This is a genomic window from Methylobacillus glycogenes JCM 2850, assembly GCF_000617925.1.
GTDB lineage: Bacteria > Pseudomonadota > Gammaproteobacteria > Burkholderiales > Methylophilaceae > Methylobacillus > Methylobacillus glycogenes.
On sequence record NZ_BAMT01000005.1, the window covers coordinates 111,560 to 197,539 of the forward strand.

Here is an 85,980-nt window from a genome sequence, read left to right on the forward strand (position 1 = left end):
CAGGGTTTACTCAAGCGCAGATTGTCAGCCGACATGAGCCTTTTGTTAATCACATATGGTTGCATGCCATGCTGACTGCAGGCACGACAGGCGTGCAAGGCGCCGCGCCCAAATTTCTGCTCACACAAAACAAGGAAGGTCTCTGGTTTGCCGACGCTGCCCTAGATGATGCCCAGGCTTATAAACACTGGCTGGTGAAATTGCCCAGAGGCAAAACACAGGCGGATCTTGATGTGCTCAGGATTGAAGCCATTTACTTTGCTATAGCCAAGGCGTGCGGATTGCGCACATATGGCGAGTGCTACACCACTAACAATATGCTCTTTATTGAGCGCTTTGATCGCAGGGTCAATGCTGAGAAAGCTGAAGTTATCCGGCTGCATCAGGAGAGTTTATTGTCGGTCGCTGGAATTTCTGGGTTCCCTAGTGGCGTGTCGCTATTCACGCTGGCGAATGCGATTGCTCAACATGCAAGTCATCCAGCAACCGAGCTTGTGGAATTCATTAAACGCGAATTGATGAACCGGGCAATGGGCAATACGGATAATCATGGCCGTAACACTGCGATGCAACGCTTGCCTGATGGCACTATTCAGCTCACTCCCCTCTATGATTTTGCCCCCATGTTTATGGACCCGGAAATCATTGCCAGAAGCTGTCGCTGGGTAAAAGACGGGCGCGAGTTTAATCAGCTCAAGGGCATTGTTGAGCATATCGATACCACGGATGACATTAAACAGCGTGTTTTAGCGGATATGGCTGATTTTGCTGGCGTACTTGCGGGGCTGCCCGCAGTGATGAAGCAGCACGCCCTGGATGAGGCGGTAATTGAGCGGCTGCGTTACAACATCGAAGCTGCAAAGGAGATGTGTAGTGGATAAGCGCATTAAAAAAATAGACCATGATCTTGAACGCCTGGCCCGCGATCAATTTTACGAGGCGGTACAGCGGGGCGAATTATCTTTTGCTGAAGGCGTGAAACAGATTCGCAAACTGAGCAAACTGACGCAACCAGAGTTTGCCAAGCATAGAGGTATTTCATTGGGGGCGTTGCGCCAAATCGAGTCAGCTACAGGTAACCCCCAGGTTGAAACACTGAATAAAATTGCAGAGGTGTTTGGCTTGGAAGTGGGGTTTGTGATGAAGCGCAAGCGTTAAACAACCGTGCTGGGTGTGCGCTATAACGGCAGCACTGAGGATATAGCTCACACAGTGGTTACACGTGCCTGCCTATAGGCTGGTTGAAGCGATGGAGATATATACCCTATGCTTAGATATTTGCAGTTCATTCTGTTGCTATGTCCATTGCTTGCTTGGGGCAATGAAAAGGTTGATCTAGTGCTTGTCATCAAGCATGAAAACAAGCTGCAATTACGGGCAGGGGATAAGCTCATACAAGAATTTCATGTGGTTTTCGGCAAGCACGCTATAGGTCACAAGCGTCAGGAAGGGGATAAGAAAACACCTGAGGGGCGGTATGTTTTGGATTACAAAAAAGCCGATAGCGCTTTTTACAAGGCCATTCATATTTCTTATCCCAATGCCGAGGATAGATCTCAAGCTAAAGCGCAGGGCGTTAATCCCGGTGGGCAAGTGATGATACATGGTCAAAAGAATGGCTGGGGCTGGCTCAGTTTTATCAATCAGCAATTTAACTGGACCAATGGCTGTATTGCGCTGAGTAATGCGGATATGCAGCAAGTCTGGGATAAAGTTGCGCCGGGCACTGTGATTGAAATTAAACCTTAATCCTCGCCCATTTGGACAAGTCGCTTAAGCCTTTATTGGCTGTGAGCTGCTTTGGATTTGATTGCCGCCTTACGTTGAATCTCGGCCTTTTTCCTGAATGCCCAAGGCGCTTGGGGCCATTTATCAGCCCACAATCCTATCTTCAGCTTTCTGGCCAGTTTTTCTGTATGCACATATAGCGAGCGGTCTTCAGCCTCTTGCAGCTTTTGATGGTGTTGATACGACCAGGCCATCCCATGCTGCAACTGCAAGTAGCTAACATCCTGGCCTTTGAAGATCACTTTGCCTATCAGCCGCTTTTGTTTATCCCGCTCCGTGAAAGCCACCACCACGGTCTCGCCAGCGATCAACTCGGCCAGCATCGCCTGCGATTCAGGGCCATAAGGCTGCCTATTTTCAGGTGCATCTATCCCCAGTAGCTTGACCTTGTGTTGATGGGGTTCATCCAGCACGATAATGGTGTCACCATCCACAACCTCTATGACCTTGCCAGAGAAAGACTCCGCCATTACATCCAGTGGCAGAGAAAGCAACAGCACAACACTTGTGAGCGCGAGCAGTGCTTGCAAGCTTGCAGGGCGGCGGATATGGCGCATGCAAAATCCCAGTCAGTGGCCTAGTCGAGTATCAATTATGCATTAGGCATCTTCAATGCCCAACTGAGCCGCATTAGGGCTGGTCAGCTTTCAGCCCAGATGAGCGGTAAAATTAAATCAATGGCTAGTCTTCAAAACACTACTGGCTTAGGCTCAGTTCATATCCCTTATATTTACGGAATTGAGTGCGCGAGCAGCCTCTTTAGCAATTACACACATTGCAATCACTCTCTGGAGTTTTGTTCATGCATAGCCCCCAAGCTGATTTAACGCTGAAACATAAAGCCATGGTGTATGTCACCTGGGGAGAAAAGTTTCTGGTGTTTACCCAGCCGCAGTTTCCCGAGCTGGTATTCAGGTAGTTGCAGGCACCGTGGCGCAGGGAGAAACACCCGAACAAGCCGCCATTAGAGAATTGCATGAAGAAGCGGGAATAAGCGCTTTTAAAAACATCAGCCTGTTGGGCAGTTACCAATATTCCATGCTGCGCTATGGCAAGGCTGAGGTACATCAACGCCATGTGTTTCATGTGCAGATCAATGCGCAAGAAGTGATGCCCGCTAATTGGTTGCACGAAGAACACCATGCGGATACTGGTGAGGCTGCAATCCTGTTTTCATTTTTCTGGATGGAACTGCACCAAGCACAGGGTAGGCTGATTGCCGGGCATGATGACTTTTTGCCCATCCTGATGCACGGGTATGAGAAAAACAGCCGCTAGCCCAGGCACAAGCTCCACATTGGGTGCCGATAATTTTGTTTAGTTTGATTGCTGTAGTTTGAGGTTAAGCTCATCTGCATCAAGCGTTGCTTTAATGCTTTAGAGAGCCACAAAGCGTTTCAAGCAGCGCGCTAAACTGTAATTGCGCCTATCCAGCTCATCCATAATTGGTAAAATCCGTGAAATAAAGTGAAGTAGTCGCAACAATAAAAATATCAGGGAGTTGATGTAATGATTAAGCGTTTACGATTGGCGATACGTGCAGACCTGGAGTCGCCCACACCTGAACGTCGTTTTGGCAAGGGCTGGCTTAGTGGGGTAGGGGCATTGGTTTTGGGCCTTGCAGTCCTTTCGTTCATGTTGGGTAAGACATTCCCCGCCGCATTCTCACTTGAGCCATTGCGGGTCATCTATCAAAGCCCTTGGTTTAATCCTGTGTTGCAAGCCATGATGTTGCTGGGCTTTGTGCTTGCATGCCTGAACATGATGTTGCGGCAAAATAAAATCCTGGGCTGGAGTGCCTTGGTGGCCATTTTCACAGCCTCCATCCTCGGTGAAAGCCAGCTTTACCAAGCCAGCCAATCTCAAGCCTTATTGGGTCTGGATTGGTTTGCCCTCAATCTACTCATGACGGGCTTGCTGTTTATCCCGCTGGAAAAATTATTTGGCCGCTTGCGTGAGCAGGCGCTGTTCAGGCCAGAGTGGCGTGACGATCTGCTGTATTTCTTGGTCAGCAGCCTGTTTGTACAAAGCCTGAGTTATCTGTCTTTATTGCCATCGTACACACTGCTGGCGCATACCCAGGATTGGCATGGTCTGCGTCAAGCAGTAGCCAGCCAGCCGTTATGGCTGCAGTTTATTGAAATCATGGTGCTGACTGACTTTGTTCAATACTGGTTTCACCGCGCCTTCCACCAAATCCCTGCCCTCTGGCGCTTCCATGCCATACATCACTCCGCGCAACACATGGACTGGTTAGCTGGCTCACGTATGCATTTGATAGAAGTGATCGCGCTACGTGGATTAACCATCATCCCATGTACCTCCTGGGCTTTGCGGAAACGGCAATGCACGCTTATATCCTGATGGTTTACCTCTACGCTACCTTTGTTCATGCCAACGTGCGCTTTAACGTCGAGTTCTTGAAGCCGATTATCGTGACGCCACGCTTCCATCATTGGCATCACGGCATTGAAAAAGAAGCGATAGATGTGAATTTCGCCATCCACTTCCCCTGGCTGGATAAATTGTTTGGCACTTACTACATGCCGCCTAAGCAATGGCCCAGCGGATATGGAATTGGCGGACATCCCGTACCCCAAGGGTATTGGAAGCAAATCTTCTATCCGTTTGGAAAGTAGCAGCCTGCGCCCGATAAACTAAGAGCAGCTCTCATTGGAGAGCTGCTCTTATATTTTTGTGCTGCAATTCTGTCAAAAACTCCATGCCAATTAGAGGCGATGCTAAAGGAAATTGGCAGGCATAGCTGTTATTAAGCTAAGGCAATAATTAAAAACAGAACATTCATAAGGGAGGGTATGGAAGAGGTTCGTTATGGTAAGTATGTGAGTATATTCACGGTGACTTTTATTGCCATGATAGTAGTGGCAGTCTCAATATTTTCCTTTATTGATTACGATCCTGGGGCCAGTGCTGGAATTGTCGAGGTGTTAGTTTCTGCGGTAGTCACTGTGGTCTGCATTTGCTCGTGCCCAACATCGCCTCCCAAGCAAAGAGGAAAGGCAAAAACTTGTCTGGCTTTCGTTCTATGCCAGCCTATTGGTCGTTCTAATCCCTATTGCTGGCTTTCTGGCATGTCTGGGTTTTACTTATTGCTTAGCCGACCTATTGCAAGGTCTTGACGAGTTTCTGCCAAAACTCCCTGCTCTCGTCTGGCTTTTGATTGCAATAGCGACAATCGTTTTATCCTATCTAACGGTACATTGGGGATATTGGATTGCAGCAACAAGGATGGGGAAAAGCTTTCTAAAATAACTAAGACCTAAATTCCATAGCGTAAGTAACAGGCCGATGAGGGGCGTGGGTATGAAGGTGGGCTAAAAACTTCATACTCGGCGCTGAAAGTTATCCTTGGATGTCACATGGGGTATGTCCAGAGAAGTCACCAAGTAAACTTATTTAACACCTAGCGGCACAGGACTGCGGATTAATTTAAGACAGGTGTGCCCAGGAGGGTGAAGCTGGGCAATGGAAAGAGACTGTCATGATGCTATATGAAACATTGGGTCAGTGATAATTCAGTCAAGAGGTTAAGGAGGGGGTGTGGTTAATGGATAAAGCTGCATTATATAAAGCAATCAATGATGCACAGTTTTCTGTAGAAGAGTTCGAAGCCCCACCACGAGTTTTTGGCAGTTGGCATGTAGTTTTCAATCGAGGAAATCAAAAATTCCGCATTGTATACGATGGAAGAGATAGCTTTCTAAGTCTTGAACGTAATAGAACATTGAACGATTGGGAAGACAATACTTACGTTGTATCGACAACGATGAGTAGTGAACAGAAAATAATGCAAATCAATTCTTGGCTGCTTAATATTGCAAAAAAATTTGATTAAACATATCTGTTTTTAAGTAAGCCTGATAATGACGGATTTTAATTAAAAGGCTGCTAAGCTGGTGTTTCGATAAGAAGAGAGATATTGGTGAGGAGACTTCGTTGAAAAATTCAGGGTATGAGGAAAGTTTATTAGGTATTTTTCTGGTTCCATTTATATTCATATTTTGGGGTGTATCTCATTACCATAATCCCCCTTATGTGGCTTCTTACAATGATAGGATATGGATAGAAAATTCTTTTTCAATGCTGCAAAAAAGTTTGAGTGAATGTAGCAATTGGGAAAGATCAGCTAATGTATCGAGGCAAAGCATGGCAATAAGCTATGCTGTTCCTTGGTGCGGAAGCCGCGAGATTTTAAGACAGACCCTTTTTGATAATGGTTGGGTTGTGAATGCGGCGAGGAATAGTGATGCGCCTTTTTGCAAAGATAATTACTTGGCGGCAATCGAGTATGAAAGAAATCAATACTTTATTACCATAATGACTAAGTCTTATCGCAAAGATTTATGCGTTGCAAGCGTAAGCTAATTGATTTTAGTGCGATGACAGTGAAAATAATATTTTAAAAGAATCGTTAATAATTAAAACTCAAGAGGAGAAGTGACTTCTCAAACAGAGCGTTAGAGTGGAAATGGTGCGCCCGAGAAGGTGAAGCTGGGTAATGGGAAAATTGTTTTCAGTGTTAGGATTTGGGTGGTGAGCTTTAAATGACTAAGGGTTAAGAATGTGGTTATACCATTCTATTTTAGTTGCATGCTTTACAAGGTGAATCCATGGGGCGCGAACAAATCTTCATAACTTTTGAAAGTTTAATCATCGATGAGTTTGAGTATTCAAGCTCCGGTGACATCACAATTCCTGGTGGTCTCAAGCTTGCGACTTTGATTGCCAAAGTGTTCGAAAATCTCGGGTTTGATACATCACTGCCAATTCAGTATCAGTATTATGGCTGGGAGGTCATAGCAAAAAATTCAGGGATAAAATGCTGGTTTTTACTTCAATATCCTGGACCTTGGTTGCTAATTGTAGAAAATAGAACTGGATTTTTCTCAGGGATTAATGCGAAAAGCTTTTCATTTAAAGGCATAGTGGAAAATCTAAAGAATAATCTTATGTTGGATACAAGATTTTCTAACGTTAAGGTTTTTACAAAGGCGGAGTACGAGTCTTTAACATCAAAGAATTCTGCCTTGCTTTCATGAAAGTCTGTATTTGATTTATTAAAGGTTTTCAAAAAGCTGAGCTTTTCATTTGAGGCCGTAGTCTTTGCCGTGTAGAACGAGGCTTGGTAAGTATCCAGAAAAGCAGGCAAGTGACCTTTGGCCTCGGAATCAAAAAGTTATAAATGTAGTTGTTGAGTGAAGTAACTCAGATGATTGCCTTGGCATACTGCCATCAGCAGGCTGAACGCTTTGTCGTTGGGTTGGATGAGATATTGCAAAAAAGAGCGCAGCAGCAGCCTGCGCGAGTGGCGCTAGGTTAGGAGTTTGTAAGCGTTCGACGTGTGCGGCTTTCACCTGTAGACCAAATCAAAACCAAGCACTTGGATGCCTTTGCTAAGACCTTAAATGCCAAGTTGCTTGCCAAAGACTCTGGGTGTGCAAAGCGCTATTTGTACTTGCCAGGGGATGAGATGGTGGTGATATCTAGAATAGCGATGACGACGTATAGTCATGAGGCACTAGCTCAATTAGCTTCAAGTCGAAGCCGCCAGTCTAATCAAGTGCCCACTTTTGTATCTGGTTGGTGCGCCCGACAGGAGTCGAACCTGTGACCTTTGGCTTCGGAAACCAACACTCTATCCAACTGAGCTACGGGCGCATGCGAGGCAAGGCGCGAATTATAGCAAATGCTGGCCTTGCTGTCCCGCTTAGTAACCTTTTCCCAGTTGCGGGTTATTGAGTATAATTGACGGCATTTTCCCCTGTATCAAGGACATGGCTGGCATGAGCGCGCACGAGTTAGATTTCCCCAAGACCACTAAAAAAGAATTCATTCTTGCTGCCCTCGGTGGCTTGTTTGCGCCTGTGCTGGTGCTGTTTTTGGTGGCACGTCTGTTTTTTGGTATTCAGGCCAGCCATATTGATGATCCTGAAGTGCAAGCTCCCGCCGCTGCAGCAGCAGCGCAACCAGCGGCTGATGATGCGGAAGAAGCTGAGCCTGCTGAAGCCGAGGCACCTGCTGCCGATGCGGAAAAGAGCGAATAAGCTTTTAGCTTAATTCGCTGGTCTGAATTCGCTAATCTGATTCTTTTTTTACAACCCTGATATGTCCACGTACGCCATAGGTGATGTTCAGGGTTGTTTTCAATCCTTCCTCTCTCTGCTGGATGTAATCCAGTTTGATCCCGCAAAAGACAAGCTCTGGTTGGTGGGTGATCTCATCAATCGCGGCAATGGTTCACTAGAAACCTTGCGCTGGGCCAAGGCGCATGAAGATAGCCTGATTCTGGTGCTGGGTAATCATGATCTGCATGCCCTGGCGGTGGCCGAAGGCTATGTGCGTGCCCATCGCAGTGATACTTTGCAAGCCATTTTTGAGGCGCCAGACCGTGATGAGTTGCTGACCTGGCTGCGCTTCCGCCCCATGATTCATCAAGAGGGTGAATATGTGATGGTGCATGCGGGGCTGTTGCCACAATGGACGGCGGCGCAGGCGGTGTCATTGGCGCGTGAGGTGGAGTTGGCTTTGCGTGGTGCAGACTACCGAGATTTTCTGCAACAGATGTATGGCAATTACCCGGTGCAGTGGCAGGATGATCTTGAAGGCATGGATAGGCTGCGCATGATAACCAACGCCATGACGCGCTTACGTGTTTGCAGCCCTTCGGGCGCGATGGACTTCCACTTCAAGGGGGAGTTGGCCGATGTGCCTGCGGGATGCGTGCCCTGGTTTGATGTGCCGGGCCGTGCTTCTGCCGATGCTACGGTGATTTTTGGCCACTGGTCTGCCTTGGGCTTGCAGCAGCGCGATAATCTCTATGCACTGGATACTGGTTGCCTCTGGGGCGGCAAGCTCACCGCGCTGCGGCTGGAAGATGGTGCGACTTTCCAGGTGGGTTGTGATCCTGCGGATGGCGCGCGGCAGGTCAAGTAAATGCTGCGGTTATTGCAAGGCTGCTGACATTTCCCACTGAGCTAGCGCTCTACCTGCACTGTTAATGCCAAGGGCTGCATCTGCCACGATCTGGATGCAATGCTCCAGGTCATGTCCCGCCTAGTTACTTAATCTAAATTCAGCCTGCAGTATTAATCCAAGTTCAGTCTGGCCGCGATGGATTGGCGTGCCATCAAGCACAAGCCACGTCTTTCATGTCCACTGCTGGCAATCGGCGGAGCAAAATCCAGTTCTATCACCGGACTGTGTTGTGCCAGCACCATGCGCAGCGATTGCCAGAGCGTGGTATCAGCATGGTAGGCCATGGCGATATTCACGCTGCCATCTTCATTGGGGTAACGGATGGCAAATGGACGTATGCTGGTGTTGCTGTCAATGACTGCTTGCATCAGGCCGCCTTTGAAAGGACGTAATTCAGTGCCGTCCGTGGTTGTGCCTTCCGGGAAGTAGCACAAGGTATCTCCGGCTTTAAGGCTTGCTACGGCGGTAGCACCATGCGCCCGGTATCACGGGTTTTTTCACGCTCTATAAACAAGGTGTTGGCCTGGGCCACCAGCCAGCCTATGACTGGCCAGCCACGAATGTCGGCTTTGGCGATAAAGCGCACGGTACGCAGGCTGTTGAGCGCGTGGATGTCCAGCCAGGAGATATGATTGGCCACAAACATGGTGCCTTGAGTCCCATCGTCAGGCACATGGCCTTTGGCAATGACCCTGATGTTGAGTATGCCAAGAAACTGCCTGCTCCAGCGCCTGATGATGAGGTCACGCCTGCTGGCACTGACGCGTGGCAGTATGGTGGCCGCAACCACCAATCCATAGAGTGTATGCAGGGCCAAACGCGTCAGACGATAGAGTTGCGCGGGGAGTGCGGTTTTCTTATTTTGCAAGCAGGGGTTGGCGGGCAGCCTATTTGAAAAAGTGAGCTGCATAGCGTTTGTTGAGTCGGGCTAATGGTAGCATGACCAGGATATCGGCCGTATTGAAATCAGGGTCCCAGGCGGGTGCGCCGCAAATATAGGCACCCAGGCGCAAATAGCCTTTGATCAATGGCGGGCAAGTCACTTCTTGGTCGTGACGCAGGGCTTCCAGCGGCAAGGGGCAATTGGGGAACACACGGTATTCAGCAGGCGACAGGTGCTCTTTCTGCAACTGGTGATACAGGCTTGCTGCCATATGACCGCCATCGGCCATGCCTATGCTGCCGCAACCTATCATGTATTCGTATCTGTGTACTTTCATGTAGTTGGCGAGACCTGCCCACAACAAAGTAATGGTGCCGCCCATGCGGTAATCCTTGTGCACGCAGGCACGGCCCACTTCTACCATGCTGGGTGCCAGGTGACGTAAACGCGTGAGGTCAAATTCAGCGGCGGAATAATAACCGCCTGCTTCATTGGCCATGGCGGGGCTTAATATGCGGTAAGTGCCTACCACTTCCCCCGTGTCTTGATTGCGCACCAGCAAGTGGTCGCAAAATGCATCAAAGCCATCTTGATCCAGGCCATTCGCACCAGCCAGATTGGCACCCATTTCTTCTGCAAATACTTTGTAACGCAGGCGCTGCGCTTCTGCAATTTCAGAGGCGTTGCGGGCCAGGCTGACGTAAAGTTGGCTCGCTCCGGGTTTGTTGCCTAGGGGTAACTGCCGATCAAGCATGAGGCTTTCCTGACTGCTGTTGAAATTAGCAGCACTGTAAAAGTCTCAAATGACTGAAAAGTTAAGGAAAGTTTAAGCTTTTATGAAAACGCCGGGCAAAAGCCCGGCGTCATTGGATTTTGCAGCGTTAGATTAACGCTGTGATACTGCGAGAAGATACGTAGAGTGAGTAAGCCGTTTAGTGGGTAACGCGAGTAGTCCCACCGCTTTCAACCAGACGTACCTTGTCGCCAGGGCTGAAGGCTACGTCGGCTTCCTGCACGATGGCCAACATAGTGCCATTTTCCAGTTTTACCGTGATTTCCAGACCATCTTTGCGGGTAACGCCTTCTTCAGCCGCTGCACCTGCCAGGCCACCCACCAGTGCGCCCAGCACTGTCGCAATCGCCTGGCCTTTGCCGCCACCAACCGAGCTACCCGCAATGCCGCCCACTACCGCACCTGCGCCACCACCGATGGGGGTTTTTGTGCCTTCAAGTTTGACGTTGCGCACGCTTTCCACCACGCCCAGGCGCACCGTCTGGGTTTTGCGCGCTTCGTCGCGGCTGTAAACATCCCCGGAATTGGAACTCATGCAGCCGCTCAGAACCAGCAGGATACCTGCCGCAGCAATCAGTGAGGTAGTACGCATATCATGCTCCTTAAGCGTTAGTTTCTTCTACGTGTTGTGCCAGGGTTTCGTTCACCAGCACCTGGCTGTAAGCAAGCTGGATTTGATCGCGGGTAGGCTTGTGGTTCTGTGCCCCGCGGCTTTCTATTTTCAGTGCGCCCATGACTGAGGCCAGACGGCCACACACTGGCCAGTCCCAGCCCTGAACAATGCCATAAAGCAGACCAGCGCGGTAGGCATCGCCACAGCCAGTCGGGTCAACTACCTGCAATGCCGCCATAGGGGGAATCTCAAAGACCTGGTCATCAGCATAAATAGTAGAGCCTTCAGCGCCCTTGGTAATAATCAGTGCCTTGACCTTGCTGGCAATCTCTTCAATGCTGAGACCGGTTTTTTCCTGCATAAGTTGCGCTTCGTAATCATTGGCGGCCACATAGGTGGCAAGCTCAATGAAATGCAGCAGTTCTTCGCCGCTGAACATGGGTAAGCCCTGGCCAGGGTCAAACATAAAGGGAATGCCTTGCTCATGACATTCTCTGGCGTGCTGGAACATGCCATCACGACCATCGGGGGCGATAATCGCCAGGCTGATGTCATTGGCATCCAACACACTATTCTGATGGCATTCCTGCATGGCACCCGGATGGAAGGCGGTGATCTGGTTATCTTCCTGATCAGTGGTGATAAAGGCTTGTGCAGTAAAGCTGCCGGGAATTTGCTTGATGTGTGTGGTATCCAGCTGGTTTTGCTGCAGCCAGATGCTGTACGGCGCGAAATCCTCACCTACGGTAGCCATAATGACCGGGTCACCAGCCAGCAGTTTGAGGTTGTAGGCGATATTGCCTGCAGTGCCGCCGAATTCACGACGCATTTCCGGCACGAAGAAGCAAAGATTCAGCATGTGGATCTTGTCTGGCAGGATATGATTTTTGAATTGGTCGCCAAACACCATGATGGTATCGAATGCCATGGAGCCACAAATGAGTATGCGCATGTGTCTATCTATAATCTAAAGAGTAAAGCCGCATTATCTCGGGCGCGGGGTGGGACTGCAAGCATGAAAAAAGCCCGCAATACTTTGCGGGCTTGATCTTGGGTACTTTTGAGTTCAGCGTTTAGGCGGCGGCCTGGGTTTCTAGGGAGTTCTCAATCAGAATTTTGGCGGCCTTCTTGGCATATTTCACCGCGCCAGAACCACGCTTGATTTGCTCGGCTTGGATAGCGCCCTCAATCAAGATAGATAACTGCAGCGCCAGGCTATCTGGATCGCGCGCGCCAGCATCGGCGGCCAGTTCTACCAAAAACTGACGGAACTGACGTGACTGCTCGGCAGAGAGGCGGTGCACCGGATTTTCTTCATTGGGAAACTCCGCAGAAGCTTTAAGAAAAGCCATGCCACGGAAATCAGGGGCGGTGACCCACTCCTCGATAAAATCAAACAGCTTCTGCAGGCGTTCAGAAGGCTTCTTGGTGTTCTTGTTGAGGTTGTTGCTCAACCAAGTGGTGAAATCGGCATGACCCTTTTGCAATACTTCCAGAATCAGGTCTTCTTTGCTGCGGAAATATTTGTACAAGGTCATCTTGGTGGTGCCAGCCACCGCCACAATTGTGTCTACACCTGTCGAATTGATGCCTCGCGTCTGAAACAAGTCAGAGGCAACATGCAGTATTTTTTCCCGTAACACGGACATAATCTGTTTCCTTGTGGGTGCACACTGTGAGTGTGGCGGATATATACAATTTAGTATATACGTATTGCTAGCGTTGCTGTTGAATATCAAGTCTTGATTGCAATTTATTCAACTCACGCCCGAGTATAAGTCCTGCCTCCAGTTCATGCTTGTCTTAAGTGTAAACAAGTTGTTACGAAAGTATAAAAAAGTGTAAACATGGCCATGATCAGCCAGTGGGAAAACTTAATGGTGCTGTTTACTGGAAGGTATGGTTAAGACTATTTTTTTCACTTTTTTACTAGGCGAACTTGTGTCGCAGCGCAGGAGTTTAACTAGTAGCAAGTGATGAAATGGCGTTGTAGCCTGAGATTGGCCGGTATGGGTGTGGTGATGTGGATGTCGGTGGGATAGGGGTAATTGAGTTTTTAATAGCCGCAGCCAGGCCAAAAAATAACCTTAGGCCAAATCAAATCGCTGGCTCAAGACCTTTTGCTAGCTCAATATTGCTGGCTAACTCAAGATCGCTGAATAGGTTTATTTGCGGTGACGCCCGGGAGAATAAGCTGGGCCTTGATATAAGCCTGTTCAGGCTCTGAAAGCATGGTCAGCGGTTTGTATTCGCAACTGACTCTTTGCATGAGTTTGCTCGCCAGGCGCATTTCCGCATCCTGATTGGAGGGGGCGCCTGCAACCACTTGGCGCAAGTACACCTCGCGCTCAGATTCATCCAGCATCAGCGCCTGTGGGAAGTGGCAATTGGCTTGGCGCATTTGATTCAGAGTGTGATGCAAGCTGGTTAATAGTTTGGGGCTGGCGGCAGGCTCCTGCGCAACGGTATTCCACAGTTGATGGCTGGCGGGAGTTTTGTGCACTGGCGGCAGATCGCGCATGATGTACCAACCCAAAAATATCGCCATACCAATCAGGCTCACAAAGCTGGCGCTCATGCTGAAATCGCCAAATTTGCGCCAGCTGCCATCGCATTGCGCATGTATCAATGCGTCTGAGGCAATGCGTGCATTGTGCAGCGCGTGGCAGCCTGGCTGTTTCAGTTCCTGCTGCAATGCATTGCCAAACATAATCAGAATTTGTTGCGCCAGTACTTCTGGAATTTGTGCGCCACTGCGTTTGGCAAGCTTGGTCAGGTGACGCATCAGGGCGGGAGTTTGCTGCGTAAGTTCTGTCGCGGTGGCGCTGGAAAGCTGGTCAATATGCTGGCTAAGGTCAAACATGCCAAGCAAGCGCGATGCGGGTTTGCCTCTGCTCTTGCGCAGAAGTTGCATCAATAATGACTGGTTACGCTTGAACATGGCATGCCCCTTCAGAACGGTTTGACCACTACCAGAATCACCACCCCTGCCAACAGCAGCACAGGGAATTCATTGAGCCAGCGATAGAACACATGGCCGTGACGGTTGCGATCATGCTTGAAATCAAACAGCAGTTTGCCGCAATACAGATGGTAGGCAATCAGAATGGCAACCAGCGTTAGCTTGGCATGCAGCCAGCCGCCGGAAATACCATAACCCTGCCATAGCCACATGCCGAAGACGATAGTCAGCACCGCACCTGGGGTCATGATGCCGAAGAATAACTTACGCTCCATGATCTTGAAGCGCGCACTGCCTGTGCTGTCTTCTGTCTGGGCGTGATAGACAAACAAGCGCGGCAAGTAAAACAAGCCCGCAAACCAAGTCACCATAAAGATGATATGCCATGCCTTAATCCACAACATCAGCCTGCTACTCCCAGCTCGCGGTTAAGTAATTGCCTGAGTGCAGCAAAATCCAGCACGCCTATGAGCTTTTGCGTAATCCTGCCCTGCTTATCAATGATGAAGGAGGTTGGGGTCACACGCACATCGCTGAATTTTTCGGCTGCCTCGCCCTGACTGTCATGGGCCACCGGGAAGGGCAGGGCGTTGTTCTGACTGTAAGTGATGATCTGTTGCAGCTTGTCGTAGGGCATGGCTACGGCAACGACTTCAAAGCCTTTGTCCTTATATTGCTGGTAAGTATTGATCAGCTCGGGCATTTCCTCAATGCAGCCTGGGCAATCTGTGGCCCAGAAATTGACCAGCACCATTTTGCCTTGCAGCGATGACAAGGGAATGGTTTTGCCTTGCAGGGTCACAAAGTTGATATTGGGTGCTTGCGGCTTTTGGGTCAGGGAAAAACCCAGAAAGGCGATCAGGCCGATGACGACGATGGGGATGAGGATTTTGCGCAATTTCTGGAGCATGGTGACAACCAATTCATTACCTGGATGATGCTTGAATGCCATTGTGGTGTTTTTTATGTCACTTGTCATCTGAAATGCATGGCGCAGAATCTTTCTTCCGGAACAATTCTCATTTGCGAAACCCGCGCCAGTACTGCATTTGCGCTTAATCGACAGGGTATCTCCATGATATAATTGTGCCTTTAGCCGCCATTAAAAAGCATGACTGCCCGCTTACGCGAAATCCCATATAACTACACCTCCTTTTCTGACCGGGAAATTGTCATTCGTTTTCTCGGGGAGGAAGTCTGGAATGTCTTGAATGACCTGCGCGCAGAGCGCCGCACCGGACGCTCAGCCGTATGCTGTTTGAAGTGCTGGGGGATTTGTGGGTGGTATCGCGCAATCCTTACCTGCAGGACGATCTGCTGGGTAATAAAAAGCGCCGCCAGGCATTGATTGAAGCACTCAATCACCGCATCAAGGCCATTGACGAGCGCAGCGCTGGCAATCCCAAGGTGCTTAAGCTGGTAGTGGCCGCGCGCAAGGCGGTGGAACAGTTCTCCCAGGATTTCCGCGAAACTGAAAAGCTGCGCAAGCTTTCTCAGGCCAAGCTCGCTAAATACACACATAAAGACAACATCCGTTTTGACGGCTTGTCTCGTGTTTCGCACGTCACTGACGCCACCGATTGGCGCGTTGAATATCCATTTGTTGTGCTGACCCCAGACACCGAGCAGGAAATCGCTGCCCTGGTGCGCGTCTGCATAGAGCTGGGCCTGACCATCATCCCGCGCGGAGGCGGTACGGGTTATACCGGTGGTGCGGTGCCACTGACCAAGCTGTCTGCGGTGATCAATACCGAAAAGCTGGATCAGTATTCTGAAGTCAATTATGTGGCCTTGCCCGGCGTGGCTGAGAAAGTGCCTGTGATTCATTGTGGCGCAGGCGTGGTGACGCGCCGCGTGATGGAAGCGGCCAGCAATGCCGGACTTGAATTCGCCGTTGACCCCACCTCGGCCGATGCCTCTTGCATAGGCGGCAATGTCGCCATGAATGCGGGTGGCAAGAAGGCCGTGCTCTGGGGCACGGCACTGGATAACCTGGCCTCGTGGCGCATGGTCACCCCGGATGCGCAATGGTTGTATGTGGAGCGTCTGGAGCACAATCAGGGCAAGATTCACGATATTGCCATGGCGCGCTTCCGCATCAGCCGCTTTGAGGAGGATGGCAAAACGCCTATAGGCCAGCCTGAAGTGCTGGAAATACCCGGCCCTAGCTTCCGTACCGTGGGTCTGGGCAAAGATGTTACCGACAAATTCCTCTCCGGTCTGCCCGGCATTCAGAAAGAAGGCTGCGATGGCTTGATCACCTCGGCCACTTTCATTCTGCACCGCATGCCCAAGCATGCGCGTACCGTGTGCCTGGAATTCTTCGGCCATGTGGCTTTGGCCGTGCCCTCGATTGTTGAGGTCAAGGATTACCTGGACGCACACCCCAACACCATATTGGCGGGTCTGGAGCACTTGGACGAGCGCTACCTGCGCGCCGTAGGCTATGCCACCAAGGCCAATCGCAGCGAGCGCCCGAAGATGGTGCTGATTGCCGATATTGCCAGCGATGACGAAATTGGCGTGGGCGAGGCCGCTTCACAAGTGGTACGCCTGGCCAATGCGCGTGGCGGCGAAGGGTTTATTGCGGTCTCTAGCGATGCGCGCAAGAAATTCTGGCTGGATAGAGCGCGTACTGCAGCGATTGCCAAACATACCAATGCCTTCAAGATCAACGAAGATGTGGTGATTCCATTGCCACGTCTGGGCGATTATTCCGATGGCATTGAGCGCATTAATATTGAGCTTTCCATACGCAACAAGCTAAAGCTGCTGGATGAGCTTGAAGGCTTTATGCAGGGCGATCTGCCGCTGTATGAAGACGACGAAACCCAGGCTGACCAAGAGATGCTGGTGCAAAAGCGCCAGATGGCCTTGCAATTGTTCTCGGCTACACGCCAGCACTGGCGCAATGTGCTGGACAACCTGGATGGCGCAATCTCCCTGCTGGGGGCAGATTTCAGTGACCTTGCCGTGGAAAACATCTTCCGCGCAGTGCAAGAGCACCAAGTGCGTATTTCCTGGAAGCAGGACATCAAGAAAGAGCTGCATCGCATCTTTATCGGCCGTGAGTACAGACGCATTCTGGAACGCTGCGACGAAATTCATAAGCAGGTATTGAAGGGCCGTGTGTTTGTAGCGCTACATATGCATGCGGGTGATGGCAATGTGCACACTAACATCCCGGTCAATTCCGATGACTATGAAATGATGCATACCGCCCATGAAGCTGTAGCACGCATCATGAAGCTGGCTACAGGCTTAGGCGGGGTTATCTCGGGTGAGCACGGCATAGGCATCACCAAGATGGAGTTCCTCGACGAGAAAACCGTCTCTACCTTTGCCGCCTACAAGGCCAAGGTAGATCCCGAAGGCCGCTTCAACAAGGGCAAGCTGATGGCGGGTTCCGGCCTGCATTCGGCTTACACGCCTTCGTTTGGCCTGCTGGAGCAAGAGTCCATCATCATGGAGCAATCCGCCATAGGCGAGATTGCCGATTCCATCAGCGATTGTCTGCGTTGTGGCAAGTGCAAACCGGTATGCACCACGCATGTACCACGCGCCAATCTCTTGTACAGCCCACGCAACAAGATTCTGGGCACCTCATTATTGATTGAGGCTTTCCTCTACGAAGAGCAGACGCGGCGCGGCATTTCGCTCAAGCATTTTGATGAGTTCAATGATGTGGCCGACCATTGCACCGTGTGCCACAGATGCGAAAAGCCCTGCCCGGTAGATATCGATTTTGGTGATGTTTCGATTGCCATGCGCAACTTCCTGCGCGAGCAGGGGCGCAAGCATTTCAACCCTGGCACTGCCGCTGCCATGACCTTCCTTAATATCAAGGACCCCGCTACCATACGCGCCATGCGTACGGCCATGGTGGGCATAGGTTATAAAGCGCAGCGCCTGGGGCATAGTGTGTTCAAGAAGCTGGGCCTATTGGGCAGCAGCAAGAAGCATCCACCGCAGACTTTGGGCAAGCCAGAGATCAAGGCGCAAGTGATTCACTTCTTGAACCGCCCCATGCCCAAGGCCATGCCGACCAAGACCTCGCGTGCGCTGCTGGGGATTGAAGACGACACCATAGTGCCGGTTATCCGCAACCCGCAGAAAGCCAGCGAGGATGCCGAGGCGGTGTTCTACTTCCCTGGCTGCGGCTCTGAGCGTTTGTTCTCCACCGTGGGCTTGGCCACTCAGGCCATGCTGTATGAGGCTGGTGCCATTACTGTGCTGCCGCCTGGCTATCTGTGCTGCGGTTATCCGCAAACCTCCAGTGGCAATCATGACAAGGGCCAGCAGATCACAGCTGATAATCGTGTGCAGTTCCACCGCGTGGCTAATACGCTGAACTACCTTGATATCAAAACCGTGATTGTCTCTTGCGGCACCTGCATGGATCAGCTACAGAAGTATGAGTTTGAGCGTATCTTCCCCGGCGCACGCCTGCTGGATATCCATGAATATCTGATGGAGAAGAACTTCAAGATCGAAGGCATCACGGGTACGCGTTATATGTATCACGACCCCTGCCACTCGCCGATGAAGACGTATGCGCCAATGAAAGTCACCCAGGCGCTGGTGGGCGAGAATGACGTGGCACTCAATGATAGATGCTGCGGCGAGTCCGGCACCTTTGCTGTGGCACGTCCTGATATCGCCACCCAAGTCAAAATGCGCAAGCAGGAAGAACTGGAAAAAGGCATCAGCAAGCTGGGCCTGACACCTGGCAAGCCTGAGCAGGATGTGAAAATCCTGACTTCTTGCCCATCTTGCCTGCAGGGCTTGTCACGCTATGGTGAAGATACTGGCATAGAGGCCGATTACATCGTCGTGGAAATGGCCAAGCATGTGCTGGGTGAGAACTGGATGCAGGATTACGTGCAAAAAGCCAACAACGGCGGCATAGAGAAAGTATTGCTGTAATTCTCCCTGCTTTATAAGCCACTTAAAAGCCAGCACTCGCTGGCTTTTTTATTCCGCCAGGCGCTAGGCTAATTCCTCAAGGCTTTGACCCATGATCCGGGGTAAAGGGCTTTATTTTCGGCATGTAGATGTAGTCATTGCAATTTAATTGTCAATTAAATCTTATTATTTTACTATTTGGTGCGTTGTGGCCGGTGCTGAACTCGCGCGACACATGACGCAGTATCCAAATGAATAATTGGCAAGGAGCATCTCGCAATGAAACATCTCATCTATCTATTGCTGGTTCGAGACGTATTAAATCTGGCTGCGCTCAGCTTATTGGCTTGGATACGCCACAGTCTGTTGGCCTTGCTCGCCAGAGTCGCCATTGCGATGGTGTTCTTGCAATCTGGCCGTAGCAAAGTTGATGGTTGGTTGACGCTCAAAGACAGCACTTACAGCTTATTGCGTGAGCAATTGGCGCTGTTGCCGCCAGAGCTGGTTGCACCAGTGATTGTCTACACCGAGCATCTGTTTGCAGCCTTGCTGCTAGTGGGGTTTCTTACCCGATTTTCCGCCATTGCATTGCTGGCATTGACGCTGATGACTCAAGTGCTGCTAATGCCAGCAGCCTGGCTGAGCCATTTAACCTGGGCGGCATTGCTGTTATTCATCATAGGCAGAGGCGCTGGCCGTATTTCGCTGGATCATGCGCTAGGTTTGCATTAAGGCTAGTGTCTGAACTTGAGCGTTTCAGCACAAGGCCGCCAACAGCTTCTCGCCCTATAATGCAGGCATTGAAACCGAAGAGCCTGTCATGCTGGTCCTGAAGACATTTATCCTGTTTGTAATTACCGCCCTGGCTGAGATAGTGGGCTGTTATCTGCCTTATCTCTGGCTGAAGAAAAATGCCCCGATCTGGGTATTGCTGCCTGCGGCCTTGAGCCTGGCGCTGTTTGCCTGGCTATTGAGCTTGCACCCCAATGCAGCTGGCCGCGTCTATGCGGCCTATGGCGGGGTTTATATCTTTGTGGCACTGGGCTGGTTATGGCTGGTGGATGGCATCAGGCCCAGTACCTGGGATGTGGTGGGGGTGATGGTGGCGCTGCTGGGTATGGCCATCATTATGTTTGCGCCACGTTGAGCTGCTAATGCTCTAGAGCTGGAAATAGGGGCTGCACATCTACAGGTTAAAGTGGGTTGAAGCTACATATAGCTTGCCCAGTTAGCCAATACACAAGCCCATGCATCAAGAGTAAAGTGTAGGCGAGTACATTCCACCGGGGGTGCACATGCTGACATTTGCTCGAATATGCTATCTGCACGGTTTGCTGTGCTTCTGCCTGTGCATTCCCGAAGCTGCTGCCGTCATGCAAGGGCAGTTTCTGGAAAACGCCCCTGTGGTGCAGCTGGTTTTTGAGCACAGGGATTGGCATGAGTTTCGCCAGGAATGGCGGGTAAGCCATAGCGAGTGCAGCGCGGTGATAGTGGGCAACAAACCACTCACCTTGCTAACCGCAGCCCATTGCCTGCGCGATGTAGGTAAGGATGCCGCCAGTGGTTTACCCAGCGTCAAGATCGCGCAGACGGCCCAGCAACATCTGCTGCAAGCCAAATTGCAATATGCAGTGTTCCCAGAATTCGACAAAGTGCGTGGCAACCTGATTGATGATCTTGCGGTGCTGGTATTTGACCTGCAGCTAGGGGATGATCAGGCCTTGGCCCCAGTGCTGCTGGATACTCCATCAGACAATATCACCATCTGCGGTTATGGTTATGGCTCCGCAGACTCCCTACCTCACACCCTACGCTGCGGCCAGCGCCATCTCTATGGCGGCGCTGAAAACTTCAATCGCTTTTTGCCTGTGGATTACGAGTCTCAGGACCCCTTGTTCTATGCTCGCTACCGCACGCAGTTTGAGAGCAAAACGAGCGCTGTCTCATCGCTGGAGGCCTTATGGGCGCTGAATCGGCTGGATGATGTTGGCGAATATGATGTGCACTTGCCCATGCCGACCTTGGGTGATTCAGGCGGGCCGTGGCTGCATGCGCTGCAGGATGGACATTATGCTGTGATTGGCGTGACCAGCTTTGTCGAGAGTTTTTATGGCAGCTCGCCGCAATGGGCGTTTTTTCGCCAAAGCAGTGCGCCCTTGCAGGATTTTGTCTATGCCGCCTATGGTATTCGGCTGGATAGCATGCGGGCGCGTAAGCTCTTCAATGCCGCACGCATGAAGGGGGCGGATATACGTGTGGTGCGGCAGAGCTGGCTGAAGCGAGAGGGGGCTTTCTGACTCAGGCGCTGACGGGGGCTGCCTGAACTGCCTTGTGTACCAGGCGGCTTTGCGGCAATACGATGCTGAAAGTACTGCCTTTGCCAGCCTCGGATTCAATCTCGATATGGCCTTGATGCCGCGTCAGTATGTGCTTGACGATGGAAAGACCCAGGCCAGTGCCGCCTGTTTCGCGCGAGCGGCTGCGATCCACGCGGTAAAAACGTTCGGTCAGGCGGTCTATATGCTGTTGTTCTATGCCTATGCCAGTGTCATGCACACTGAAAACCACTTCCTTGCCGCGCTGGAATAGCTTGAGATTGATCTTGCCACCCTGCGGTGTATAGCGCACGGCATTGCTCACCAGATTGCCCATGGCGCTATGCAGCTCCTCATGCGCGCCCTTGATAAACAGGCCTGGTTCTATAGGCTCCAGAGTGATCTCGTGCTTATCCTTGCTCAGGCTTACGCCCTCATGCAGCAGCATATTGAGCAAGGCTTGCAGGTCTATCTCGGTTTCCTGCGGTGCTTCCGGGCTGTTTTCCAGCTGCGAAAGTGTGAGCAAGTCCTCAATCAGGCGGCGCATGCGGCTAGTTTGCTCCTGCATCATGGCGAAATAGGCACGGGTGCTATCGGGTACCGCGCCATCCATATCGGTCAGGGTCTCAATAAAACCACCGACCACAGTCAACGGCGTGCGTAATTCATGCGAGACATTGGCAATAAAATCGCGGCGCATGGTTTCCAGCTTTTCTAGTTGGCTGACGTCGCGCGAGATGAGTAACTTTTGATTGGCGCCAAACGGCACCAGCTGGATTTCTAAGGTTGCGCCAGTCGTGCGCCAGGATTTGAGTTTGATAGGCTCGGCATAATCCTGCCTGTGCAAATACTGGATAAAGTCTATGGGACGTACCAGATAGCTGATCGGCTGCCCGGCATCCTGGCGCATGGAAAGGCCTAATTGCTGTTCAGCCGTCGGGTTGCACCATTCAATCTGGTCACTGCCGTTAAGCAGCACCACACCATCGGGCAAGGCACTGGCAGCATGGCGGAATCGATCAAGCGCGGAGCTGATTTGCGCCTGGCTGCGGCTATGTCTGCGCTTCTCGTAATAAATCGCGGCAAATACATCTTCCCAAATGCCGCTGCCCACTGGCATGGCATTGAGCTCAGGCTTTTTAAACCATTGCAGCAGCTGATGCAGCCAGTACAGATGGCTGGCGAGGTAAGTCAGCAGAATGGCACTGAGCACCCAGAGGGCGGTAATGGCATCCTTGGCCACCCAGGTAATGAGGCACACCAGGGTAGTAGCCAGCGCAAGCCACAAGGCTTTCCATCGAATATCTTGCACAGATTCAATCTTGTCTAGGACAGGTCGCCATTATGAGCTACTGGGCGGAGAAACGGTAGCCAACGCCACGCACGGTCTGGATAAATTCCTCATGACCAGACTCGGAAAGCGCCCTACGCAAGCGACGGATATGCACGTCCACGGTTCTATCTTCCACAAACACGCGATCACCCCATACTTTATCCAGCACCTGGGTGCGGGAATGCACACGCTCGGGATTGGACATGAGGTAGTGCAACAGGCGGAATTCGGTAGGGCCAAGTTCCAGAGTCTTGCCATTGCCTGATACGCGGTGGGTCATGGGGTCCAGACGCAAACCGCCTGCCTCAATCGGATCATCCGTCATTTGTGGCGCGCGGCGACGCAACACAGCTTGATGCGCGCATTCAATTCACGGGGGCTGAAAGGCTTGGTGACATAGTCATCCGCACCTACTTCCAGACCGCGTACCTTGTCCGCTTCTTCACTGCGGGCGGTCAGCATGATGATGGGGATGGTCTTGGTCAATTCGTCACCCTTGAGTTTGCGGGCAAACTCAATACCGCTCATGCCAGGCAACATCCAGTCCAGCAAAATCAGGTCGGGCAGGGTTTCGCGAATCAGCATTTGTGCCTGCTCCACGCTCAGGGCGCGAATGGGGTTGTGACCAGCCTGGGTCAGGTTGAGAGCAAGCAATTCCTGGATGGCTGGTTCGTCTTCTACAACCAGTATGTTAGCTGGCATTTGGTATTTCCTCGCTGTTTGAATGTCGAGCAATATATGACGCTAATATGACAGATTGATGAACTAGATTAAATAGGTTAAGGCATTGCACATTCGGCCAATTTATATGATGATTTGTAACAAAATGTTTCATCGGCTCTGCGCTTGCGTGGTGGCAAGCTCACAGGCTGGGCTGATGACAAGAAATCACATCAAAAATTAAATCCTCAGGAGAGTATGAATGGCTGGATTCTTTTCCCGGGAACGCATCACTGCGGGCCCAGGGTATAACCGTTGGTTAGTACCGCCCGCAGCGCTGGCAGTGCATCTTTCCATAGGCATGGCCTATGGTTTCAGTGTGTTCTGGCTGCCGTTATCCAAAGCACTAGGCATTAATGAGCCTTTGGCCTGTGCGGATGACGTGGGCTTCTGGATGCGCGCCTTTACTACCACCTGTGATTGGAAGGTCAGCGATCTGGGCTGGATGTACACCTTGTTCTTCGTGTTTCTGGGTTCTTCCGCGGCAGTGTTTGGCCATTGGCTGGAACATGCCGGGCCGCGCAAGGCGGGGGCTGTGGCCGCGTGCTGCTGGGGTGGTGGTCTGATGATTTCCGCCATAGGCGTTTATACCCACCAGCTATGGTTGATGTGGCTGGGTTCTGGCGTCATTGGCGGCATAGGTTTGGGTTTGGGCTATATTTCCCCGGTATCCACCCTGATCAAGTGGTTCCCGGATAAGCGTGGCATGGCCACTGGCATGGCCATCATGGGTTTTGGTGGTGGTGCCATGATAGGCGCACCGCTGGCCAATAGCCTGATGGGCTACTTTGCCACCGAAACCTCGGTAGGCGTATGGCAGACGTTTGCCACCATGGGCGTACTGTATTTTGTGGCTATGATGATAGGTTCTCTGGGTTATCGCGTGCCTGCGCATGGCTGGAAACCCGAGGGCTGGCACCCACCTGCCAAGACCACCAAGGCCATGATTACCCCACATCATGTGCATGTGAACCAGGCGCATAAAACGCCGCAGTTCTGGCTGCTGTGGAGTGTGCTCTGCCTTAATGTCAGCGCGGGTATAGGCGTGATCGGCATGGCCTCACCCATGTTGCAGGAGGTATTTGGTGGTTTGCTGATTGATGTGCCGCTCAAGCTCAGTGAGTTGAGTGGCGATCAAAAGCTGCAAGTGGCCGCCATAGGCGCGGGCTTCGCTGGTCTTTTGTCGTTCTTCAATATCCTTGGGCGCATAGGCTGGGCTTCATGCTCGGATTTCCTGGGCCGCAAGCGCACCTACATCATCTTTTTTGCCCTGGGCTTTGTGCTGTATGTGCTGTCTCCCTGGGCCGGTGATATTGGCAGTGTGGCGCTGTTTGCTGGCTTGTTCTGCATCATACTCACCATGTATGGCGGTGGCTTCTCTACCATTCCCGCCTACCTCGCGGATATCTTCGGCACTCAGCACGTAGGTGCTATTCATGGCCGCTTGCTCACCGCCTGGGCCACTGCCGGGGTGTTGGGGCCAGTGATCGTCAATTATCTGCGCGATTACCAATTGGCTCAGGGCGTCCCTGCTGATCATGCCTACAACATGATCATGTATGTGCTGGCTGCATTGTTACTGGTGGGTTTGATCTGCAATCTGCTGGTGCGCCCAGTGGCCCAGAAGCATTACATGACCGCGACCGAGCTGGAAGCCGAGAAGAAAATTTCGCATGAGCAATCAAAAGCTGCGGTGAAAACCGCAGTGCATAGCAGCAGCAAGGTATTGACGGCAGTAGTCTGGGTGGCTGTAGGTATCCCGATTGCCTATGGTATCTGGAACACCTTGCAGAAAGCCGTTATCCTCTTCCACTAAATTAATCATTGGTGGAGATGGAATGGCTGAGCTGTGTCGTTGTGGATGGGCCAGGGGTGAGTTGGATATTGCCTATCATGACAGCGAGTGGGGCGTGCCCCTTCATGACGACCAGCGGCTATTCGAGTTTCTGATTCTTGAAGGTGCGCAGGCGGGCTTGAGCTGGAGTACCGTGCTGAAAAAGCGTGCGCACTATCGCCAGGTGTTCGATCAGTTCGAGATTGCCAAGGTGGCGGCATATGATGAAGCCAAAAGCCAGGCCTTGCTGGCCGATCCAGGCATCATACGCAACCGCCTCAAGGTGGCTTCAAGTATCATCAATGCCAGGGCCGCGCTGGAAGTGCAGGCGCGCTATGGCAGCCTGAATCAATTTCTCTGGCAATTTGTTGATGGTCAGCCGCAACAGAATCACTGGGCCAGCTTGGCCCAGGTTCCTGCCAAAACCCCGGTCTCAGACCAAATGTCTAAAGTCTTGAGCAAGCATGGCTTCAAATTTGTCGGTTCTACCATCTGTTATGCCTTGATGCAGGCAACTGGCATGGTCAACGATCATGTGCAGGATTGCTTTCGCCATGATGAGGTGCGTGCTCTCGCTTAGGCTGCATGCTCTGGTGAGCTAACGTGCTAAAATAGCGACATTTCTTCTAGGCATAAACCCTGGACTTTCCATAGCGCAGTCAAGCTGCGAACTTTAAATAGCGCAGGATATTGCGCTTAGCACGGACATCATCATGAAAAAACTGGCAGTAGATTTAAACGGCAAAGATTTGCGCATAGGCATTGTGCTCTCACGTTTCAACAGCAATATAGGCGAAGGCTTGCTGCAAGCTTGTGTGGCGCAATTGCACAAGCTGGGCGTGGCAGATGACGACATTACCCTGGCCACAGTACCAGGCGCGCTGGAAACCCCAGCGATTTTGCTGCAAATGGCCGATAGCGAGCAATTTGATGGTCTGGTTGCCCTGGGTGCAATCATCCGTGGCGAAACCTACCATTTTGAAGTGGTTTCCAATGAATCTGCGCGTGGTATTTCCGATGTGCAATTGAGCACAGGCATCCCCGTGGCCAATGCCATTCTCACCACAGAGAACGATGAACAGGCTGAAGCCCGTATCGCGGTCAAGGGCGCAGAGGCAGCAGACGTAGTGGTTGAGATGATCAACCTGCTGAAGCAGCTATGAGCGACCAGGATAAGCAGGGCGAAGCCCAGGCCAGGCCCAAGCCAGTTAAAGCTGCACGTAGCCGCCGCAAATCCCGTGAGCTGGTGCTGAAAGGCATTTATCTAGGCCTGATGAACCAGAAAGAGCTGCGCGTGATCATGCGTGAGCTTGCCGACGATCCGGATTTTGATAAGGCCGATGATGAGTATTTCCGCCAGTTGCTGGAAGGCGTTGCTGGCAGCATGGATGAGCTCGATGCGCGCCTCGCCGGGGCGCTGGATAGACAGGTATCTGAACTCAGCCCGATTGAACATGCCATTCTGTGTATCTCGGCTTATGAGTTGATCCACGACATCAGCATTCCTTACCGCGTGGCTATCAATGAAGCGTGGAACTTGCCAAATTGTATGGTGGCACCGATGGCCATAAATACGTCAATGGCGTACTGGATAAAATTGCCGCCGAAGCGCGCCCAGATGAATTCCAGCGCGGCAGGAAATGAATCAGGCCGACAGTAATAAGGCAGGCAGTAGCAAGGCAGTCGGACACAATATTGACTAGCTAAAAAAATAGCCAACCCCAGGGTTGGCTATTTTTTTGCTTGCAGATTGAATGCTGCAAGGCTGCAGCGTTGTTAAACTTGTAATCTGCTGCTGGCTTTGTAAAGATGGCAAGCATGAGTTTAAAACAAGCATAAGCCCCACTAGTGTTGACATAACACCTGTCCAATAAGGATGGGATGGGGTAGGGAGAGGTAGATGGCAAAGCTGATACTGACGCTGGGAGGTGATTTCCTGGCGGAGTTTCCACTGGATAAAGAACGCCTGGTAATAGGGCGGCGGCCTAGTTGCGATATACGCCTGGAGAATCTGGCTATCAGTGGTGAACATGCTGATGTGATTGTGCGCGATGGCGAGGTTTATCTGGAAGATAACCAGAGTACCAACGGTACGCGCGTCAACGGTGAGGTGGTGACACGCCACAAGCTGGTGGATGGTGACATTATAGGTTTGGGCAGGCATCAACTGGAATTCCGTGAAGAAAACCTGGCCAATGAACGCGGTTTCGAAAAAACTATCATGGTCATGCCCAATGCCTTTGTGACCGGCATGCCTGACCGAGGCCATAAGCGCAATGCTGTGCCTAGCCCTGAAGTGGAAACCCAGCTTGCCAGGGGGCGCATCAAGGTATTAAGCGGCAGCAGCAGTGGGCGTGAGCTGGTGCTGCAAAAGACGCTGACCACATTAGGCAAGACGGGTGTGCAGGTGGCGGTGATCACCAAACGGCCGCATGGTTATTTTCTTGCCCATGTTGAAGGCGATGGACGGCCCTTGGTCAATGGCACTGCCATAGGGGTGCAGGCGCAAAAGCTGGCGGATGGAGATGAAGTGGAGTTGGCAGGCGTACGCATGCAGTTCAGCCTGGAGGCTGCAGCAGAGGTTTAGCTTCAATGATTGGAATTGAAGGTTTGGACTTATGACAGGGGATTGAAGCCTGAGAGTTTTAAGTAAAAGACTTGAAGCAGGAGATTTAAAGCAAGACCTTTGAAGTTCAGTAGCGCATATTTTCATTCATCGTGTTGGTTGAAGGGCGAGCAATGACGGTAGCGGATGTCACAGACAATGACTTGGTTCAACAACTCGAAGACCTCAATGCCATAGGCATCGCCTTGTCAGCAGAGCACGATAGCCAGCGGCTGCTGGAAATGATCGTGATCAGTGCCAAGACCCTTACCCATGCCGATGCAGGGACGCTATATAGCGTTACCGACGATGGCAGGCTCAAGTTTGAGATCATGCGTACCGACTCCCTGAATATTGCCATGGGCGGCACTACGGGTCAGGCAATTCCCTTTGAGTCTTTGCCCTTGCACCTGCCAGACGGCAAGCCCAACCGCAATATGGTGGCCGCCTACGCCGTGCTGGAAGACGCCACCGTCAATATCGCCGATGCCTATCAAGCGCAAGGCTTTGATTTTTCCGGCACCCGCCAGTTTGATGCACGTACCGGATACCGTTCCACATCCTTCCTCACTGTGCCCATGAAAAATCATGAGGGGCAGATCATAGGCGTATTGCAGCTGATCAACGCCATGGATGAGCATACAGGCAAGATTGTGCCTTTCTCCGAGGCCAATACCCGGTTGGTGGAGTCCTTGGCCTCGCAGGCGGCGGTGGCGCTGACCAATCATCAATTGATAGATGGCCTCAAGAATCTGTTTGAGGCATTTATCTGTTTGATTGCAGATGCCATTGATGCCAAGTCGCCATATATCGGTGGTCACTGCCGACGCGTGCCGGAATTGACCATGATGTTGGCAACCGCGGTCAATCGTGTGCAACATGGCCCTTTGCAGTCTTTCCAGATGAATGCGAGCGAGATGGATGAGCTGCGCATCGCCGCCTGGTTGCATGATTGCGGCAAGATCACCACGCCCGAATCATTGATGGACAAGGCCACCAAGCTGTCAGTGATTTATGACCGCATTGCGCTGATAGCCCAGCGCTTTGCCTTGCTGAAGAAGCAAGGGGAATGCCGCATGCTGCGGCAACAGTTGCAACTGCTACAGGCTGGCAAATCGGCAGAAGCCACGGCCTTACAGTTGGCGCATGAACAATGGGTGAAGATCTTGGATGAAGACTTTGCCTTTCTGCAAGAGGTCAACAAGGGCTGCGAGCTGATGCCAGCGGAGGATCAGGCCAGAGTACGGCAGATTGCCAATCATGTATTGGAGGATGCGCAAGGGCAGCCCATCCCCTTCCTGACCGAGGATGAGGTGTATAACCTGCTCATAGAATCCGGCACCTTGAACGCAGAAGAGCGCCAAGTGATTAACCATCACATTGTCATGACCATCGATATGCTGGAAGCGCTGCCTTACCCCAAGGGTTTGCAGCGCGTGCCTGAATACGCAGGTAGTCATCATGAGCGTATGGATGGCAAGGGTTATCCGCGAGGATTGACGCGTGAGCAGATTTCCATCCCGGCACGTTTGATGTGCATCGCCGACATTTTTGAGGCACTGACTTCGGGCGATAGGCCGTATAAAAAAGCGAAAACCCTATCCGAGTCTCTGGAGATTCTCGGGCAGATGAAGCTGGATCAGCATATAGACCCTGATCTCTTTGATATCTTTATTCGCGAGAAAGTCTATCTGGAATATGCGCAACGCTACTTGTTGCCAGATCAGATGGATCAGGTGGATGAGGCTAAAATACCCGGCTATGTGCCAAGCTGAGGCAGCGCAATATTGCTGAGCCCTTGCGCGTCCATGCGCAGGCAGCTGCCTTGTTCATACCAGTCACCCAATACCCAGCGTACGCTGTCATGGCTATCCACCTGTAGCTGATGACTATCTGGCCTATGGGTGTGGCCGTGTATGAGTATCTCTGGGTAGTCATAATCGCGCAGCAACTGTGCCACCGCCTCAGCATTTACATCCATGATGGTCTGCTGTTTGGTGGATTTTTCTTGCTCGCTACGCTGCCGCAAAGCTTCAATTTGCGCCTTGCGCACGCTTAAATCCTGCTGCAGAAACTGCTGTTGCCAGGCGCTAGAACGTACTTGCTGGCGGAAGGCTGATAGGCAACATCGTCGGTGCAAAGTACATCGCCATGGCTGAGCAGCACGCGGCGGCCGTATAGCGTGAGCAGGGTGGGGTCTGGCAGCAATTGCAGGCCCGCGGCAGCGGCAAAATCTTCCCCTATGAGAAAATCGCGATTGCCGTGCATGAAATAGATGCGCGTAGCTTGCGCGGCAAGTTGGCGCAGGGCTTTAATAATGGTGGCGTGCTGAGCTAAATCATCATCGCCCGCCCAATATTCGAAGAAGTCACCCAGAATATAGAGCGCTTCGGCCTGGGGCGCGATGGTGTGTAGGAAAGCCAGGAACTGGCTGGTAATGGCGGGGCGGCTACTGCAAAGATGCAGGTCAGAAATGAACAGGCTGTGCGCCGGGGATTTCTGACCTGCGGACTCCATCAACGCTTAGACGATTTCAGCGCGTTCGATGATGACAGGCTCGTTTGGCACATCTTGGTGACCATTCTTGCTGCCAGTCTTGACCTTGCGGATCTGGTCTACAACTTCAGTACCTGCAGTCACTTTGCCAAATACAGCATAGCCCCAACCTTGTGAGGTAGGTGCGGTGAAGTTGAGAAAATCATTGTCAGCAACGTTGATAAAGAACTGGCTGCTGGCAGAATCAGGCGCTGGGGTACGCGCCATGGCTAGCGTGTAAGTCTTGTTTTGCAGGCCGTTGTTAGCTTCGTTCTTGATGGCTGCATTGGTGGGCTTTTGCTGCATATCTGCAGTGAAGCCGCCGCCTTGAATCATGAAACCATCAATCACGCGGTGGAAAATGGTGTTGTCGTAAAAACCGTCTTTAACATACTGCTCAAAGTTAGCCGCAGTGATAGGGGCTTTTTCAGCGTCCAGTTCAATGGTGATTTCGCCGAAATTGGTATGAAGTTTGATCATTTCTTTCCTTTGCTTTTTGGTGTGTCTTCAGTCTGTGCGAGCTTGTTGCTCTTTTTATAATCCAGGCGCTCGGCGATATTCAGCGGCTGGTCTAGCAAGGCCACTTGCTCAATCACCACTGGCTCAATCGGCACGTTAAGGTGAGCGCCTACTACCTTGGTAGGGCTTTTGCCTATGCGCTCAACTACGTCAATACCCTTGATCACCTTGCCGAATACACAGTAGCCAATATAGGCAGCCTCAGGCTTGTGGAAGTTGAGGAATTTGTTATCGGCCAGATTGATAAAGAACTGTGAAGTGGCCGAGTTGGGGGCAAAAGCGCGTGCATGGCAATAGAGCCATACTCGTTCTTCAGGCCGTTGTTGGATTCATTTTCGATAGGCGAGAATGTGGATTTTTCACGCATATCCGCAGTCAGGCCACCGCCTTGCACCATGAATCTATCTACAGTGCGATGGAAGGTGGTGCCGGTGTAATAGTCGCTGGTCACATACTGAATGAAGTTGGCGACGGTTTTGGGGGCTTTGTCCGGGTACAGCTCGATAATAATGTTGCCGTGGTTGGTGCGAATTTCCAACTGTGGCGGGTTGAGGTCTGCGGCCTGGCTGATCGGGCTGGAAAGCATAGCGAGCAGCAACAGGGGTAGGCTAAGGGCGCGTAGCATGGTGCGCATTGAGAGGATCCTCCAAAAAGACGGTTTAGGCGGGACCTTCGTACATGATTTTCCAGCGTCGATTGTCCCAAACCCAGTACTGCTGTTTTTTCATGCGACTTGCAAGCACGTCACTTTTGTAATCCTGGTCGAAGCTGACCTGCACCATGGGCGCAGGGCTACTAGGATAACGGAACATGCTGATATTGGATAGGCTGATTTTCACATTTGGCTTGCTTGCCTGTATGCGGCGCTTGTCCTGACTCCATCGAGACAAGTCACTATCAGTACTGAAAAAGTCGTCGGCATAATGCGCCAGATAATGCTCGGTATCCTGCTTTTCCCAATCCTGGCGCCATTGCTCAAGCGCTGCTTGCAATGCCTGATTGCGCTGCTGGGCTTCCTTGGTCGTGATCCAGGTCAGGTTGTTACTGATAATAAAGGGGGTAGTGCCGCCTTGTAATACCCCGGCCAAAGACTTGAGGTCAGGGTTGGCGATCACCACACAACCATCGCTGGCCTTGGGTGGGCGGCTGTACATATCGCTGGGGGTGCCGTGTAGCCAAATACCATGGCCCTTCTTGCCTTGTTTTCTATCCAGGGCATTCGGGTAGCTCAAGGGGTAGGCGGCCTCGCCATAGAAATCCGGCAGCTTGCGCTCCAGCTTCTGCCCGGCCACATACACGCCTAAGGGTGTGCGTTTGTCACCTTCAGAAAACTTGTCGCTGCCGTTCTTGCCCATGGTGATGTAATAGTCCACCAGATAATGTGGCAGGTTGTCGCGATTTTGGTAAACGTACAGTCTGGATTTGGCGGTATCTACCACCACGGCGTAACGCTGGTCTGGCGCCATGCGCCACAGCACGTCAGGGATACGGTCTTCGTGCAATTGCTCCAGGTGGCGCTCTATTCTTACCCTGGCTTCATCCTGAAAATCAGCGCGCGCGGCACGGCTTTTATCGTCCTGAATCGGTGATTGCTGGGCAAATGCCATCAATAAATCACCCCGCACCAGATGCGCCAGGCGGAAATTAGGTACGGCGGCCAGTAATTGATCTATGGTGTTGAGCGCATCACGCAATTTGCCATCATTGATTTCGAGCAAGCCTTGCACCAGCAGGCGTTCTGCCTGATTGGCGCTAAAAGCGGGCAGGCTGGCCGACATAATGCCGGGTTTCTCGGCGGTGGCGTTCCAGGGTAGCAGACAGCTGCATAGCAGGGCTGTAGCTAGAAATTTGAAAACAGGTTTGCGCATGCGGTGTAGCGGATAGTTCTAACTGGTAATTTCAACGATTAATGCTAGCGGTTAGCTAATTCTTGCTGGATCAACCAGCGGCCCTGATGCTGCACCATGATCAATTGCTTGCTGGTACGTTGCGACATGCTGCCTGCATGGTAAAACTGCGTGAAGCGTACTTTGGCTTGGTGCTCGTTCTCAAGCTGCACCTGCACGTTGCTCAGGGTCACTTCTATGCGCGCAGGCTTGCTCACGCGATCACGCCTGGTGCTTTCCCAGTTGCTGCGGCTTTCGCCACCCGGTGTCTTGAACTCCTTGGCATAGCAGGCCAGGTATTGTTCCACATTCTGGCTAGCCCAGGCTTGTGACCAGTGGCTGACGGCATCGCGTACAGCTTGTTCGCTGGCAGAAGGCGCAGCGTTAGCGACAGCGGTTTCGCTTACCTTGGGCTTGGCTGTGTCCTTGGCAATATCTTTGCTAGCAGGCGTTGCCTCTGCCAGCTTGGCATTCGCAGTTTCTGCTGGTTTGGCTTCGCTGGGTTTACTTAAGTCCGCGCTCTTGCTGGCTTCTTGTGGTTTGTTGTTTTCTACAGGCTTGCTGGCAGGGCGTGTTTCCACCTTGCTGGCTGCTGGGGCTGCGGGTGTAGTGCTAGCCGCCAGCGTGGGCGGATTGTTCAGTGCCTGGCCAGGAGCAGGCAGTAAATCCTTGATCAACGCCAGCTTGCTTTTGGCGCGGGCATTGCTGTTATCCAACTGCAAAGCCCGGCCATAGGCTTCAGAGGCCATACGGGCGTAGATATCACCCAGGTTTTCATGGGCGGTGGCATAGCTGGGGTGGGTACGTATAGCAGCTTCAAGTGCGCTTTTGGCCTTGTCGTAATTGCCTTGATAAGCGTACAGCACGGCCAGATTATTGTAGGGGGCGGGCAGGTGAGGGTATTTTTCCGTGAGGTCGGTAAAGACCTTGATCGCCTCATCGCGTTTTTCGGTTTCAGCTAGCAACACACCCTTGAGGAACAGGGCTTTGGCATCCTTGGGCTGGGTTTGCAGATAGCTGTTCAGGCGTTCTAGCGCCTGTGTGGTTTTGCCTTGATCAGCCAGTAAGTTGATGTCATCGAGTTCCGCAGCCTGACTAAGTCCCGCAAGCAGCAAGAAAACCAGCGCCACAATATGGGGAAGCATGGCGTAAATAGGGGCTGTGTTATAATTCGGTCGCAATTTTTCAGTCGTCCATTCTGTGCATATTGCTGTTATTCAGCGAGAGAATTATATTCAAATTTGCTTATTTGGTGTTGCGGATTGCATGTCGCCATATTAATTGACAATAAATGTGTGCAATTTCATTGCCAGCAAGCGTCTTTAATCTGATTTGGCCCTGCAATCCTGCATTTACGGCTGGAAAATTTCATTTCTTTCATTTATAACCGATCATGCTGAAAATCTACAACTCTATTGCGCGCGAAAAGCAGCAATTTACCCCTATCGTCGCTGGCAAGGTCAGCATGTATGTGTGTGGCATGACGGTATATGACTATTGCCATCTCGGACATGCACGCGTCATGGTGGTCTTCGACATGGTCAATCGCTGGTTGCGCCAGAGTGGTTATGCAGTCACCTATGTACGCAACATCACCGATATTGATGACAAGATTATAGCTCGCGCCAATGAAAACGGCGAAACCATCACGGCCCTGACCAATAGGTTTATCACCGCCATGGACGAGGATTCCGCGCGTTTAGGTGTGATGCGTCCCGATATTGAGCCGCGTGCAACCGACTATATCGCCGAGATGATCAATATGATCACCGCCCTGATCAACAATCAGCATGCTTATGCGGCTGATAATGGCGATGTGTACTACTCAGTTTCCAGCTTTGCCAGCTACGGCAAACTCTCAGGTAAATCACTGGAAGATCTGCGCGCGGGTGAGCGTGTGGATATAGACCAACATAAGCGCGACCCCTTGGATTTTGTGCTGTGGAAATCAGCCAAGCCTAATGAACCCAGCTGGGATTCTCCCTGGGGCCCAGGCCGTCCAGGCTGGCATATCGAATGCTCCGCCATGGGTGAGAAGCAGCTGGGCAAGCATTTTGATATTCATGGCGGCGGTCAGGACTTGCAATTCCCGCATCATGAGAACGAGATTGCCCAAAGTGAAGGTGCGCATGGCTGCACCTTTGTGAATTACTGGATGCACAATGGCTTTATCCGTGTGGATGATGAAAAAATGTCCAAGTCCCTGGGCAACTTCTTCACTATCCGTCAGGTATTAGAGCAATATGATGCGGAAGTGGTGCGCTTCTTTATCCTGCGTGCGCAATATCGCAGCCCGCTGAATTATTCCGATCATCACCTTAATGATGCCAAGCAGGCCTTGACCCGTTTATACACCGCTTTGCGTGGTGTGGAAGCAGAGGCAGTTGAACTGGATTGGCAGCAAGCGCATGCTGCGCGTTTCCAGCAGGCCATGAATGATGACTTCAACACACCTGAAGCCTGTGCCGTGTTGTTTGAACTGGCAACAGAGGTCAATCGTAGCGGTTCAGCACAGCTGGCGGGCTTACTCAAGACCTTGGCTGGCATGCTGGGCTTGTTGCAACGCGATGCCGAAGAATTCCTGCAAGGCAAGGACGATGGCGGTAGTGAAGGCTTGTCCGCAGAAGATATCCGCAGCCTGATAGACCAGCGCTTGGCGGCCAAGCAAGCCAAGAATTATGCCGAAGCAGATCGTCTGCGGGCGCTGTTAACAGCACAAGACATCATTCTGGAAGACACCCCCGCAGGCACTACCTGGCGCCGCGGATGACAGCCGTAAGCCGCTTGCAAGAGAGTGTAAAGCTGTTTCTCAGCGTTAAGGTTTGTGGTTATAATCGCCGCATGTCTTTTGCGAAGCGCTTATTTGCGCTACTCAGCGTCATCGTGTGTTTGTGTTTGTTTGCGCAGCAAGCCGAGCAAGCCTATGCCATGGAATTCGACGCCCCCGAGTTTTCCCATGTCCAGCACCTGGAGATGGATAATGATAGAGATGCTTGCGAGCCCATCTTGGCCTTGCACATGCCCTTGATCAAACCCGATTTCTTCTTCGATATCAAAGTCGCCCTCCTGGCCGATTCCTATCGCCAACCTGATATTTCCCTCCTGCACCGTCCTCCAATAGCCTGATTGCGCCCGCAATCCGTCCTGGAGGCTGTCAGCTGTGGAAACCATGGCGCACTCCAGGCAATGCGACTGCCAGTGCTATACCCCGCCAGTTATCTGGCTTGGCCCGTCACTTGCTATGGCTATCTTGGCGACTCGATCTAGTTACTTGATCTTAGTGACTTGATCTTTAAGTCTGACACCTGATAGCAACGCTAGCCTGACCACTGCATGGCATGTACATGCCAAGTGCTTGCTGGCGGCAATATGCGGCAGTCTTTAGCGTCCTGGCTGCTACGCTTGTGACGCAGTTCATCAACCAGTTTTTGCAACTCGTGTTTGATAGTGAAATGAATATATACAGAGAATCAGGAATGCGCCTTTATAGTGCGTTGCTGGCGCGACAGTCAGGATTGCGTGCCAATTTTGTGCGCAGCTTGCCGCTCATGCTGGCTTGCTGCTTTATCCAGCCGGCACTGGCCGCTTACACCTTGCCAGATGTCATCGATACTGCATTGCAGAACAACCCGGTAGTTGGCATTGCCAATGCGCAAAAAGAGGCGGCTGAAGCCGCCGTCACCACCGCGGGCACTTATGCCAACCCCCAGGTTGAGGCCGTGATGGGCCCCAGCCGATATCGCACCCCAGGTGGGCAGGGCGGTGACCGCAACTGGAACGTCGGTCTATCGCAGCCACTGGATTTCCCCGGTGTGCGTAATGCCAAGATTGCGGTAGCGGAATTCGGCAGCAAATCCGCCGAGGCTGGTGCCGAGTTGATGCGCATAGAACTGCGCTTCCGCGTCAAATATGCGTTTTATGATGTGTTGCAGCGCCAGTCGGTACTCAAGCTGGTGGAAGGTGATCGTAATTTGCTGCAGCAAATCCGTGAGCGCGTAAAACTGCGCGTGGAAGTCGGCGAGTCCCCCAAGTATGAATTGATCAAGGCAGATACCGAGGCCCTGGCCGCTGAGCGCGATTATCAGGCAGCGCTGGTGCGTATCACCGAAGGCAAGGCATATTTGCGTGGCCTGCTGGGCTCCAGCGTGCCAGTGGAATATGACATAGAAGGGCAATTGCCCATGGGTTATAGCTTGCCTACCCTGGACAGCCTGCGTGATCAGGTCACGCAAAGTCCACAGCTATCGCAAGTGCGTGCCAATACCGAGACCGCAGATGCCAAGCTCAAGCTTGAGCAGCGCTTGCGCAACCCTGGCGTTACCCTCAAGGCCAGTGTGGAGCAAGACCCGGATTTGACACAGATGCGTTTTGGCTTGGCCATCCCCCTGCCATTGTGGGATCAGCGCCAGGGGCCTATCGCTGCTGCGGCTGCCGATGTGCGCCAAAGCCAGGCGATTTTGAGTGACCGTGAACTGGGTTTGCGCCGGGATATGGAAGCCGCCTATCAGCGTTACACCATTGCCCAACAGCAATTGGCTGCATTCGAGAACGGCCTGCTGAGCCAGGCTGAATCTGTACTCAAGGTGGCCGAAGCCGCCTACCGCTTTGGCGAACGCGGCATTCTGGAATACATGGATGCCCAGCGTACTTTCCGGGCTGTGCGCAAGGATTATCTTGCCGCCCGATTCGATTATGTCAGCAGCATGCTGGAAATTGAGCGTCTGCTCGGTACCGAACTTTTGGAGGTTAAGCCGTAATGTTTCTGAATTCCCTGAACACCCTTTCCCCTGCAGCCAGATCTATGCGTATCGTATTGCCTGGCCTGCTGCTGGCCCTGTTGCTGAGCGCATGTAAACCAGCACAAGAAGAAAATGCGGCTGCTGAAAAAGAGCCGCAAGACCCCAATGTGGTTGAGCTGACCCCTGTGCTGCAAAACCAGGTCAAGATAGCGGCCGTAGGTGAAGCCGAGATACGCGATATCTTGCGTGTGCCGGGCAGCATACAAGTGGATGAGCAGCGCGTAGCGCGTATAGGCGCTTCAGTCACTGGCCGTATCACCGATATCAACGTCATTCTTGGTCAAGACGTCAAGCAAGGTCAGGTGCTGGCCACGCTTAATAGCACCGAGCTGGCGCAAAACCAATTGCTCTATATCAAGGCCTCTCAGCAAATTGCCTTGCAGACCAAGGCTGTGGAACGTGCCCGCCAGTTGTTTGAGGCTGATGTGATAGGCGCAGCCGAGCTGCAACGACGCGAAGCCGAGCTTAGCGCTGCCAAGGCTGATCTCTACACCGCCAAGGAGCAATTGCATGTGCTGGGCATGTCGGATAAATCCATCGCCCAGATCGCCAATTCCGGCCAGATGCGTTCTTACAGCAATGTAGATGCTCGCTTGGCAGGCACCGTGATCAGCCGCAAGGTCAATCTCGGTCAGGTGGTGCAGCCTGCTGAAGAATTGTTTATCGTCGCTGATCTTTCCCGCGTCTGGGCTGTGGCCGAAGTGCCTGAACAACAAGCTGAGCTGGTGCAGGAGGGTGAGGATGTGGATATTGAGATTCCCGCCCTGGGCAACCGTAAATTCACGGGCAAGCTGATCTTTGTGGCGGATGTGGTGAATCCGCTGACGCGCACTGTGACTGTGCGCACTGATCTAGATAACAGCGATGAAGCCATCAAGCCCGATATGCTGGTTTCCATGCTGGTGCAATCCAAGGCCGTGAAGCAAGTGGCCGTGCCTCTGCGCGCCGTGGTGCGTGAGAACGACAAAGACCACGTCTTTGTCGAGATTGCCCCCAACAAATTCCGTATGCGTGAAGTCGAGCTGGGTAGCAAGTACCAGGAAATGGTATCCGTGACCGAAGGGCTGGAGCAGGGTGAGAAAGTCATCGCTGAAGGCGCCTTCCACGTGAACAATGAGCGCAAGCGCAAGGAACTGGAATAAGCATGATTGAATCCCTGATTAGAGCTGCCCTCAAGCAGCGCCTGATAGTGGTAGTGCTGGCGCTGGCCTTGATGGGGGCGGGGGTATTTGCCCTCAAGAAGCTATCGGTGGATGCTTTCCCCGATGTCACCAATGTACAGGTCTTGATCGCCACCCAGGCGACAGGCCGCTCGCCTGAAGAAGTTGAGCGGTTTATTGCCGTGCCGCTGGAAATTGCCATGACAGGCTTGCCTGGTCTGGAAGAAATGCGCTCGCTCAACCGCAATGGCTTATCGCTGATCACCCTGGTGTTTACCGATAAAACCGATGTCTATTTTGCGCGCCAGTTGGTGATGGAGCGTCTGATGGAAGTCATGGAGCGCATGCCGGAAGGCGTGACGCCCATCCTCGGCCCCGTGGCTACTGGCTTGGGTGAGGTTTACCAATTCACGCTGGAAAAACCTAGCGATGGCGAAAAAGAGTTATCGCGTGAAGAGCTGACCGAGCGCCGTTCGGTGCAGGATTGGCTGGTACGTCCGCTGTTGCGTGGCATTCCCGGTATTGCCGAAATCAACTCCCAGGGTGGCTACGTCAAGCAATACCAGGCCTTGGTCAACCCTGACCGCATGAGCCATTACGGCCTCAAGCTGCACGATATCTATATGGCACTGGCACGTAATAATGCCAATAGTGGGGGTGGCGTGCTGCCGCACTATGCCGAGCAATATCTGATTCGTGGCGTGGGCTTGATTCAGGATCTGGATGACATCCGCAATATCGTGCTCAAGGAGCAAAGCGGGGTGCCCGTGTATATGCGCGATGTGGCCGAGGTGCAACTAGGCCATGAAGTGCGCGTGGGTGCCGTGGTCAAGAACGGTTATACCGAATCCGTGGGCGGCATCGTCATCATGATGCGTGGCGGTAACGCCAAGGAAGTGGTGAGCCGGGTCAAGGCCAGGGTCAAGGAAATCAACGAGCAAGGCATGCTGCCCGGTGGTTTGCAGATTGTGCCCTACTATGACCGTAGTGAGCTGGTGGATGCGGCGCTGCATACCGTCACCAAGGTGCTGATCGAGGGCATTATTCTCGTCGTCATTATCCTGTTCCTGTTCCTGGGGGATGTGCGCTCTAGCCTGATTGTGGTTTCAACCTTAATCCTCACACCCTTGATCACCTTTATGGCGATGAACTACTACGGCATCTCGGCCAACCTGATGTCGCTGGGTGGCTTGGCGATTGCGATAGGCCTGATGGTCGATGGCTCTGTGGTGGTGGTGGAGAATGCCTTCCACCATCTGGGCCATAGACCAGGCGAAAGCAAGATACGCGTGGTGCTGGAGGCCGCAGCCGAAGTGGGTACGCCTGTGCTGTTTGGTGTAGGTGTGATCATCCTGGTGTTCCTGCCATTGATGACGCTGCAAGGCATGGAAGGCAAGATGTTTGCACCGCTGGCTATGACCATCGCCATTGCACTGTTTATCTCGCTGGTGATCTCGCTGACATTGTCACCTGTGCTGTGCTCCTACATCCTCAAGGGTGGCAGTGGCGAAGATACGCGCTTTATCCAGGCCATCAAGCGTCCTTATCTGCGCATGCTGGACTGGGCATTGAATCATGACAAAACCACGATTCTTGCCGCGACTGCAGTGTTTATAGGCACTATCCTGCTGGTGCCTTCCTTGGTACTTCCTTTATTCCAGAAATGAAGGAAGGCTCCATCGTGCCGGGTATCAACCGTGTGCCCAACATCTCGCTCGAGGAATCGATCAAGATGGAAAACGACGCCATGCGCATGATCATGAAAGAAGTGCCTGGCGTGAAATCGGCGGTTTCCGGCGTAGGGCGTGGCGAAAGCCCGGCCGACCCGCAGGCGCAGAATGAATCTACCCCTATCATCAGCCTCAAGCCGCGCGATGAGTGGCCAGAAGGCTGGACCCAGGACGATATCGCAGAAAAAATGCGTGTGGTGCTGGAGCAGTCATTGCCTGGGGTGCAAATCGTCATGGCGCAGCCTATCTCTGACCGTGTGGATGAGTTGTTGACTGGCGTGCGTGCTGACGTGGCGGTGAAGATCTTCGGTGAAGATATGGGCCTGCTCAAGGCCAAGGCCGATGAAATTTCGCGTATCGCCGGTGGCGTGCCAGGGGCGACTGAAATCAAGGTGGAGAAGGTCTCGGGCCAGCAATACCTCAATATCACCGTCGACAGACACGCGATTGCGCGTCACGGCATCAATGCCGCCGATGTACATGACGTGATTGAAACGGCGATAGGCGGCAAGATTGCCACCGAAATCTACGAAGGCCAGCGTCGCTTCAGTGCAGCGGTACGTTACCCTGAGAACTTCCGCGGCAATATTGACGCTATCAGCAATATTCTGATTACTTCGCCTAATGGTTCCAGAGTGGCATTGCGTGATTTGGCAACCATAGAAGTGAAGGATGGCCCGGCGCAGATCAGCCGTGAGCTGGCCAAACGCCGTGTGGTGGTCGGCATCAACGTCAAGGATAGAGACTTGGGTGGCTTTGTGGCCGAATTGCAGCAGGTCTTGGGCAAGCAGCTCAAGCTGCCTGAAGGCTATTACCTGGAGTTCGGTGGCCAGTTCCAGAACATGGAGCGTGCCATGGGCCACTTGATGGTGATTATTCCAGTTACGGTGGGGGCGATCTTCTTCCTGCTGTTCCTGCTGTTTAACTCGGTACGTTATGCCACCATGATTATCATGGTGCTGCCATTCGCCTCCATAGGCGGGATTATTGCCCTGTTCCTCACTGGGGAATATCTCTCAGTGCCAGCCTCGGTGGGCTTTATTGCCCTGTGGGGGATAGCGGTACTGAATGGCGTGGTGCTGGTATCGTATATCCGCAGCCTGCGCGATGAAGGCATGAGCCAGCAGGATGCCATCATCAAGGGTTGTACTCAGCGTTTCCGTCCCGTCATGATGACGGCCACTGTGGCCATGCTGGCGCTGGTGCCCTTCCTGTTTGCCACTGGCCCAGGTTCGGAAATTCAGCGCCCACTGGCTATCGTGGTGATTGGCGGCCTGATTACCTCCACCTTGCTGACGTTGGTGGTGGTGCCTACCCTGTATCGCAAATTTGAAGAAAAACGTATTGAGGCCTGATAAAGGGACTGAACATGAAAGAAATCAAAGCCGTTATACCCCCGCAGCGTTTGCCCAAAATTCGTTCTGCACTGCGTAATATCAAGGGCTTCCCGGGCATGACAGTGAGCAAGGTGGATGGCTGCGGCCACCACGTGGCGCGCCCTACCCAGGGCATACGCGAAGAGCTCACTGATTACAGCCCCAAGGTACGGGTTGAAATGGTCTGCCCGGATGAACTGGTGGAAGGCGTGTTGCAGGTGCTGGTTGAAGTAGGCCACACCGGACAAGTGGGCGATGGCATTGTCTGGGTTACCTCGGTAGAGCGCATGGTCAGGCTCTCAGAGCAGGTAATTGTGATCGAGTGCTGATGTCTTAAGCAAGCAAGCACTACCCGCAAAAAGGCTCCTCAGGGAGTCTTTTTGCTGCCTGCGAGGAATAGCAAGGATAGTGGCAGTGATGGTTATTTTGTATACCGTTGTGTATATTATTGTCATGAAAAAACTACAAGTTTGTGTCATGCATAGGGGTGGCCCCAGCGCCAGTTGTGGCGCTAAAGGTAGCCAGGAGATTTTGCATCATCTGCGCGCGGAAGTAGAACGATTGGAATTGCCATGTGAAGTTGAATCAATCAATTGCCTGCTTTATTGCCAGCAGGGGCCCAATGTGCGCCTGCTGCCTGACGGCAAAATCTGGCACAAGGTGGACGCTCAGCTTTGCGCGCAAATCGTGCAAAAGTTAAAGGATGATTCCGATTGTTGATGCTATATACAAGTCGGTATATTATGTCCGTGCCGATACAGGCGTGACGATAATATATGGAGGATGGTATGGAGATACTATTAGCAGCAGCGGGCGGCATGATCATTGCAGTACTGAGCATGGCGTGGCTAGGCACCTTTGCCCGCTGGTTTGTAGTGGCGGGGGTGGATGGTGGTTTGGTAAAGGATTACGGCGTGCTGATCAAGGCGCATATCGATTTTGTCTTGATGTCACTCTACTGTCTGGGGATTTACGCCGCTGCCAAATCGGCAGGGGTGGAGATTCCGGTAACTGCCTGTTGGCTGATCGCCATAGGCGGCTTTACTAACCCAGGCGTGTTTGTGATTGCGGCTTTCAAGCCGGATTTCTGGCAGGTGATGTGGGTCAAGGTGTATACCGCCCTGAGTTTTATTGTGACCACCGCCGGCTTTGTCTGGGCCGCCAGCGTGTTTGTGCGGCATGCCATTGCGGCATGATGTGCCCGCCTGAGCAGGATAAGGTTCTGCATGTACATCTGAGATAGCCCGAGCATAGGCCCGCTTTTCCGGTAAAATCTGGCCTATGCTCTATTCCATCGCCAAACCCTGGCTGTTCAAGCTCAATGCTGAACGTGCCCACGATTTCACTCTCAAAAACCTCAAGCGCCTAGAGCGCTCAGGCCTGCTCAATCTCTACCCACGACCACCCAAATGCCAGCCGCGCAAGGTCATGGGCCTGGAGTTTCCCAATCCGGTTGGATTGGCCGCTGGCCTGGATAAAAATGGGGCTTATATTGATGCCTTGTCCATGCTGGGTTTTGGTTTTATCGAGATAGGCACCATCACCCCGCGTGCCCAGCCGGGTAATCCCAAACCGCGCATGTTCCGTCTGCCAGAGGCTGAAGGCATCATCAACCGCTTTGGCTTTAACAACCTCGGGGTTGATGCGCTGTTGCGCAATGTCGCCGCTGCCAAGTATCAGGGCATATTGGGTATCAATATAGGCAAAAATTTTGATACCCCCAATGAACGGGCCGTGGATGATTATCTGCACTGCCTGCGCAAGGTGTACGCCCACGCCAGCTATGTGACGGTGAATATCTCCTCACCCAACACCAAAAACCTGCGTGCGTTGCAGGAAAAAGATGCCTTGGCCGAACTGTTGCGTACGCTCAAAGCCGAGCAGCAAGTGCTGGCCGATCAGCATGGCCGTTACGTGCCCATTGCGCTGAAGATTGCCCCTGACCTGGATGCGGCGCAGATTGCCGATATCGCCAGCCTGTTGATGGAATACCGCTTTGATGGCGTGATTGCCACCAACACCACCCTGGCACGGGATTTGGTGCAGGGCTTGCCCCATGCTGAAGAAGCAGGTGGCTTATCCGGTGCGCCAGTGCGTGATCGCTCTACAGCCGTCATCAAGGCCTTGTCTGAGCATTTGCAAGGCGCTTTGCCCATCATAGGCGTGGGTGGCATTCTGGGGGCAGATGATGCCGCTGCCAAAATCGCCGCAGGTGCCAGCCTGGTGCAGATCTATAGCGGCCTGGTGTATCGCGGGCCAGTGCTGGTCAGCGAGGTCTGTCACAAGCTGGGCTAAACGCTTTGAGCGCCTTGCCCATCCTTTATTCCTACAGGCGTTGCCCGTATGCCATGCGCGCGCGTATGGCCCTGCATGTCGCAGGCATTGCCGTGGATACCCGCGAGATATCGCTCAAGGCCAAGCCCGCGCATATGTTGCAGGTCTCGCCCAAGGGCACGGTGCCTGTGCTGGTGCTGCCTAATGGCGCGGTGCTAGAGCAAAGCCTGGACATCATGCACTGGGCCTTGGCGCAGCATGACCCTGAAGGCTGGGCTGCTGACGCCCAGCTCAGCACAGCGGCGGCAGATTTGGTGGCGCGTAACGATGGCGAATTCAAGCGTGCGCTCGATCAATACAAATACGCCATTCGATTCCCTGAGCAGCCGCCCGAAGTATATCGGCAAGCGGGTGAGCAGTTCTTGCAGACGCTGGAGCAAGCCCTGCAAGACCATGATTATCTGCTGTCAGATCAGGTCAGCTATGCCGATGTCGCCATCTTTCCGTTTATCCGCCAATTCTCCATGGTAGACGCTGCCTGGTTTGCTCAGGCGGCGTATCCCAAGCTCAAAGCCTGGCTGCAAGGCTGGTTGGACAGCGCTTGCTTTGCCGCCATCATGCAGAAGTATCCGCTGTGCGTGGATTGAAAGGTTGGATTGAACAACTGGACTGAACAGCTGGAATAATCGACTAGCCTGATCGGCTGAGCTGTTTAAAACTGGTTTGCACCCAATAAAAAACGCCGCATAAGCGGCGTTTTTGTAGGACTCAGTTAGAACATCAGCCTGCGAGATCAGCTTCCAGTGCAGGTTTGTCTTGTGCCTTGTCTTTGCTCAAGCTATCAAAACTCAGCTTGATCTTGTCTTCCTCATCTATATCCACTTGCACGTGACCACCATTGGCCAGCTTGCCAAACAGCAGCTCATCAGCCAATGCACGGCGTATGGTGTCCTGAATCAGGCGTGACATAGGGCGTGCGCCCATGAGTGGGTCAAAGCCCTTCTTGCCCAGGTAAGCCTTGAGCGCATCGCTGAAGGTGGCTTCCACCTTCTTCTCATGCAATTGGTCTTCAAGCTGCATGAGGAACTTGTCCACCACGCGCATGATGATCTCTTGCGACAAGGGTGCGAACGACACGGTAGCATCCAGACGGTTACGGAACTCTGGGCTGAACAGGCGCTTGATATCCGCCATTTCATCACCGGAGTTACTGTTGAGCGTAAAGCCTATGGTGCTCTTGCTGATGGCTTCAGCGCCTGCGTTGGTGGTCATGATAATGGTGACATTGCGGAAGTCCGCCTTGCGCCCGTTGTTATCGGTCAGCGTGCCATGATCCATCACCTGCAACAGGATATTGAAGATATCCGGATGCGCCTTCTCAATTTCATCCAGCAGCAATACGCAATACGGTGTCTTGGTAATGGCTTCAGTCAGCAGGCCACCCTGTTCAAAGCCTACATAGCCTGGAGGCGCGCCTATCAGGCGTGAAACCGCATGACGCTCCATATATTCAGACATATCAAAGCGAATCAACTCCACACCCAAGGTGTAAGCCAGCTGGCGTGCCACTTCAGTCTTACCCACACCCGTAGGGCCAGAGAACAGGAAGGAGCCTATAGGCTTGTTGGTGCTGCCCAGGCCGCTACGTGCCATCTTGATGGCGCCAGCGAGTACATCAATGGCTTTATCCTGACCAAACACCGTGGCCTTGAGGTCTCTATCCAGCGTCTTGAGCGCATTGCGGTCATCGCTGGAAATATTCTTGGGCGGAATGCGCGCCACCTTGGCGATGATGTCTTCAATTTCCTTGATGCCTATCACCTTCTTCTGCTTGGATTTAGGCAGAATGCGCTGGGCGGCACCCGCTTCATCAATCACATCAATCGCCTTGTCTGGCAGATGCCTGTCATTGATATAACGGGCAGACAATTCCGCCGCAGTGTTCAAGGCAGAGGCGGTGTACTTAACGCTATGATGCTTTTCAAAGCGTGATTTGAGGCCTTTGAGTATCTCCACGGTTTCAGGAATGCTAGGCTCAACCACATCCACCTTCTGGAAGCGGCGGGAAAGCGCATGGTCTTTCTCGAAAATGCCACGGAATTCCTGATAAGTGGTTGCCCCTATGCATTTGAGCGAGCCATTGGAAAGCGCAGGCTTGAGCAGGTTAGAAGCATCCAACGTACCGCCGCTGGCCGCACCTGCGCCTATCAGCGTGTGAATTTCATCGATGAACAAGATGGAATCTGGCTGCTCGGCCAGCTTCTTCATCACGGCTTTGAGGCGTTGCTCAAAATCGCCACGATACTTGGTGCCTGCGAGCAAAGCGCCCATATCCAGTGAGTAAATCACGGCATTTTCGAGCACTTCCGGCACGTTGCCCTCAACAATGCGGCGTGCCAGGCCTTCGGCTATCGCGGTCTTGCCTACGCCAGCCTCGCCCACCAACAGTGGATTGTTCTTACGGCGACGGCATAGGGTCTGTACCACGCGCTCCAGTTCCTGCGCACGGCCAATCAGCGGGTCTATCTTGCCCGCCAGCACTTGCTGGTTCAGGTTCTGGGTATAGCTTTCCAGCGCGCTGGCAGGGGAGGCCTCGGTTTCGGCTTCCTGCTCGGTTTCATTGCGCTTGGCCGTACCATCTGCCACCTTGGCTACGCCATGGGAAATGAAATTCACCACATCCAGGCGCGTAATGCCTTGCTGATGCAAGAAGAACACTGCGTGGGAATCTTTCTCGCCATAAATGGCAACCAGCACATTGGCACCAGTGACTTCTTTCTTGCCCGAAGACTGCACATGCAGGATGGCGCGTTGAATCACGCGCTGGAAACCCAGAGTAGGCTGGGTGTCCACTTCCTCACTGCCTTCTACGGTAGGGGTGTGCTCTTCAATATAGCCATTGAGCTCGCCGCGCAGATTATCAAGATTGGCCCCGCATGAGCGTAAGACATCCGCCGCTGTCGGGTTATCAATCATGGCCAGCAGCAAATGCTCCACGGTGATGAGTTCGTGACGCTTTTGCCTGGCATCCATGAATGCCATATGTAGGGACACTTCGAGTTCTTGCGCGATCATTTAAGCTTCCTCAGCTTTCTTCAGGCTTCTTCCATCGTGCATTGCAGCGGGTGCTGATGCTCATGGGCGTAACTAATGACTTGATTTACTTTGGTTTCTGCAATGCCGTGAGGGTAAACCCCACAGACGCCTGCGCCCTCGGTATGTACTTGGAGCATGATTTGCGTTGCTTGTTCACGATTTTTCTGGAAAAAGCGCTGCATCACATCAACGACAAACTCCATTGGTGTGTAGTCATCATTCAAAAGAATGACTTTATACATCGAGGGAGGCTTGGTTCCTGCGTTGCCTGTTTTCTCGACAGTGCTGTCCTGGTGTTTAATGCTAGCCATACGTGCAATCTATTTTGAGCCGAATGCAGAAATTTTCAAGTCTGAAGTGATTGTGGTTATTACTGCATTCGGTACTTCACATTGAATCTCATCAGATTTTCATCTAAAAACAAGCAAGTTTTTTGCCTGCTTTAATCATATTACGGATGAATTCTGACGGTTTTTACAGCGCGGTCCTGTGTTTTTACGATTTCAAGTTTGAAATCGCCGATTTTCAAACCTATGCCGGGGTCGGGAATATCCTCAAAATGTTCGACGATTAAACCGTTGAGTGTGCGAGGCCCATCCACAGGCAGGGAAATGCCCAATTTCTTGTTGATATCACGCAGGCTATTGCTGGCATCGACCAGCCAGCTGCCTTTTTCTTCGCGCTTATAGGCCTGATCTTCGGGCTGCGTTTCCTTGGCAAAGTCACCGATGATGGCCTTGATTATATCTTCCAGCGTGACCAGGCCCTTGAGTTCGCCATATTCATCGACCACCAGGGCAATGCCTTGCTGGCACTGCTGAAACTCCTGCATTTGCGTATAAAGCGGCGTGCCGGAGGGTATGAAATAGGGTGGTTCTATATGCTGTATCAGCAAACGCTGGCTCAAGGGTTCATGGCGCAAGGCGCTGATCACCTTGCGCATGTGCAGCATGCCGATAATTTCTTCATTCGGGCCTTTGCGCACAGGCAGGCGTGAATGCTGACTGGTGGTGATCTGCTGCAGAATGTCTTCCAGCTCTGCCTCAAAATCAACAATTTCCAGCTGGGTGTGCACCGTCATGATGTCATCCACCGTGGTCTGCTCCAGATCCAGCAGATTGAGTAACACCTCTCTATGCTTGGTCGGAATCGGGCTGGTGGTTTCGCTGAAGATGCTGCGCAGCTCTTCTATGCTGGTGGTATGGCTGCCTTCGGTAAAGCTCACCTTCATGCCCAAGAGCTTGAGTAGGCTGTTGGCACACAGATTGGCCAGCCAGATCAAGGGATATCCCAGTTTCACCATGGGCAGCAGCACATAGCTGGAAGCCAGCGCCAGTGGCTCTGCGTGACGTGCGGCAATGGCCTTGGGCGTAATCTCGCTGAAAATCAGAATGGCAAAGGTAATGATCAGCGTGGCGACAGGCATCAATAACTCACCCAGCTGGAAATACTTGATGCTGATAAAGGCAGCCAGCGTGGCGGCTGCGGCATTGGCCAGAGTGTTGCCCAGCAGAATGGCCCCGAGAAACTGCTCACGCTCATTGAGCAGGCGTGTGGCGAGCTTGGCGCTACGCAGACCTTCTTTGGCGAGGATTTGTAGCCGGTGCCTGTTGAGCATCAACAGGCTGGTTTCGGCCATGGAGAAAAACGCGGAAGCAAAAAGCAGCAGGGCTAGGGTGCCCAGCTGCCAAAGTAAGGGGATGTCCAACGGTTATTTTCGGGGAAGAAGATGCCGTTAGTTTCGGGGCGAGGCCCGCCTTTGTCAAGGCGCAGCCTCGATTCGGTCAAGGCAGTGCGTCGACTTCTGTCTTCTTTTCCTGCTGCCGCCACCAATCAGGTTTTCGCGCGATACGCCCAGATACATGGCAATCGGGCTGGCCACCAGTACCGAAGAGTAAATACCGAACAAAATACCAATCGTTAGTGCCAGCGCAAAGTTGTGCAGCACTTCGCCGCCAAACACCAGCATGGAAAGCACCATCAGCTCGGTAGAGAAGTGAGTGATGATGGTACGTGACATGGTGCGGGTAATCGCATTGTTGATCACCTCAGGCACGCTGGCCTTGCGCATCTTGCGGAAGTTTTCACGCACACGGTCAAACACCACCACAGACTCGTTCACCGAGTAACCCAGCACCGCCAGCACCGCGGCCAGCACCGTGAGGTTGAACTCCCACTGGAAGAAGGCAAAGAAACCCAGAATGATGATGACGTCGTGCATATTGGCAATCACCGCTGCCACAGCAAAGCGCCATTCAAAGCGGATAGCCAGGTAAGCCATGATGCCCAGACAGACAAACAGCATCGCCAAGGCACCTTTGTCATACAACTCCTGACCTACCTGCGGGCCAACAAACTCCACGCGGTGCAGCTTGACCGCAGGGTCAGTGGCCGACAAAGCCTTGAGTACATTTTCCGAGAGTTGGGCGGTGGAAAGGCCGGGCTTGATCGGCAAGCGAATCAGCACGTCCTGGCTGGTGCCAAAGTTTTGTACCGTGGCATCCTTGAGGCCGATTTCATCAACAGACTTACGGATGCTATCCAGATTGGCGGCCTGCGGATAGCTGACCTCCATCATGGTGCCGCCAGTGAAATCCACGCCCAGGTGCAGGCCTTTGCTATAGAGGAAGAATACCGATAGCAGGAAGGTCACGAGCGAAATCGTGGTCGTCAGACGACCATAGCTCATGAACGGTATATCTTTTTTTATCTTGAAGAATTCCATGTTGGGTGTGCTCTAGTATTTATTCCGGTTGATCGTGATTAGCCTATGGACAGCTTGCTGATCTTGCGGCGGTAGCCGTAAATCAGATTGACCACGGAACGTGAAACCACGACGGCGGTGAACATCGAAGTCAGGATGCCCAGTACGTGTACCACGGCAAAGCCCTTGACCGGGCCAGTGCCCAGCGCAAACAGGGCAATACCGGCGATCATGGTGGTGACGTTGGCGTCCAGAATCGTATCGAAGGCGCGGTCGTAACCGGCATGAATCGATGCCTGCGGCGTATTGCCATTGCGCAATTCTTCACGGATACGCTCATTGATTAGCACGTTGGCATCAATCGCCATACCCAGGGTCAGCGCAACCGCGGCAATGCCTGGCAGGGTCAGCGTGGCCTGCAACAGCGAGAGCAGGGCTACCAGCAGCAACAGGTTGATACCCAGTGACAGCACAGACACGCTACCAAACAGCATGTAGTAAATGATCATGAAGATGGAGATGGCGACAAAGCCCCACATGGTGGAGTGCATACCACGCTCGATATTGGCTTCACCCATGCTTGGGCCTACGGTACGTTCTTCAATAATTTCCATAGGCGCTGCCAGTGCACCAGAGCGCAACAGCAGTGAGATGTCGGTAGCTTCACGAGTGTTGGCCATGCCGGAAATCTGCACGCGACCACCGCCAATTTCTTCGCGGATCACAGGGGCGGTGACCACTTCGGCCTGACCTTTTTCAATCAGCAGAATCGCCATGCGCTTGCCTACGTTTTCACGAGTGGCCTGCTTGAAGATACGTGCACCACGGTTGTCCAGATTAACGTGCACCACGGCACCGCCACTCTGATTGTCCATGCCTGGGCCTGCGTCAGTGATGTAATCACCTGTCAGCACCACGTTTTTCTTCACCAGCATGGGGATGCCATTACGGTCGGTGAAGAAGTCCGTACCGAAAGGCACTTGGCCCTTGGCGGCGTTTTCCAGGTTAACCGCATTGCTCTTGTCTTCATCCACCATGCGGATTTCCAGCGTGGCGGTACGGCCGAGAATTTCCTTGGCCTTGGCGGTGTCTTGCACGCCTGGCAGTTGCACTACCACGCGGTCCAGACCTTGTTGCTGAATCACAGGTTCAGCCACGCCAAGTTCGTTAATACGGTTATGCAGGGTTTGGATATTTTGCTTGAGCGCAAAGTCCTGAATACGCTTCTTGGCCACTTCGCTCAAGACGGCGGAAAGTACTTTCTCATCGCCACGGTCTTGCGCCTTGAAAGTCAGGTCAGTGTATTCACGCTCCAGGGCTTTCTGCGCTTTTTGCAGGCTTTCGCTGTCCTTGAAGCGGATATTGACGGTCTGACCATCACGCGACACGCCCAGATAATTCAGACGGCCAGTGCGCAAGGCGCTGCGGAAATCGCCGACATAACGTTCAGCGGCTTGGTCCAGCGCCGCTTTCATGTCCACTTGCAGCAGGAAGTGCACACCACCACGCAAATCCAGACCCAGATACATAGGGCGTGCGCCTATGCTGCGCAGCCATTCAGGCGAGCGCGAGAGCAGGTTGAGCGCAATGACGTAATCCTTACCTAAACGGCTTTGCAGCACGTCCTTGGCCTTGAGCTGGGTATCGGTATTGGCAAACCTGGCCTTGACGCCAGTGGCGTCAAGGAACAAGGCTTCAACCGGAATGTTTTCCTGCTTCAGGATGCTTTCCGTACTGGCTAGCAATGCCTGGTCGACCTTGAGGTTGGCCTTGGTCGTCGTGATCTGCACGGCAGGGGATTCGCCAAACAGATTGGGCGCCGCATACAGCAGGCCCAGCACGACAATCGTCAGTACCAGGAGGTATTTCCATATGGGATAGCGGTTCATGAAGCAGCTCGCATTTCAGTCATTCGGTTGAGGGGCCGCAGCCCCGGTTAGCAGGTTGAGATTAAAGCGTCTGGCGAATTACAGCGCCTTGATAGTGCCCTTGGGCAGCAGGGTAGACACAGTGTGCTTTTGCACGGTGATGACGGTATCAGGCGCAATTTCCAGGCTGACATAACCATCGGCCACCTTGGTGATGCGGCCAACAATACCAGCGCTGGTGGTGACTTCATCACCCTTTTGCAGCGCTTCAATCAGCTTGCGTTGTTCCTTGGCTTGCTTCATTTGTGGGCGAATCAGCATGAACCAGAACAGCACAAAGATCACAATCAGGGGCAAAAACTGGCCCAGCGTGGTCATGGCGTCAGCGGCTGGAGCTGCATCGGCAGCAAATGCGGAAGGAATTAACACGGGACAACCTTTCTTTCAATAATGGTCAAACGCCAGAAGGGCAAAATATTAGCCCAAAATTCTAACATAGTGTGATTTGCAACAAGGCTTAGACGGTTTGCTTTGTGATAAGACTCAGGCCTTAAGCCTCAAGCAGAACATTCTTTCTTTCTTCGTGGAAAGCAGTGACAAAACTGTCAAAACGGCCTTCTTCAATCGCGAGACGCATCCCCGCCATCAGCTCCTGATAGTAATGCAGGTTGTGCAGGGTATTGAGGCGCGCGCCCAGCATTTCGCCAGTGCGGTGCAGATGGTGCAGATAAGCGCGGCTGAAATGACGGCAGGTATAACAGGTGCAAGCCTCATCCAGCGGGCGCGTATCCTGACGGTGACGCGCATTCTTCAGCTTGATATCGCCATTGCGCGTGAACAGCCAGCCATTGCGCGCATTACGCGTAGGCATCACACAGTCAAACATATCCACCCCGCGTGAAACCGCCGCCACCAGATCTTCCGGTGTGCCTACACCCATGAGGTAACGAGGCTTGTTTTCAGGCATCTTGGGCGCGGTATGCGCCAGAATGCGCAGCATATCCTCCTTGGGTTCACCCACGGAGAGGCCACCAATGGCATAGCCATCAAAACCAATATCAGTGAGGCCTGCCAGCGATTCATCGCGCAGATCTTCATACATGCCGCCCTGGATAATGCCAAATAGCGCATTGGGGTTGCCCTCATGCGCGGCCTTGCTGCGGCCAGCCCAGCGCAGGCTCAGGCGCATGGAATCGCGCGCTTCTATATGTGTGGCAGGGTAGGGCGTGCACTCGTCAAAAATCATGACGATATCGGAATTGAGCACCTTTTGAATGCGCATGGATTCTTCAGGCGTGAGGAAACAGCTATCGCCATTGATAGGAGAGCGGAAACGCACGCCTTCCTCGGTAATCTTGCGTAGCGCACCCAGGCTCCACACCTGAAAACCGCCAGAGTCTGTCAGTATTGGGCCATCCCAGCCCATGAAATCATGCAGGCCGCCGTGGGCAGCAATCACATCCAGCCCTGGGCGCAGCCAGAGGTGGAAAGTATTGCCCAGCAGAATATGTGCGCCTATGTCACGTACCTCAACCGGGGATAGTGACTTGACGGAACCATAAGTGCCTACAGGCATGAAAGCGGGAGTTTGAACATCGCCGTGGGCGAGGTGAACAGTACCGCGGCGCGCGGCACCATCTTGCTTAATAAGAGTAAATTCCATGATTTTGAACCAAATTTCAAGCCGCGATACTATCATGAACTGATGTAGGGCTTGCATGAGCTGATGTATGGTTTGCTGAAATGAATGGCAGTCAAGCCTGCAAAATGCACGCAAAACCCACGCAAAATCCATGGATGATGTCATGCCCGGCAAACTCCCACGTAAAGCCACTGTCTGCTTTGATATACTGTCCGCACTTTGAAGCAGACCTTCTGACTCACCCCCTCACCTCAAGGAAACCAGCTATGGCAGAAATTCCCAACCGCCCGCGTCGTCATGGTTCGTTCATAGAGCCTGGCCTGCGCGAGCGCAGCATCTATTTGCTCCCCAACCTGTTCACGACTGCGGCGCTGTTTGCTGGTTTCTACGCCATTGTGCAGGCCATGAGCGGCAAGTTTGAGCATTCAGCCGTGGCCATATTTATTGCCATGGTCATGGATGGTCTGGATGGCCGTGTGGCGCGCATGACCAACACCCAAAGCGCGTTTGGTGCCGAATATGACAGCCTCTCTGACATGGTGTCGTTTGGCGTGGCCCCGGCACTGGTGATGTATGTCTGGGCGCTGAAGCCTCTGGGCAAGCTGGGGTGGATAGCAGCTTTTATCTATTGTGCAGGTGCAGCTTTACGCCTGGCACGCTTCAACACCAAGCTGGACGACAGCGACAAACGCTACTTCCAAGGCTTGCCCAGCCCGGCCGCCGCGGCCTTGCTGGCAGGGCTGGTGTGGGTGGCTTATGAAAACCAGGTCAGTGGCACCGAAGTGTTCTTTGGCTGGATGAAAATGCAGTGGGTGGCCTGGACCATCACCCTGTTTGCCGGGCTGTCCATGGTGAGTGACCTGCGCTACTACAGCGGCAAGGACATCAACCTGCGTCGCAGCGTGCCCTTTGTAGTGATACTGCTGGTGGTGCTGGCCTTTGTGCTGATCTCCTACAGCCCGCCAGAAGTGCTGTTTGCGGTGTTCCTGATTTATGGCATCTCGGGCTATGTGCTGTGGCTGTGGCTGTGGAGCAAGCGCAAGCCTGCTGCGCGTATTGAGCCTAGGCCAGCGCAGCATGTTGAATCTAAGATTGAATCTCATCAGGACAACAACCCTGGCCTGTAAGGGCTGCTAGCTAAGACGGGCAGCAGATCTGTAAAACAACAGGGCCATGCATTGCATGGCCCTGTTTTGTTTTAGGTTGACCTTGAAGCTTGTGACGAACGCTAGCTAGTGCCCAGCAGCCTGGGGCGCAGGTTGCAATTGCTGTAGCACGGGCCGTATCTTGGCACCGACAAAAATCTGCGGGTTGGAAAAACCATCCTGCTTTTCGCCCTCAATCTCGCGCTGGCGTATGACGGGCAGGGCCTGCTTGAAAGCCTGCTCAAACGAGTAAGTCTCGCGCAAGGCCTCATCAAACACCGCACGGCCAAAGAAAGTCAGCTCAGAGCCACTGCCGCAACCATAAGAAGTATGGCTGGCATCGGCGGCGGTCATGATCAGCGTGTAATCATTCATCAACGGTGCTATCCAGCTACCCGCATAACAGGCCGAAACCACAATCACACGGTTGCGTATGCCCGCCTTGTCCAGCCAAAGATTAAGCGTCTGCGGGGTCAACGGGTCCATCTCCAGCGGCCATAACTTGGCGGCCAGCTCGCCATTTTTTCCACCGTGCGAGGTCAGGTAAATCAGCAGCACATCATGCTCGGTGTCCATCACATCGCCTGCTTGCTTGATGGCGCGTTCCAGGTTTTCCAGGCTGGCCCAGGGCAGGGTTTCCAGCGTGGTGGGGCTGTTGACCAGCTCCTGCGTATGGCCTGCCGCATCAAAGCGCTCTTCTATCACCGCGTTAACCATGCTGCTTTCACGCAGAAACACACCTTCTTCATAAGGTGCGTAGCTGATGCTGAACAAATCGGTAACGCCCGGGCGTTCTGGCTTCAATGCCAACCGCTGGCGGCTGGCCAGCGTGAGCTGGGTTTCCAGACTGGATGGAGTCAGCTGCAAAAGATCAGCCTCACTATCCACTTCCTCCTGCTGCGGCAGCCAGTACATAGGCGCTTCGGCCACATGCACCGTCAGCGGCACGGCAAACGCCACCAGGCCCGCCAGCAAAATCAACTTGCCCTGGTTGCGCGTGGTGCGTACTACCAGCAGCCAATAGGCAATAGCGCCCCAGATGGACATGCCTATATAAAGTATCCAGTGCCAAATGCTGCCATCCAGCGCTTGCGGCTGAATCAGCGCCAGGTAAAGCACCGTGCTCAGGGCTTCCAGCGCCAGGGTTTGCGTCAGCCCCAGCGCAAACAGCGCCGCCACCTGCACCTTGAAGCCGCGCTTTTGCGCCTGATCACTGAGAAACCAGATCAGCCATAACTGCAGAATGACAATAGACCAGCCCCAAAGAAAAGCCTTGGGGTAAAACTCGGCGGCCCCACTGATGACCAAGCGCCCCATCAAAATAGAGGCCGCAGTACCAATCAGCAGTATCAGCAGCAATTGCAGGGGCGTGATGCGCAAATCGTGCGCTGCAACCCGCAGGAAAAAAGCGCTTTGCAGGCCGCGCAAAAAGAAGGTGCGCAAGGCGGTGACGGGGGGGCGCATAGGGTGGTTCACCTTGGGTTGAGTTGGGGTTTGATGTTTTCTAGCATCCTGCCCGAAATTGCGGTGCCAGCCAAGAACTGTGATAGCCCTGGCCACGGTTGCAGCATTGCCAGCCGTGTCTGTGCTAGTGCGCTGGCTTGCCTAGAATAGGTAAAAGAATTATATTCAAGCAGCTATGAAATCCCACAATACCAATATTGCCTTGCCCGGCATGCGGCTAGCCGCGCTACGCCCACCTTACCCACGGTAGATACTCATCAGAGCTTAAACCCGGGGCATATCACCGGGCCAGCGTGCAGCAAGCCACCCCGGCCTCAGCCAGCAGAGCAAACTGGCACCAAACCCAGAATCAAGTAATCCACTAAAACCGAACCCAGTTGGAAATCAGGTCATGACAAACAATCAACTCATCATTTTTGATACCACCTTGCGAGATGGCGAGCAAAGCCCAGGCGCGGCCATGACCAAGGACGAAAAGCTGAGAATCGCACGCCAGCTGGAAAAGCTAGGCGTGAATGTGATTGAAGCCGGGTTTGCTGCGGCCAGCCCTGGCGATTTCGATGCCATACGCGGCATTGCCGAAGTGATTACCGAATCTACCGTCTGTTCATTGGCGCGCGCCAATGAAAACGATATCCGCCGCGCGGGTGAGGCCATCAGCCCGGCGAAAAAGCGCCGTATTCATACCTTTATTGCTACCAGCCCCATCCACATGCAAAACAAGCTGCGCATGACGCCAGAGCAAGTGCTGGAGCGTGCAGTGCAGGCGGTGAAATGGGCGCTGGAATATACCGATGACGTGGAATTTTCCGCTGAAGATGCCGTGCGCTCGGAGATGGATTTTCTGGTGCAAGTGTTTGACGCCGTGATTGCCGCAGGTGCCAAGACTATTAACGTGCCCGATACCGTGGGCTATTCCGTGCCACAACAGTGGGGCGAGCGCATGCAGCAACTGATCTCACGCGTGAAAGATGCCGATAAAGTGGTGTGGTCTACCCACTGCCATAACGATCTGGGCATGGCCGTGGCCAACTCGCTTTCTGCCGTGCTGGGCGGCGCGCGTCAGGTAGAATGCACCATCAACGGCCTGGGTGAGCGCGCAGGCAACGCCAGCCTGGAAGAAATTGTCATGGCGGTCAAAACCCGCCGCGATATCTTCCAGCTGGAAACCACCATTGATGCCAGCCAGATCGTCAGCACCTCCAAGCTGGTTTCCAGCATCACGGGTTACCCGGTGCAGCCCAACAAGGCCATAGTCGGGGCCAATGCCTTTGCGCATGAATCTGGCATACACCAGGATGGCGTGCTCAAGCACCGCGAAACCTATGAAATCATGCGCGCAGAAGATGTGGGCTGGGGTGCCAACAAACTCACCCTGGGCAAGCTTTCAGGCCGCAACGCCTTCCGCAGCCGCCTGACCGAGCTGGGCATTACCCTGGATGGTGAAGATGCACTCAATGCTGCCTTTGCCCGCTTCAAGGAACTGGCCGATAAAAAATCAGAAATCTTTGATGAAGACATCCAGGCCTTGCTCAACGACAACGTAGTGAGCGAAGAATGCTTCAAGCTGGCTTACCTGCATGTGGCCTCGCAAACTGGCGAAACCCCGCATGCCAAGGTCACCGTCAGCGAGCGTGGCGTGGAGCGCAGCGCCGAGGCTGATGGTGGTGGCCCGGTAGATGCCGCCTTCAAGGCCATAGAGCAAATAGTGGCGAGCGGTGCGGAGCTGTTGCTGTATTCCGTCAACAACATCACCAGCGGCACCGATGCCCAGGGTGAGGTGACCGTGCGTTTGTCCAAGGGCGGACGTATCGTCAACGGCCAGGGTGCGGATACCGATATTGTCATTGCCTCGGCCAAGGCCTACCTCAATGGCCTCAACAAACTGCACGTCAATGCCGAGCGTGCGCACCCACAGGTTTGATCCCTTAAACCTGAATTAATCTCCAGTAAGCCAGTCTAGGTTAAAAGCCGGACAAGTTTTAATCCCTTCTCCGCTCAGGCGGAGAGGGGCTTTATTTTTTTGCAGAGTAATTTGTTGCCGAGTAATTTTTTTGCCAAGTAATTTGTTGCTTAGTGCAGGCATTCGCCGCACGGGCTGATTTCATCACCACATCCAGTGGTTATCACAATAAGGAGTGATTGCTATGTTGCAGGGGGCTATCCAGGTTACCAGTTTTGATATGAACAGGTTGTTTGCCATGATTGAGCAACTGCGCCGCAATGGCTTTGCCGAGCAAGGCAACCTGACGCGGCTGGAAGACGAGCTGGCGCGTTGCGAAGAAGTAGAGCCGCAAGCAGTGGCCGCCGATGTGGTCACCATGAACTCCCGCGTGTTGCTGAGCGATCAAGCCAGCGGCCAAACGCTGGAATGCACCCTGGTTTTCCCCAGTGATGCCGATGCCTCGGCCAACCGCATTTCTGTGGTGGCACCGCTGGGCACCGCCATTTTGGGTTACCGCGTGGGCGATACCATAGACTGGGCCATGCCCGGCGGCGTGCGTCAGCTCAAGATACTGGAAATTCATTACCAGCCTGAAGCGGCTGGCGATTTTCATCTTTAATCCTCATCTTTAATCCCTCATCTCTAGTTCACCATGCTAACCCTGCCTGTTTCAGCTGATTTACAGGCATGAGGTCAATAAAAAAGCGCCGTCAGGCGCTTTTTTTATGTTCAAGCGAATGAAAGAGCGTGTTGAATTTTAGTGCTTGGTTTTGAGGTAACGTTGATCACTAAACGTCAGCAGCCACTGCGGGCGAAAAGCCGTCATCAGCGTGACCGCCATGCCTGTGAGCAACGCCTCAGACCAGGCAATCAGAATGAAGTAAGGTAAATAATTGCTGAACAAATAATCACCCGGGTAAGCCTGCATGCCGCTCAAGGCCAGCACCGCTGTGAGGCCGCACAGGCTGATGGTGAGGCCAGCGCATAAAAAACCGCAGCCAAAGATATAAATAATCAAATGATTGGGCAGCTTGCTATCTACCAAGCGGAACAAGTTATAACTGAACAACACCGGAATGGCTGCCATCAGCAAGAAATTGGTGCCCAGCGCCAGCCAGCCCGCCATGCCAAACGCCGTTACGGCCACGATTACTAAGGCCAAGGCCACCAGGGCCAACTGCCAGCGGAACATCAGGCACAACACCGTAGCGCCCAACAGGTGAATGTTGAGGCCGGGCCGTATGCCCGCCTTAACACTCCAAATCACCATCAACGCCACTATGCTGCCCAGAAACACATGCTGCAGATTAGGCGCAGCCAAATGCCGCCAGGGTGCCTTGAGCACGGCATAAGCCAGCAACGCCAGTGCCAGGGCATTATTGGCCCATTGCCAGCCTAGTGGAATCAGATGGTCAGGCAGATTCATGACATGATCACCCTATTACGGACGGTGCCAAGCATGGGCACTCTATAACGGACGGTGCCATACATGGCTGGGCCAAGCCCTTGCAGGCCATGACTTTTAGGTTCGCGCGCAGTGCGTTCATAAGCTAAACTCTAGCAATTTTTGCCGTGGATGGAGAAACATTTTGCAGCTCGCATTATTCGATCTAGATAACACCTTGCTGGCCGGAGATAGCGATTTTCAGTGGGGCCAATACCTGATACAGCATGGCCTGCTGGATAAAGAAGAGCACACCGCCATCAACCTCGGGTTTTATGAAGATTACAAGGCTGGCCGTCTGGATATCCATGCCTTTCTTGATTTCCAGCTTAAGCCACTCAGCGAGCACAAGCGTAGCGAGCTGGATGCCCTGCACGCCAACTACATGGCAGAAAAAATCCGCCCCATGATCACGCCACAGGCCCGCGCCCTGGTAGAAAAACACCGCCAAAACGGTGATTTGCTCATGATCATCACCGCCACCAATAGCTTTGTGACCGGGCCAATAGCCCAGGAGTTCGGCATAGATAACCTCATAGGCACCACGCCTGAGGAAATTAACGGTGAATTTACTGGCAAAGTAGTAGGCACCCCCAGTTTTCAGGCAGGCAAAATCACGCGTCTGAATGAATGGCTGGCAGCCCGTGGCCAAACGCTGAAAAGCTTTGAAACCACCTGGTTCTACAGCGATTCACACAACGACCTGCCACTAATGAAACTGGTAGATAAACCCGTTGCGGTAGACCCAGACCCCACCCTGCTGGCCTATGCGCAAGAGGCGGGCTGGCCAGTGATTAGCCTGCGCTAATTAGCACTAGCATTGTCTTGGTAAGCGGAGCGAGTTGGCAGCCGCCTGCCAAGGCAGGCGGCTAGTGATGTGAAAATACAAGAAAAAGCAGAAATAAAGCAGTAAAACCAGAAAGCCCTGAGGCTCAATCAGGCGCGGTGTAGCAGCACTTCCAGCACAAACTTGCTGCCAGCATAGGCCAGCAACAGCACCACAAACCCAGTCAAGGTCCAGCGTATGGCGGTGCGGCCGCGCCAGCCGTAGCGGTAACGCCCCCACAGCAGCCCGGCAAAAATCAGCCAAGAAAGAATAGTGAACACATTCTTGTGCGTCAGGCGCAAAGGGTGGTGGAACAACAGCTCAGAGAACATCATGCCGCTCAGCAGCGTCAGCGTCAGCAGCGCAAAACCAATGGTGATAATGCGGAACAGCAGCGTTTCCATCGTCATCAGCGGCGGAAAGTCTGGCAGCTTGAGCCAGCTGGATTTCTGGTGCAACTTGCGCTCTGCCGCCATCATCAGCAGCGCATGCAGCGCGGCAAAAGTGAGCAAGCTGTAAGCCAGCATGGCAATCACCATATGCGCCACAAACAAAGGCTGGTCAGCATAAGGAATCACATGCGCCTCAGGCTGCCAGCCCTGTAGCAGCACAAAAAACGCAGCAGGCGGCAGCACAAAGGCCTGCAGGCTGTGCAGGTGATGCTTGAGATTGGTAAGCCAGTAAATCAGCACCGTGAGCCAGAGAATGGTAGAAAGCGCGTTGGCAAAGCTGAGATTAAGCCCCTGCGCAAATAGCGCGCAGTACAGCAGCACCGCATGCAATGCCAGGCCCAGCGCAATCAAATGGCTTTGCCAGCGCTGCACATGGGTGTGCCAGGGTGGTGAGGCTGGGGCATTCAGGGTTTTGCCGCCTGCAGTTCTGGCGCTGCGCCAGTAATTAAGGGCCACAAGCAGGTAAATCAGGGCAATGATGAAGGGCAGAAACGCAATCATACGGGATGACTTGGTGAGGATTGGGTTAGAATTCAGATATTCACAACACTATAACATGCAGCCGCTGGAGTCATCCCTTATATCAGCGGCGGTATCACTGGCCCAACCATCATGTTCGAAAATCTCAGTAGCCGATTACAGCAAGTCGTTAAAACCCTGCGCGGTCATGCCCGCCTCACCGAAGAAAACATCAGTGACGCCATGCGTGAAGTACGCATGGCCTTGCTGGAGGCCGATGTGGCCTTGCCCGTGGTCAAGGAATTCATCAACCAGGTGAAAGAACGTGCCCAGGGCCGTGAGGTGCTGCAAAGCCTGACCCCAGGCCAGGCCGTCATACAAGTGGTGCATGAAGAACTCACCCGCCTGATGGGTGAGCAAAACAGCGGCTTGAATTTGGCCACCAACCCACCCGCCATTGTGTTGATGGCTGGTTTGCAGGGCTCTGGTAAAACCACCACCTCTGCCAAACTGGCAAGGGTGCTCAAGGCCGATAAAAAGAAAGTGCTGCTGGCCAGCGCCGACGTTTACCGCCCCGCGGCGATAGAACAGCTGAAAACCCTGGCCAAAAGCCTGGAAGTAGACTGTTTTGATTCCAACGCCACACAAAAGCCAGCAGACATTGCCGCCCAGGCGCTGGATTTTGCCAAACGCCATTACTACGATGTACTGATATTTGATACCGCAGGCCGCCTGGGCATTGATGAAGCCATGATGGCCGAAATCAAGCAACTGCACACCTTGCTCAACCCCATTGAAACCCTGTTTGTGGTGGACGCCATGCAAGGCCAGGACGCGGTCAATACCGCCCGTGCCTTTGGCGAGACCTTACCCCTCACAGGCGTGGTGCTGACCAAGCTGGATGGTGATGCCCGTGGCGGTGCCGCACTCTCTGTGCGCCATGTCACTGGCAAGCCCATCAAGTTTATTGGTGTGAGCGAAAAGGTGGATGGTATTGAACTGTTCCACCCCGAGCGCATGGCCTCACGCGTGCTGGGCATGGGCGATGTACTCTCGCTGATTGAACAGGCGCAAAAGAATGTAGATCTGGACGAAGCCAAAAAACTGGCCGACAAGGTTAAATCTGGCAAAGGCTTTGACCTGGATGATTTCAAGGCGCAAATGCTGCAAATGCGCAAAATGGGCGGCATGGGTGCGCTCATGGACAAAATGCCCGCGCAGATTGCAGGCATGGCGGGGCAGGTGAATAGCGAGCAGGGTGATAAAGCCCTGCGCCGCATTGAAGGCATTATCAACTCCATGACCCCGCTAGAGCGCCGCAAGCCAGAACTGATTAAAGCCACACGCAAGCGCCGCATTGCCGCAGGCGCAGGCGTGCAGGTGCAAGAAGTTAACCGCCTGCTCAATCAGTTTGAAGAAGTGCAGAAAATGATGAAAATGTTCTCTAAGGGCGGCATGGGCAAAATCATGCGCGCCATGCAAGGCCGCTTCCCTGGCATGCCAAGGTAATAAGGGGTTTAGCCAGGGGTTGTGGTGCGGCTAGCAGCTGAGTTGAAGTAATGACTAGGCTTATGAATCAAGCGCTAGCCAATAAAACGCAATCCGCCATTGACGCCCAGCGCGGTTTTCTTCATAATTGCGCGCTTTCCGAGACAAGCCTCTTGTCTCCGGGCTGTTAGCTCAGTTGGTAGAGCAGCGGACTTTTAATCCGTTTGTCACAGGTTCGAATCCCGTACAGCCCACCAAAATTCAAAGGGTTACGCAGAAATGCGTAACCCTTTTTTCGTTTTTGGTAAACAAAGAACTCCTCATGCGTGCGCTAAGTTGTATACAAGGAATTCTATTTACAAATTTCTAAACCTAACGACACATTAGATTAATTCTTGCCTTGCCAAATTCCTTTGGCAACTGACAGTTAGTTAATAACCCTAAAATTAAAATTGACATTGATCGGCAGTATCGATTATATTTTTATCACTTTAGGGGGATTGACATGATAAAAAGCAAAAAATACCTGCTGCCATTCGCTGCAGTAGCTAGTGCATTTGTTACCGATAATGTTTCAGCAACACCTATCAGCACACCAACTCAAGACTCCGATAAGATACTTGATATCAGTAACCATCAATTAAGTAATGAGGTTACAGTTGGGCATGAAAATCTGTTTACATTCATTCTAGAACGTAATGAAGCGGGTATTTTAATGGCCGCACATAGATCCCACAGTTCCCATAGCTCGCACTCGTCCCACAGATCTCATTATTCTAGTCGTTGATGAGTAGCTCTAAAAAGGTGCTCTCATTTGATGAGCGCATCTACCACGTTGAGGCTATTCAAAAAGCAGCATATCGATATATAAATATCTTTTGTATAGATTTGTCTTACTCAGGGCAATCTATAGAATGCATAATTACGTTCGATAAAGCCGTCACAAATGATGGTGCTGAATACTATACAAGCGAATTCAAAAAAGAAATATTAGATCAACAGCTTCGTAAAATTATAAAAGAAGAAACTGAGCCAGTAAGGAATCTAATTTTAGGAATAGCATTTTCTAACACTGATTTGCATACAAATGAGTAAGTTTTTACCTATTGAGTCTTACTCAGAAAAAAAAGAATATAAGCTTCTTCCATTTAATTTTGAACGCCTGAGTGATGATAGGTATTTTATTACCAATCTAGTTGGTGAGTATTTGGTCGTCAATTCATCAGACATCAATAATTTGATCAATAAATCGATTGATGTCACAACTCCATTATTTTCTGATTTACGCGCCAAGCATTTTGTAAGATATGCTGGGGAGCAATCTGCATTGCAGTTGTTAGGTTTGAAGGTTAGAACAAAACATTCACGCTTAGCAGATTTTACTAGTCTTCATATCTTTGTTGTTACTTTAAGGTGTGATCATAGCTGCCCATATTGCCAAGTTTCTCGAAGAAGTGAGGATACGAGTGCATTTGATATGACTCGAGAAATGGCGGATAAGTCTTTAGATATAGTTTTTCGATCTCCTTCGCCGACAATTAAAATTGAATTTCAAGGTGGCGAACCATTACTTAATTTTGATTTAATAAAATACATTGTAGTTGAAGCTAATAAAAGAAATCTCATTTCTAAACGACATTTGGGATTTGTTATTGCAACTACATTGTCAATGCTCAGTGATGAGCATCTTGAATTCTGTAAAGACAACAACATCTCATTGTCATCTTCTTTAGATGGGCCGGAAAGCTTACATAATTCCAATCGCCCTAGGCCAGGTAAAGATAGTCATCAAAGGTTTGTAAGTGGACTTAATGCCGCCAGAAATATTCTTGGACATGATCAAGTCTCTGCATTGATGACAACGACGGATAAAAGTCTGCCGAAAGTTCGAGATATCATTGATGAATACCTAAGGCTTGGGTTTGGTGAAATATTTCTACGCCATTTATCACCATACGGATTTGCAATTAAAACAAAAAAATACTTGGCGTATAACACAGATAAGTGGTTGGATTTTTACAAAGAAGGTCTTGATTACATTATTGAAATTAATAAAGCTGGTGTTAATTTCGTCGAGCAAGCAACAGCAACTATAGTCGCGAAAATGTTGACCTCAAATGATCCTATGTATGTTGACATGATGAGCTGCAGGGGTGGGTATTGCTGCTATTGTTTATAACTATGATGGAGCAGTATATGCTTCTGATGAAAGTCGAATGCTTGCGGAGATGGGGGATAACACATTTCAACTAGGACATGTTTTAAAAAATTCGTATGAAGAAATAATGCTTTCTGAAACATTATTGGAAGCATTGGAGGATACTTATACTCAAAGTGTTCCTATGTGTTCAAGCTGTGCTTTTGAAACATATTGCGGATCTGATCCTGTATACCATCATGCAATACACAAAGATAAAGTAGGTAGAAAGCCAGATTCCGAGTTTTGTAAAAGAAATATGGCGATATTCAAACATCTGATTGATTTGATGGAGTCTGATTCTGATACAAAGAATATTTTTCTTAAGTGGGCAAACAGATGCTGAAATTAGGTGGCCGGATTATTGAAATAAAGAGTTTGGAAGAAAAACCTTCGGTCTTGTATAAAATCAGTACTAATCCATTGCTTCCTACAATTTTGGCTTCTTCGAGAGCCTTTTTAGTAAGTTCTAATAATATTCCGGACGGGTACGCTCACTATCTTTTCCAAGATGGATTCCATCAGTTTTATAACGCATTGTCGAGAGAAACAAGCTACACATTACTGCCTCCGGAATATCATTATTTATCCCATGATGATGTCATTAGTGTCAGCAATAAAAATCTTCGTGTGTTGTATAGAAAAGCCTCACTCCAAAATAGCATCCTCGTAACTGAACAATGTAATCACTATTGCCTTATGTGTTCTCAGCCACCAAAAAACACTGATGACTCATGGATGCTAGAGGAAATTAAACACTTGATACCTTTGATTCATCAAGACACTAAGGAAATTGGTTTTACTGGTGGTGAGCCGACTTTATATAAAGAGAGGTTTCTTGATATATTAAAATTAACCAAAAATCATTTGCCTAATACAGCTATTCATATCCTATCAAATGGTCGGAGTTTTAAAGATATAGAATTTGCTAAAAAATATTCAGAAATTGATCACCCCGATATGATGGTTGGGATACCAATCTATTCTGATGATCCAACCATACATGATTACATTGTGCAATCCCCAGGGGCATTTGAAGATACGCTCATGGGCGTTCTCAATCTAAAAAGGCTGAATCAAAAGGTTGAAATTCGAGTTGTCCTTCATAAGCAATCCCTACCAAGACTTGTTCAGCTGGCTGAGTTCATTGGTAGAAACCTGTTATTTGTAGATCATGTAGCTTTAATGGGTCTCGAAATGATGGGTTTCACGCGCGCGAACCTTGACTCTTTGTGGATAGATCCATTCGAGTACAAGGATGTTTTAAGTGAAGCGACACAAATTTTGGCAACCTACGGTATCAATGTATCAATTTATAATCATCAGTTGTGTTTAGTTAATAATGACGTAATGCCTTATTACAGAAAATCGATAAGTGATTGGAAGAATGAGTATGCGGACGAGTGTGATGGATGCTCCAAGTTAAGTGAATGTGGTGGATTTTTTTCATCAGGAATTAAATATGGGTATAGTAAAAACCTAAAAAGATTTAATTGATATAGATGAGTCGATTCCCATAAAAAACCAAAGTTATTTTTATAAATATTTTTTTGGATAGTATCAATCAAGAAACTTGTCCTTCGGTTATCTAACCAGACATGCTTCTAATAACCGTTCCTCAATTATTTCTAGTAGCACTTTCTGTGCACAGAGTAAATTTTCAAGCAGCACTGGTTCGAGGCCTGCATATTCATGCTCAGTGAATTTCGCTGAATGCATTTCCGAGATGCTGCGCTCTATGAGGTGCGCGATGCCGATAGCACCATAGGTTGCAGTGAGGGCTTGAGTAGCTTTGTGTGAGGTAGGGCGTTGGCCGTATTCGGCATCTACCCAGAATTCGCCATTAAGCGGGTTGGTTTGCTGTGTCGTCATGGTGACCTCCTATGGTTTGGAGAAAACCACACGAGGATATGCGGGGTGGCGGGCGCACTCTCGGAACCATGGGAACCGCGTCTGGACTTCCCTTGCGGTATTTTATATCCAGTCTCAACCCCGCCATAAACTAACAAAGCACTAAAGCTGCGACTGACGGGGACGACAGGCCGCTATGGTATTTAAGAGACCACCAGAATATTCGCTGCTATAAACCAGTGTCAACCTCAGTTTTAATGCTCAAATCAGAATAGGGAAAAACCAAGAAATATTCAACGATGACATGTAATTATTTAGTTGAAATGGAATTTGGCGAGGGAACAACAAAAAAGCGGCAAGCCGGCTTTTTTGTATGGAGATGAGCAATAACTAGATTCGACCTGTTAGCAGCAGCACCAACAGAATAATCACAATCAGGCCCAAACCGCCGCTAGGGCCATAACCCCAGTTACGGCTGTAACCCCAGCTGGGGAATGCGCCTATCAACAGCAGAATCAAGATCACTAAAAGTATGGTAGATACTGACATAACGCCCCTCCTAATTTGTTGATGTAAGTTTTTTAGGGCGGCCGGGGCCGCTTTTTGCTGGTTGGGCTTTTGCCATCCCCAGCGCGTATCTTTTACGGCACCCAGTGTGGGGGATATCTCTGCCGTTGCTTATCCGCGCTGTACTGAAAGGCTTGTCAGTGCTGTCTTACAATTTTGCTTTTGTTTACAGGGGCATGCCTAAAGCCTGCTTTCTCGCTCATGCCTGGCGGCCCTCATTTGCGCTACCATCTTGGCGCTTGGGGTTTGATCTCTGCGCGGTATCTTTAAACTAATCACCGTAGAGCATCATGCGCTTTTCATGATTTGCGCTTTATCATCTGGCTTGCACATTTTTGCCTGCACGCTTTTAAAGAACCCTTAGCCATGCCCCTGCTACCCCCAACCTCAGGATGCTTTTTGCCATGACCGCTTTAACCCCACACCACCCGCATGACCATGCCCGCACCCGTTGGCTGGTGCTTTTTTTACTGTGCCTGGGTGAGCTGATGATAGTGCTGGATACCACCATTGTGAATGTGGCGCTGCCTTCCATACGGCTGATTTGGCGTTTACCGAAACCAGCCTGGTGTGGGTGGTGAATGCCTATATGCTCACTTTTGGCGGCTTTTTGCTGCTGGGTGGCAGGCTGGGTGATTTTTTTGGTCACAGGCGTTTGTTTTTGCTGGGCATTGCGGTGTTTACGCTGGCATCGCTGGCTTGTGGCATTGCCAGCACACAGGGGCAGTTGATTGCGGCGCGGGCGGTGCAGGGCCTGGGCGGGGCGGTGGTGTCTGCGGTGGCATTGTCTTTAATCATGAATTTGTTTACCGAGCAGGCTGAGCGGCCAAGGCCATGGGGGTGTATGGCTTTGTCTGTGCTGGCGGTGGCAGCCTGGGGGTGTTGCTGGGCGGGGTGCTCACCAGCAGCATGAGCTGGCATTGGATTTTTTTGGTGAATTTGCCCATGGGCGTGCTGGTGTATGCCTTGTGCCTGCGCCTGCTGCCCGCGCACAGCACTGAGCTGCTGCGGCAAAAGCTGGATATTGGCGGCGCCATCACCATCACCGCCTCTATGATGTTGGCGGTTTACGCCATTGTGAATGGCAATGAGCTGGGCTGGCTTTCGGCACAGGTGCTGGGGCTGTTTGCGCTGGCGGCGCTGTTGTTTGTGGCCTTTATAGTGCTGCAATTGCGCGTGAGTGTGCCGCTAGTGCCGCTCAGCTTGTTCCGCAACCGTAATGTGTCTGTGGCCAATGTGGTGGGGGTGTTGTGGGCGGCGGCTTTGTTTGCCTGGTTCTTTATGTCTGCGCTCTACATGCAGTTTGTGCTGGGTTACGACGCCATGCAGGTGGGGCTGGCGTTTTTGCCTGCCAATATTGTCATGGCGCTGTTTTCACTGGGGCTTTCTGCACGGCTGGTGATGCGCGTGGGCATACGCACCTCGCTCACTTTAGGGCTGGTGTGCGCGGCGCTGGGGCTGGCCTGGTTTGCGCGCGTGCCGCTGCATGGTGAGTTTTGGCTAGATATATTCCCGGCCATGATGTTGCTGGGCCTGGGTGGCGGTATTGCCTTTAACCCGCTGCTGCTGGCAGCCATGAATGATGTAGCGCCGGAAGATTCTGGCCTGGCCTCTGGCGTGGTCAACACCGCCTTTATGATGGGCGGGGCGGTGGGGCTGGCGGTGCTGGCCAGTTTGGCCGCGCATGTGAGCCAGTTGTGGCTGGCGCAGGGGGCCACGGTGCCGTTTGCCTTGTTGCAGGGATATCAGCTGGTCTTCTTGCTGGGTGCTGCGGCCGCAGGCATTTCTGCCGGGCTGGCCTTGCTGCTGATGCATGAGCCGCCAGCGGTGCAGGGGCAGGTGGCTGGGCATTAAGGTGCGGGCAGTGTTGCTTGAGTGAGCAAATCTCTTGGGCTGCTAAGTGTGAATTGCGCCTGTAGCGCGTGCTGAGTTTTTCTTTGGTGACAAGAGCTTAATGGCAGTTTTTGCCCTGTGCTTGCTGGCAAAATATGCGCCAGTTTTGTTCATGACTTGCCATCTCAACCCACGCTTTCAGGTGCCGCTCATATGTTCATTGCCCATGCTCCCTCTGGTTATCTACTGGCCCAGGCCATTATCAAAAAATGCCCCAATATAGGCGTATCAACCAAGGCCATTTTGTGGGTGGGCATCATAGGCGCGATATTTCCCGATATCGACATGCTGTATTTCTACCTCATAGATCACAGGCAGCACCACCATCACACCTACCTCACGCATTGGCCCATTAGCTGGCTGGTGCTGCTGGTACTGGCCCTGCTGTTATCGCGCTGGGCCGCGAGCAAAAACCTTGCAAAATTGCTGGGCATTTTTGCCGTGGCCGGGTTTCTGCACCTCATGCTAGATACCCTGGTAGGCGATGTCTGGTGGTTTGCCCCCTGGGTAGATCAGTCATACCGTTTGTTTACGGTAGAGGCCCTGTACAAGCCCTGGTGGCTGAGCTTTTTTCTGCATTGGTCGTTTGGCGTAGAGCTGCTGATTTGCCTGGCTGCGGCATATGTTTATCTTCAAAACCGCATGCGAGATTTTGATCTTGAGCAGGGTGGTGGGCGTTGAAGCTAGCTGCAAATTAATCACGCTCACTTAAGCTTTATACAGGCCAGGCCATGTTTATTGCCCATATTCCATCTGCTTATCTACTGGCAAAAGCCATTACCGCGCAATGCAAGCAATTCGGCCTTTCGGCGCGGGATATTATTGTGGTGGCGGTAATAGGCACGATATTTCCTGATATCGATTTGCTGTATTTTTATTTCGTTGATGACAGGCAGCATCATCACCATAGCTACCCCACGCACTGGCCTCTCACTTGGCTGGCGCTGCTGATACTTGCCACCCTGTTATGCCGCCAGGCCTCTGCCAAAAAGTCCGCTGCCATACTCGGCATTTTTGGCATGGCCGCGCTGCTGCATCTGTTGCTGGATAGTGTGGTCGGGGATGTCTGGTGGCTGGCCCCCTGGGTAGATCAATCATTCAGCCTGTTTACGCTAGAAGCCATTTACCAGCCTGGTGGCTGAATTTCCTGCTGCATTGGTCGTTTGCCGTGGAGCTGCTGATTTGCCTGGCGGCGGCTTGTGTGTTTATTCAACAGCGCCGCAAGAGATTACAGCGCCATCAGCGGCTTCATCGTTGAGCAGCAAGATGTGGCTATTCCTGCATATCCCGGTGTGGTTGATATCTCTAGCCGCATGAAGCTGCTTAAAAACCCATCATGTTTATCCCCCATGCGCCATCAGGTTATCTGTTAGCCAAAGCCATTATCCGGCCAGCCTGCTCATCCGCTTTTGCCAAGGCCATTATCTTGGTGGGGGTGGTGGGCGCGGTGATTCCAGATATTGATATGGTTTATTTTTATCTGTTTGATCACAGGCTGCACCATCACAAATATTTCACGCATTGGCCTATCACCTGGCTGGCGCTGCTGCTGATGGCCACTGTGTTACTGCGTTGGGCGGCCACTAAAAAGGCCGCCTTTTTGCTGGCGGTGTTTGCGCTGGGTGGCATGCTGCATATGTTGCTGGATAGTGTTGTGGGCGATATCTGGTGGCAGGCTCCCTGGCTTAAGCAGCCGCTCAAGTTGTTCACCATAGAGGCGGTTTACCAGCCTGGTGGCTGAATTTCATTTTGCATTGGTCGTTTGCCGTGGAATTGCTGATTTGTCTGGCGGCGGTTTATGTGTTTTTCAAAACGCCAGCCCAATCAGATAATGCCTGACCGCATCAGACGTTAAATCGCGCAGCCAGAAACCACCTTGCCTAGCCCAGCCTATATCTCCAGCCGCATGCCTATTTCGATATTGCGCCCCATCTCCGGGGTGTAATAGCGTAAAAACGAGGTGCTATTGCGGATTTCGGCATTGCCTATATTGCGCATGTTCACGAACACTTCGCCTTTTACATGTGCCTGGCAAAAGGCCGCCGCAGGTAAATATCCAGTTTGTTATAGCTGGCGGTGCCGGGTTCTAGCTCTGTGCCTGTGGGTTGAATAATGCTGCCCGTGCGTTGTTGGGCGCGGCCGTGGGTGAGGCGTAGCTCGCCTTGCCACTCTGCCACGCTGGCTTGCACGGCCACGCCGTAGCGGCCTGGGGCCAGTCTGGTACATGGTAGCCATCGTCCAGCTTGCCTTGCACCATATCGGCAAATACGCTGGTGTGTAGTTGCTTCACGCCTGTGATTTTCCAGGGTCTGCCCAGTTCAAATTCATAGCCATGAAAGCGGGCGTCTTGCTGCGCATATTGCATCTGACTCAGGCAGTCTGCCGGGTTGGTGCAGGTGCCGGGCAGTTGCGGCCTGAAGTAGGGGCCTGTGTATACGGTGCCTACGTTTTGCTGATAGATATAATCCCTGGCCTGATATTGGTAAAGGTTGAGCTTGAGGCTGGCCTGGCCTAGCGTCTGCTGCCATTGCAGGTCCCAGCCGTTAAGGGTTTCGGTCTCCAGATTACGGTTGCCTATGTCGTAGGTGCGCGTGGCCAGGTGCGGGCCAAAGGCTGCCACTTCCTGAATATCTGGCGCGCGGCGTGCTACCCAGCGGTTAAGGGTGAGGCTGCCGCTTTGGTAGCTTCTTTTTAGCGCCAGTGAAAAGCTCTCGGGCGCATATTGGCTGCGGCTGGCGGCTATGGTGCGTGAAAGCGTGGGGGTAAACCATATGCGCTGGGCGGCGGCCTCCAGCTCGCTTTTTTCCTTGCGCCAGCCAAACTCCAGTTGCCAGGGTTTGAGGTCCAAAGTTTCTACCAGATAAACCCCGCGGGTGCGGATGTGCGATTGCGGCACAAAGGCTTCGCTGCCCAGTGCAGAGAAATCACGGCGGATATCATGCAGGCCCACACTGCCGCTTAAGCGTGAGCCAGGTGGTGCTTGAGTTCCAGCCTTGATTCCACGGCGTCGTTGTTAAAGCGCGTCTGGGGCTGGCCGTTGCTGAGTTCATCATGCTGGTAGCGCGATTTGCCCACGCGCAGGCTTAAAGATTCCAGCCAGGTGTTTTCTATAAACCATTCGCCCTTGAGATCCAGCCTTTCTTGCTGCATGTCTATGCGCACTGCCTCGGGCGTATCTAGCACCGCGCCGCCGTGGCTGTGCGCAGGCCCTAGGGGTATGCCGTAGTTGCTGGCATAGCGGCTGAGTGAAACGCCAATATAGCCTTGCTCGCCAAACAGGCTGGCACCTACGCTGCCGCCATGGCTGCGCGCGCTGGTGTTGCCGGTGTAACCCCGCGTGTTGCTGGGCGAGGGCGCGTAAAACAGGCGCGTGATGGCGGCCTGGTCTATGGCGGCACCCGGCACTTCAATGTCATTGCTGTTTCTGCCATGCAGGTTGGCATGCAGCGCCAGTTGGCGAAAGCTGGTGTTGAGTTCACTCACCACGGTGTCTTCATCGTGGTTGCTGCCGTGGCGCACTTGCGTATTCAGGCTGCTGCGCGTGGGTATACGCTCGGGAATGCGGCCATCAATAACTTCCACCGCGCCGCCTATGGCCCCGCCGCCATTGCGTATGGTGGCCGGGCCGCGCAATACGCGTATTTCCTTGGCCAGCAGGGCTTCTACCGTGGTGCCATGGTCAGGGCTCATGGCAGAAACATCATGGCTGCCCACGCCATTGATCATGACGCGGGTACGTGGCCCCTGCTGGCCGCGTATCACGGGCAGGCCCACATTGGGGCCAAAGCTGGCATTGGCCACGCCCAGCTCATCTTGCAAGGTTGCCCCCAGCGTGCTGCTGCCGCGCTGTTGCAGCGCTGTGCCCTTGAGGCTGGATTGCGGGCTTATTTCTTGCGCTGTGGGTTCACGCGTTGCGTTGACTTCTATGGCCTCTAGCTGCATGGGCTCTGCCTGTGCGGCAGGTTTGGTTGCGGCAGAAGTTTTAGGTGTAGGCATTTCAGGTGTAGGTGTTGCAGGCGTGTTTGGGCTGGCAGCAGGTATTGCAGAGGCAGTGGCCGCCGCGGCTTGCGCTGGCTGCGTAATGCCTTGCGCTAGGTGTTGCAGGGCTGGTGTGCCAGCGCCTGTGTGTTTTTCCTCCAGCTCGCTGGCCCAGCTTAAGCCAGAGGGTAAAACGCCCAGTGCAAGCAGGCAGGTGGCCAGGGTGAATCTGCCGGGGGGGTAAACGCTAGGCGCACAAAAGCGCTGGCATTGAGCGCGGTGAAATGGAAGGCGAGAGGAATGAGGCGGCGGATTCACTGGGTAAGGTTTTCAATGCGGTGTGGAGAAAATTTGGTGACAAGTTGCGTGTTGATAGGCTGATGACGCCTATGGTAATGCAACTATATTTCACTATGCAACACTATTGCATGTAGCAACTGAATTGCATTAGCATAAAAGAAGGGCGGGGTATTGGACCCCGGTAATCCCCTAATCTTTCTATTTATAAGGGAGTTTCAAATGCGTCAATTCATGATGCCACTGGCAATGGTGGCAAGTTTGTTCAGCGTGTCCGCTTTGTTTAGTGCATCCGCTTACGCGGAAGATCATCTGCATTCAGGTGATATCGAGATTGAAGTTGAAAACGGCAAGCTGGGCACCCATGGTGCAGGCCATGATCAGGTGGGTTCTGGCTATGCGATTTTTGAGGCGGATTTCCGTGACCTCGCCAAGGGGCCGTATGCCACCAATGCGCCGGGCTTTGACAGCCATAGCGATGTGTTTGCCCAGGGCGACATTATTGGTTACCAGGCCATAGGCAGCCTGTGGGCCTGGGATGGTGCCAGCTGGAGCAACAGCCACAATGCCACCATCACCCTGGGCGGCAATCTGGGTGAGAGCACACGCTGGAACGCAGCGGGTGTGTCGGGTGACAGCATAGGCACACTGGGCCAGGCGGGCAGCAGCGGCAATATTCACGAGCACCTGACTTTCACCGTATCCACTACCAACGGTCTGCCTAGCGAGGGTGCTTATTACATCACGCTGCAACTGATTTCCGGCGAGCTTAACAGCAGCTTTGACGGCATTGTGGCCAATGACAAGTACGCCAGCTCTGACCCCTTCTACCTGATTTTCAACAATGGCTTGAGCTCAGGTCAGTTCCACGCCGCTGTGCACGGTTTGGCAGATGTGGCCCCGGTGCCTGAGCCTAGCAGCTATGCCTTGCTGCTGGCTGGCTTGGGTTTGATGGGCTGGCAGTTGCGCCGTCGTGCTTAACAGCGCGCTCAATGCCTAGCTTGATCTAGCTATGGCGTCCTCAGGCCGGAGTTTTGGCGGGGGGCGCCAGCCAAGGAGAATGCAATGAAGAAGATATTGCTGGCGGCATTGTTGTCAGGCTTTAGCTGCCTGGCGCATGCCGTGCATTACGATGTGATGCTGGGTACCAGCCAGGGCGCTGTGCAGGCAGTCAGATCACGGTGGATTTTTACGGTGATTTTGATCTGGCGGGCAAGTTGCCGATTGATAGCGCCAGTGGTCACAAGCTGTTCCCGGGTTATTTTGATGATCTTGAAGGTGGGCCACGGGCAACTGATGACCCAGCTTTCAGGCCTTTGCCGGAACCTTTAAATATGGCGAGGAGGTGCATTTCCGTGCGCTGGGGCAGTTGAATTACTGGAGCCCGGAAAGCCAGAGCTGGGGTGTGGCGGGCAACAATGCCAATATCACCCTTTATGGCGGCATTCCGGTAGATGCCTGGCTGAATTACATGCTTAACCCTGGCAATGCCACGTATGCCGCGCAATACCAGTATTACGCCAATGGCACGGTGTTTGGCGGCAATGGGGTGAGCGGGCCAGTCACCGCGCTGATTGATGGCGCTGGCAGCAATGGCAGTTTCCATTCACATCTGGACTGGAAAGTGTCTGACGCGGCGGCGGCAGGTGTTTACATGCTGACCTTGCAGGTGTGGTCACCCACGCTGGAGAATGGGGTGCAGAAGTATCTTGATTCTGACCCTTTCCATGTGGTGTTCAAAACCGCAGGCATCAGCCAGGCGCAGTTTGATCAGGCTTTTGATCAGCGCATTGCGGTGGCCGTGCCTGAGCCTGAAAGCTATGCCTTGCTGTTATTGGGTTTGGCGGTGGTGGGCTTGAGTGCACGCAGGCGTAAAGCGTTAATTTAAATTGTTGTAATCTGGCTCAGGGCGCACTGCAGGTAGTGCGTTTCTGGGCCATAACTTTGTAGTTTGGCGGCTAGATCTTGAGACGTGTTCTCTGGATCACACATGGGTACTGGCTTAAAGCCCTGTGCCTGCCAAAAGCTCAGACTTTGGTTAACTGCCACCAGGCTGATGTTATCCAGGCCATGGGCATGCGCCAGCTGTGCCAGGGTGGGCAATATACGCGGCGTGGCCTGCTGGCCGCGTGCCTGCGGTAGCAGGGCAATATCATGCAGGTAGTAGGTGCTGGCATTTTCAGTCCCTGCCTTTATGCTTGTCACTGTGGCCATGCGCGGCAAGGCGTGCAGCAGGCTATCCAGCGCGGGTGGCTGCATTTTATGCCAGGGATGGCTGATTAAATAACCCACCAATTGCCCGGCCTGTTGCCAAACCCAGCAACCTTTTGGGTAAAGCCGCAAGCGTTCTGCAAATACCTGGGGTTGTTCAGGGTAAGCCGGGTGCACCTGGGCGGCAATGCTATAAACCTGTGGCAAATCTGCCACCTGCATGGCACGCCAGTGGGGGTGATCTGCAAGGTGAGGTTCAGACATGGCTTCAAGCATGGCTTAGTGTTGAGCTAATGAGGGCATGCTGCGCATTGGTGGCAGGCTCAATGATTGAGGTTATTTGGCTTGCGATTGAGTTTTAGCAGCCATTTTGCCATCACGCAGCGTGGCCCTGGCAGGCCACGGCTGCATGAGGCTACACGCTTTATTCGCTTTGCTCTTGCTGCTTGCGGCGCAGGCGTACGCTTTCGGCCAGCACGGTCAATAGCGCTACCGATTCTTCCCAGCCAGGCAGCCATCGGTGATGGATTGGCCATAGGTCAGTGTGCAGCCTGGGGTCAGGTCTTGCTTGCCTTCAACCAGGTGCGATTCAATCATCACACCGACTATGCGGTCGTCACCACTGGCAATCTGCTCGGCCACATCGCCCACAACTTCAAGCTGGCGCTTGAACTGCTTGAGGCTGTTGGCGTGTGAGCAATCAATCATGATTTTGGCAGCCAGGCCAGCATTGGCCAGCTCACGTGCAGCGGCATCCACATTGGGCGCATCGTAATTAGGCGTTTTGCCACCGCGCAGGATGACATGGCAATCCTCGTTACCGCTGGTGGAGATAATCGCCGAGCGGCCTTCCTTGGTCACAGAAAGGAAGTGGTGCGGGCTGGCGGCAGCCTTGATGGCATCCACGGCAATGCGGATATTGCCATCGGTGCCGTTTTTGAAGCCAACCGGGCACGATAAACCTGAAGCCAGTTCACGGTGAATTTGCGATTCTGTTGTGCGTGCGCCTATGGCACCCCAGCTCACGAGGTCAGCAGTATATTGCGGCGTGATGGTATCGAGGAACTCGGTGCCCGCAGGCAGGCCCAGCTCATTCACCGCCAGCAAAAAACGGCGTGCCAGTTGCAGGCCGTCATTAATCTGGAAGCTGCCATCAAGATAGGGGTCATTGATCAGCCCTTTCCAGCCTACGGTGGTGCGGGGCTTCTCGAAATACACGCGCATAACGATCACCAGCTCATTGGCAAAGGCGGCACGCTGTTGCAGCAAACGCTGCGCGTACTCCAGCCCGGCATCGTAATCGTGGATGGAACAGGGGCCTATGATGACCAGCAACCTGTCATCTGCGCTATGCAGGATTTTATGAATGGCACTGCGCGTGGCCACGATATTGTCTGTCGCGGCAGCACTGGCGGGCAGTTCTTCAAGTAGCTCGGACGGTAATCTGAGTTCCTTGATTTCCTTGATGCGAACATCGTCAGTCGCAATTTTCTGGTATGGACTCATTCTTCTCTCGCCGCCGCTCAGTGGGTAACCGAGCCTGGCACGGCTGCTTGGTTAAAAGTGGATGATTAAAAAAGTTGATTATTATAGCTTTATGGCGGGCATCATGCCCACTGTTTGCACCGCAGAAGTGCATGCTGCCGCGCAGATATCTCAACAGCATGACAGCGCAAGGCTCAATCTGCTGGGGAATAAAGCCAAGGTGATATCTACAATATGCTGACCTGATGGCTGAATTCAATAGCGCTCATGCCATGTCTGGCCATGCCGGGCCATGACATTCTGGCCCTGCCTTTGACGTTTAACACTCAAGGTTTGATGCGGCACACCAAAGCCTGCAAGCCAGGTTTGGCACCATCCACCGCGTCAAACACCTTGCCATCGGCCGCGTGCTGCTCAGTGCCAGGGGGGCAGGGGAACAAGCCAGGGGCGGAGTCTTCAGTGCTGACATAGCTGGCAATGCGGCCATCAGCATCATGGCTGGCGATTAGTTTATAGAAAATGCGCTGATTGCCTTCCTCGGCAATTTCAGAGGCGGTCCAGCATACCTGGCCATAGAAATAGGCTGTTATCTTGTCCTGCTTGTAATCGCCAAAGCGCACACCGCCTACGATATCGCCTTGCGGATTGAAGTTGCCATAGTCCTTGCATACAGCCCAGGCTGGCAGGGCTTGTAGCAAAAGCAGGGTACAGGCAAGGCAGGCAATACGGATGTTCATGCAGATTTTCCTTCTGTCATTTCAAAAAAATTCAGCTCAGCTATTTGCCAAAACTCAAGTCAGATAAACCCCAAAACTCAAGTCAGGCTGTTCAGGGGCTGAGTTTGCGGCAGCGCTAAAACGCGGGCTTATTCTCTCACAAGTCGCTTTCAACACTGCTTGCGGGAACCAAGCGCGCCTCCTGCAACTCTGTCTCTTGAGGTTTGCGTAGATCAGGGTTGAATAATAGAATAAATGCCAAGCCTGCAAGTGAGGCGTGCATTCTAAGCAGTACATTCAATCAGCTTTCCAGCCATGCCTGGCCAGGAAAGCATTCAATTCGGGGGGAGCTTGCAATAGTTTGCAACGCTGAGTTTGCCAGCGGGTTTGGCAATTATGGCGTGTGCGCTGTTGTGAACAGGCTGGTTTTCAGCCCCCGGCAGTCGGTATCAGTAAATCATGTGTAATGTCAGTCATGGTATTTCCACCATGCATCATGCCCAAGCTAACGCCCAGGCAGACTACGGTCTGCAGGCAGAAAGGAAGCGAGTTTTGAATAACAAGTCATATATAAAAATGGCGATGACAGGTTTGTTGTTGACCAGTGGCGGCATTGCCGCCATGAGCGCAATGGCCGATGAAATTCGCATGAAAAATGGTGATGTGCTGACTGGTAAGGTCATCAAGAAATTCACCGATAAAGTGGTGTTCAACACCAAGTACGCGGGAGATCTGCAAATCTCCTGGACTGAAGTTGAAGCGATCAAGACCGATGAGCCACTGACCGTGACGCTGACTGACCGCAGCAATATCAAGACGCCGCTGGAAAGTTTTGATTCCGGCAAGGCCACCATCAAGGTAGTGCCGCTGGATGAAGATGGTGACGACAAGAACAAGCAATATGAAGAGCGCGAAATTGCCTTGTCTGACCTTAAGTATATCAATCCCACCCCTGAATTATCCGGGGTAGGCGTCAACTGGACAGGCCGTATCAATCTGGGTGGCTCCATCACTCAGGGTAATACCGATACCACCACCTTGCGTCTGGATGGTGAATCGATAGCACGTACGCTCAATCATCGTTTGACCGTGGCGGCGGTGGTCAACCGCGCCACCAATAATGGTGAAAACACCCAGTTCAACAACCGCTCCTCGGTCAAGCTGGACCGCTTTATCAATAACAAGTGGTATGTCTACGCCAACAACACGCTGGAAAACGACAAGTTCCGCGATATCAAGCTGCGTACCACTACCGGTATTGGTAGCGGTTATCAGGTGTATGAACAGCCTGAGATCAACCTTTTCATCGAAGGCGGTTTGAACTACGTCACCGTGAATTACTACGATGAAGAAAACGAGAAATACCCGGGTGCACGTTGGGCGCTCAAGTATGACCAGCGCATTTTTGGTGGCAGCACGCAGTTTTTCCACGAGCATGAGGCCTTGCTAGGCCTGGATAATCTGGATAACACCCTGGTGTTCACCAAGACTGGCTTGCGCTTCCCTATCATCAACAACTTCAACGCCACCGTGCAGTACAACCTGGATTGGGCGCGCACGCCTGCGGATGATAGAAAGCGCGCAGATAGTGCTTTGATCTTCAGCCTGGGTTATGTCTGGCAGTAGTGAGTGTGGGGCATAAGCAATATTTCAAGCAGCTAGCTAGCTGCGAGAATATTCCCGTCACATGGCAATGACATTGTAGCTAGCGCAACGGCAGTGGCAGTTGGTAGTCACTGCCGTTTTCATTCATCAACTGCGGTCACTCAAGGCAAATTAAGCCTGGGATTGCCTCTATTTCCGCTTTATGGATATTTGGTGACAAGCATAGAATAGGCCAAGTGGACTATTGTCCGATAAAAACCTGTATTATTTTTATCACTTTTTCTTGATTTCTTCCATAATGCATTCAGTGGCTTGATGACTTGAACCTGCTTTTATGGCGCTGTCTTTTTTCAGGCGCTGATGGGTATGCAGGGTGTGGTGTGAATAAACGTTGGCGTGGCTTTAAATCTACATAATTCATTTATAAGTGCCATGTTTGCTAATAAAACCAATCCATTGGGAATCTCAGGGGAGTTCTGGCGGCGCTATTCGCCCCTGCTGATTGCATCATGATAGGCATTTTTCTGCTTGGGGTGACCGGCTATGTCGGTTTTGTCGAGCAGCAGGTGCGTATCAAGGAAGAACGCACCTATGTAGCCACGGTGGCCGCAGGCATGCGCGCGCGCCTTGAGGGCGAGCTCAACAGCTCGGTACATCTGGGCCTGGGGCTGGCTACCTATGTGGTGGCCAATCCAAAATTCAACGCTGATAATTTCAATCTGCTGGTGGCTACCCTGGTGCACTATGGCCGCCATCTGCGCACCATCACCATGGCACCAGATAACGTCGTGCGTTATGTCTACCCACTGGCGGGTAACGAAAACCTGCTGGGCTTGCGCTATCAAGACCAAGAGCTGGGTAGTGTCAGTGATATGCAGCAATCGCGCCACCCAGAGTTGGTGGGGCCTATAGATTTGGTGCAGGGCGGGCGTGGGCTGGTGCATAGATTGCCAGTTTTTGTGCCCAACCCGGCAGGTGGTGAGTCTTACTGGGGCGCGGCTTCGGTAGTGCTTGATCTTGATTCCCTGCTCAAGGCCGCAGGGTTCCGCGCGGACGATAGCAATATCAGCTACGCGCTACGCCGCTTTGATCAGCAGGGTAATACCGAAATGATCGTCGCAAGCAGGATGTATTTGACCGCTCGCCGATTTTGCTCGATATCAGCCTGGGTGAGCATACCAACTGGCAGTTGGCCTGCATGCCTACGGCTGGCTGGGGCCAGTTGAGCCAGCCCGTCAATTGGGTGTTGATGATAGGCGGCATTCTGGCCTTGATACTTTCTACGCTGGCTTATGTCTGGCTGCGCAGTATTCAGCAGCTACGCCAGCGCGATGCGGAATCGCGCCTGGCACGCAGCGTGTTTAATTCTTCCAATGAAGGCATGCTGATTACCAGCCCGCGTGATGATGTCATAGGCATGAACCCGGCGGTGACGGCAATCACTGGCTACACCGCAGCAGAGCTGCTGGGCATGCCTTTGAGCTTTCTTACCGCCGAGAATATAACCCCCGAAGATCAGCGCAAAGTGCATGCGGCCGTGAGCCAGCATGGGGTTTGGCAAGGCGAGATTCACGCGCGGCACAAGGGCGGCCATGTATTCCCGGTGGCCTTGACGGTGACAGCGGTGCTAGACCAAAGCGGCAAGCCCAGCAGCTTTATCAATACCTTTAGCGATATCAGCGAGCGTAAGTCTAACGAGGCGCGGATTCAGGACCTTGCGCTGCGCGATACCCTGACTGGCCTGCCTAATCGCATGGATCTCTACAATAGGCTGGAGGCGCTGCTGAAGCAGGGGCAAAGCCTGGCGGTGATGATTCTGGATCTGGATAACTTCAAGATCATCAACGATACCCTGGGCCATGCGGTGGGCGATCAATTGCTGGTGGAGGTGGGCAAGCGCCTGATGACGGCAATTAATCCACGTGACATTGTCTCGCGCCTGGGTGGCGATGAGTTTGTGGTGGTGCTGGTGAACGAGCACGCCTCGCAGGTGGCAGGCAGCCTGGCAGAAAGCATTTTGCTCAAGCTGGCGCGGCCTTACCTGATTGAAGGCTATGAGCTGCATTCATCTTCCAGCATAGGCATAGGCATTTACCCTGTGGATGGCAACGATGCCAGCAGCCTGCTGAAAAATGTGGATACCGCCATGTACGAGGCTAAATCGCATGGCAAGAACAACTACAAGTTCTTTACCGAAAAAATGCGTGAGCAAATCAGCGAGCGCCTGCGCCTGGAAAACCACTTACGCCAGGCATTGTTCCGTCAGGAGTTTGAGCTGCACTACCAGCCGCAGGTGCATATTGCCAGCGGCCAGATCACGGGCGTAGAAGCGCTGATACGCTGGAATCATCCGCAATGGGGCATGGTGCAGCCGGATAAATTCATCCGCATTGCCGAAGATAGCAACCTGATTGTGCCGCTAGGCGAGTGGGTGTTGCAGGAAGCCTGCAGACAAATCAGCAAGTGGCGCGGCGAGGGTTTGGATGAACTATGCATGTCAGTGAATATCTCGGCGCGGCAGTTGCAGTCACGACATTTGTTCAGCCTGATTGATCACCTGGTGGCCACCCATGACATCAAGCCCGGCACGCTGGAGCTGGAAATCACGGAAAGCGTGGCCATGGATGACCCAGAGAAGACCATCTCACGCATGAAAAAGCTCAGGGCCAAGGGCGTGGCGCTGGCGATTGATGACTTTGGTACGGGTTATTCCTCACTGAGTTACCTCAAGCTTTTACCCCTGACCCGCCTCAAGATAGACCGCTCCTTCGTCAAGGATATAGAAACCGACCCCAACGATGCCGCTATCTGTACCGCCACCATAGCCCTGGCGCAGATTCTCGACCTGGGGCTGGTGGCCGAGGGGGTGGAAACCGAGGCGCAACTGAATTACCTACGTGAGCAGGGCTGCGATACCGCCCAGGGCTATTACTTCAGCAAGCCGCTGCCAGCACAGCAACTGTTTGAGTTTATCCAACGCTTCCAGCAAGGACAGGTCACCACTCCATGAGCATGATCGCTGCCATTACCCAATTCCTGCGCGGACCTGGCCTGGTCTTGCTGGCCTTGCTCTGGGCCGGGCATGCCCTGGCGGCAGGTGAGTTTGACGATAAGCTCTTCCCCCATGCCAGCGAAAAAGTGGAAAGTGCGGAAAGCAACAGCCTGCCCACCTTGCGGCTGGATGGGCACAAGCAAAAAATCAGCACCGCCGAAAAACTCTGGGTGCTGGAAGATCGTGGCCATACCCTCACACTCAGCAGCCTGCCATCACTGCAAACGCCAGGTGCCTGGCAGCCGCTGAAACATAGCAGTGGCAGCACCAATCTGGGCTATTCCCACTCCAGTTACTGGTTTGTGCTGCCAGTGGAGGTGAGTCAGGATGCCCCTGAGAAATGGCTGCTGGAAGTAGCATTTGGCTCGCTGGATTTGGTGGAAGTCTTCAGCCCCGATGAAACAGGCCACTACCAGAAGCAGGTGGCGGGAGACCGTTACCCATTCGCGCAGCGGCCCTATCCGCACAGGCATATGGTGTTCCCGTTATCGTTGACGCCAGGCAAGCATACGCTTTACCTCAAGGTCAGGTCGGAAGGCACGCTGACCATGCCCATCAACCTGTGGGCGGTTGAAGCCCTGCACGCGCATGACCAGCAGGCTTATTCACTGCTAAGCCTGTATTACGGCGCTTTGCTGGCCTTGTTCTTCTACAACTTCCTGATTTACCTCTCCACGCGCGAAACCGTGTTTTTATTCTACGTGGCGTTTGTTGGCAGCATGATCATTGCCCAGGCCTCACTCAATGGCATAGGCAATCAGTTTCTCTGGCCAGACTGGCCTGCCTGGGGCAATCTGGCTTTACCTTGCGGCATGGCGGCCACTGGCTTGTTTGGGGCCTTGTTCAGCCGCCAATTCCTTAACACCCGCAGCAACTTCCCGCGGCTGGATAAAGGCATATTGGCCTTTGCTGTCTGGTTTGGCTTGGTGTTTCTCTCGCCGCTGGTGTTTTCTTATCAGGTGGCTGCCATTACCGTCTCGGTGTCTGGCGTGGTGTTCTCGCTCTATGTCACTCTGGTGGCGGTCAGCTCCTACCTGCGTCGCAACCCAGGTGCCTTCTATTTTCTGCTGGCCTGGGGCGCGGTGTTGGCCGGGGTGCTGGTGCTGGGCCTGCGCAATCTGGGCTGGCTTGCCACCAATCCGCTCACCATTTATTCCATGCAAATAGGCTCGGCCATTGAAATGCTGATGCTGTCATTTGCACTGGCAGACCGCATCACCATCATGCGCAAGGAAAAAGAACAGGCGCAGCGTGACACCCTCAATGCCAAACAAGAGTTGGTGGATACCCTGATCAAATCCGAGCAGGAGCTGGAAGAACGCGTGGCCTTGCGCACCAAGGAGATAGAGGCGGTGAATACTCAGCTACGCCACAAGGAGCGCGAGCTGCGTTATATGGCCTTGCACGATTCACTCACGGGCTTGGCCAACCGCACCCTGATGAATGACAGCCTCAAACGCGCCATCGCGCGTGCCGATCGTGATCTCTCCGTGGTGGCGGTGCTGCTGATAGATCTGGATGGCTTCAAGGAGGTCAACGACTCTTACGGCCATGCAGCGGGTGACCTGGTGCTGCAAGTAGTGGCCGCACGCTTGCGCAAGATCACGCGTATCAGCGATGTTACCGCGCGTCTGGGTGGCGATGAATTTGTGGTGGTGCTGGAAGATATTCACGGCATAGAAGATGCCGTGCGCATTGCCGAAAAACTGGTGAAAGAGTTATCACGCCCGGTAGAAGGTGGCCTGCATGTCTCGGCCAGCGTGGGCATTGCACTCACAGGCTCTGAGCCTGTCACCGCCGATGCCTTGCTGAAAAAGGCGGACAAGGCCATGTATGAAGCCAAAATAGCGGGCAGCAATCGCTGGCATGTGGCCCCGCGGCAATAGCATATAATTGCGCGACAGGTCATTGTCGCGCTCTAGCAACTTTTTATTCATGGCTCTGTCTGTTTAAAGGGAATTCTGCTGCAGAAATTCCACTTTCGAACCCAATATCAATAAGGCAGCGTCAATGACTGTACCGAAAAGGCTCAAACAACTTCTCTGGGTATTGCTGGCAATTCTGGTGGCCAGCTTGTTATTTCTGGCAGGCGCTTATCAATACCACATGCAATGGTGGCCCTATGGCCAGGGCTATTTTGCCAAGGTGGATGTGGATGAAATGGTGCCAGAACCACGTCAGGTCAAAATCAGCTCCATCTTTGGTACGCAAGATGTTGAAGTGCGTGATTTACCGTTCAGCGATCAATACCCCACCGGGCCTTTTGAGATATTAGGTAACAAGCGTTTTCTCTTTATCACCAAGTGTGGTGATGTCTACTTCACCCGTATCAACGAAAACAGCGATTTCGAGATCACCAAACAGGCTGAGCCGCTGAGCAAGCCCAATGCCGAAGAACGTGAAGAAAAGCTGGATGACGACCATGATGGCCTGGTCTACTGTAAAGAACTGGCCGGGGTCAAAGACTCTCTGCTATTAGGTAATACCCTTTATGTGGCTTACACCACCTGGGATGCCGAAGCCAATGGCGCCAGGCTGGCGGTATCTGCCTTTGAGCTGGATCAGGAAAACAGCGAGCTTAGCTTCCGCCGTGATATCTACCTTAGCCATCCCGCAGTAAAAGAACCTTTCCTCGGCCACCAGGTAGGCGGCAAACTGGTGTTTGGGGCCGATGACAGCACCATGTTCCTCAGCATAGGCGACTTCTCCAAACCCGATGGCGTGCAAGACCCCAGCACCTCGCTGGGCAAAATGATCAAAATCAACCTCAAGGACTTCAGCGCCCAGGTATACGCCTCTGGCCTGCGCTCACCTTCAGGTGGCCTGTATTTCGACCGCGAGACCAACGAGCTATGGGAAACCGAGCACGGCCCCAAAGGCGGCGATGAAATCAACCTGATCAAGCAGGGCAAAAACTATGGCTGGCCCGTGGTCAGCTACGGCACCCTGTATGAGCGTGAAGGCATGGGTAATTACTACGGCAATCACTACAACTCGCATGAGAATTTTGAGAAACCAGCATTTGTGTTTATACCTTCGGTAGGCGTAGGCGCGATTGCCAAATACCCCAAGACGGGCAAAAACGAATATTGGGAAAATGGCTTCTTTGTCTCTGGCATGGCGTCTAATAGCCTGCTGTATATGCGTAAGGAGGGGGAGCGTTTGGTTTATGCAGAACCTGTGTTGAGTGAATACCGCATACGGGCGCTGAAGATAGACAAGAATGGGCGCTTCTTTATGAAAACGGATAATGATCAGTTCTTGTGGACGGAATAAAAAGCCGGGGATATTCATCTCAGCGCAATAAAGAACCCGCGGTTACGCGGGTTTTTATTGGCATGAAACATAGGCATTGACGCTTGCTGCTGGTGGCGAGAGGCTAGTGGTATGGTAAGCGGAGCTAGGGCAGAGGCCCTTTAAGCCAGGAACTTCAACCCAGGAACTTCAACCTCCCATGCCCCGCTGATGCGGGGTTTGGTGTTTTTGGTGGGGTGAGATTAGGCCTCCCGGAACTGCTTCTGTAGCGGGAGCTGGGCTTCCCGCTACGCCTGTGATTGCGGGAGTTTGCG

78 protein-coding genes, 2 tRNA genes and 10 pseudogenes (1 of these 90 running past the window's edge) are annotated in these 85,980 nt (G+C 52.6%); 54 read left to right on the forward strand and 36 right to left on the reverse strand.

Annotated features, from left to right (window positions below):
- The 3 genes from JCM2850_RS08870 to JCM2850_RS08880 all read left to right on the forward strand — a co-directional run.
- A protein-coding gene (locus JCM2850_RS08870) for a type II toxin-antitoxin system HipA family toxin (RefSeq protein ID WP_234406180.1) crosses the window boundary here: on the forward strand, window positions 1-881 show its 3' portion. 115 nt of this gene lie to the left of the window's left edge; only the last 881 of its 996 coding nucleotides appear in the window; its start codon lies off the left edge, out of view; the stop codon is at window positions 879-881.
- Window positions 874-1,158 carry a helix-turn-helix domain-containing protein gene (locus tag JCM2850_RS08875; RefSeq protein ID WP_025871267.1) on the forward strand — a complete coding sequence of 95 codons (285 nt, stop codon included), beginning with the start codon at window positions 874-876 and terminating at the stop codon, window positions 1,156-1,158. The genes JCM2850_RS08870 and JCM2850_RS08875 overlap by 8 nt, the downstream gene beginning before the upstream one ends.
- Window positions 1,159-1,338: 180 nt before the next feature.
- Window positions 1,339-1,749, forward strand: coding sequence for a L,D-transpeptidase family protein (locus tag JCM2850_RS08880; protein ID WP_234406181.1), 411 nt, complete (start codon window positions 1,339-1,341; stop codon window positions 1,747-1,749).
- Between the two features lie 32 nt (window positions 1,750-1,781).
- Here the strand turns inward: JCM2850_RS08880 and JCM2850_RS18220 are convergent, their stop codons facing one another.
- Complete coding sequence (locus tag JCM2850_RS18220) at window positions 1,782-2,345, reverse strand: thermonuclease family protein (protein WP_051525339.1); 564 nt, start codon at window positions 2,343-2,345, stop codon at window positions 1,782-1,784.
- Window positions 2,346-2,718: 373 nt separating this feature from the next.
- Between JCM2850_RS18220 and JCM2850_RS20470 the strand changes: the two genes are divergently transcribed.
- The 6 genes and pseudogenes from JCM2850_RS20470 to JCM2850_RS08910 all read left to right on the forward strand — a co-directional run bounded on the left by JCM2850_RS20470 (window position 2,719) and on the right by JCM2850_RS08910 (window position 6,848).
- Window positions 2,719-3,066 (forward strand): NUDIX domain-containing protein, encoded by a 348-nt coding sequence (locus tag JCM2850_RS20470; RefSeq protein WP_025871272.1) that lies wholly within the window; start codon window positions 2,719-2,721, stop codon window positions 3,064-3,066.
- A gap of 867 nt (window positions 3,067-3,933) precedes the next feature.
- Window positions 3,934-4,427, forward strand: a pseudogene (locus JCM2850_RS22725) (sterol desaturase family protein).
- Between the two features lie 328 nt (window positions 4,428-4,755).
- Window positions 4,756-5,061 carry an ABZJ_00895 family protein gene (locus JCM2850_RS23955; protein WP_199898300.1) on the forward strand — a complete coding sequence of 102 codons (306 nt, stop codon included), beginning with the start codon at window positions 4,756-4,758 and terminating at the stop codon, window positions 5,059-5,061.
- Between the two features lie 295 nt (window positions 5,062-5,356).
- Complete coding sequence (locus JCM2850_RS08905) at window positions 5,357-5,644, forward strand: hypothetical protein (RefSeq protein WP_025871274.1); 288 nt, start codon at window positions 5,357-5,359, stop codon at window positions 5,642-5,644.
- A gap of 101 nt (window positions 5,645-5,745) precedes the next feature.
- Window positions 5,746-6,174 (forward strand): hypothetical protein, encoded by a 429-nt coding sequence (locus JCM2850_RS21405; RefSeq protein WP_148301226.1) that lies wholly within the window; start codon window positions 5,746-5,748, stop codon window positions 6,172-6,174.
- A 245-nt stretch (window positions 6,175-6,419) separates the two neighbouring features.
- Window positions 6,420-6,848, forward strand: coding sequence for a hypothetical protein (locus JCM2850_RS08910; protein WP_025871275.1), 429 nt, complete (start codon window positions 6,420-6,422; stop codon window positions 6,846-6,848).
- 542 nt (window positions 6,849-7,390) lie between these two features.
- On the opposite strand, the gene JCM2850_RS08920 is transcribed toward JCM2850_RS08910, so the two are convergent.
- A tRNA-Arg gene (locus JCM2850_RS08920) sits at window positions 7,391-7,467 on the reverse strand.
- Between the two features lie 77 nt (window positions 7,468-7,544).
- On the opposite strand from JCM2850_RS08920, the gene JCM2850_RS08925 reads away from it, so the two are divergent.
- Window positions 7,545-7,853 (forward strand): hypothetical protein, encoded by a 309-nt coding sequence (locus JCM2850_RS08925; protein WP_148301227.1) that lies wholly within the window; start codon window positions 7,545-7,547, stop codon window positions 7,851-7,853.
- Window positions 7,854-7,914: 61 nt separating this feature from the next.
- On the forward strand, window positions 7,915-8,742 hold the full coding sequence (locus JCM2850_RS08930; protein ID WP_025871279.1) for a symmetrical bis(5'-nucleosyl)-tetraphosphatase: 828 nt from the start codon (window positions 7,915-7,917) through the stop codon (window positions 8,740-8,742).
- A gap of 152 nt (window positions 8,743-8,894) precedes the next feature.
- Here JCM2850_RS08930 and JCM2850_RS22730 read toward each other — a convergent pair whose 3' ends face one another.
- The 10 genes and pseudogenes from JCM2850_RS22730 to JCM2850_RS08970 form a co-directional block, all read right to left on the reverse strand.
- Entirely contained in the window at window positions 8,895-9,152 is a 258-nt protein-coding gene (locus tag JCM2850_RS22730; RefSeq protein WP_234406190.1) for a hypothetical protein, read from the reverse strand.
- Window positions 9,153-9,164: 12 nt separating this feature from the next.
- A pseudogene (locus JCM2850_RS23425) lies at window positions 9,165-9,218 on the reverse strand (hypothetical protein); the annotation flags it as partial.
- A 23-nt stretch (window positions 9,219-9,241) separates the two neighbouring features.
- Window positions 9,242-9,652 carry a lysophospholipid acyltransferase family protein gene (locus JCM2850_RS23430; RefSeq protein ID WP_267879264.1) on the reverse strand — a complete coding sequence of 137 codons (411 nt, stop codon included), beginning with the start codon at window positions 9,650-9,652 and terminating at the stop codon, window positions 9,242-9,244.
- Between the two features lie 19 nt (window positions 9,653-9,671).
- Complete coding sequence (locus tag JCM2850_RS08940) at window positions 9,672-10,421, reverse strand: GNAT family N-acetyltransferase (RefSeq protein ID WP_025871281.1); 750 nt, start codon at window positions 10,419-10,421, stop codon at window positions 9,672-9,674.
- A 178-nt stretch (window positions 10,422-10,599) separates the two neighbouring features.
- Window positions 10,600-11,052 (reverse strand): outer membrane lipoprotein, encoded by a 453-nt coding sequence (locus JCM2850_RS08945; protein ID WP_025871283.1) that lies wholly within the window; start codon window positions 11,050-11,052, stop codon window positions 10,600-10,602.
- A 10-nt stretch (window positions 11,053-11,062) separates the two neighbouring features.
- Window positions 11,063-12,025, reverse strand: a complete 963-nt coding sequence (locus tag JCM2850_RS08950; protein WP_025871285.1) for a carbohydrate kinase family protein — start codon at window positions 12,023-12,025, stop codon at window positions 11,063-11,065.
- Between the two features lie 121 nt (window positions 12,026-12,146).
- Entirely contained in the window at window positions 12,147-12,722 is a 576-nt protein-coding gene (locus JCM2850_RS08955; protein ID WP_025871287.1) for a TetR/AcrR family transcriptional regulator, read from the reverse strand.
- 497 nt (window positions 12,723-13,219) lie between these two features.
- Window positions 13,220-14,014, reverse strand: coding sequence for a hypothetical protein (locus tag JCM2850_RS08960; RefSeq protein WP_025871289.1), 795 nt, complete (start codon window positions 14,012-14,014; stop codon window positions 13,220-13,222).
- 11 nt (window positions 14,015-14,025) lie between these two features.
- Entirely contained in the window at window positions 14,026-14,439 is a 414-nt protein-coding gene (gene hemJ / locus JCM2850_RS08965) for a protoporphyrinogen oxidase HemJ (RefSeq protein WP_025871291.1), read from the reverse strand.
- The gene (locus tag JCM2850_RS08970; RefSeq protein WP_025871292.1) at window positions 14,439-14,945 is read right to left on the reverse strand and encodes a peroxiredoxin family protein; all 507 of its coding nucleotides are present in this window, start codon (window positions 14,943-14,945) and stop codon (window positions 14,439-14,441) included. Before JCM2850_RS08970 ends, hemJ begins: the two co-directional genes overlap by 1 nt.
- A gap of 201 nt (window positions 14,946-15,146) precedes the next feature.
- Here JCM2850_RS08970 and JCM2850_RS18240 point away from each other — a divergent pair.
- The 4 genes and pseudogenes from JCM2850_RS18240 to JCM2850_RS18245 all read left to right on the forward strand — a co-directional run bounded on the left by JCM2850_RS18240 (window position 15,147) and on the right by JCM2850_RS18245 (window position 21,237).
- Window positions 15,147-18,961: pseudogene (locus JCM2850_RS18240) on the forward strand (DUF3683 domain-containing protein).
- A 258-nt stretch (window positions 18,962-19,219) separates the two neighbouring features.
- Window positions 19,220-19,672 (forward strand): DoxX family protein, encoded by a 453-nt coding sequence (locus JCM2850_RS08980; protein ID WP_025871294.1) that lies wholly within the window; start codon window positions 19,220-19,222, stop codon window positions 19,670-19,672.
- An 88-nt stretch (window positions 19,673-19,760) separates the two neighbouring features.
- Window positions 19,761-20,087, forward strand: coding sequence for a YnfA family protein (locus JCM2850_RS08985; protein WP_025871297.1), 327 nt, complete (start codon window positions 19,761-19,763; stop codon window positions 20,085-20,087).
- A 148-nt stretch (window positions 20,088-20,235) separates the two neighbouring features.
- A complete protein-coding gene (locus tag JCM2850_RS18245; RefSeq protein ID WP_081775013.1) occupies window positions 20,236-21,237 on the forward strand; it encodes a trypsin-like serine protease in 1,002 nt (333 codons plus the stop codon).
- Between the two features lies 1 nt (window position 21,238).
- On the opposite strand, the gene phoR is transcribed toward JCM2850_RS18245, so the two are convergent.
- Window positions 21,239-22,567, reverse strand: coding sequence for a phosphate regulon sensor histidine kinase PhoR (gene phoR / locus JCM2850_RS08995; protein ID WP_025871301.1), 1,329 nt, complete (start codon window positions 22,565-22,567; stop codon window positions 21,239-21,241).
- Between the two features lie 37 nt (window positions 22,568-22,604).
- Window positions 22,605-23,290 (reverse strand): annotated as a pseudogene (gene phoB, locus JCM2850_RS18250) (phosphate regulon transcriptional regulator PhoB).
- 220 nt (window positions 23,291-23,510) lie between these two features.
- Between phoB and JCM2850_RS09005 the strand changes: the two are divergent.
- The 6 genes and pseudogenes from JCM2850_RS09005 to JCM2850_RS09035 all read left to right on the forward strand — a co-directional run bounded on the left by JCM2850_RS09005 (window position 23,511) and on the right by JCM2850_RS09035 (window position 29,522).
- Window positions 23,511-25,124, forward strand: coding sequence for an OFA family MFS transporter (locus JCM2850_RS09005; protein ID WP_025871302.1), 1,614 nt, complete (start codon window positions 23,511-23,513; stop codon window positions 25,122-25,124).
- 22 nt (window positions 25,125-25,146) lie between these two features.
- Window positions 25,147-25,722 carry a DNA-3-methyladenine glycosylase I gene (locus JCM2850_RS09010; RefSeq protein WP_036265819.1) on the forward strand — a complete coding sequence of 192 codons (576 nt, stop codon included), beginning with the start codon at window positions 25,147-25,149 and terminating at the stop codon, window positions 25,720-25,722.
- Between the two features lie 133 nt (window positions 25,723-25,855).
- Window positions 25,856-26,305 (forward strand): 6,7-dimethyl-8-ribityllumazine synthase, encoded by a 450-nt coding sequence (ribH, locus tag JCM2850_RS09015; RefSeq protein WP_025871306.1) that lies wholly within the window; start codon window positions 25,856-25,858, stop codon window positions 26,303-26,305.
- Window positions 26,302-26,786 (forward strand): annotated as a pseudogene (gene nusB / locus JCM2850_RS18255) (transcription antitermination factor NusB). The gene ribH and the pseudogene nusB overlap by 4 nt, the downstream one beginning before the upstream one ends.
- Window positions 26,787-27,042: 256 nt before the next feature.
- Entirely contained in the window at window positions 27,043-27,729 is a 687-nt protein-coding gene (locus JCM2850_RS09030) for an FHA domain-containing protein (protein ID WP_025871308.1), read from the forward strand.
- Between the two features lie 152 nt (window positions 27,730-27,881).
- Window positions 27,882-29,522 carry an HD family phosphohydrolase gene (locus tag JCM2850_RS09035; protein ID WP_025871310.1) on the forward strand — a complete coding sequence of 547 codons (1,641 nt, stop codon included), beginning with the start codon at window positions 27,882-27,884 and terminating at the stop codon, window positions 29,520-29,522.
- On the opposite strand, the pseudogene JCM2850_RS18260 reads toward JCM2850_RS09035, so the two are convergent.
- From JCM2850_RS18260 to JCM2850_RS09060, 5 genes and pseudogenes are all read right to left on the reverse strand, one after another.
- Window positions 29,507-30,264: pseudogene (locus tag JCM2850_RS18260) on the reverse strand (UDP-2,3-diacylglucosamine diphosphatase). The gene JCM2850_RS09035 and the pseudogene JCM2850_RS18260 overlap by 16 nt on opposite strands.
- Before the next feature lie 6 nt (window positions 30,265-30,270).
- A complete protein-coding gene (locus tag JCM2850_RS09045; RefSeq protein WP_025871312.1) occupies window positions 30,271-30,762 on the reverse strand; it encodes a peptidylprolyl isomerase in 492 nt (163 codons plus the stop codon).
- Window positions 30,759-31,435, reverse strand: a pseudogene (locus JCM2850_RS22745) (peptidylprolyl isomerase). The gene JCM2850_RS09045 and the pseudogene JCM2850_RS22745 overlap by 4 nt, the downstream one beginning before the upstream one ends.
- Before the next feature lie 25 nt (window positions 31,436-31,460).
- Entirely contained in the window at window positions 31,461-32,669 is a 1,209-nt protein-coding gene (locus JCM2850_RS09055) for a L,D-transpeptidase family protein (protein ID WP_025871314.1), read from the reverse strand.
- A gap of 44 nt (window positions 32,670-32,713) precedes the next feature.
- Window positions 32,714-33,832, reverse strand: coding sequence for a nuclear transport factor 2 family protein (locus tag JCM2850_RS09060; protein ID WP_025871316.1), 1,119 nt, complete (start codon window positions 33,830-33,832; stop codon window positions 32,714-32,716).
- Between the two features lie 248 nt (window positions 33,833-34,080).
- On the opposite strand from JCM2850_RS09060, the gene cysS reads away from it, so the two are divergent.
- From cysS to JCM2850_RS09110, 10 genes and pseudogenes are all read left to right on the forward strand, one after another.
- Entirely contained in the window at window positions 34,081-35,457 is a 1,377-nt protein-coding gene (gene cysS / locus JCM2850_RS09065) for a cysteine--tRNA ligase (RefSeq protein ID WP_025871317.1), read from the forward strand.
- Window positions 35,454-35,813, forward strand: coding sequence for a hypothetical protein (locus JCM2850_RS21410; RefSeq protein ID WP_159105147.1), 360 nt, complete (start codon window positions 35,454-35,456; stop codon window positions 35,811-35,813). Before cysS ends, JCM2850_RS21410 begins: the two co-directional genes overlap by 4 nt.
- A gap of 350 nt (window positions 35,814-36,163) precedes the next feature.
- On the forward strand, window positions 36,164-37,444 hold the full coding sequence (locus JCM2850_RS09075) for a TolC family protein (protein WP_088177748.1): 1,281 nt from the start codon (window positions 36,164-36,166) through the stop codon (window positions 37,442-37,444).
- Between the two features lie 44 nt (window positions 37,445-37,488).
- Window positions 37,489-38,628, forward strand: a complete 1,140-nt coding sequence (locus tag JCM2850_RS09080) for an efflux RND transporter periplasmic adaptor subunit (RefSeq protein ID WP_036265874.1) — start codon at window positions 37,489-37,491, stop codon at window positions 38,626-38,628.
- Window positions 38,629-38,630: 2 nt separating this feature from the next.
- A pseudogene (locus JCM2850_RS18270) lies at window positions 38,631-41,731 on the forward strand (efflux RND transporter permease subunit).
- Window positions 41,732-41,745: 14 nt separating this feature from the next.
- Window positions 41,746-42,081 carry a P-II family nitrogen regulator gene (locus tag JCM2850_RS09090; protein ID WP_025871325.1) on the forward strand — a complete coding sequence of 112 codons (336 nt, stop codon included), beginning with the start codon at window positions 41,746-41,748 and terminating at the stop codon, window positions 42,079-42,081.
- 85 nt (window positions 42,082-42,166) lie between these two features.
- Window positions 42,167-42,472, forward strand: a complete 306-nt coding sequence (locus JCM2850_RS18275) for a (2Fe-2S) ferredoxin domain-containing protein (RefSeq protein WP_159105148.1) — start codon at window positions 42,167-42,169, stop codon at window positions 42,470-42,472.
- Between the two features lie 68 nt (window positions 42,473-42,540).
- On the forward strand, window positions 42,541-42,948 hold the full coding sequence (locus JCM2850_RS09100; protein WP_025871329.1) for a hypothetical protein: 408 nt from the start codon (window positions 42,541-42,543) through the stop codon (window positions 42,946-42,948).
- Window positions 42,949-43,033: 85 nt separating this feature from the next.
- Window positions 43,034-44,047 (forward strand): quinone-dependent dihydroorotate dehydrogenase, encoded by a 1,014-nt coding sequence (locus tag JCM2850_RS09105; RefSeq protein ID WP_025871331.1) that lies wholly within the window; start codon window positions 43,034-43,036, stop codon window positions 44,045-44,047.
- Window positions 44,048-44,052: 5 nt separating this feature from the next.
- On the forward strand, window positions 44,053-44,673 hold the full coding sequence (locus JCM2850_RS09110; protein WP_267879265.1) for a glutathione S-transferase: 621 nt from the start codon (window positions 44,053-44,055) through the stop codon (window positions 44,671-44,673).
- A gap of 133 nt (window positions 44,674-44,806) precedes the next feature.
- Here the strand turns inward: JCM2850_RS09110 and clpA are convergent, their stop codons facing one another.
- The 7 genes from clpA to tgt form a co-directional block, all read right to left on the reverse strand.
- Window positions 44,807-47,101: an ATP-dependent Clp protease ATP-binding subunit ClpA gene (clpA, locus tag JCM2850_RS09115; RefSeq protein WP_025871335.1), complete on the reverse strand. Its 2,295-nt coding sequence runs from the start codon at window positions 47,099-47,101 to the stop codon at window positions 44,807-44,809.
- A gap of 20 nt (window positions 47,102-47,121) precedes the next feature.
- On the reverse strand, window positions 47,122-47,433 hold the full coding sequence (gene clpS, locus JCM2850_RS09120; protein ID WP_025871337.1) for an ATP-dependent Clp protease adapter ClpS: 312 nt from the start codon (window positions 47,431-47,433) through the stop codon (window positions 47,122-47,124).
- 140 nt (window positions 47,434-47,573) lie between these two features.
- On the reverse strand, window positions 47,574-48,830 hold the full coding sequence (locus JCM2850_RS09125; RefSeq protein WP_025871339.1) for an HlyC/CorC family transporter: 1,257 nt from the start codon (window positions 48,828-48,830) through the stop codon (window positions 47,574-47,576).
- Between the two features lie 54 nt (window positions 48,831-48,884).
- On the reverse strand, window positions 48,885-49,847 hold the full coding sequence (gene secF, locus JCM2850_RS09130) for a protein translocase subunit SecF (protein ID WP_025871341.1): 963 nt from the start codon (window positions 49,845-49,847) through the stop codon (window positions 48,885-48,887).
- 38 nt (window positions 49,848-49,885) lie between these two features.
- On the reverse strand, window positions 49,886-51,715 hold the full coding sequence (secD, locus tag JCM2850_RS09135) for a protein translocase subunit SecD (RefSeq protein ID WP_025871343.1): 1,830 nt from the start codon (window positions 51,713-51,715) through the stop codon (window positions 49,886-49,888).
- A gap of 78 nt (window positions 51,716-51,793) precedes the next feature.
- Entirely contained in the window at window positions 51,794-52,123 is a 330-nt protein-coding gene (gene yajC, locus JCM2850_RS09140; RefSeq protein WP_025871345.1) for a preprotein translocase subunit YajC, read from the reverse strand.
- Between the two features lie 121 nt (window positions 52,124-52,244).
- Window positions 52,245-53,357 carry a tRNA guanosine(34) transglycosylase Tgt gene (tgt, locus tag JCM2850_RS09145; RefSeq protein ID WP_025871347.1) on the reverse strand — a complete coding sequence of 371 codons (1,113 nt, stop codon included), beginning with the start codon at window positions 53,355-53,357 and terminating at the stop codon, window positions 52,245-52,247.
- Window positions 53,358-53,602: 245 nt separating this feature from the next.
- Between tgt and pssA the strand changes: the two genes are divergently transcribed.
- Window positions 53,603-54,463 (forward strand): CDP-diacylglycerol--serine O-phosphatidyltransferase, encoded by an 861-nt coding sequence (pssA, locus tag JCM2850_RS09150; protein WP_025871349.1) that lies wholly within the window; start codon window positions 53,603-53,605, stop codon window positions 54,461-54,463.
- 105 nt (window positions 54,464-54,568) lie between these two features.
- Here pssA and JCM2850_RS09155 read toward each other — a convergent pair whose 3' ends face one another.
- Window positions 54,569-55,945 carry a C13 family peptidase gene (locus JCM2850_RS09155; RefSeq protein ID WP_081775015.1) on the reverse strand — a complete coding sequence of 459 codons (1,377 nt, stop codon included), beginning with the start codon at window positions 55,943-55,945 and terminating at the stop codon, window positions 54,569-54,571.
- Window positions 55,946-56,336: 391 nt separating this feature from the next.
- Here JCM2850_RS09155 and JCM2850_RS09165 point away from each other — a divergent pair, with 391 nt between their 5' ends.
- Together JCM2850_RS09165 and rnk are read left to right on the forward strand one after the other, a co-directional pair.
- Window positions 56,337-57,869, forward strand: a complete 1,533-nt coding sequence (locus JCM2850_RS09165; RefSeq protein WP_025871355.1) for a 2-isopropylmalate synthase — start codon at window positions 56,337-56,339, stop codon at window positions 57,867-57,869.
- Window positions 57,870-58,092: 223 nt separating this feature from the next.
- Entirely contained in the window at window positions 58,093-58,509 is a 417-nt protein-coding gene (gene rnk, locus JCM2850_RS09170; RefSeq protein WP_025871357.1) for a nucleoside diphosphate kinase regulator, read from the forward strand.
- A gap of 138 nt (window positions 58,510-58,647) precedes the next feature.
- Here the strand turns inward: rnk and JCM2850_RS09175 are convergent, their stop codons facing one another.
- Window positions 58,648-59,316, reverse strand: coding sequence for an energy-coupling factor ABC transporter permease (locus tag JCM2850_RS09175; protein ID WP_025871359.1), 669 nt, complete (start codon window positions 59,314-59,316; stop codon window positions 58,648-58,650).
- A gap of 163 nt (window positions 59,317-59,479) precedes the next feature.
- Here JCM2850_RS09175 and JCM2850_RS09180 point away from each other — a divergent pair, with 163 nt between their 5' ends.
- A complete protein-coding gene (locus JCM2850_RS09180; protein WP_025871360.1) occupies window positions 59,480-60,142 on the forward strand; it encodes a histidinol-phosphatase in 663 nt (220 codons plus the stop codon).
- A 128-nt stretch (window positions 60,143-60,270) separates the two neighbouring features.
- On the opposite strand, the gene JCM2850_RS09185 is transcribed toward JCM2850_RS09180, so the two are convergent.
- Complete coding sequence (locus tag JCM2850_RS09185) at window positions 60,271-61,113, reverse strand: cytochrome C assembly family protein (protein WP_025871362.1); 843 nt, start codon at window positions 61,111-61,113, stop codon at window positions 60,271-60,273.
- 111 nt (window positions 61,114-61,224) lie between these two features.
- Between JCM2850_RS09185 and ffh the strand changes: the two genes are divergently transcribed.
- The 7 genes from ffh (at window position 61,225) to hxsC (ending at window position 66,253) form a co-directional block, all read left to right on the forward strand.
- Window positions 61,225-62,580, forward strand: a complete 1,356-nt coding sequence (ffh, locus tag JCM2850_RS09190) for a signal recognition particle protein (protein ID WP_025871364.1) — start codon at window positions 61,225-61,227, stop codon at window positions 62,578-62,580.
- 160 nt (window positions 62,581-62,740) lie between these two features.
- Window positions 62,741-62,816 (forward strand) — tRNA-Lys (locus tag JCM2850_RS09195).
- Window positions 62,817-63,064: 248 nt separating this feature from the next.
- Complete coding sequence (hxsA2, locus tag JCM2850_RS23960) at window positions 63,065-63,346, forward strand: His-Xaa-Ser repeat protein HxsA2 (RefSeq protein ID WP_148301230.1); 282 nt, start codon at window positions 63,065-63,067, stop codon at window positions 63,344-63,346.
- Window positions 63,346-63,654 carry a His-Xaa-Ser system protein HxsD gene (gene hxsD / locus JCM2850_RS09200; RefSeq protein WP_025871366.1) on the forward strand — a complete coding sequence of 103 codons (309 nt, stop codon included), beginning with the start codon at window positions 63,346-63,348 and terminating at the stop codon, window positions 63,652-63,654. Before hxsA2 ends, hxsD begins: the two co-directional genes overlap by 1 nt.
- Window positions 63,647-64,738, forward strand: a complete 1,092-nt coding sequence (hxsB, locus tag JCM2850_RS18280; RefSeq protein WP_199898297.1) for a His-Xaa-Ser system radical SAM maturase HxsB — start codon at window positions 63,647-63,649, stop codon at window positions 64,736-64,738. Before hxsD ends, hxsB begins: the two co-directional genes overlap by 8 nt.
- Window positions 64,713-65,102 carry a hypothetical protein gene (locus JCM2850_RS21900; protein ID WP_199898298.1) on the forward strand — a complete coding sequence of 130 codons (390 nt, stop codon included), beginning with the start codon at window positions 64,713-64,715 and terminating at the stop codon, window positions 65,100-65,102. The genes hxsB and JCM2850_RS21900 overlap by 26 nt, the downstream gene beginning before the upstream one ends.
- The gene (gene hxsC, locus JCM2850_RS09210; RefSeq protein ID WP_025871368.1) at window positions 65,096-66,253 is read left to right on the forward strand and encodes a His-Xaa-Ser system radical SAM maturase HxsC; all 1,158 of its coding nucleotides are present in this window, start codon (window positions 65,096-65,098) and stop codon (window positions 66,251-66,253) included. The genes JCM2850_RS21900 and hxsC overlap by 7 nt, the downstream gene beginning before the upstream one ends.
- An 87-nt stretch (window positions 66,254-66,340) precedes the next feature.
- On the opposite strand, the gene JCM2850_RS09215 is transcribed toward hxsC, so the two are convergent.
- A complete protein-coding gene (locus JCM2850_RS09215) occupies window positions 66,341-66,628 on the reverse strand; it encodes a hypothetical protein (protein ID WP_025871370.1) in 288 nt (95 codons plus the stop codon).
- A gap of 369 nt (window positions 66,629-66,997) precedes the next feature.
- Window positions 66,998-67,156 carry a DUF3309 family protein gene (locus JCM2850_RS21020; protein WP_081775016.1) on the reverse strand — a complete coding sequence of 53 codons (159 nt, stop codon included), beginning with the start codon at window positions 67,154-67,156 and terminating at the stop codon, window positions 66,998-67,000.
- Window positions 67,157-67,763: 607 nt separating this feature from the next.
- On the opposite strand from JCM2850_RS21020, the pseudogene JCM2850_RS18285 reads away from it, so the two are divergent.
- From JCM2850_RS18285 to JCM2850_RS18295, 4 genes and pseudogenes are all read left to right on the forward strand, one after another.
- Window positions 67,764-69,028 (forward strand): annotated as a pseudogene (locus tag JCM2850_RS18285) (MFS transporter).
- Between the two features lie 192 nt (window positions 69,029-69,220).
- Window positions 69,221-69,748: a metal-dependent hydrolase gene (locus JCM2850_RS09230; protein ID WP_025871372.1), complete on the forward strand. Its 528-nt coding sequence runs from the start codon at window positions 69,221-69,223 to the stop codon at window positions 69,746-69,748.
- Between the two features lie 50 nt (window positions 69,749-69,798).
- On the forward strand, window positions 69,799-70,209 hold the full coding sequence (locus tag JCM2850_RS18290) for a metal-dependent hydrolase (protein WP_051525342.1): 411 nt from the start codon (window positions 69,799-69,801) through the stop codon (window positions 70,207-70,209).
- Window positions 70,210-70,403: 194 nt separating this feature from the next.
- Complete coding sequence (locus tag JCM2850_RS18295; RefSeq protein ID WP_234406183.1) at window positions 70,404-70,808, forward strand: metal-dependent hydrolase; 405 nt, start codon at window positions 70,404-70,406, stop codon at window positions 70,806-70,808.
- A gap of 345 nt (window positions 70,809-71,153) precedes the next feature.
- On the opposite strand, the gene JCM2850_RS09250 is transcribed toward JCM2850_RS18295, so the two are convergent.
- Window positions 71,154-72,017, reverse strand: coding sequence for a TonB-dependent receptor (locus JCM2850_RS09250; RefSeq protein ID WP_025871374.1), 864 nt, complete (start codon window positions 72,015-72,017; stop codon window positions 71,154-71,156).
- Between the two features lie 8 nt (window positions 72,018-72,025).
- On the reverse strand, window positions 72,026-73,363 hold the full coding sequence (locus JCM2850_RS09255; protein WP_025871375.1) for a TonB-dependent receptor plug domain-containing protein: 1,338 nt from the start codon (window positions 73,361-73,363) through the stop codon (window positions 72,026-72,028).
- 201 nt (window positions 73,364-73,564) lie between these two features.
- Between JCM2850_RS09255 and JCM2850_RS09260 the strand changes: the two genes are divergently transcribed.
- From JCM2850_RS09260 to JCM2850_RS09270, 3 genes are all read left to right on the forward strand, one after another.
- Window positions 73,565-74,323, forward strand: a complete 759-nt coding sequence (locus tag JCM2850_RS09260) for a PEP-CTERM sorting domain-containing protein (RefSeq protein ID WP_051525343.1) — start codon at window positions 73,565-73,567, stop codon at window positions 74,321-74,323.
- A gap of 200 nt (window positions 74,324-74,523) precedes the next feature.
- Window positions 74,524-74,715 (forward strand): hypothetical protein, encoded by a 192-nt coding sequence (locus JCM2850_RS21420; RefSeq protein WP_148301231.1) that lies wholly within the window; start codon window positions 74,524-74,526, stop codon window positions 74,713-74,715.
- On the forward strand, window positions 74,688-75,230 hold the full coding sequence (locus JCM2850_RS09270) for a PEP-CTERM sorting domain-containing protein (RefSeq protein ID WP_025871381.1): 543 nt from the start codon (window positions 74,688-74,690) through the stop codon (window positions 75,228-75,230). The genes JCM2850_RS21420 and JCM2850_RS09270 overlap by 28 nt, the downstream gene beginning before the upstream one ends.
- On the opposite strand, the gene JCM2850_RS09275 is transcribed toward JCM2850_RS09270, so the two are convergent.
- The 3 genes and pseudogenes from JCM2850_RS09275 to JCM2850_RS09290 form a co-directional block, all read right to left on the reverse strand.
- Complete coding sequence (locus JCM2850_RS09275) at window positions 75,227-75,817, reverse strand: GNAT family N-acetyltransferase (protein WP_025871383.1); 591 nt, start codon at window positions 75,815-75,817, stop codon at window positions 75,227-75,229. The two genes, JCM2850_RS09270 and JCM2850_RS09275, sit on opposite strands and share 4 nt — an antisense overlap.
- Before the next feature lie 160 nt (window positions 75,818-75,977).
- Window positions 75,978-77,059, reverse strand: a pseudogene (aroG, locus tag JCM2850_RS18300) (3-deoxy-7-phosphoheptulonate synthase AroG).
- A 305-nt stretch (window positions 77,060-77,364) separates the two neighbouring features.
- A complete protein-coding gene (locus JCM2850_RS09290) occupies window positions 77,365-77,775 on the reverse strand; it encodes a hypothetical protein (protein WP_025871385.1) in 411 nt (136 codons plus the stop codon).
- A 531-nt stretch (window positions 77,776-78,306) separates the two neighbouring features.
- On the opposite strand from JCM2850_RS09290, the gene JCM2850_RS09300 reads away from it, so the two are divergent.
- From JCM2850_RS09300 to JCM2850_RS09315, 5 genes are all read left to right on the forward strand, one after another.
- Window positions 78,307-79,380 (forward strand): DUF481 domain-containing protein, encoded by a 1,074-nt coding sequence (locus JCM2850_RS09300; protein ID WP_234406184.1) that lies wholly within the window; start codon window positions 78,307-78,309, stop codon window positions 79,378-79,380.
- Between the two features lie 488 nt (window positions 79,381-79,868).
- The gene (locus tag JCM2850_RS18305) at window positions 79,869-80,585 is read left to right on the forward strand and encodes a CHASE domain-containing protein (RefSeq protein ID WP_051525344.1); all 717 of its coding nucleotides are present in this window, start codon (window positions 79,869-79,871) and stop codon (window positions 80,583-80,585) included.
- Window positions 80,510-82,369, forward strand: coding sequence for a putative bifunctional diguanylate cyclase/phosphodiesterase (locus tag JCM2850_RS18310; protein ID WP_051525345.1), 1,860 nt, complete (start codon window positions 80,510-80,512; stop codon window positions 82,367-82,369). The genes JCM2850_RS18305 and JCM2850_RS18310 overlap by 76 nt, the downstream gene beginning before the upstream one ends.
- Entirely contained in the window at window positions 82,366-84,297 is a 1,932-nt protein-coding gene (locus tag JCM2850_RS18315) for a diguanylate cyclase (RefSeq protein ID WP_025871389.1), read from the forward strand. The genes JCM2850_RS18310 and JCM2850_RS18315 overlap by 4 nt, the downstream gene beginning before the upstream one ends.
- 124 nt (window positions 84,298-84,421) lie before the next feature.
- The gene (locus JCM2850_RS09315; protein ID WP_025871391.1) at window positions 84,422-85,687 is read left to right on the forward strand and encodes a PQQ-dependent sugar dehydrogenase; all 1,266 of its coding nucleotides are present in this window, start codon (window positions 84,422-84,424) and stop codon (window positions 85,685-85,687) included.
- Window positions 85,688-85,980: the final 293 nt, after the last annotated feature.

Bases quoted from the DNA above. Each gene is read 5' to 3' on its own strand.
- JCM2850_RS18220 (WP_051525339.1), bottom strand. From the start codon at position 2,345: ATGCGCCATATCCGCCGCCCTGCAAGCTTGCAAGCACTGCTCGCGCTC.
- JCM2850_RS08905 (WP_025871274.1), top strand. From the start codon at position 5,357: ATGGATAAAGCTGCATTATATAAAGCAATCAATGATGCACAGTTTTCT.
- JCM2850_RS08910 (WP_025871275.1), top strand. From the start codon at position 6,420: ATGGGGCGCGAACAAATCTTCATAACTTTTGAAAGTTTAATCATCGAT.
- JCM2850_RS08930 (WP_025871279.1), top strand. From the start codon at position 7,915: ATGTCCACGTACGCCATAGGTGATGTTCAGGGTTGTTTTCAATCCTTC.
- JCM2850_RS22730 (WP_234406190.1), bottom strand. From the start codon at position 9,152: ATGCAAGCAGTCATTGACAGCAACACCAGCATACGTCCATTTGCCATC.
- JCM2850_RS08940 (WP_025871281.1), bottom strand. From the start codon at position 10,421: ATGCTTGATCGGCAGTTACCCCTAGGCAACAAACCCGGAGCGAGCCAA.
- JCM2850_RS08945 (WP_025871283.1), bottom strand. From the start codon at position 11,052: ATGCGTACTACCTCACTGATTGCTGCGGCAGGTATCCTGCTGGTTCTG.
- JCM2850_RS08950 (WP_025871285.1), bottom strand. From the start codon at position 12,025: ATGCGCATACTCATTTGTGGCTCCATGGCATTCGATACCATCATGGTG.
- JCM2850_RS08955 (WP_025871287.1), bottom strand. From the start codon at position 12,722: ATGTCCGTGTTACGGGAAAAAATACTGCATGTTGCCTCTGACTTGTTT.
- JCM2850_RS08960 (WP_025871289.1), bottom strand. From the start codon at position 14,014: ATGTTCAAGCGTAACCAGTCATTATTGATGCAACTTCTGCGCAAGAGC.
- hemJ (WP_025871291.1), bottom strand. From the start codon at position 14,439: ATGTTGTGGATTAAGGCATGGCATATCATCTTTATGGTGACTTGGTTT.
- JCM2850_RS08970 (WP_025871292.1), bottom strand. From the start codon at position 14,945: ATGCTCCAGAAATTGCGCAAAATCCTCATCCCCATCGTCGTCATCGGC.
- JCM2850_RS08980 (WP_025871294.1), top strand. From the start codon at position 19,220: ATGAAACATCTCATCTATCTATTGCTGGTTCGAGACGTATTAAATCTG.
- JCM2850_RS08985 (WP_025871297.1), top strand. From the start codon at position 19,761: ATGCTGGTCCTGAAGACATTTATCCTGTTTGTAATTACCGCCCTGGCT.
- JCM2850_RS18245 (WP_081775013.1), top strand. From the start codon at position 20,236: ATGCTGACATTTGCTCGAATATGCTATCTGCACGGTTTGCTGTGCTTC.
- JCM2850_RS09005 (WP_025871302.1), top strand. From the start codon at position 23,511: ATGGCTGGATTCTTTTCCCGGGAACGCATCACTGCGGGCCCAGGGTAT.
- JCM2850_RS09010 (WP_036265819.1), top strand. From the start codon at position 25,147: ATGGCTGAGCTGTGTCGTTGTGGATGGGCCAGGGGTGAGTTGGATATT.
- ribH (WP_025871306.1), top strand. From the start codon at position 25,856: ATGAAAAAACTGGCAGTAGATTTAAACGGCAAAGATTTGCGCATAGGC.
- JCM2850_RS09030 (WP_025871308.1), top strand. From the start codon at position 27,043: ATGGCAAAGCTGATACTGACGCTGGGAGGTGATTTCCTGGCGGAGTTT.
- JCM2850_RS09035 (WP_025871310.1), top strand. From the start codon at position 27,882: ATGACGGTAGCGGATGTCACAGACAATGACTTGGTTCAACAACTCGAA.
- JCM2850_RS09045 (WP_025871312.1), bottom strand. From the start codon at position 30,762: ATGATCAAACTTCATACCAATTTCGGCGAAATCACCATTGAACTGGAC.
- JCM2850_RS09055 (WP_025871314.1), bottom strand. From the start codon at position 32,669: ATGCGCAAACCTGTTTTCAAATTTCTAGCTACAGCCCTGCTATGCAGC.
- JCM2850_RS09060 (WP_025871316.1), bottom strand. From the start codon at position 33,832: ATGCTTCCCCATATTGTGGCGCTGGTTTTCTTGCTGCTTGCGGGACTT.
- cysS (WP_025871317.1), top strand. From the start codon at position 34,081: ATGCTGAAAATCTACAACTCTATTGCGCGCGAAAAGCAGCAATTTACC.
- JCM2850_RS21410 (WP_159105147.1), top strand. From the start codon at position 35,454: ATGACAGCCGTAAGCCGCTTGCAAGAGAGTGTAAAGCTGTTTCTCAGC.
- JCM2850_RS09075 (WP_088177748.1), top strand. From the start codon at position 36,164: ATGCGCCTTTATAGTGCGTTGCTGGCGCGACAGTCAGGATTGCGTGCC.
- JCM2850_RS09080 (WP_036265874.1), top strand. From the start codon at position 37,489: ATGCGTATCGTATTGCCTGGCCTGCTGCTGGCCCTGTTGCTGAGCGCA.
- JCM2850_RS09090 (WP_025871325.1), top strand. From the start codon at position 41,746: ATGAAAGAAATCAAAGCCGTTATACCCCCGCAGCGTTTGCCCAAAATT.
- JCM2850_RS09100 (WP_025871329.1), top strand. From the start codon at position 42,541: ATGGAGATACTATTAGCAGCAGCGGGCGGCATGATCATTGCAGTACTG.
- JCM2850_RS09105 (WP_025871331.1), top strand. From the start codon at position 43,034: ATGCTCTATTCCATCGCCAAACCCTGGCTGTTCAAGCTCAATGCTGAA.
- clpA (WP_025871335.1), bottom strand. From the start codon at position 47,101: ATGATCGCGCAAGAACTCGAAGTGTCCCTACATATGGCATTCATGGAT.
- clpS (WP_025871337.1), bottom strand. From the start codon at position 47,433: ATGGCTAGCATTAAACACCAGGACAGCACTGTCGAGAAAACAGGCAAC.
- secF (WP_025871341.1), bottom strand. From the start codon at position 49,847: ATGGAATTCTTCAAGATAAAAAAAGATATACCGTTCATGAGCTATGGT.
- secD (WP_025871343.1), bottom strand. From the start codon at position 51,715: ATGAACCGCTATCCCATATGGAAATACCTCCTGGTACTGACGATTGTC.
- tgt (WP_025871347.1), bottom strand. From the start codon at position 53,357: ATGGAATTTACTCTTATTAAGCAAGATGGTGCCGCGCGCCGCGGTACT.
- pssA (WP_025871349.1), top strand. From the start codon at position 53,603: ATGGCAGAAATTCCCAACCGCCCGCGTCGTCATGGTTCGTTCATAGAG.
- JCM2850_RS09155 (WP_081775015.1), bottom strand. From the start codon at position 55,945: ATGCGCCCCCCCGTCACCGCCTTGCGCACCTTCTTTTTGCGCGGCCTG.
- JCM2850_RS09165 (WP_025871355.1), top strand. From the start codon at position 56,337: ATGACAAACAATCAACTCATCATTTTTGATACCACCTTGCGAGATGGC.
- rnk (WP_025871357.1), top strand. From the start codon at position 58,093: ATGTTGCAGGGGGCTATCCAGGTTACCAGTTTTGATATGAACAGGTTG.
- JCM2850_RS09175 (WP_025871359.1), bottom strand. From the start codon at position 59,316: ATGAATCTGCCTGACCATCTGATTCCACTAGGCTGGCAATGGGCCAAT.
- JCM2850_RS09185 (WP_025871362.1), bottom strand. From the start codon at position 61,113: ATGATTGCGTTTCTGCCCTTCATCATTGCCCTGATTTACCTGCTTGTG.
- ffh (WP_025871364.1), top strand. From the start codon at position 61,225: ATGTTCGAAAATCTCAGTAGCCGATTACAGCAAGTCGTTAAAACCCTG.
- hxsA2 (WP_148301230.1), top strand. From the start codon at position 63,065: ATGATAAAAAGCAAAAAATACCTGCTGCCATTCGCTGCAGTAGCTAGT.
- hxsD (WP_025871366.1), top strand. From the start codon at position 63,346: ATGAGTAGCTCTAAAAAGGTGCTCTCATTTGATGAGCGCATCTACCAC.
- hxsB (WP_199898297.1), top strand. From the start codon at position 63,647: ATGAGTAAGTTTTTACCTATTGAGTCTTACTCAGAAAAAAAAGAATAT.
- hxsC (WP_025871368.1), top strand. From the start codon at position 65,096: ATGCTGAAATTAGGTGGCCGGATTATTGAAATAAAGAGTTTGGAAGAA.
- JCM2850_RS09215 (WP_025871370.1), bottom strand. From the start codon at position 66,628: ATGACGACACAGCAAACCAACCCGCTTAATGGCGAATTCTGGGTAGAT.
- JCM2850_RS21020 (WP_081775016.1), bottom strand. From the start codon at position 67,156: ATGTCAGTATCTACCATACTTTTAGTGATCTTGATTCTGCTGTTGATA.
- JCM2850_RS09230 (WP_025871372.1), top strand. From the start codon at position 69,221: ATGTTCATTGCCCATGCTCCCTCTGGTTATCTACTGGCCCAGGCCATT.
- JCM2850_RS18290 (WP_051525342.1), top strand. From the start codon at position 69,799: ATGTTTATTGCCCATATTCCATCTGCTTATCTACTGGCAAAAGCCATT.
- JCM2850_RS18295 (WP_234406183.1), top strand. From the start codon at position 70,404: ATGTTTATCCCCCATGCGCCATCAGGTTATCTGTTAGCCAAAGCCATT.
- JCM2850_RS09260 (WP_051525343.1), top strand. From the start codon at position 73,565: ATGCGTCAATTCATGATGCCACTGGCAATGGTGGCAAGTTTGTTCAGC.
- JCM2850_RS09275 (WP_025871383.1), bottom strand. From the start codon at position 75,817: ATGTCTGAACCTCACCTTGCAGATCACCCCCACTGGCGTGCCATGCAG.
- JCM2850_RS09290 (WP_025871385.1), bottom strand. From the start codon at position 77,775: ATGAACATCCGTATTGCCTGCCTTGCCTGTACCCTGCTTTTGCTACAA.
- JCM2850_RS18305 (WP_051525344.1), top strand. From the start codon at position 79,869: ATGATAGGCATTTTTCTGCTTGGGGTGACCGGCTATGTCGGTTTTGTC.
- JCM2850_RS18315 (WP_025871389.1), top strand. From the start codon at position 82,366: ATGAGCATGATCGCTGCCATTACCCAATTCCTGCGCGGACCTGGCCTG.
- JCM2850_RS09315 (WP_025871391.1), top strand. From the start codon at position 84,422: ATGACTGTACCGAAAAGGCTCAAACAACTTCTCTGGGTATTGCTGGCA.